We start from the raw sequence: 111,716 nt of genomic DNA, 5'->3' as shown, positions 1-111,716 counted from the left end.
GGTAGAAATCCATGTGGTTGGACACGATCGCCGGAATCTCCACCGGCAGCAGTCCGCTCTTGTAGCGGAACAGCAGATCGTTCAGGCAATGGCCGATCTTCGACACCATCAACATCACGCGCGGTTTGTAGTGCGCGTCGCGCATCTCGAACGTCAGTTGCATCTCGGCCGCCAGCAGGCCGAAATCGGCGCGCAGCAGCTCGTCGTTGATGGCGCGGTCTTCCAGCGCGAAGTGCACGCGCATGAAGAACAGGCGCGACTCGCTGTCGCCGAACTGCGCCGAATCGATGATGTTACAGCCGTGATCGGCCAAAAAACCCGAAACGCGATGAACGATGCCGCGCTGGTCGTGGCAGGAAAAACTCAAGATGTATTCGGGATTGTCGGGTTTAGTCATGGCCATCACAGTAGATTTCGATATCAACGGAACAACAACAAGGCCGGTATTGTCGCACGGCTGGGCTCATCCGGTAAAACTAGAACGATCGTGCAATTTTGGAACCTTCTCGCCTGACTGGCGTCTATCTCTGTGCTGAATAACCCGCCGGGCCGAGAACCCGGCGTTTTTTTAACCAAAGCACACGACGAGGCCCCACGCAGCCCTCACTTCGCACCATGGCCCAAGCCCATGTGGAACTTCCGTCAATCTTGCAACTCTAACCACACAGAGCAGCGAAATGCGTCGCTGTTTACCAACCCAACGGAACACACATATCAGGAGGCAGTTATGGCAAGTAATAGTAACAACCCAGGAAACGAGCAGCCGAAGCCGAAAGGCACCGCCAAGCGAGGTTTCGCCGCGATGGATGAAGCCACCCAGCGCGCCATCGCCAGCAAAGGCGGCCAAGCCGCCCACCAGAAAGGCACGGCACACGAATTCGACTCGGAGGAAGCACGCCGCGCCGGCCAGAAAGGCGGCGAGGCGGTCAGCCGGGATCGCGCACATATGGCGCAGATCGGGCGCAAGGGGGGCGAAAGCCGCCAGTCCGCCGCACGCGCCAATGCTGAAAAGAATGCAGCGGCCGGGTCGGCGCGCAGTAGCGTCGGCTCGGAGCAATCGACCAAGACGGGCAGCCGTCAGGGTGGCAAAACGGGCTCAGGCAGCTGACGCGATGTTGACCCGATTTCGTCGGGCGGATTAGGCGAAGCCGTAATCCGCCCCACGTGTTTTAGATGAAGCGTGCGTTAGATGAAGGCGGGCGTGGGCTATTACGCGGGCGTGCCGATGATGACGCTCGATGCTTTGAAGACCGCGCTCACCTCGCTGCCGACTTCCAGCGCCAGCGCGTCGCCGCTCTCGCTTGTGACGATGGCGGCGATGACGCCGCCACCGCGCAACTCGATGCTCACTTCCGTATTGACGGCGCCGGCCTGCAACCGCGTAACCTTGCCGGCCAGCTGATTGCGTGCCGACAAGCGCGCCGTTCCCATCTCCGCCACCACGATCACCGACGACGCCTTGATCAACGCGAACGCTTCGGCGCCGATGGTCAGACTCAAACTGTCGCTGCTGTCACGCGTGATGGTGGCGACGATATGTTGGCCGCCGACGATCTCCAGCGTGATCTCGTCGTTGACGGCGCCCTCCTTCAAATCGACCACTTTGCCGCTGAACTGGTTGCGCGCGCTGGTTTTCATTTTCATCCTTTGTATCAGCAGGAAATCATCGGCCAGCGCATGCGACTGCCCGCTCAGATGCGCGACGAACTTGCGGTGCTCCTCGTCTATCTTACGGAAGTTCTCCACCAGTTGCGCGCCACGCGATGTCAACCGCGTGCCGCCTCCGCCCTTGCCGCCGGCAACGCGCTCCAGCAACGGCTCGCCGGCCAGGTTGTTCATCGCCTCGATCGCGTCCCACGCGCCTTTGTAACTCATGCCCACCGCCTTGGCCGCGCTGGTGATTGAACCGGTCGAGGCGATCGCCGCCAGCAGCGCCACGCGTTCGTTCCCGCCCAGCTTCTGGCCGTCGATGGTCATCCAGACGTTGCCTTGCAATTCCATGGTCGGCTTCACGATGGCAGCTCCTCCGCATCGACGATGCGCCCCTGTTCCATGCGCAGCACGTGATCGCCGAAAGCCCGGACGTCCTCGGGATCGTGGGTGATCAGTATCATCGGTATCGCCAGCCTGCGTTGCAAGGTATCGAGTTCGGCGCGCATGCGCTCGCGCAGTCCCGGGTCGAGCGCGGCGAACGGTTCGTCCAGCAGCAGCGCGCTCGGCTGCGGCGCCAGCGCCCGCGCCAACGCCACGCGCTGCCGCTGTCCGCCAGACAACTCGTGCGGGAATTGATGGGCGACATGGTCCAGTTCGAACGCCTGCAACCAATAGCGGATGGTGTCGCCGTCGGCCCGCGACCAGGGATTGCGCCAGCCGCGCTGCAAACCGAAGCCGATATTCTGCCGCACATTCAGGTGCGGGAACAACGCGTAATCCTGGAACAAGTAAGCAACTTGCCGCCGCTGCGGCGCCAGGTCGATGCCGGCGTTGCTGTCGAACAGGCGGCGCCCCGCCAGTTCGATATGGCCGCGATCCGGCGTCATCAAGCCTGCCAGCGCTTTCAGCAACTGGCTCTTGCCGGCGCCGGACGGGCCGTAGATCACCACGCGCCGGCTGGCCGATTCGAAGCGCGCGCTCAGTTCGAAAACGCGCGCGCCGGAACGCAAGGTCTTGCCGATGTCGACTTTGATTTGCATGGTCAGCCCTGGAGATTGCGGTTCGGCGTCAGTTTGTTGGCCGCGATCAGCACGCCGATGCACACCACCGACGTGATGATGACCAACAAATTCGCGCTGTCGTCCTGCCCGGCCTGGACGGCTTCGTAGACGGCGATCGACAAGGTCTGCGTCTTGCCGGGAATGCTGCCGGCCACCATCAAGGTCGCGCCGAACTCGCCCATCGATCGGGCGAACGCCAGCAGCGTTCCGCCCAGCACGCCGCGCCATGCCAGCGGCAAGGTCACGCGCAGAAACACGCCGAACGGCGGGATGCCAAGCACCTGCGCGGCCTGCTCCAGCTGACCGTCGACCGACTCGAAGGCCGCGCGCGCGCCCTTCAGCACCAGCGGAAACGCCACCACCGCCGCCGCGATCACCGCCGCCTGCCAGGTGAAGATCAGGTTGATGCCAAAGGTATTCCGGAGCCACGCGCCGATCACGCCCTCGCGTCCGATCACCACCAGCAGGTAATAGCCGAGCACGGTCGGCGGCATCACCATCGGCAAAGTGAGCAGCGCGTCCAGCAGCTCGCGGCCCGGGAAACGCTTGCGCGCCAGCAGATAGCCCAGCGCAATGCCCAACACCAGATCGATCAGCGTGGCCCACAGCGCCACCTTCAGCGACAGGCGCAGCGCGATCCAGGCCGGTTCGGCAGAAAAACTATCCAACCACGGGCTCCGATCTTATGGACGGCCGAAGCCGTGGCGGGCCAGGATCGCCTGCGCCGCCGGGGTCAGCACATAGTCGACGAACTTGCGTCCGGCCGCGGGCTGCGGCCCGGCGGCGATCGCGGCGATCGGATAGCTGACCGGGGTGGCGGTCGGCACGGTCGCGATCACTTGCACCTTGTCTTTCTGAACCAGCGCGTCGGTGGCGTAGACGAAGCCGGCATCGACTTCGCCACGGGCCACGTAATCGAGGCTTTGCCGCACCGAGGTACCGAAGATGGCTTTCGGCTCGACCGCCGCCCACAGCTTGGCCTGCTCCAGCGCCTGCCTGGCATAGCGTCCGACCGGCACGCTGGCGGGATTGCCCATCGTCACGCGCGTGATGGCCGCCTGCTGCAAGTCGGCGATACCTTTGAGCGCCAGCTTGCTGTTGGCGGGCGCGATCAGCACCAGGCTGTTGGTGACGAAGTTGCGGCGGCTGCCCGGCGCCAGCAATTTCAGCGACTCGGCCTTGTCCATCGCTTCCTGGTCGGCGGAGGCGAAGACGTCGACGGGCGCGCCCTTGCCGATCTGCTGGACCAACGGATCGGAAGCGGCGAAGTTGAAGTGCACCTTGTCGCCCGCGTGGTCCTTCTCGTAAGCGGCGCCGATTTCCTTGAAGGCGTTGGTCAGGCTGGCGGCGGCTGAGACCGTGATGTCGGTGGCCGACGCCGTTGCCGCAACGGTCACCAGGACCGCCGCCATCGTTGTTTTCAAAGCCCGCATCGGTTTCCTTTTCGGTTAAGTGTGGTGGCGGCTCATCGATGGCGGATTAGCGCAGCGTAATCCGCCATTGCGTGCGTCATCGGCGGCCCACGCAGGGCACGGAACCGCAATATACCCAATTATATAACGACCCGTCCCAGGCAACTTGGCCTTCTGACCAAGAACTTCGCCTGCCACGAAGAAAACATCAATCCCCTCAAGCCCACCCGGCTGCCCTTGCTGTTCGCCTTGGACACCAAGCTCCACATCTCGGGCGGCTTTCACAACGTACCCGATTGCAGCGGCGTCAAGCGCCAAGGCGGTGCCGGCGGCGACGGTTCCGGGGGCGGCGTCTATTGCGGCGCCGATCTGGGCGGCGGCGGCGGTGACGGCGGCGGTTCTGGTTCCGGCGATAGCGACGGCGCGAGCGATGGTGGCGGCGATGGCGGTGGCGGATGCGGCGGCGGTGGCTGTGGCGGAGACTGACCAAGCTTGACGATCATTACCAAATCGTAATGATTTCCATATTGGCGCCGGTACCGAAAAAACCTACCATGACCTCCAGCTTGCGTTAAATGCAATGACCTTGGAGGGAATAGCGATGTCTCAACCACTGCGCGGCGGTGCCGCCACACGCCGGCTACAAGGCGGATTGATGGCGTGCCTGTTGGCCTTGGCAGCCCACGCCAACGCCGACACGGATGCGGGCACCGATGCGGCTGCGGCGGGCGCGATCAATGAACATCCGTCGCCGCAACGCTGGCAGCCGACGTTGCTGCCTGTGCTGACGGGTAGCTTCCGGCAACAGGGCAAACGCGACCTCGCCGTGCTTACGCACAATGACAAAAAAGGCCGGGGCGACCAATACAGCGTGATGGTCTTCCCGGAAGCGGGCAGCGGCCAACCGGCCAAGGTCGTCAAGACCTTCATCGATACCGGACCCAACCCGCCGCGCCTGTCGCTGGTCAAGCCCGGCAGCTACAAGCCGGTCTGCCACGCAGGCGTTCCATGCGCTCCGGTAAAAATCAGCAACGAGGCGCTCAGCCTGTGCTTCGGCGAAGCCAGTTGCGAGATCATCTATTTTAACGGCGGCGCGTTCCGCGAGCTCGTCGTCACCGACTAGCGGCTGCCGTGCGCGCGCCCCTTGAACTCCGCCAGCTCGTCGCGCTGCGGCGCGTCGTCCACGGCGCGCGGCTGGCGCTCGATCATCACATGGTGCGCCGGCGTGCCGGTGTCGACGCCCAGTTGGTCGAACTTCTCCATCACCGCCAGCAGCACCGCCTGCTGCGTGTCCATGTACGTGCCGTAGGCGGCCGTCAACATGAAGAACACCAGCTCGAACTCGATCGCCTCCGGGCTCAATCCCTTCAGATGGACGCGGTCGAAGCGCACCTCGTCTTGCGCCTCGACGATCTCGCGGATCGCGGCCGGGATGGCGGCGGCCAGCGCCGCCGGCGTGGCCGGGTTGATGCGGAACGACAGCTGCACGCGCCGGGTCGACATGCGCTTGTAGTTGCGCACGACGTTTTTGAGCAGGTCGGCGTTGGAGATGACGATCTGCTCGCCGCTGTCGGCGCGGATGCGCGTGGTCTTCAGGCCCACATGCTCGACCGAGCCGGACACCCCGGCCACGGCGATGGCGTCGCCCACCTCGAACGGCTTGTCGATGGCGATCGCCAGCGACGCGAACAGGTCGCCGAGGATGTTTTGCGCCGCCAGCGCGACGGCGATGCCGCCGATGCCCAGGCTGGCGACGAAGGTGGTGATGTTGATGCCCAGGTTGGACAGCACCGCCAGCGCGAAGATCGCCCACAGCACCGTTTTGACGGCCCAGCCGATGAGGGTATTCGCGACCGTGGTCGGCGCCGACTCGTCGGCCGAGTGCTGGCGGAAATAGCGCCGCGTGCCGATGCTGACGGCGCGGTCGATATACAGCGTCACCTGCAGGCCGAGCACGATGAACCAGAGGATTTGCACGCGCTGGTGCCACGGCGGCGACAGGTCCAGCAGGGACAGGCCCACCAGCACCGAAATCAGCACGACGGCGAGGTTGCTCGTGCGCGCCAGCGTGGCGCCGAGCAGTTCGGCGGCCGGTTTCCCGGCCTGGCCGGAGTCGATCAGTCCGGCCATGCGACGGCGCAGCAGCATGAGCGCGCCGTGGATGGCGGCGAACGTGACCACGCAGGCAATGGTCGCGACGATCCAGTTTTCAGGGCCGATGCCGGCGATCGGCAAGCCGAATTGACGGATATCCAAAGCAGGCTCCTTCTCGAAACGGGTATGCGGCTAGCGTAACCGCTGCGGCCGCCCTGTACGCGCACTTTTCCCCAAGGCACTAGCCACCTTGGCAAAGCGTCTACGTAGAAGCACTCACTTCACATATAAAAGGTTTGACTATGTATTACTTTCCAACTAAGCTAGTCATCGTACAAGTCGAAATTTCCTCCGGTTACTTAATATTTCCATAAGCCACCCATGTCCACAGAAAAAGTCAATCTTTCCCGCAGAACGATACTGATGGCGACCGCGGCAGCCATTCCCCTCGCGTCGCTGTCGCCGCACCGCGCGCGCGCCGAGGGCCTGGAAGGCGTCGAGCTGCATCGTTATCAGCCGGTGTTCTTTTCGGCCGCCGAATGGCAGTTCGTCCTGGCCGCCTGCGACCGCCTGATCCCCGCCGAGGGCAAAGGGCCCGGCGCGCTGGAGACCAACGTCCCCGTCTTCATCGACCAGCAACTGCATGCCGGCCTCGGCGACGACGTCTACATGCAGGGCCCGCACAAGGCCGACGCCGCGCCGACCCTGGGCTTCCAGCACGACCACACGCCGCAGCAGATGTACCGGATCGGCATCAAGCTGACCCAGCAGCATAGCCAGCAAGCGCACGGCAAGCCGTTCGAGCAGCTGGCGCCGGCCGACAAGGACGCGCTGCTGACGGCGCTGCAAAAAAACGGGATCAGCTTTGCCGACCTGGGCGAGCCGACCCTGAAGCCGTCGCAGTTCTTCGGCCAGTTCCTCGGCGACGCCAAGAACGGCTACCTGGCCGACCCCATGTACGGCGGCAACAAGGACATGAAGGCCTGGGTCGCCATCGGCTTCCCGGGCGCCCGCGCCGCCTACACCGAATGGGTCGACGCGCACGACGTCAAATATCCGCTGGGGCCGGTGAGCCTGAGCGGCAAGCGCGCCTGATCCATCCCACACAAAGACCAACTATGCAAACCATCACTAACGACGACGTCGACGTCGTCATCGTCGGACTCGGCTGGGCCGGCTCCATCATGGCCATCGAACTGGCCAAAGAGGGCCTGAAGGTGCGCGCGCTCGAACGCGGCCCGGACCGTCCGCCGGAGGACTTCGCCTATCCGAAGCCGGCCGACCAGTACGCCTACGCGATCAAGAACAAGGTGTTCGCCACGCCGCGCGACGCCGCCCTCACGGTGCGCTACAACACCGGCGAGACGGCGCTGCCGACGCGCAAATGGGGCGCCTTCGCGCCCGGCACCGGCGTCGGCGGCTCCGGCCTGCACTGGACCGGCGTGCTGATCCGCCCGACCACCACCGACCTCAAGCTCAAGACCTACGCCGACCAGGCCTACAAGCGCGGCACGCTCGACCCCGACATGCGCATCAAGGACTTCCCGTTCACGTGGGAAGAGATCGAACCGCACTTCGACAAGTTCGACAAGATCTGCGGCCTGTCCGGCACCACCGGCAACCTCAACGGCCAGCTGCAGCCGGGCGGCGACCCGTTCGAAGGGCCGCGCTCCAGCCCCTACCCGCTGCCGGCGCTGCACGACACGCTCAACAGCTCGCTGTTCGCGGCCACCGCCAAAAAGATGGGCTACCATCCGTTCCCCAATCCGTCGGCCAACGTCTCGCAGGCCTGGACCAATCCGTACGGCGCCCAGCTGGCGCCATGCAACTACTGCGGCTACTGCAGCAAGTACCCGTGCCTGAACTACTCCAAGGCTTCGCCGCAGACGGCGATCCTGGACGTGGTCAAGCGCATGCCCAACTTCGACTACAAGGTCAACGCCAACGTCATCCGCGTCGACCTGCACGCCGACAAGAAGACCGCCAAGGGCGTCACCTACATCGACGAGCATCAGCGCGAGGTGTTCCAGCCGGCCAGGATCGTCATCCTCAGCAGCTTCCAGTTCGCCAACGTGCGCCTGATGCTGTTGTCGGGCATCGGCCAGCCCTACAACCCGCTCACCGAGCAGGGCACCATCGGCCGCAACTACGCCTTCCTGAGCAACGGCGACGCCACCCTGTTCTTCAAGGACAAGCACTTCAACCCGTTCGCCACCGCCGGCGCCACCGGCGAAATGTTCAACGACATCTCGCCGGGCAACTTCGACGGGCCGTCGCTCGGCTTCATCGGCGGCGCCAAGATCCACAGCTCGCAGGCCACCGGCGCGCCGATCGGCACCGCGCTGCCGCCGGGCACGCCGGGCTGGGGCAAGGGCTGGAAGGAAGGCATGGTCGACTGGTACGGCCGCTCGATGAAGATCGGCATCACCACCACCTGCATGTCCTATCGCGGCCACTATCTGGACCTGGACCCGAACTACAAGGACCCGTGGGGCCAGCCGCTGCTGCGCATGACGTTCGACTGGCGCCAGAACGAACTCAAGCTGCAACGCCACCTGCGCGACATCGTGCTCGGCATCGCCAAGGAACTCAAGCCGGACGCCATGTCGGAGAACTTCCTCGGCCTCGATTCGCACTGGGACATCACCAAGTACGTCTCGACCCACAACGTCGGCGGCGCCATCATGGGCACCTCGCCGCGCGATTCGGCGCTCAACCGCTACCTGCAATCGTGGGACGTGCACAACGTCTTCGTCCCGGGCGGCAACGCCTTCCCGCAGAACTTCCAGGCCAACCCGACCGCCACCATCGGCGCCATCACGCTGTTCGCGGCCGAGGCGATCAAAAACCAATATCTGAAAAACCCGGGACCGCTGGTCCGGGTATGAGCGACGTTATGAAAACTCTCAAGCACTTCCTGGGCGCGGCCGCCATCGCGCTGGCGGCGGCCCCGGCCCTCGCGGCCGGCGCGGCCGCCACCACGGCGCCGGGCGAGACGCTGGCCCAGCGCGGCGCCTACCTGGCGCGCGCCGGCGACTGCATCGCCTGCCACAGCGCGCCGGGCAAGCCGGCCTTCGCCGGCGGCCTCGCCATCGACAGCGGCCACGGCATCATCTATTCGACCAACATCACGCCCGACAAGCAGCACGGCATCGGCAAGTACACCGAACAGCAGTTCGCCGACGCCGTGCGCAAGGGCGTGCGCGCCGACGGCACCCACCTGTATCCGGCCATGCCGTACACCAGCTACGCCAAGGTCAGCGACCAGGACATCAAGGCGCTGTATGCCTACTTCCAGGGCAGCGTCAAGCCGGCCGCCTACGCGCCGCCGGCCTCGCAAATGAGCTTCCCGTTCAACCTGCGCTGGGGCATGGCGTTCTGGAACTACTTCTTCGCCGACGACAAGCCGTTCAAGGCGCAGCCGGGCTGGAGCGCGCAAGTGCGCAACGGCGCCTACCTGGTCGAAGGACTGGGCCACTGCAGTAGCTGCCACACCCCGCGCGGCTTCGCCATGAACGAAAAGGCCGGCGACAGCTCGTCGCCCAAGTTCCTGGCCGGCGGCGAACTGAACGACTGGCCGGTGCCGTCGCTGCGCGGCATGCCGCACTGGAGCCAGGCGGCCATCGTCGACTACCTGCAAACCGGGCGCAACAAGAACTCGGCGGTGGCCGGCGAGATGACCGCCGTCGTCGAGCACAGCACGTCGCACCTGAGCCAGGGCGATCTGAACGACATCGCCGCCTATCTCAAGGCCCTGCCGCCGGCGCCGGCGCGCGGCGCCGCCGTCAAGGCGCAGGGACACGACGCCACCGTCAAGAAATTGTCCGCCGCCGTCGGGCTGACCCTGGGCGAGCGGCTGTACCTGGACAACTGCGCGGCCTGCCACTTCGTCACCGGCAAGGGCGCGACGCGGGTGTTCCCCGAACTGGACGGCGCCACCGTGGTCAACGCGGAGAATCCGACCGCGCTGCTGCATGTGATGCTGGCAGGCGCGCGCACGCCATCGACGGACAAGGCGCCGTCGGTGCTGGTGATGCCGGGCTTCGGCAAGCGGCTCAGCGACGGCGAGGCCGCGGCGCTGGCAACCTTCGTGCGCCAGGGTTGGGGCAACACGGCGGCGGCGGTGTCGGAAAAGGATGTCGCGAAAGTGCGCGCCAGGTTAGAGGCGAAATAACGGCGTAACGCCGGGAGCACCGTGGTTGGTGCTTCTTATCGCACCAACCACATCCACGCGCTCAACGTGAAGAACGACGTCACCATGCAGATCAACAGCGTCGTCGCGCTGCGGTCGGCCTCGCCGTAAGCCTGCGCCAGGATCGGGTAGATGCTCAACATCGGCATCGCCGCCATCAGCAGCGCCGCCGCGCGCAGCGACGGCTCCATCGGCGCGATGCCCACCAGCGGCAACAGCGAAATAATCATCAGCACCGCCAGCGGATGGCCGACCAGCTTGCCCGCCACGATGGGCAGCACGCGCTGCCAGCCGGTGGTCAAAGGCAAGCCCACCAGGGTGCCGCCGATGGCGAACAGCGACACGCCGCCGCTGGCCTGCGAGAACAAGGTAACACTGCGCAGCACCGGCTGCGGCAGCGACACTTCCGCCAGGCTGACGACCAGGCCGGCCGTCACCGACAGCACCAGCGGATTGCGCGCCAGGCGCTTTGCCGACTGCCCGAGCACCTGGCGCCACGACCCGCCGGCACCACGGGCGCTCTCCGCCATCGCCAGCAACAACGGCAGCATCACCAGATTCTCCACCATCACGTTCAGCGCCAGCGCCACGCCGGCCACCGGCGCCACCATCAGCAACAGGATCGGGAAGCCCATGAAGCTGCTGTTGGAACAGGACACCCCCATCGCCAGGAACGTGCTGCGCATGCGGCTCAAGCCGCCCAACCGCCGGCCGGCCACATAGGCGAGCGTCATGATCAGCAGGGAGCCGCCCAGGTAGGCCAACAGATAGGCCGGATGCAGCACCTCGCGGATGTGCCGCGTCGCCAGCGCGTTGAAGATCAGCGCCGGCAGCGCGAAGTTCAGCACGAACTTGCCGAACACCCGCATGTCCGCCCGCTCGAACACGCCGAAGCGGGTGGCGAGATAGCCGGCGAGGACGATAATGTAGATCGGACTGGTGATGGCGAGGATATCGAGCATGGATGAGCGCTGGGAAGTTTGCCCCATCGTACTCGACGCACGGCGCTTTGTCATGGTTGTGGTACATTCACGCCTCGAATCTTTTGAGCCGTCACGCCATGTCCTCCCTGAAGTACCTCAGCGCTTATTCCGAACAAACGCAGCAGCAAGTGAGCCAATTGCTGGCCAAAAACCAGCTGGGCGACGTCCTGCTCAAGCGCTACAAGAAGCCGCACGAGCTGCGTACCGACAAGGCGCTGTACAACTATGTGCAAGAGTTGAAAGATGAACACTTGCGCAACGCCGAGCCGATCAACAAGGTCGAGTACGACAGCAAGATCCACGTGATCAACCACGCGCTGGGCTTGCACACGTCGATCTCGCGCGTCCAGGGCGGCAAGCTCAAGGCCAAGCACGAGATCCGCGTCGCCACCATGTTCAAGGAAGTGCCGCTGGAATTCCTGCGCATGATCGCCGTGCACGAGCTCGCGCACGTCAAGGAGAAGCAGCACGACAAGGCCTTCTACAAGCTCTGTACCTACATGGAGCCGAACTACCACCAGTACGAGTTCGACCTGCGGCTGTACCTCACCCATCTCGATACCGGCGCCGGCCGGCTGTGGACGTAATTCGACTGCCGATTGAGCTGTCCTATCCGGCACCCGCCCGCGCCAGCGACACGCAACACCGCGCCAGGATCGCGGTCGGATCGAGCAGCGCGACCTCCCGACCGCCGATGGCGAACGCCGCGTCCTCCCCCAATAATAAAGGCAACTCGGTGCACCCCAATATCACCACCGTGGCGCCCGCGTCGACCAAGTGCGCCAATGCCCGCATCAAGTCGTCCCGGCATTCGCCGTCGACATAACCGGCCTTGACGCCGTGCTCGCCATAAATGGCGCGCATCACCAACGCCTGGTGCGGCCGGTCCGGCACCAGCAGCTCGAACGGCGCGCCGGCGGCGGCCTCGTGATACACCCTGCTACTCACGGTGCCGGTGGTCGCCAGCAACCCCACCCGGCGACACCCAGGCTGGTTACGACCGATGTGCCGCACCGTTTCATGCAGCATGTTGACGATCGGGACCGCGACCTGCCGGCGGATGCGCTCGACGTACGCGTGGGCGGTGTTGCAGGGGATGGCGATCAGATCGGCCCGGTTGGCCTCCAGCCGTTTACAGGCGGCATAGATCGCCAGCGTCGGGTCCTCGCCGTCGCCGATCAGATTGGCGGTGCGGTCGGGGATCTGCGGATTGTGGTCGACAACCAGCTTGATATGGTCCTGATCGCGCCTGGCGTCCGTATTCGAGACGATCTTGTCCATAAAATCCACCGTCGCCGCCGGACCGATGCCGCCAACGATGCCGATCTTGAAATCGTCCAACGGGTGGCGCCGCTGCTGCGTCCCGTGCGCCAGCGCGAAGTCGACATACGCCTGGTTGCTGTCCAATACCGGCATGCCGGCGGCGCGCAGCGCGCCGGCCACCATCCCGATGTCCGTGGCGCCGGGCACGATGACCTCCGCGCCCCGCGCCATCAGCTCGCGGCACGCCTCGAGCAGCAGCGCCAGCGCGTGCGGCGAGGCGCCGCCGGCCTGCAATCCGCCGGCGCCGTAGACCGCCCCCATGACGCAGCGCCGCTGGATCTCAGGATGCGGATGGACCAGCCGGTAACCGGCCGGTTCCAGGTGGCGCTCGAACAGGCGCTGGCCGAGCACGTAGTCGGACGTGAGCACGCCGACACGGCGCGCGCCGGCGCCGCCCCGCTCCAACCCCGCCTGCACCGCGTCCATCAGACTGATGATGGGCAGGCGCAGCTCGGCGCGTAGCTGGTGCAGGAAAGTGTGGCTGATAAAGCACGGCAGCATCACGCTGTCCGCGCCGGCCAATGCGTAACGCTGCGCCATGTCGTAGATATACAGCTGGCGCCCGTGCAGCGCCGCGCGGCCCCCAGGCCGGCTGTCGCCGCCGTCGAAATGATGGTGCTGGTACAGGACGCGGTACTTGCCGGGAGAGGCGTCACGGGCCACCCCGCCCAGCATCTTGCGGTGCACGTCCGCGCCCGCCAGTGTGCCGAGGCCGCCGATGATGCCGATACATGTTTGTGTGGAAGTCATGCACCGACGATAACCGCCCCGCGACGCCACGTTATGCAATTGGGGCCTGACCCTATGCGGCGCCGGAATAGCCTATGCGACCGCGCGCTCCGTGACGATGCCGCGATAGACCAGCCACGTCGCCACCAGGCTGATGGCGCCGGCGCCCGCCATCCAGTAGCCTGGCGCCGCCTTGTCGCCGGTGCTCTCGATGAGCAAGGTCGACACCAGCGGCGTCATGCCGCCGAACAGCGCGGTGGCCAGGCTGTAGGCCAGCGAAAAGCCGGTGGTGCGGACGCTGGCCGGGATGATTTCCGTCAGCGCGACGATGGTGGCGCCGTTGTAACTGCCGTACAGGAAGGACAGCCACAACTCGACCATGACCATGTGCTCGAAACTGGGGTGGCCGACCAGCCAGGACAAGGCCGGATACGCGGTCAGCACCGTCAGCGCCGAGCACACCGCCATGATGGGCCAGCGCCCGATCCGGTCCGACAGCGCCCCCATGACCGGCAGCCAGATGAAGTTCGACAGGCCGACGCACAAGGTGACGAGCAGGCTTTCCTCGGTGCTCAGCTTGAGCACGCTCTTGCCGAAGGTCGGCGTGTAGACGGTGATCAGATAAAAGGCGACCGTCGTCAGCACGATCAGCATGGTGCCGGCGACGACCAGCGGCCAGTTGAGGCTGATGGTCTTGAGCATTTGCCGGAACGTCGGATGGGACTTGCGCGCCAGGTAGGCCTCGGTCTCCTGCAGCGAGCGCCGGATGTAGAACACCACCGGGATGATGGAGCAGCCGATGAAGAACGGGATGCGCCAGCCCCAGTCGGCAATGAACGCCTTGCTCAACGTCTCGTTGAGCGCGTAGCCGAGCGCGGCGGAGAAGATGATGGCGACCTGCTGGCTGGCCGATTGCCAGCTGACGTAATAGCCCTTGTTGCCGGGCGTGGCCATCTCGGACAGGTAGACCGACACGCCGCCCAGTTCCACGCCGGCGGAAAAGCCTTGCAGCAAGCGTCCGATCAGCACCAGGAACGGCGCCAGCAAGCCGATGGTCTCGTAGCCGGGCACGAAGGCGATCAGCGCCGTGCCGGAGGCCATGATGGCCAGCGTGAGCACCAGGCCCTTGCGGCGGCCGATGCGGTCGATATAGCTGCCGAGGATGATGGCGCCCAGCGGACGCATGAAGAACCCGGCGCCGAAGGTGGCGAACGTCATCATCAAGGCCGCGTATTCGCTGCTGGCGGGGAAGAACGCCTTGGAGATATAGGTGGCGTAAAAGCCGAACAGGAAGAAATCGTACATCTCGATGAAATTGCCGCTCGTCACCCGGATGACGGTGGCGATGCGGGACGGGGTGCGCGCCGGTTCGCGCGGCGGCGCGGCCTCGGCGAGGCGCTGGGCGCTGGATTGAGTGGCCATGTGTTACCTATCGATGAAAAGGTGAAAAAAGTCTAGTGCCGCGTGGGCGCCGACACCGGTTGCAGGCCGGTGGCCTCGATCGCGGCGGCGTTGGCGGGCGAGGCGAGGAAGCGCAGCAAGGCGCGGCCGGCCTCTGGCTGTCTGGAATCGCTCACCAGCGCCGCCGAAAATTCCGTCATCAACTGCACGTCCTGCGGCAGCAGGCCGACGATGTCGATGCCCTTGACCGGCATTAGCTCGCTGCGCTGCTGGCAACCGAAATCGGCGTCGCCGTGGGCGATGATCTCGCCGACCGGGGTGGCCGGGATTTTCGCGGCCTTGCCCTGCATCTGCTCGGCGATCTCCAGCTTCTTCATCAGTTTGCCCTCGATGTATTCGCCGCTGGCGCTGTCCGAATAGGCCACTTTGCGCGCCTGCAGGAAAGCCTTGCGCAAACCGTCGGTGGTGCTGATGTCCGGCTTGGCCGCGCCCTGCCGCACCGCGCAGGCGATCGGCGAGTTGGCCAGCACCACCTTGGTGCCGGGAACCAGGCGCCCCGACGCCATCAGCTTGTCGAGCGCATCGCCCACCATGATGACGACGTCGATCGGTTCGCCGCGCGCCAGGCGCGCCGGGATCGCCTTGGCGGTGTTGCCCATCGACGGTCCCCATTCGGACAGCAGATGGTCGCCGCTGGTACGCTCGTATTCGCTCGCCAGGTTTTTGTAGGCCTGGGCGAAGCCGCCCGAGCTGACCACGCGGATGTCGGCGGCGTTGGCCGCGCCGGCGGCGAGCAAAACCAGCGCGGCCAGCAATGGACGGGATTTCCGTCTCATATGATGTGGAAGCATAGTCGTTTCTCCGATCGTTAAAATTTTTGCATGAAGCCGAGTGTCATGGCCGCGCCGTGGCGGTCGTTGGCGCGGGTCCCGGTGACGCCGGCGGCGTCGCCACGCCACCGCGTGTAGTCCGATTCGAGGTACAGGGTGGCGCGCGGCGACAGTTTTTTTTCCAGGTAGGCGAAGGCGCGGTCGAAGCCGTCGTCGACAAAGCCGGTGGCCGCGCGCCGCACCTTGTAATAGGCGGTCGTCAGCAGAAGGTCGGACGCCAATTGCCGGCTCGCGCCGGCCGACACCACGCCCTGCCGCACCGACCGGTCGACACCGGTGTCGGCGCGGTTGAAGCCGACATTGGCCTTGAACTGCCATTCATCCACTTTGCAGGCGGCGCCCAGGGTGGCGGCATCCAAGACCCGGTTGTCGCGATTGCGGAACCGCATCACGGCGCCGGACACGGCCAGCCCCGGCTTCTGGTAAGCCAGGGCGCCGCCCCAGGTCGACAACGGCGACGTGGCGCCCGCCACCTCGCCGAACGAATACGCCGCGCGCGCCACCACCGGTCCGACGTTGGCGGTGTACTTGATCGTGTTGTCGAGCCGGTAGAAGTTGTCGGCGTAGCCGCTGCCGCCGTATTGCTGGCCGAAGGAATGGCCGCCGAACGCGGTGTTGCTCAACCCGGTGATGTTGACGTTGGGATTGAAGCTGGCATAGCGGATACCCAGCGGGTCCACGGGCGCGATGGCGTCGGCGAGCAGGGTCGCCTGGCGCCCCAGGTACACCGATCCCAGCGGCGACTTCAGGCCCACCCAGGCCTGGCGGTCGAACAGCTTGTCGGATTTGGCCGAGCTGCCCGTGTCCAGATTGAGCCCGCCCTCGAGGCGGTACACCGCCAGCCAGCCGCCACCGAGGTCTTCCTGCCCGCGCAGGCCCCAGCGGCTTGTGTTGTTGACGCCGCTGCTGACGGAGGGCAGCGCGCCGCCATCCATCGGCGCGTTGGCGGCGGTCAAGCCCTTGCCATAACGAATGCCGGCATCGGCTATGCCATATAACACCGCGCTGTTCTGGCCCAGGCAGGTACCGCTTGCCGCCAGCAAAAGCGCGAACGTGTAACGATGTCGCATCGTGTCTCCATTTTTTCGAATAAGGCCTTCTTGGCGAGGCTGCTGATTGGTGGCCAATCATCGTTGAAATGGCATAATTTTAGAATTGCAATTTTTCCGGAGATTAATGCATGCAACGCATCAATTATGAGCTTCACGATTTACAGGCGTTTGTGGCGGTAGCCGAGCGCAACAGCTTTCGCCAGGCCGCGACGGATCTTTTCCTCTCGCAGCCGGCGCTCAGCCGCCGGATCGAAAAACTCGAGGATGCGCTGGGGGTCAAGCTATTCGAGCGCACCACGCGGCGCGTGCAGTTGACCAACGTCGGCCAGGCGTTCCTGGTGAACGTGCGCGACGCGCTCAACGGCCTCGAGGATGCCGTGCTGGGCGTCGCCGACCTCGCCGCGCACCGCACCGGGACGGTGACCTTCGCCTGCGTGCCGTCGGCCGTGTGGCATTTCCTGCCGGACGTGCTCAAGCGTTTCAGCGCGCAATTCCCGAAAATTCGCGTGCGCGTGCACGACGAAAGCGCGCAGGACGTGCTCAACCTCGTGCTGACCGGCGAGGCGGACTTCGGCATCTGCTTCACCGGCGCGGAAAATCCGGAAATCCATTTCCAGCCCATCCATGTCGAAAGCTATGTGCTGGCGATGCGGCGCGACCACCCGCTGGCCAAGCGCAAGAAACTCAACTGGCGGGACACTGTCGACGAACGCTATATCTCGGTGGCGAAATCGAGCGGCAACCGCAGCGTGCTCGACGCCGCGCTGTCGGGCGTCGAAAAGCACCCGTGGATCTCCTGCGAGATCAACCACGTGTCGGGCGTTCTGGCGCTGGTGGAATCCGGTCTGGGAGTGGCGGCCGTGCCGGGGCTGTCCATCCCCCGGGAGGCGAACAGCACGGTGATCGGCGTTCCGCTGGTCGATCCCGTCGTCAACCGCACGCTCGGCTTGATCAGCAGGCATCAACACGCGATGCCGCCGGCCTCGCGCACCCTGTTCGACATGCTGGTCGCGGGCCTGGGGAAACCCAGGCGGCGCCCGCATCCCTAGGCCCCGAGCAGATCCAGCTGAACGAGGCTCTGCGCCGTCGCCACGATCGCATCCTCGGCGGAGCGCGGCTTCCAGCCCAGCAGTGTCTCGGCCTTCGCGCTCGTGGCATTCATATTCACCTCCAGCAGCGGCAGGAGCGCCTTCAACTGAGCGTTCCTCCGCGCGCCGAGTCGGACGAGCCAGCTGGGCAAAACACGCGTCGACACCCTGTCGGCCTGCCGCCCCATGCGCCTGCGCAGAATCCTGGCGACATCGGCGAGCCACAAGCTTTGGCCGGCGATCGCCAGGAACCGTTCACCGTTGGCCGCCGCCATGCGCATGGCGCGCAAATGCAAGTCGGCGACGTCGCGCACATCGACGAAGCCGGAATTAATCTTGGGTGTCCCGGGCTGGCCGTCCATCATGTTCTTGATCATTCGAATCGAATGCGAATAGTCGGCGCCGAGGGCCGGTCCCATGACAGCCGTCGGATTGACGCACGCCATTTCCAGCCCGTTCCCCTCCTTTCTTATAAAGTCCCACGCGGCCAGTTCCGCGAGGGTCTTCGACCTTTGATAGGGTGCGAGGTCGCTTCGCAGGTCGCTCCAATCGTCTTCATTGAAAGGCCTGTCCATGGGCGCGTGGCCGCAACCGACCGCGCCGAACGCGGAGGTCAGGACCACGCGCTTCACGCCGGCATCGCGCGCCGCCCGCAGCACGCGCAGATTGCCTTCGATCGCAGGCCGGTTCCACTCGTCCTCATCGGCGTAGTTGCCGGACGGGGTCGAGGAGGCGCAGTGTATGACATAGGTACAGCCGCTGGCGGCCTCGGCCCACCCGGCGTCGACGCCGAGATCGGCCGCCACGAACGACAGACGGTCCCCCGGCTCGGCGCCGGCCGTCTTGAGATTGCCCCGGACTTCGGCCTCCCGCGCCAAGTCGCGCACGGTCGTACGAATCATGAAGCCTTGGCTCAACAGTGCCAGCATGCAGTGCTGCGCGATGAAGCCCGTGCCGCCGGTGACCAGCACCCGAATTTGGTTCATTGTTACTCCCTTTTGATAAATGTCCATCCGGTGAGAATAGGGGGCGGCGGCCGTACTGTGAATGCTTGAAAGTGCGGTTTTCTTGTGCGATAGTACGGAGATGACCGCAGACCCCTTTTCCGACATTCTCCAGCTGACGCAGGCGCAGAGCCTGGTAACCGGCGGATTTTCAGCCGGCGGACCGTGGGCGGTACGCTTCCCCGCTCCGGACAAGATCAAATTCTTCGCGGTCGTGAAGGGGAGCTGTTGGGTGCGGCTCGAGGGTGAAACCGAGCCATTGCGTTTCGAAACCGGCGACGTCGGATTGCTGTCCGCCCGCCGCTGGTCGATTCTGTCGAGCGACCTGGAGACCGAGCCGGTCGACGCCATGGATCTTTTTTCCCGCGCGGGACGCTCGACCGCGCAGCTTGGAAACGGGGAAGAGTTCGCACACATCGGCGGTCACGTCTTGCTCGACCCCGTCAGCGGCCCGCTGCTGCTGGAGGTCCTGCCTCCCTGGATCCATATCCAGGCATCGTCGCCGCAGGCGGTGGCGTTCGGTTTGCTCCTCGACCAGTTGGTGAGGGAGCGCACGGCATGGCAACCGGGGGCGCACCTCGCGTCGGCACAACTGTCGCAGCTATTGTTCATCCAGATCCTGCGCGCGCATCTGGCGACCGCGGTGCCGACCAACGCGGGATGGCTCCGCGCGTTGGGCGACGCGCGTATCGCCCCGGCGCTTCGTTTGATGCACAGCGATCCCGCCAGGGCATGGCATCTCGAAGATCTGGCCAAGGCGTGCGCGATGTCGCGTACAACGTTCGCCTGCCACTTCAAGGCCGCCGCCGGCGTTGCGCCACTGAGTTACCTGACCGATTGGCGCATGCGGTTGGCGGAACGCGCCCTGGGGGATGGCGCGACACCGGTTTCGGTCGTCGCCCAAAAGCTCGGGTATGCCTCGGAGAGTGCCTTCAGCCACGCTTTCAAGCGCGTCACGGGGACATCACCGAAGGCCTATCGGACCGCTTTGCGCTCGACGTCCCCCGAGGCCGGTCCCGACGCCTGACCCGGGACATCGTCCGCCAAGGACGCTAGCGGGCGGCCTGTCCGGTCTGGAACCGGATCGTCGCCGGCGCCAGGCCGGGCGCCTTGGCCGTCAGGCTGGCATCGCCGGCTTGCCCGGTCGATTGCACGATCACCTGGGCCCAACCGTTGAACACGCGCCGCTGCCATGGCGCGGCCGGGGCGGTAACGCGCAGCACGCCCCATTTGCTGGTGCCCACGGAACGGTCGAACAGGCCCTGCACGCCGTCCTTGGGCGTCGCCACGACATAGGCCAGGCTGTTGGTGTCCTTTAGCTGCGCACCCTCCAGCGCGATCATCAGGCCGCCGTCGACCGGCGTCGCCTCGGCCGCGCGGCCGTTCACAAACACCGCCTGGTCGGCGTCCAGCCGGTCGATGAACAGGGCGGCGCGGCCGTCGGCCGCCATGGCCGGCCGGGGAAACTCGCCGCGCAATATCAGATAGCGCGTCAATGGCGGCTGCTCCGTGGGCGGCAACCACGCGGCCGGATCGCGCCACGACGACGTGTCGACCGTCGCGGCCAGCGCGGCCGGCTGGTCGGCGCGGTCGACGGCGAGCGTGCGCCAGCCGGACAGTTGCACGAAGCTGTGGCGGTCGGCTGGACGGTCGGGCTCGTGCGAACCCGGATCGCCGTTGCCGACACCGATGATGCGGATCGGGCCGGACGTCTCGAAGCCCACCAGGTCGCCGACGGTCGGCACGATCTTGCCGGCGGTGTCGGCGACGTTGACCCACACCACGGCGACATCGGTGCCGTCGGGCTTGAGGACGGCCTTGTCGGCGCTCAGCGCCACGCGCGCGCCGGCGCCGGTGGTAGCCACCTCGGCCGTGGCCACCGGCTGGCCGTCGCGGTAGGCGGTCGCGGTCAATTTACCTGCTTGGTAGGGCACCATCCACTCCAGTTGCCCGTCCTTGACCATCGTCTTGCGGCCCAGCGGACGGCCGTCCTGGAACAGCTCGACCGCGTCGCCGTTGCTGTAGACGTGCACCTTGATCGGCTGCCCCTCCCTGCCCGCCCAGTTCCAGTGCGGCAGGATGTGCACCATCGGTTCGCGCGTCCACACCGACTTGAGGTAGTAGGCCGTGTCCTTCAGCACGCCGGTGGTGTCGAGCATGCCGAACTGCGAGCCGACGGCCGGCCAGCCGAACGGCGTGGTCTCGCCCCGGTAGTCGAAGCCGGTCCAGACGAACATGCCGCTCATCCAGTCGCGCTGCCGGACGCGGCGCCAGCCCTCTCCGATGCTGAGGCTGCTACCCGGCCGGGCTTGGCGGTCGTAGGCGTTCAGGTGGGAACGCGCCGGCTCGTCGAAGTAGACGCCGCGCGTGGTGAAGGTCGAGCCCTCCTCCGACATCATCGCCGGCTTGGCCGGATGGTCGCGGTGGAACTGGTCGACGTCGTGCTGGGCGCCGTAGTTAAAGCCGATCACGTCCGCCTCCAGCGACACGCCCTTGCCCGATCCGCTGGTGGCCACCATGGTGCGCCGCGTCGGGTCCATGCGCTTGACATGCTCGTCCATCTCGCGCGCCAGGTGGGGGCCCGGGGCCTTCCACTCCAGCGCCCATTCCTCGTTGCCCACCGACCAGATGATGACGCTCGGGTGGTTGCGGTCGCGCCGTATCATGCGTTCGAGCTGTCCGCGCACCTCGGGCGTGGTGCCCATCATGCGGTGCTCGTCGATGACAAGCATGCCCAGCCGGTCCGCCTCGTCCAGCAGTTCCGGCGTCGGCGGATGGTGCGAGGCGCGGTAGGCGTTCACGCCGAACGACTTGAGCTGCTTCAGGCGCCAGGTCTGCAGGCCGTCCGGCAGCGCCACGCCGACGCCGGCGTGGTCCTGATGGTTGTTGGTGCCCTGCAGCTTGAGCGGCTTGCCGTTCAGCGAAAAGCCCTTGTCCGGGTCGAACACCACCGTGCGGATACCGAAGCGGGTGTCGTAGCTGTCGACCACCCGCCCGCCTTGCAGCAGCGTGGTTTTCAGGGTGTACAGGTTAGGTTCTTCGAGCGACCACAGGCGCGGACGCGGCACCGTCAGCGCCGAGCTGAACTCGCCATCGCGCACGGCGCGCACGGTGCGGCGGGCCTGCTCCGCCTGCGCCACCAGCTTGCCGTCCGGCGCGTACACCTGTTGGCGCAGCGCGAACGATTGCGCGCTCTTGCCGTCGTTGGCCACGGTGACGTCGACGTCGATGCGCGCCCGCCCTCCTTCCACCGTGGTCTTGACGAAGGTACCCCACTGCGCCACGTGCAGCGGATCGGTCTTGGTCAGCCAGACATGGCGGTAGATGCCCGCGCCCTCGTAAAACCAACCCTCCTCCACGGTGGCGTCGACGCGCACGGCGATGACGTTGTCCCCGCCGACGTTCAGATAATCGGTGATGTCGTAGCGGAAGCCCGAGTAGCCGCTCGGTTCGGTGCCGATGTAGTGCCCGTTCACCCAGACCGTGCTGTTGCGGTAGACGCCATCGAATTCCAGCGCGATGCGGCGGCCTTTGTCGGCGGCCGGGATATGGATCACCTTGCGATACCAGCCGACGCTGTTTTCCGGGAAGTTGCGGCCGATGGCCAGCGAGCCATGGTTGGTGTTGGCGCGCGCATCGAACGGCAACTCGACCGCCCAGTCGTGCGGCAGGTCCAGCTTGCGCCACGCGGCGTCGCTGAAGTCGACGGCGGCCGGGCCGTCGCCGTAGCCGGCCTTGGCGAAGAAAAAGGGACGCAGCCCGTGCCGGAAATCCTTTTGCGCGTCGTACGGGTGGCCGTGGGCGAAGCGCCAGTCCTTGTCGATGTTGATGCGTTCGCGGCCGTCGGCGGCGCGCGCGGCGGCCGGCGACGGCGCCTCGGCGGCTGTCGCAGCCGCAGTGGCGACGCAGGCGCAGCCCGCGAGGAAGATGGCGATCAGTACCTTGCCCAGTCGATTAGTCACTTCGTCTCCTTTGTTTTTAGGATAATTCATTCCACCGCCAGCGCCTCGATCAGGTCGGCGATCTGTTCGGCCGGCGCGCGTTCGGACGCCAGCTTGGCGGCCAGCGCCGCGCAGGCGCCGGCCACCTCCGGCCGGTTCAGCAGGTCCGACAGCGCGGCGGTCCAGGCGTCGAGCGGCGCGTCGGGCTTGACCATCGCGCCGACGCCGAGGCGCGCCAGGCGCATGCCGTTGTCGGGCTGGTCGTACGAGAACGGCACGACCAGCTGCGGCCGGCCCGCCGCCATCACCGTGGCGCTGGTGCCGATGCCGCCGTGGTGGACGAACACCGCCACGCGCGGCGCCAGCGCGTCGAACGGCGCGTACGGCACGTGGTGCACAAACGCCGGCAACACCGCCGGCAGCTGGTCGCGGAACGTCGTGATCACCACCACCCGCTGTTGCAAGGCTTCGGCCGCCGCGATCGCACGTTCGATGAAGCCGCGGCCGTGCGCCATCGCCGAACCGGGCGTGACGGCGATCGGCGCGGGGCCGGCGTCGAGGAAGCGCCGCAGCTCCTCGCCGAGCGCGTCGTCCGGCGCGGCCGGCAGGCGCGGGAAGCCGGTGCACACGGTGTTCGGCGGCCAGTCGGCCTGCGGCGCGGCGAACCAGTCGGGAAAGGCGCAGATGACGCGCTGCGGCGAATGCAGCCAATGGCTCATCACGCGCCGCACCGGCGACAGGCCGAGCGAGGCGCGCAGGCGGTTGATTTCGGGACGCACGGCGGGATCGATGACCAGGCGCTCGATCAGGGCCAGCACGCCGCGCACGAACCATGGCGGCATCCGCGCCAGCCATTCCAGCCCGGCGCGCGCGGCGGGATCGTGGGCGGAAAAGAAGCACGACGGCGCCAGATGCACCGTGGCCAGCGGCACGCCCTTGGCTTCCTGCAAAATTCGGCCGGTCATCGCCAGCGTGCTGGCCACGATCACCGTCGGCCGTTGTTCGACCAGCGCCAGCTGCCGCGCATACGACGGGGCGAAATGCCTGGCCATGTACTTCCAGATTGTAAACAGCCCCTTCTGCGGATGCCACAGGTCGGGGTCGTACACCAATTCGTCGAGCTCGGCCTGGCTCAGGCCGGAGGCGAAGTCCATGCCGGCGCGCTCGATCCGCGCCTTGAAATTATCGGAGGCGACCAGGGTGACGTCGTAGCCGCGCCGCAGCAGGGCCTGGCCGATGACGATGAAGGGATAGACGTCGCCGGCGCTGCCGGCGGCGAGGATGAGGATGTGGCGCGCGGCGGCCATGCGTGAAGGCTAGGCCTTCAGCAGTTTCAGCAGCGCCTGCGGATCGGTCTCGGACATCATCAGCGCCGCGTGCTGTGGGCGGATGAAGCCCTGCGCGCTGGCGTGGGCGATGAAGTCGATCAAGCCGTCGTAGAAGCCGTCGACGTTGAGCAGGCCGATCGGCTTGGCGTGGATGCCCAGTTGCGACCAGGTCAGCATCTCGAACAATTCCTCCAAGGTGCCCATGCCGCCGGGCATGGCGATGAAGCCGTCCGACAGGCTGGCCATCATGGCCTTGCGCTCGTGCATGTCCTTGACGATGAACTGGCGCGTCAGGCCGGTGTGGCCCACTTCGCGCTCGACCAGCGCGGTGGGGATCACGCCGGTGGCCTCGCCGCCGACCCGCAGCACCTCGTCGGCGATGATGCCCATCAATCCGACGTTGCCGCCACCGTACACCAGCGCCAGGTTTTGATCGACCAGCGCCCGGCCCAGCGCGCGCGCCGCCTCGGCGTACACGGGGCTGACGCCCGCGTTGGCGCCGCAATACACACAAATCGTCTTCGTCACTGCTGCTTTTCCTCCATGAGTTCCTGTCGCGCGGCCTCGACATCGAGCCGCTCCATCGCGTCGCGCGGGGCCAGGCGCGCGGCCTGTTCCAGCAAGGCCGTCGCGTCGGCCATTTTCTTTTTACCGTCGAGCATCGCCAGCGCGTGGCCGTACTGGATGCGCGCGATCGCCGAATCGGGATCGAGCCGCAGCGCGGTCTCGAAGTGGCGGTAGCCCTCCTCCTTCTTGACGCCGTAGGTCAGGCCGCCGATCATGGCGCCGACCTTGTCGACGATTTCGGTGTGATAGACGCCCAGGCCGACGTGGGCGTCGGCGCGCGCCGGCGCCAGCTGGACCGTTTTTTCCAGGCTGGCGCGCACGCGCGGGCCAAGCCCCTGGGCCAGCGCCTTGACCACCGAGATGCCCTCGGCATAGTAGCCCAGCGCGTAGGCGTGCCAGTAATAGCCCGCCGGGTTGCCGGGCTGCTCGCGCTGCTGGCGTTCGCAGCGCTCGGCCACGCACTCGAAGGTGGCGATGCGCTTCTTGACGCTGGTTTCCAGATACTGGGCGTAGATGCAGATCGCCTTGTGCGCGACCGAGTAGCCGTTCACGCCGACGTCCAGCCCCAGCCGCGCGGCGCGCTCGAACTCGCCGGCATGGAAGGCGATCCACGCCTGCAGCAGCGCCGGATTGGCCGGAAACGGCTCCAGGTCGCCGCTATGCAGCGCCGGCCAGGCGGCCCTCAGGCCCTCCGGCGTGTAGCGGTAGGCGGGATCGGGATAAGGGAAAGGGGTCCAGGCCATGGTGTCTCCGTCGGCTCACTTGAGCTTCTTCAGGTATTCTTCGGACAGTTTCTGGAACAGCAAACTGGTCTCATTGCGCAGATACGGCCCGATCTGCGACAGCACCTGGTAACAGCCGCGCGCCAGCGCGTCGGCCATCGACTGCTGCTCGCTGTATTTGCGCGGGTTGCGCACGTACTCGTACGACAGCCAGTACGTCGCCACCACCACCATGTTGGTGGCCATGGCGTCGATGGCGGCGTCCGACGCCTCCAGCGATTTTTCGCTGCGCAAGTCCTCGCACAGCTGCTTGGCGACCTTGATCTTGTGCGCCAGGATCTGCTTGAAGTGCAGCTCCAGCTTGCGGTTGCGCGACAGCAGGTCGTTGAGGTCGCGGTAGAAGAAGCGGTAGCGCCAGATCAGCTCGAACATCAGGTGCAGGTACATCCAGACGTCGTCGATGTTCGAGCGGCGCCCGTTGGGCACGGTCAGGATGCGTTCGATCTCGGCCTCGAACTGGACGAAGATCGAGTTGACGATGTCGTCCTTATTGCGGAAATGGTAATACAGGTTCCCGGGAGAGATGTTCATCTCCTCGGCGATCACGGTGGTGGTGATGTTGGGTTCGCCGAACTCGTTAAACAACCGCAAGGACAGTTCCAGTATGCGTTCACGGGTGCGACGGGGTGCTTTTTGTTGCATAGCGAGGATCTCTGTTTATTCTCATGCAAGCATAACACCTCTGCGGCCCAAGTGAGAACACCGGGATGGTTTAAACGTAAATGAGGGGGGATGGGAGCAAGATAGGCGCTTGATCTTCGGCGAAAGACGGCCCACGGGCGTGCAGCACGCATTTCGGCTACGCCCCGCACGTCCACGGCCGCCGTGCGCCGACCGATTGAATCAGCTCGCCCAACCCGCCACATCACCACGGTCTCTGCCGCGCCAGCCCTCCCTTTTTATCCACCTGTTAATCAGCCAAGACCAACCAATAGTGCTTTTTTAAAAAAACCCGCAAGTAAACATCCACATTGGATATTCATTTTAACGTTGCATCCCGCCCCCCTGAAGACGCAATTTAATGTAACATTATGTGAATAAATACAATATTTATACAATAGTAAACTGGACACTGAGCCCTCCGCTGTCTAATATCCAGTCACACATGAATATCTAGCCGCGATTAAATGCCTCTTAATCCGTCAAAATTTCCTGCCGTCCTGGACGGCAGAATATGACTGCGAGAATCAATACTTTCCAATGTGACCGTATCAACCAAACATCCGGATAAATATGAAAAGATTATTGCCCCTTTTACTTGCAGTGACATGTATATATTCACCGTGCAACGCTGCGGAAGATAGTTCGCCGGTTGAGAGCGCGAGGTTGCCGGTAGCGGCGGATGTGACTTTCGTTGGCACCGGATTATCTTTTGGAACACAGATTACCGCTGCGATCTTGCAGAAGATCGGCTGCACCTATGCGATACGTGATTCTGAAACATCGTCAAAACTATTGAAATTGGTTAGTGCGGCGCGTGATATATCGCAGGCCGACGTCGATTCCCGACAAAAATTTGAAGTCAGAAACAAGATCGTATTTCATTTCAAAGACACCAACGATATCTCGGTGGAATTCAGTCAGAAATTCCTCAACCAGTCCTACCTGAAGGGAAACTGGAATTCAACACCCGTCCATCTGCGAAATGATCTGGTGGAGGAAGTCCATGCGACCGTCAAAGAATCTGCGGCGCAGCAGCTGAATAAGGACGCGCCGAAGTCTTGCGGCATTTTCTAATTTTTATCAACACTACCTGGAGAAGTCATGCCAATTACGGGTGTATTTAATTCTGTTTCCAACGCCAGCGGCGCCGACCTGCAAAAACTTCAAAGTGCCTTGAGTTATGGGAGCCAAAATTCGCAAGGAACCCAATTAATCAGCGATACCAGCGCCCAGCATGCGGATCTGGTCATCAACCACAATGGCATTAACCAAACTGTGCAAGACTCGGACGGGCACATGACCATCAGCTGGGATCCAGATACAGCGATCGCGGTGACAGATGCCAACGGCAACATCTCCAACTATGAATCCCCGGCTGCCAATTTGTTCCACGAGATGTCTCATGCAAACGATCCCTATCTCTGGCTTGATGTGCAAATAGCAGATCCTCAATACGACAACCTTGCGGACAAGATGGCTATCGAGAGGACCAATTCCATCGTCACCCCTCTTGGCGAGGAAGGGCGCACAAACCATTCTGGAGGCTATGTGCAGGTGGCCAATCCCACGGAACATACCGCCGGCGGCCAGTGGATTGAAATAGGATCAGACGGTCAAACCAAGTCCTCCACCCAGCCCGATGGTTTCGGTGATGACTGGAGCGGTTCCGGTAGCACGCCGGTTGGTTCGGGCGGGGCGTCGGATGGTGGCGGGGATGGCGGCGGCGCCGATGGCGATGGCGGTAGCGAAGGCGGCAGCGACGGAGGCGGTGGCGGCGACGGTGGCGGCGGTGGTGGTGGCGGCGGCGGCGGCGGCGGTGATCTCGGCCCCATCAATGAAGACAGCGTCAATCCGACATCTCGTCTGGACACCGCCAAGCTGGACAAAGCCCATGCCTTGACCGGCAACGGGTTGACGACGACCGCCAACGCGTCGTCGCTGTCGACGCCCGCCGGCTTGCAGGCGTCGAGCCTGCGCGGGGCCAGCCAGCTAATACAGTCCATGGCCAGCTTCGGCGCCCCCTCCGGCGCGCTCAACGAGGAACACGGCGTCGCCGGCCGGATCCATGCTGCCGAGATGGGCCTGACCGCAGGGCGCCATCCGAGCCGCATGCTGGCTTAACGGCCAGGATTACCGCGTTGGCGGCGTGCGGGCGCATCGCTGCCCGCGCCTCACGCCGCCTTCCCGTTTTTAAGAACGCATGACTTCCACATTCCCCTCCGGTCACCCGGCCATCGGCGATCCGCGCCAGGCCAGCGACCTTCCCGCGCCGGCCGACACCGGCCTGGAGTCGCTGCTGACCATGGCGGCCCTGCATGGTGTCGCGGCGGAAGCCGCCACCTTGTTGCATCAGTTCGGCGCCTGCGTCGACACCCAGGTGATCCTGCTGGCGGCGCGCAGCCTGGGCTTCAAAGCCGGGCTGGTAAGGCAAGACGTCGCGCGCTTGGACAAGGCGCCGCTGCCGGCGATCGCGCGCCATCGCGACGGACGGTTTTTCATCGTCGCGCGCTACCAAGCCGGCGCCGATCACCACACCGCCACCGTGCTAATGCAGCATGCCGGCGCGGCGCCCGTGGTCTGTTCCGTCGCCGACTTGCTGGCGCAATGGACCGGCGACCTGATTTTCCTCACCAGCAAAGCCAGCTACGCCGGCGCGATGGCCAAATTCGACTTCAGCTGGTTCATTCCGGCCGTCATCAAATACCGCCGGCTGCTTGGCGAAGTGCTGCTGATCTCGCTGGTGCTGCAATTGATCGGACTGGCGACACCGCTGTTCTTTCAAGTCGTGATGGACAAGGTGCTGGTCAACCACGCGCTGCAAACGCTCAACGTCATCGCGCTGGGGCTCGTCTGCGCGGTGATTTTCGAAGCCGTTCTGAACGGTATCCGTACCTATGTGTTTGCGATGACTAGCAGCAAAATCGATGTCGAGCTCGGCGCGCGCCTGTTCCAGCATTTGCTGGCGTTGCCGATCGCTTACTTCGAGGCGCGCCGCGTCGGCGATTCGGTGGCGCGGGTGCGCGAACTGGAAAACATCCGCGCCTTCTTGACCAGCAACGCGATGTCCTTGCTGATGGACGTGTTGTTCTCGTTCGTGTTCCTGGGCGTGATGCTGCTTTACAGCCCGCTGTTGACCCTGGTCGTGGCCGCGTCCATTCCTGTCTATTTCATCTTATCGCTGGTGTTCACGCCGATGTTGCGCGCGCGACTGGATGAAAAGTTCAACCGCAGCGCCGAGAACCAATCCTTTCTGGTCGAAACCATCGGTGGCATCCATACCGTCAAGGCATTGGCGGTTGAGCCCCGCTGGCAACAAAAATGGGAGCAGCAGTTGGCCGCCTACGTCAGCGCCGCCCTGTCGGCCACCAACATCGGCTTGCTTGCCAGCGGCGGCGTGACGCTCACCAGCAAGCTGGTCACAGCGGGCATCATGTGGCTGGGCGCCGGTCAGGTGCTCGACGGCCATCTGTCGGTGGGGGAACTGGTGGCGTTCAACATGCTGGCCAGCCAGCTGGCCTCGCCGGTGCTGCGTCTGGCGCAACTGTGGAACGATTTCCAGCAGGTCGGCATCTCGATGGCGCGCCTCGGCGACATCCTCGATGCGCGCACTGAAAGCGCGGCGCAGTCATCCAGTATGCCCACCGTTGAGGGCGCCATCGTGTTCGACCATATCTCGTTCCGGTATCGACCGGATACGCCCGACATCATTCGTGGCCTACAGTTGAGCATCGCACCGGGCGAGGTGATCGGCATCGTTGGCCGCTCGGGCTCGGGCAAAAGCACGTTGACCAAGCTGGCACAGCGGCTCTATCTGCCGGACCGGGGACGGGTACTGATCGATGGTCATGACATCGCGATCGCCGACGTCGCCGCGCTGCGCCACCAGATCGGCGTGGTGTTGCAGGAAAACGTGTTGTTCTCGCGCAGCATCCGCGACAACATCGCCGTCCACAATCCCGCGCTGCCGCTGGAGCGAGTGATCGCCGCCGCCAAGCTGGCCGGCGCCCACGAGTTCATCTGCGAGCTGCCGCTGGGCTATGACACCAGGATCGGCGAGCACGGAACCGGCCTGTCGGGCGGTCAGCGCCAGCGTCTCGCCATCGCCCGCGCGCTGATCGGCAATCCGCGGATATTGATTTTCGACGAGGCGACCAGCGCGTTGGACTATGAGTCGGAACGCGTCATCCAGGACAATATGAGCGCGATTTGCCAGGACCGCACCGTGTTGATCATCGCCCACCGCCTGTCCGCCGTGCGCCAGGCCGACCGCATCGTGGTGATGGAACGCGGCCAGATCGCGGAACTTGGCAGCCACGACGAGTTGATGCGAAACAGCGGCGGCATTTACCACCACCTGTTCCAGCTGCAAACGAGTCCTCCGGGCATGCCGCGTCCGCCGGCCCGGACGGCGCCGGCGGACGGGAGGGCGGCGTGATCGACCGGCATCGCCTCGGCGCCTGGCGCGCCTTGTGGAAGCGTTACGTGGCGGTGTGGCGGGAGGCATGGCGCCGGCGCCCCGCGCTCGACGCCCACCTGCTGCGTGAACACGAGGCCGCCTATTTGCCGGCCGCGCTGTCGCTCCAGGCCAGTCCGATCTCGGCGACGGCGCGGCGCACCGCCGCCGTGCTGATCGCGCTGGTAACGCTGCTGCTGTCCTGGTCGGTGTTCGGGCATGTCGATATCGTTGTCAACGCCGCCGGCAAGATCATTCCCAGCGGCCGTATCAAGTCGATCGCCGCCGTCGAAGTGGCCAGCGTCAAGGCGCTGCACGTGATCGAGGGGCAGCGGGTCAAGGCCGGCCAACTACTGGTCGAGCTCGACACAAGCGCCAGCGACGCCGAACGGGACAAGGCTCAGGGCGACCATGATGTCGCGGTGCTGGAGGCGGCCAGGGCGCAGGCGCTGATCGCCGCGTTGGCCGACGGCAAACCGCCACGCCTGCCGTCGGCCGGTGCCTTGCGCGCGCTCGGCGCGACGCTCGGCGACGCTGAATGGCAGGCCGAACAACTGCATCTGGTCAGCCAGTATCGCGATTATTGCGCGCGGCGGGGGCGGATCGACGCCACCATCGCGCATCTGAGCGAGGCGCTGGCGTTGGCCACGCGGCGGGCCGTCGATTATCAGGCGTTGCTGCAGGAACACGATGTCGCCCAGCATGCCTGGCTGGAGAAGGAGCAGGCCAGGGTCGAGCTGGCGGGGCAACTGGTCGATGCGCGGCAACAGCGCGTCGGCCTGCTGGAGGAGACGCGCCGCGTGGCCCACGACCAGCTCGCCGAGGGCTCCAAGCTCGCCGCTTCGACCCTGCAGGACGCCCGGCGCTCGGCCGCGCACAGCAAGTTGCTGAGCCTGACCGCGCCGGTCGACGGCACGGTGCAGCAGCTCGCGGTCCACACGGTCGGCGGCGTGGTGCCGGCGGCGCAGGCGCTGATGCAGATCGTCCCCGACGCGCACGCGGTGGAGGTGGAGGCCGAGCTGGAGAACCGCGACGTCGGTTTCGTGCGCGAGGGCCAACCGGCCGCCGTGAAAATCACCGCCTTCGACTACACCAAATATGGCACCGTGCCCGCCAGCGTGACGCACGTGGCACACGACGCGGTGCAGAACGAGAAGAAGGAGCTGGTCTACACGGTGAAAGTGACCTTGAGCGACACCGCGCTGGGCATCGATGGCCGGCGGGTGGCGCTGGCGCCGGGCATGTCGGTGGAGGTCGGCATCAAGACCGGCGAACGGCGCCTGATCGAATATGTGCTGTCACCATTGCTGCGCCACCAACACGAGGCGCTGCATGAACGCTAGCGGCGGCGCCCGACGGCCACTGGCGGCGTTGGCGCTGGCGCTGCCCTGCCTGGCGGCGGCGTCCGGCCTGGATTTTTCGCCGCTCAGCGCCGATCCGCTGGGCATCGGCTTGGCACGCCCCGGTGCGCTATTGCCCGGCGACACACTGCAGCGGCCGTGCGACGCGGGCGCGGCGCCGCGCCAGCCGGTCGGCGTGGTCGAGGCGGTCGACGTGGCGATGTGCAACAACCCGCAATTGCGCGCGGCGTGGGCCGCCGTCAAGCAACAGGCCGGCGCGCTGGGCGAGGCCCGCGCGGCCTATCTGCCCACGCTCTCGCTCAGCGTCAACCGCCTGCGCACCGACAGCCATACCGGTGGCCAGGCCGAGATCGTCACCGGCAACACGCTGTACGGGGCGCTGAGCTGGCAGATCTACGACTTCGGCCAGCGCGCGGCCAACGAGCAGGCGGCCGACGGTTTGCTGCGGGCGGCGCTGGCCAGCAACGACGCGGCGCTGCAGAAAAATCTGGCCGATACGATCCAGGCGTATTTCGACGCGCAAAGCGCGCGCGCCACCTGGCGCGCCAGGCAGCTCGGGGCGAACACCGCCGCCGCCACGCTGGCGAGCGCGCGGCGGCGCGAGTCGAGCGGCCTGCTGGCACGCAGCGACCGTCTGCAGGCGGCCACCGCGCTGGCGCGCGCGCAACTTGACCAGAATCGCGCTGATGGCAACTACAAAAAGGCGATGGCGCTGCTGGTCTACGTCTTGGGCTTGCCGCCGGGGAGCGATCTGGCGCTGCTTGAAGATGACGAGGACGATGGCGAGTCGGCGCTGGCCATGCAACTGGATCGGCTGGAGCAATGGCTGCGTACGGCGCAAGAGGCGCATCCGGCCATACGCGCGGCGCGGGCCGAATGGGCCGCCGCCCAAAGCCACACCGCCGCCATCCGCGCCGAGAACAAGCCCAGCGTGGCGTTGTCGGGTAATGTCTATAAGAACGGTTATCCCGGGCAAGGCGTTTCCGCCACCGCCTCGCAAGTGCGCACCGTGGGCATCGCCATCAACATTCCGCTGTTCGACGGCTACGCCCATCGTTACAAGGTGCAAGGCGCCGAGGCCCAGGCGGAGCAAAAGGAGCAGGCGCTGGCGGACACCGAACATCGCGTCCTGATGGAAGTCGTCAAGGTGCATGCCGACGCGACGGCGGCGCTGCGCAATCTGCAGGCGTCGCAAACGTTGATGGACGCCGCGCAGGAATCGATGCGCACCTACGAACGCAAATATGAACGCGGCGCTAGCGATATCGTCGAGATACTCGCGGCACAGACGGCGCTGGCGGACGCCCGGGAACAGCGCATCATCTGCGTGTCCGAATGGCGCTCGGCACGGTTGCGCCTGATGGCCGACAGCGGCGTGCTCGGACGGCATGCGATAGTGGACAGTACGCACACAGCGACGTCGCGCCAACCTTGACGCAGGCAGTGCCGCCGATGCCTATCTCAGCGGCATCAAACAGCCCGAATGCCCAGAGGTCACCGCGGCGGCGGCGCCGCCGCCACATCCGTCGGCAACTGCGCCGCCGGCAGCCACTTCTGGTGGATCTTCAGGAAGCTGCCGTCGCGCTTCATGTCGCGCAGCGCGTCGGCCCAGGCGGCGACGGTGGCCTCCGGCGTGCCCTTGGAAAAGGCGAAATAGACGCCATCGGCACTCAGGTTGAACGCCAGCTCGACCGCGTCGGGCCGGTAGCCGGCGCGCTCCATCGACGCCGGCATCAACTCCTCGGCCACGAACCAGAAGTCGAAGCGCCGGCTCATCAGCATTTTGGCGGCGGTTTCGGCGTTGGTGACCTCGTCGGTGACGTTATAGCCCATGCGGCGCGGCAGGCTGACGAAGACGGTGCTGCGCTGACCGCCGGCGCGCACCTTTTGCTGGCCCGGGTCCGCGCGCCGCAGCTGCTCCAGCCAGCCCTTGACCACGTAGGCCGACACCCGCGTGGTGAACCACCGGCCCGACGAAATCGAGGATCGCCTCGCGCTCGGGCGTGCGCACCACCGCCGCCAGCATGACGTTGGGCTCGGCCTTGGCCAGCGCGTTGGCGCGCGTCCACGGAATGATCTCCCCCGCTCGGGCCGCCCCAGCTTCTCCTGGATGCGCGCCACCAACTCGACCGCAAAGCCGTCGGGCCAGCCGTCGCGCAGGAACTGGTCGGCTTGTTTTCCATGCCGTAGATTTTCAGCGGCGCCGGCTGCGCCGCCGACGGGCCGGCACGCAGCAGCAACGACAACGCCAGGCCGGCCACCATGCGCGCGAGCTTGCCCCGTTGCGCCGGCGCGGCCATCGTCAAGCGGGGGCCTTGACCGCGTCGGCGATGCGCAGCGGGCCGTGCGCGCGGGCGTGCAGGCGGAAGCCTTCGCGGATGTTCTCGCGCAGCACCGCGCCCTTCCACGGCTTGGTGTAGAAGCGGTCGATGGCGCCGTGGTTGATGGCCGCCATGATCGGCGTCAGGTCGGCGTAGGCCGACAGCATGATGCGGAAGGTGTCCGGGCACAGGTTCTTGACCCGTTCCATGAACTCGGTGCCGCTCATCAAGGGCATGCACTGGTCGCACAGGATCACCTGCACCCGGTGCTTGGCCAGGATGTCGAAGCCCTCGGCCGCCGTCTGCGCCGTCAGGATGCGGTAGCCGTCCTGCGACAGGAAGTCGGTCAGCACGTCGAGCATGAAGGCGTCGTCGTCGACGATGAGCAGGGTCTGCTGGTCGAGCACCGTCTCGTCGACCGGTGTCTGCAGGTGGCGCCCTTCGCGCATCATCGCCTCGAACTCCTGCTCCGGCAGCGGACGGCTGAAGAAGTAGCCCTGCAGCTCGTCGCAGCCGTGCCGGCGCAGGTAGGCCAGCTGCGCGTCCTTCTCCACGCCCTCGGCGATGACCTCGAGCTTGAGGCTGTGCGCCATGTTGATGATGGCCAGCACGATGGCGGCGTCGTCCGGGTTGCTGGTGACCTCGCGCACGAAGGCGATGTCGATCTTCAATTTGTCGATCGGGAAGCGTTTCAGGTAGGCCAGCGACGAGTAGCCGGTGCCGAAGTCGTCGATCGAGATCTTGATGCCCAGCGCCTTCAGGTTCTGCAGCACGGTGATGGTCTCTTCCGCGTTCGACATCAGCGAGCTCTCGGTCAGTTCCAGCTCCAGCAGCTCGGGGGCGATGTCGTGCTCCTTGATCGCCCTGAGCACCTCCTCCTCCAGCCCGCCGACGAAGAACTGGATGCCCGAGACGTTGACCGACAGGTGCACCGCCCAGCCGTTGGCGCGGCGCCATTCGGCGATCTTGCGGCACGCCTCGTGGATCACCCACGAGCCGACCCGCACGATCAGGCCGGTCTCTTCCAGGATCGGGATGAACAGCGCCGGCGACACCATGCCATGGCCGGGCCGCTTCCAGCGGATCAACACCTCGGCGCCGCTGATGCGGCCGCTGCCGATGTTCACCTTGGGCTGGAAGTACAGCACGAACTCCTCGTTGTCGATGGCGCGCCGCAGCGCGTTCTCCAGGTCCAGCCGCGCCAGCGATTGCGCGTTCATCTCGGCCGTGAAGAAGCGGAAGGCGTCGCGCCCGGCCTCCTTGGCGCGGTACATGGCGGTGTCGGCGTACTGGATCAGGGTGTCGGGGTCGTTGCCGTCGTCGGGGAACACGGCGATGCCGATGCTGGCCGTGACCGTGACCTCGTGGCCCTTGAGGTCGAACGGCCGGCGCATCGACTCGCGGATCTTGTCGACCACGGCGATGGCGTTCTGCGCGCCCTCGGGCAGCATCAGGATGGCGGCGAACTCGTCGCCGCCGAAGCGGCCGATGGTGTCGCGCACGCGCAGGCAGTCGACCAGGCGGCTGGAGAACTGGCGCAGCAGCTCGTCGCCGATGGTGTGGCCCAGCGTGTCGTTGACGTTCTTGAAGCGGTCGACGTCGAGGAACAGCACCGCCAGCGACCATTTGTGCTCGCCCGCCTGGCGCAGCGAGTGCGTCAGCGAATCGTAGAACTGGCTGCGGTTGGGCAGGCCGGTCAGGGTGTCGAAGTGGGCCAGCTTGAGCAGGCGCTGCTCGGCCTCCTTGCGCTCGGTGATGTCGCGCGCGACCGCCACCAGGATCCAGCTCGGCCCCGAGCGCAAGGTGCGGCGCTGCACCTCGACCGCCAGCGGCTTGCCGTCGCGGCATTGCAGCAGCAGCTCGGTCATGGCGCCGCTCTGGTCGCCCGACAGCAGTTTTTCGTACAGTTCCTCGAGCTTGCGCAGGTCGCCCTCGGCCGCCACGCCCGGGCCGATCTTGAGGAAGTCCTCGCGCTCGTAGCCGAGCATGCGGCAGGCGGTGGCGTTGACGTCGACGAAGCACATGCCGGCGCGATCGACCAGGAAGATGGCGTCGGCGGTGGCGTCCATCGCCAGCCGGAAGCGGCGCAGGTCCTCGTCGAGGCGGATGCGGGCGTTCATGTCGAGCGTGAGCTGGGCGTGGTGGCGCTTGATCTCCTCGTACAGCAGCAGGTTCTCGTAGGCCACCGAGATCTGCGCGGCCACCGTGGCGGCGACGCGCTCGTCGACCTCGGAGAAGCCGTCGGCGCCGAGCTTGTCGACCAGGTAGAGCCAGCCGTGGGTGCGCTCGCGCGAGGCGATCGGCACGCCCAGGAAGGAGTGCACCGGCGGATGGCCGGCCGGCAGGCCGATGGTGGTCGGGTCGCCGTCGAGATCGTTGATGCGGCACGGCAGGCGCTGGTCGAGCAGGCCGCGCAGCACGCCGGCGCGCGGCGACTGGGCGATCTGGCGGATCGGCACGCCGGCGCCGCAGCTGGCGTAGTAACTGAGCTCGGTCGCGCCGGCCTCCAGCACGCCGATGCAGGCGTATTTGGACACGCAGATGTTCTGCGCCACGCGGCAGCCGATCTCGACGAGCGCGCGCGGGTCGCGCTCGGTGCCCAATTCGATGCCCAGCTCGATGAGCGCGGTCAGCCGCAGGCTCACCGCCTGCAGGCTCGACAGGGAGCTCGACAGCCGCTGCGTCATCAGCGACAGGTGCTCGGAGGCGCCGTCGGCCGACTCGGTCGAGCCGTTGGCGAACTGCGTGATCAGCTGGCTGCTCGATTCGAGCTCGCCCAGGTACTCGGCCACCTTGTCGTCGATGTTGTGGAAGCGCCCCTCCTGCGGCGGCTCGGGCGCGAAGGCCGGCAGGTCGTCCCCATGCCCGCCGTCGCCGTCGACGACCGCGGCCAGCCCCAGCGCCTCGTGCACGGTGCGCAGGATCACGTCCGGGTCCGACGGCTTGGGCAGCACCCAGCGCACGCCGCACGACTGCGCCACGGCCATCGCCTCGCGCTCGCGGTAGGTGGCGGTGTAGAAGATCACCGGCACGTCGGCCGTCTCCGGATTGCCGTGCATGCGGGTGACGAACTCGTAGCCGTCCATGTTGGGCATGAGGATGTCGGAGATGACCAGGTCGGGCCGCTCGGCCAGCACCATCTTCAGGCCCTCGGCGCCGTTGGAGGCCTCCAGCAGGCGATGGCCGCCGTAGCCCAGCAGGGTCATCAGGAACTCGCGGTTGAGCACGTGGTCGTCCACGATCAGGATCGTGGCGATGTCGTTTTTAGACGGGGTCGACATCTCCCCGTCCAAAAAAGACTCGATTTGCGTCACGAAGGTGTCGGGTTCGATCGGCTTGCCGATGTAGCCGTCGAAGCCCGCCTCGAGCAGGCGTTCGCGGTCGCCGACCATCGCCAGCGCCGTCACGGCCAGGGTCGGGATGTGGCGCACCGTCGCGTCGCCTTTCAACGCGGCGACCACGCCGTAGCCGTCGAGCTTGGGCAGGTGGACATCGCAGATGATCAGGTCGGGCAGCTCGCGCAGCGCGGCCGCCACGCCCGCCTCGCCGTCGATGGCCGACAGCGGCGTGTAGCCGAACGCGCGCAGCAGGTAGACCATCAACTCCATGTTGGTGGCGTTGTCTTCTATAATCAGTATACGTGCTGACACCTTGTGACTCCCCTTGTCATGACCCCAGCGGCAGCGTCAGTGTAAAAATACTGCCGACGCCATACTCGCTGTCAAACAAAATTTCCCCATGTAGCAGGGTCGCCAACTTCTGGCTCAAATGCAGGCCCAGTCCCGTGCCCTCGAACTGGCGCATCGAACTGGCTTGCAACTGCGATACCGCCTGGTGCTGCCGCCCGCCCTGACCGGCGTCGGCACCGCCATCGCTATCGCTGATGCTGATGGTGGCGCGCGCGCGCCCGTCCACCTCCGCCGTCCCCAGCCGCACCAGCACCGTGCCGCTGTCGGTGAACTTGATCGCGTTGTCGACCAGGTTCGTCAAGATCTGCTGCAGCGCGCGGCGGTCGGCCTTGACCGTCACTTCCTGTTCGGAACCCACCAGCGCCAACCCCAGTCCTTTGTTGCGCGCCTGCGGCCGCAACAACGCCAGCACCTCGTCGATCACCGGCCGGCACGGCAGCGGCACCAGCTCGAGCTCCACCTTGCCCGACTCGATCCTGGTCAAATCGAGCAGGTCGTTGATCAGCGACAGCAGGTCGCGCGCACTGCTTTGCACCATGCGCAATTGCTTGGTCTGTTCCGAATTAATGGGGCCAGGCAACTTCATCAACATAGTACCTGTAAAACCGATGATCGCGTTCAACGGCGTACGCAGCTCGTGCGACATGCCGCCGAGGAAGCGATCCTTGGTCGCGACCGCCTTCGCCAATTCGACATTCTTCTCCTGCAGCGCCAGCTCAATCCGCTTGCGCTCGCCGACGTCGCGGATCGCGCTCATGATCAAGGTGCCCTCCTCCGTCTCGATCGGGCTCAGGCTGATCTCGACGGGGAACTCGGTGCCGTCGCTGCGCAAGCCATACAGGTCGCGGCCGCTGCCCATCGGCCGCAGCGTCGGCCGAACGCCGTAGTCGTTGCGGTGGGCCCGGTGGCCGTGGCGGAAACGCGCCGGCATCAGCATCTCGAGCACCACGCCGCGCAGGGCGCCGTGCTCGTACTTGAACATCGCCTCGGCCTGGCGCGTGGCCAGCACGATGCGGCCGCTGGCGTTGGCGACGATGATCGCGTCCGGCATCAACTCCAGGATGCCGTCGAAGCGCGCCTCGACCAGCTTGGCGTCGCGCAGCACCTTGAGCGTGGTGACGTCCTTCTTGCTCCACAAAATATATTCCGGCGCGCCGGCGGCGTCGCGCAGCAGCTTGCTGGTGCTGTCGATGTACACCAGCGCGCCGTCCTTGGCGCGGCGCACCGACTCATAGCTGGCCGCGCCGTCGCCAAGCGTCTGCCGCACCACGGCGCCGCCGTCGGCCAGTCCCGGCACCTCGATCAGCTCGGCCAGCTTGCGGCCCATCGCCTCTTCGCTGCCGTAACCGAACACCCGCCGCGCGCCGCTGGTCCAGTGCACCACTTCGCCGTCGAGCCGCGTGATGACCACCGCGTCGGGGGTTTCGTCCAGGATAAGGGTGCCGAAGTCTATAGCCATCGCTCCGCCTGTTTACTGTACTTCATTCGAGTAACCATACAGCAACAAATCACGCGAAAAATCACACAAAATCACACAGGTGTTGCGGTTTTGATTTCTGACAACGCACACCGCATGATTTCCGGGTGCCGGCCCAGCGCAACATGGCCAATTGCACCAAACACGAGATTGCGCGCCCCGGGTAAAACGCTCGAATCCTGGGGCGCGACGATGTTGTCGTGGACAGAGTAAATGGACGAAAATAATTTGCGTTGCAAATCCGCCTCAGTGCCCGCGAGCGAAGCCAGCCACGCGCTGTCGCGCCGCATCTGCACGGCGTTACTTCCAGGTCCGAGGCCGGCCAGCGTGGTGCCGTGATGGGGCGTGCCGAGCGTGATCACGCGGGCGACGCGGGCGTGGCCATGGCGGCGCAGATACGCGCGCGCCACCAGCCCGCCCATGCTGTGCGCGAGCACGACGACTTGCTCGCTGCCAGTCTCGGCGCACAAGCGCTCGACGGCCGCGCGCACCTGCGGCACGAAGTCGTCGATGGAAGCGCCGGGCGGCTCCAGGTCGATGCCGTAATGGCTGATGTGCGCTTGCGTCAGCAGCTTGCTCATCGGAAGCCAGTAGCCGCTGTTGCAGGCGTAGCCGTGGATCAGCAGCACCGGCAGGCCGCGCGCGTCCGGCTGCAGGCGCAGGCCCACCGGCCGCAGCATGTAGTAGGACGATGTCAACATCGATGACAAAAATTCATGCGCGAACAGTTTGATCGCGGTCAGGGGATTGAGCGCGTGGCCGGCCGGCGTGGCGCTGCGCGCGCGCCGGCTCAAGCGGAAGTTGTTGGCGTTGATGAGCAGGCGCACCAGCAGCACGAAGGCGGCGGCGATGGCCACGCATACGAGCGCCGCGACGGGCGCGCCGACCGCCGCGCGCCAGGCTGGATGCCACCAGCGGTACAGCGACAAGGACAGCGCCAGCATCGCGCCGATCTGCACCGCCAATAGAATGATGAGGAAACGTTTGATCATGGTCTCATCATACTCCGCGATATGGACGGAGGGAGCGGGTCAAGCGAACCGAACAACGTTGACGACGTTGACCACGTCATTTCAAATGTCTGCTAACTTGCAAGCCGTTGTGCCAGACCGCTGGCCAGCCTGGCGACCACGCCATACACCGACAACTGCGGATTGGCGCCGATCGATGTAGGGAACAGCGAGCCGTCATGCACCGACACATTGCGCAGGCCGCGATAGCGGCCGTCGGCGGCGGTCACGCCCAGCCGCTCGTCGGCCGACATCGCGCAGCCGCCCATCACATGCGCCGACACCACGCGCGTGGCCAGCAACTTGAAAGGCAGTGCCGCGATCGCGGACTTGGCCTGCCGCCAGCTGGCGTACTCGCCGGCCGCCTCGTGCACCGGCATGACGGTCCTGGCGCCGGCCGCGAACTGGATCTCGGCCATGCTCAGCAAGGCGCGCCGGGCGCCGTCCCACAGGTAGTCGCCGATCGGATAGTCGAGCACCGCCGCGCCATCGCCGGACAGCGCCACGCTGCCGCCCGGCGCGTCGGCGTGGAAGCCATCGCGCAGCAGCGCCAGCAGCGCCTGCGCGTGCGGGAATTGCGCCATCATGCGCGCGTGCCGGGCGCCGAAACCGGCCATCGTGGTCGACATCAGCACCGGATGCAGCGGCGGCACCTCGAGCTTGTAGCCGACGGCGCCATCGATGGCGTCCGTGTGCAGGAAGTGGTCGGAATACACCGACTGCGGCGCGCCGGCGTACGCCTCCACGCGCTGTTCGAAGACGGCGGCCGAGACCAGGGTCGGATGCAGGAAGGTGCGCTTGCCCAGCAGGCCGTGCGGATCGGGCGCGACGGAACGCAGCAGCAGCGCCGGTGTGTTGATGGCGCCGCCGGACAGCACGAAGTGCCTGGCGCGCAAGGCGATGCGGCGCCCGGTCGGCGCCAGGCCGGCGGCGTCGAGCGCCACGCAATCGAGCTGCGCCACCTGGTCGCCCTTGATCACCAGCCGCTCGGCGCGGGCGCGCGTGAGCAGGGTCGCGCCCAGTTCCAACGCGGCCGGGATCGTGGTGACCAGCATCGACTGCTTGGCGTTGGTCGGACAGCCCATGCCGCAGTAGCCGAGGTTCCAGCAGCCGTTGACGTTGCGATGGATGATGCCGGTCGGGATGCCTAGTTTCCCCGCGCCGCGCCGCAGCACATCGTTGTTCTCGTTCGGCGGCGGCGCCCACTCGGCGATGTTGAGACGGCGCTCCATCATGGCGAACCACGGCGCCATCGACTCCGGCGTGTAGCCGTCCAGGCCGTAGTGCTTGTTCCAATACGCCAGCGTGCCGGGCGGCGTGCGGAAGCTGCTGGTCCAGTTGACCGTGGTGCTGCCGCCGACGGTGCACCCCTGCAGGATGTTGATGCCCTTGTCGCGCGTCTTGCGCGCCGCCGACTCCTGGTACAACTCCGGATAGGCGTCGGCTTCGCGCATCTTGAAATCGGTCGACGACTTCAGCGCGCCCTCCTCGACGATCAGCACGCGCAGGCCGGCGCGCGCCAGGATCTCGGCCGTCACGCCGCCGCCGGCGCCGCTGCCGACGATCACCACGTCCGCTTCCATGACCAGGTCCTCGTTCAGCCGCGCGCAGTCGGTCACGTGCCAGCCGGCGGCCAGGCCGGCGTGGATCGGATCGGGGATGGCGCCTTTCTGGCTGGCGATGGGGATGTTGGTGTTGCTCATGCCAGCTCCTTGATCGGACCGGGGTAGCCGATCGCGGGCCAGTTGGCCGGCTGCGCGTACCAGGCGCCGATGATCAGGTCGTGCAGCGCGTGGTAGGCGGTTTGCAGCGTTTGCAGGCGGTGGTGGCGCCAGCTTTGCAGGAAGGCGTCCACCGCGTCCGGCGAAGCGTGGGCCCAGCCGCCGGAGACGCCGGCCAGCAGGCGCCGCACCGGCGCCATCGAGAGCAGGCCGAACAGGTCTTGTACTTCTTTTTGCGAGGACAACGGCAGGCCGGCGATGGCGCCGGCGACGTGGTCGACGGTTTGGCGGATGGCGGCGGCGCGGGCGGCCGGTTCGGTCGGCAGCACCGGGCCGAGCATGGATGGGATCACGGCGCTGAGCAGCGTCGTGGCGGGACCGTCGAGCGCGAGGCGGTGGCCCGGCGTCGGCGCGTAGGCCAGGCGGTAGACGGCGCCGCCGGCGGCAAGTGCGATCGCCCCGGCCACGCCGATCTTGAGAAAAGATCTGCGGTTTGAATCCATCGTCCCCACCCCGTCGTTATATTTTTTATGTGCTGTGTTTGCGTGTCGCCGACATTGCATCCATGGTCATGAATCTAACCCTTGCCCGCCTTCTGCTTGCCCGTCATGTGCCTGGCGATGCCGCGCAGGATGTTGACCTCTTCCTTCTCCAGCTGCGCGCGCGAGAACAACCGCTTCAATCGCGGCATCAGCTTGCGCGGATTGTCCGCGTCGAGAAAACCGATCTCCACCAAAGCCCGCTCCAGATGTTCGTACATGCCTTCGATCTGTGCCAGGCTGGCCGCCTCGCCGTGGAAGCCGATGTCGCTGGCGTCGCCGGCCGGCTGGCGCGGCGTGTGGGTCACGCCGGCGCCGTCGAGCACCGCCATCCGGCATTCGTAGGCCAGCACCTGCGCAGCCTGCGACAGGTTCAGCGACGAATACTCGGGATTGGCCGGGATGTTGATCAGCACATTGCATTTTTCGACCAGCTCGTTCGGCAGGCCGAAGCGCTCGTTGCCGAAGATTAGCGCCGCGCGCAGCTCGGGCTGCGCCACCAACTGCGTGGCCAACTGGCGAGGCGCCAGCACCGGCGGCGAGAATTCGCGCAGCCGCGCCGAGACGGCGGCGGCGAAGTTGATGCCGTCGAGCGCCTCGGCCATGCTGCCGGCCACCCGCGCGCCGGCCAGGATGTCCTGCGCGCCGCTGGCGAAGGCGACCGCCTCCGGGTCCTGCGCCGCGTTCTCGAAACGGGGCGTGACCAGCACCAGATCGCTGTAGCCCATGGTTTTCATGGCCCGCGCGACCGCCCCGATATTGCCGGCCCGGCTGGTTTCGACCAGAATAAATCGCAGTCGCGTGAAAAGATTCGTGTTGATTTCGGGCTGATTCATTTAGATGGCGGAATTGTTCAGTATCGATAAACAAGGGATGGCGGCATGCCCACAAGCCCGAATTCTAACCTGTCCCTCCCCGGCGGCCTAACTCGCCGGCGCGTCAAACCGCATTTGCCGGCGTATCCAGCGCAGGAATGTCGACCGCCGCGGATCGGCCTCGAACGGCAGCAACGATAACAGGCAGTATTCGGTGCCGTCGCGCACAAAGCCGAACGGCGCGACCAGCCGCCCGCTATCGATCTCTTCCCGGGCCATGAACACCGAGCCGATGGCGACGCCGAGTCCGGCGCCGGCCGCTTGCAAGGTCAGATAGAAATGCTCGTAGGTCTGGCTGCCGGTGTGGGCGGCCGTGGTCTTGGTGACGGCGCGCCAGCTGGCCCAGGCATTCTTGCGCGAGGACGTGTGCAGGATTCTTTGCGCCGGCAAATGCAGCTGCTTACGTTTTAACAACGCCGGCGCGCAGACCGGCCCCACCCATTCGTCGCACACCTTTTCCGCATGAACGCCGGCATCCCATTTGAAGTCGTTTCTGCGCAGGGCCACATCGACGCCATCGCGCTGAAAGGCGACCGGTCCGCCGGAAGCGAAGATATGCAGCTGTATGTCGGGATGCCGTTGATAGAAATCGCCCAGCCTCGGTATCAACCATTTCATCGAAATGGTCGGTTCGCAGGAGACCACCAGGGGCAGGTGGCGCACCGGCTTGCGCAGCGACTCCATCGCCGCGTCGAGGTGCTCGAACGCGTACTGCGCGGCGGCCCATAAATGTTCGCCCTGCGGCGTCAAAAACACGCCGCGATTGCGGCGCTCGAACAAGTCCACGCCCAGCGACTGCTCCAGCAGGCGGATTTGCCGGCTGACCGCCCCGTGCGTGAGCCGCAGTTCGTCGGCGGCCTTCACAAAGCTGCCGAGCCTTGCGGCGGCCTCGAAAAAACGCAGCGAATTCAACGGCGGCTGTCTGCTCATCTGTCAGTTTTTCTCACATGTTATCGAAAGGATAAATCGCTTTTTTCTTATTCTGAATATATCGATAATCGAAAAGCACTGCAAGACTATCGTCCGCCACGTTGGCCGGTCGATGATTTTTCACGGATAACCTGCGTCGCATGACGCGTGACTGGGAACTACAAACATGACCGAACTTATCGCCGTCGCCTTGATCACCATACTGGCCACCATCAGCCCCGGCCCGGACTTCGCGATGGTCACGCGGAATAGCTATGCCTATGGCCGCAACGCCGGCTTGCTTGCCGCGCTCGGCATCGCCCTCGGCGTGCAGGTCCATGTGTTCTATACGATGTTCGGCGTCGCGCTGATCATCGCGCATTCCCCCGCGCTGTTCACCGCCATCAAAATCGCCGGCGCCCTGTATTTGATCGTCATCGGCTGGAAAATCTTCGCGAACAAATCAAAGCTGGAGATCGACCTGCGCAGAGCGCGCGCCGTTTCACCGTTCAAGATGTTCAGCAACGGATTTCTAACCAACGCGCTGAATCCGAAGACGACCATGTTCGTTGTCAGCACCTACACGCAGGCGGTGCAACCGGGGACGCCGCTGTCGACACAGTTCGGTTACGGCCTGTTCATGTCGCTCACACACTTTTTCTGGTTTGGCTTGGTTGCGCTGTTCTTTTCGCGCCAGCTGCTCCGCTCGCGGATGGTCGATCATCAACGCGTGGTCGACAAATTCATCGGGTCGCTCCTGATGACATTGGGCATTTCGCTAGCGCTTGCCAACTTCAGCCACTGAAAGGAAGGCCAGAATGAGAAATACCGCGCGTGCCGCCCCCGGAGGCGAAGAAATAGCGAAATAAATCGCGGCCGCCCGAAAAGATTCGTGTTGATTTCGGGCAGGTTCATTTAAAATAGCGCTATTGCGCGGTATCGATACAATAACTTCAACCTTGCGGCCCGGCCAACAGCCAGCCCGCGAACCCGGATTTTACCCTGTCGGCGCCGCTCCGCTCTTTAATTCACTCTTGTCCTCTAGCGCGCCGCCGCGGCCCTGTCCGCCGGTGGGCGTTAGCGTTCTTTTAACGGAAAAGCTCACATGCACCCAATGCTCAACACGGCGATCAAAGCCGCCCGCCGCGCCGCCGCCGTCATCAACCGCGCCTCGTTCGACCTCGATCGCGTCATCGTGACCGAGAAAAACCACAAGGATTTCGTCACCGACGTCGACCAGGCCGCCGAACAGGCAATCATCGAGGTGCTGTCCAAAGCCTATCCCGACCACGCCTTCCTGGCCGAGGAATCGGGCCCGTCCAAGAACGCCAACGACGAGACCGAATACACCTGGATCATCGACCCGCTCGATGGCACCACCAACTTCATGCACGGCTTCCCGCAGTATTGCATCTCGATCGCGCTGTCGCAGCGCGGCGTGATCACGCAGGGCGTCATCTACGACCCGGTGCGCAACGACCTGTTCACCGCCACCAAGGGCGCCGGCGCCTACCTGAACGACAAGCGCATCCGCGTCACCAAGCTCGACCGCATCGCCAACGCCCTGCTCTCGACCGGCTACCGGGCCGGCAACGCCAAGGCGCTGGACGAATACTTGAAAATGTACGGCATCATGGCCGAACGCTCGCACGGCGTGCGCCGTCCGGGCAGCGCCGCGCTGGACCTGGCCTACGTGGCCGCCGGCCGCCTCGACGGCTTCTACGAGAAGGGCCTGAAGCCTTGGGACATCGCCGCCGGTTCGCTGATGGTGACCGAGTCGGGCGGCATCGTCGGCGAATTCAACGGCGAGTCGGACTACCTGTACAAGGGCGACATCATCGCCGCCAGCCCGAAAATCTTCGGCCAGATGGTCGGCCTGCTGACCCCTTTCGCCTGATCCACCGCGATTTGCCCCGGAATGGGGCGTAAATAGACAATCTGTTACAAAAAAAGGGAGCGTATGCTCCCTTTTTCATTTCCTAATTGAAACATCAAGCGGACTTAGCTGATATACTGACAGCTGCGGCATCTGACCAGTCCTTTGCGCCGCAATCCAAAAATCCGATTGCCTGCGACTGGCGCCCTTCGAGGCGACAGGCCGATCCTCATATAAAGTTACCATGTCATTCTCTTCCCTCGGTTTGTCCGACGCCATTGTCCGTGCCGTGACCGAAACCGGTTACACCACGCCGACCCCGATCCAACTGCAGGCGATCCCCGCAGTGCTGAACGGCGGCGATTTGCTGGCGGGCGCGCAAACCGGCACCGGCAAGACCGCCGGCTTCACCTTGCCGCTGCTGCAGCGCCTGTCGACCGACGCCAACGGCGCGGCGCAGACGAACAACACCACCCAGCGTCCGATCCGCGCGCTGATCCTGACCCCGACCCGCGAACTGGCGGCCCAGGTCGAGGAAAGCGTGCGCACCTACGGCAAGTACACCAAGCTGAACTCGACCGTGATCTTCGGCGGCGTCGGCATCAATCCGCAGATCAAGCAGCTCAAGCACGGCGTCGACATCCTGGTCGCCACGCCGGGCCGCCTGCTCGACCACATGGAACAGCGCACCGTCAACCTGTCGAAGGTCGAGATCCTGATCCTGGACGAGGCCGACCGCATGCTCGACATGGGCTTCATCCGCGACATCAAGAAAGTGCTGGCCGCGTTGCCGGCCAAGCGCCAGAACCTGCTGTTCTCGGCCACCTTCTCGGACGAGATCAAGGCGCTGGCCGACGGCCTGCTGAACAAGCCGGCGACGATCGAAGTGGCGCGCCGCAACTCGACGGTGGAAGTGATCGCGCAAAAGATCCACCCGGTCGACCGCGACAAGAAGCACCCGATGCTGGCGCACCTGATCAAGTCGAACGACTGGTCGCAGGTGCTGGTGTTCACCCGCACCAAGCACGGCGCCAACAAGCTGGTCGAACAGCTGGGCGCGGACGGCATCGGCGCCATGGCGATCCACGGCAACAAGAGCCAGTCGGCGCGCACCAAGGCGCTGTCCGAGTTCAAGGACAACAAGCTGCAAGTGCTGGTGGCCACCGACATCGCCGCGCGCGGCATCGACATCGACCAGCTGCCGCACGTGGTCAACTACGACCTGCCGAACATTCCTGAAGACTATGTGCACCGCATCGGCCGCACCGGCCGCGCCGGCGCCACCGGCGAAGCCGTGTCGCTGGTCTGCGTGGACGAGCACGACATGTTGAAGGACATCGAAAAGCTCATCAAGCAAACCCTGCCGCGCGAAGTGATCCCGGGCTTCGAGCCGGACCCGACCGCGCGCGCCCAACCTGTGCAACTGCGCAGCGCCGGTCACCGTCCCGGCGGCGGCCGTAGCGGCGGTGGCGGCGGCCAAGGCCGTGCCAAGAGCGGTGGCGGCGGTGGCGGTGGCAACAAGCCACGCGCGCCTGGCGCTTCGGCCGGCGGCAACGGCGGCGGTCCGCGCACGGGCACCAGCGCCCCGCGCCCGGCGTCCCCGCACCGCTCTGGCGGTCGCGGCCGATAAGCCGGCCCCGCCCCCATGCAATGCCGTTCAATGCGAATTGAACGGCATTTTTTTCGCCCCACCCCGGGGGGCAGTGCCGACATTCGGACATCGCGGAACTTTTTTCACACTGAAAGGTTCCGCATCTCGTCGGATTTGTCCGAATGTCGGCACTGACCCCGGGGTTGAGAAGCTTTTTTGGGTGGCCGGGCAAATATCGTTTACGATATCGTATTGCTAACGCTTATCGGAACGTCCATGCCCCGCTTCGCCGCCAACCTGTCGATGATGTTCACCGACGTTCCCTTCCTCGACCGGTTCGCGCTGGCGCGCGAGGCCGGCTTCGATGGCGTCGAATTTCTCTTTCCTTACGCTTACGAGGCGGAGCGCATCGCGGAACGTTTGCGACGCCATGAATTGCGGCTGGTGCTGTTCAACCTGCCCTGCGGCGATTGGGATGCCGGCGACCGCGGCATGGCCTGCGATCCGCTGCGCATCGACGAATTCCGCGCTACCGTGCGGCCGGCGCTGGATTACGCGCTGGCGCTGGGCGTGACCCGGCTGCATTGCATGGCCGGCAAGGTGCCGGCCGGCGTAGCGCCTGCGGCGGCGCGCGCCACCTATGTCGACAACCTGCGCCACGCCGCCGATCTGGCGCTGCCGCACGGCATCGACCTGCTGATCGAGCCGATCAACCACTTCGACATGCCCGGCTATTTCCTCAACCGCAGCGCGCAGGCGCTGGACATCATCGCCGAGGCCGGCCGCCCCAACCTGTTCCTGCAGTACGACATCTATCACATGCAGCGCATGGAGGGCGAGCTGAGCAACACGATCCGCGCCAACCTGCCGATGATCAAACACATGCAGATCGCCGACACCCCGGGCCGCCACGAACCGGGCACCGGCGAGATCAACTACCGCCACCTGTTCGCCCTGATCGACGAACTCGGCTACACGGGCTGGCTGGGCTGCGAATACGCTCCGGCCGGCGACACCATCGCCGGCCTTAGCTGGCGCCGCGCCCTGACGCCGTGATCTGTGCATTCGCAAAGCAGCCGTAAACACCCAGCATAACAATAGTCCCAACCCTAGAGGAGCACCCATGAAACTGCCGCGTCTTTTCCTGCTACTCGGATTGCTGGCCCTGCTCGGCGGTTGCGCCAGCAGCACGCCGCGCATGGCCGAGGTGCGCGCCTTCGCCGCCCAGGCGCCCAAGCTGAACGCCTATCACGAACTGACCGAACGCTACCGCACAACCTACCAGCGCGAACAGCCTTTCCTGACGGCCGCCGCCGACGCCCGCGAGGCCGAACTGGACGCCAGGCGCCGGCAGGCGTGCGACGATTTCGTCAAGCTGCAATACGGCGTGCAGGCGTACATGCAGACGCTTGGCGTGCTGGCCGGCGACGAGCAGTACGAGCTGCGCGACCAGCTCAAGACCATTGGCGGCGGCATCAAGGCCTGGCCCGACTCCGGCATCGAGGAGAAACACGTCAACGCCTTCACCCGGCTGACGACGCTGATCGCGCGCGCCATCACGGCCCCGGCGCAGGAGCGCGCCGTCAACCAGGTCATGCGCGACGCCGAGCAGCCGGTGCGCGACCTGCTCGAGGCGATGAGCACGCTGCTGAGGCTGTATGACAAGTCCAGCGAGAACGAGGAACGCATCGTCATCGGCATGCTGGAGTCGGAGATCCCATTCCTCGACCCGACCCGCGACCGCTTGCTGACGGCGCTGGCCAAAAGCCAGCAGCAGACAAAACAAGCCGAGTACCGCCTGATCGGCCTGCGCCAGACCCTGGCGCAGAAAAACCTGGCGGCGATCGAACAGAGCCACCGCGCGCTGCTCGACCAGATCCCGCCCAACTAAGCCCACACAGGAGCCGCGATGACTACCAATCCCATCCAACTGGACATCGAAGCGCTGGCCGACAGCCTGTCCGCCAGCGCCGACGCCCTGCACACCCGCCTGATGCGCGATATCCGCCAGAAACCGCCAACCGTCGCGCAGACGGTCGCGCAGGCGCTGTTCGAAAACGAAGTGGCGCTGCGCCAGCGCGCCAACAGCCTGTACCTGGAGGCGGCGGTGCTGGCCGCGAGCGGACTGGGCGGCGCGCAGCGGCAGTTGCTCGACGTGACCGCCCGCGCGCAGGAAAAAATCCGCAAAATCCAGCACACCAAGGATTTGATCCAGCTGACCGGCGAGCTGCTGTCGCTGGCGGCGGCCATCGCCACCGGCAAACCCGACAAGCTCGCCAAGCCGTTCGAGGCCATCAAGCACCACCTGGAAGCGATGGACGCGCCGGGCTGACGCCCACGCCAACGCTGGGCCGAACGAAGCGCGCCGTCTCCGGTCCAATGACGTAAGGAGCGCGCGGCATGAACGGACTGGAAGAACATCAATGGCAGACCTTGCAGGGGCGGCTGGAACGCGCCCGCAAGGCCCTGCTGAGCCAACTAGCGGACGATCTGGACCGCAGCACCGACGTGCGCCTGCCGCTGCCGCACGAGGCCGAAGCCTCGCCGGCCGACAACGCCAGCCAGCGCACGCTCAACGCCCTCGTCCACGAGACGGCGGCCCACACCGCCAAACAGTTGTCGATGGTCCGGCGGGCGCTGTCCAAATTCGACGACCAGAGCTACGGCCTGTGCGAAAACTGTGGCGAGGAGATCGGCTTCTCGCGGCTCGACGCGCGGCCGGAGGCACGCCTGTGCATCGGTTGCCAGACGCGCATGGAACAACGACGGCGATGACGCCGGCGGCCCGCGGTCAGTCGTTGCCGAGCCAGGGCTGGCTGCGGATTTTCGCCACCTGGCGCCGCGCCATCAGGCGCCACAGTTGCAGCGCGTCGGCTTGCGCCAGCGCGGTCATCGTGCGGGGATCGGCCAGGGCGATCTCGCAGTCGCGGTCCGACCATTCGGCGAAGCGCACCGCGCCGCCGCTCGACACTTCCATCTCGTACATGAGGCCGTCATCGTACCCGAAGCGCAGCACGGCGCTGCCGGGAGCGCCGTAGACCTCGTCCAGCGCCGCCGCCATTTGCGCCTCCGACGGCGCGACCACCTCGCGCCCGTCCGCGAGGGTTAGCACCAGCCAAGCCTGTGTCATAGCTGCATCCCCTCCAACCAGCGCAGGTGTCCCCGGAAAATCCACGGAAACACGTAGGGCGGATTAGCCGGAACGGCGTAATCGGCCATGAGCCGTTGGCGGCTCGGCGATGGCCGATTACGCTGCGCTAATCCGCCCTACGTGACTCCACGCGGCGCGCACGATCGCGGCCAACGCGTGGTGCGGTCGATTGTAGCAACGATACCGACGGAAATCGCGCTGGCGCTTGCACAGTCTCGCTTTCGCAACAACAGCGCATCACGCGGGCACCGGCCGCGAGTTCGGATTGAAGTCGCGCCAATCGCCGCCGCTGATGCTGCCGTCGGCCCGTTCGACATCCTTGGCGCCCAGCCCGCGCAGCACGTCGAGCGCCTTTTGCTCCTGGCCGCTGTCGACCACCTCGACGGCGATCATCATGCCCGACTTGCGCGGCGCGCGCAGGTTCTCGGCACTGCCCTCCTCCGCTTCGCCGGCGTCCTTCATCTTCGAAAAACTGAACAGCGAACCGACGTGGGCGCCGACCAGCGCGCCGACGACCGGACCCAACGGGCCGGCCACCGGAATCGCGGCGGCCCCCGCCACCGCGCCGGCCACGGCGCCCGTGGCCCCGCCCTGCACCACGCCCTCGTCGGTTTCCTTGGCGCCGGGCGACTTGTCGTGGTCGCCGCCGAGTTCATACATATCGTGCTGCCCCGGCGGATTCACGTAGAACGCGCTGATGCGGTCGGCCGCGAAGCCGGCGCGCAGCAAGGCGATGCGCGCATCCGCGATTTCATCCTGTAACTGGAAATGCCCCGCAATAATATTGCTCATGCTGTTCTCCCTGGTTTCGGCCGAAGCCCGATCAGCGCAATATGCGCCCGCGCGGCCCGCGTTTCCGTGCGCTTACGCACTGTGGAGGCCTGTTTCGCCGGCACGGCCGGCTTCCGGGGGCACTGTCCGATGTGTGCAACGAGTTCGTACCGGATGACAACTAAACCCGGCTTGGCCGTATAATCGACCGCAGACGGCAGAGGTTTTGTTGCAGCAATCAGCTTGCATTTCAATAGGAACGCCGATGACTCCCGCCCCATTCCCGCGGTCCCTTTTCGCTCCGGCCACCGTGGCCGACGATACCGCCAGCGCGACGCGCGCGCCGCTGATGGCGTCGCCTCCGTGCGGCGAGGACGCGGACCTGGGCGCCGGCCTGCGGCAGGCGCTGGCGTCGGACCAGCTGGTGCTGCTGTACCAGCCGCTGGTCGATCTGCAGACCGGCGCGGTGGCCAGCCTGGAGGCGCTGGTGCGCTGGCGGCACCCGCTGCACGGCATGCTGGCCGCGCGCGAATTCCTGGCGCTGGCCGACGCCGCCGGCCTGGCCGGCGCCATCGACGACTGGGTGCTGGGACGCGCCTGCCGCGACCTGCACGCGTGGCACGCAGACGGCCTGGACGGCTTGAAGGTGGCGATCAACGTCGCCCCCAGCCAGTTCCGCGATCCCGCGCTGGGCGCGGCCGTGGCCGCCATGCTGAAGGAGTGCGAGATCGCGCCCGACAGGCTGACCCTGGAAGTGACCGAGAGCGCGCTCACGCAAGCCGGCGCCGACTGCGACGCCCTGCTGGCCGGCTTCAAGGCCTCGGGGCTGAGCCTGACCCTGGACGACTTCGGCACCGGTTACGCCTCGCTGAGCAACCTCAAACGCTTTCCGTTCGACGCGCTCAAGATCGACGCCCACTTCATCCGCGACGTCGTCACCAGCGGCCACGACGCGGCCATGTGCAAGACCTTGATCGCCATGGCGCACCACCTGGGCATGAAGGTGGTGGCCGAGGGCGTCGAGACCGAGGCCCAGTGCGACTTCCTGCGGCGCAATATGTGCGACCTGATCCAGGGCTATTTCTTTTCCCCGCCGCTCGCGGCCGACGAGGTTAGCCAGCTGCTGGCCAGCGGCCGCGCGCTGGCGCCGCACCTGCGGCGCATGCACAAGCCGCCGCGGCGCCTGTTGCTGGTCGACGACGAGCCCAACATCGTCTCCGCGCTCAAGCGCCTGCTGCGCACCGACCAGTACGAGATCTACAGCGCCAACGACGGCCAGCAGGGCCTGGAACTGCTGGCCAGGCAGCCGGTCGACGTCATCATCTCCGACCAGCGCATGCCCGGCATGCTGGGCGCCGACTTCCTGCGCAAGGCCAAGCAGCAGTATCCGGAAACCATACGCATCATGCTCTCCGGCTACACCGAACTGCAGTCGGTCACCGACGCCGTCAACGAGGGGGCGATCTACAAATTCCTGACCAAGCCGTGGGACGACGAACTGCTGCGCGGCCACGTGGCCGAGGCGTTCCGCCTCAAGGAAATCGCCGACGACAACCAGCGCCTGCACCTGGAGGTGCGCAGCGCCAACCTGGAGCTGGCCGCCGCCAACCGCCAGCTGGAAAAGCTGCTGCTGGAAAAGCAGCGCCAGATCAGCCGCGACGAGGTCAGCCTGAGCGTGGCGCGCGAAGTGCTGCAGCATCTGCCGTTGCCGGTGATCGGCATGGACGACGCCGGCATGATCGCCTTCATCAACGGCGCCGCCGAGGGCTTGTTCCGCCACAGCGGCGCGCTGCTGGGCAACGAAGCGGGCAGCGTGCTGCCGCAACTGTTTCCACCGGCCGGCGCCAGCGGCCCCGCCGCCGGCGAACCGCCGCGCCACACCAGCCCGACCCGCCACCTGGCCGACATCGACGGCCGGCGCTACGCGGTGGTGGTGTATCCGATGGGCGAGAGCTCGGCCTCGCGCGGCAGCCTGATCACACTGAGCCTGACGGGGGAGACGCCATGAACGCCGGGACCAAATCGACCGAGATCGACATTGACCAGGCCGCCGCCGGCATGACCCTGGCCAGCGCCCTGCTCGATGCCCACGGCGGCGTGCTGCTGCCGCGCGACGCCGCGCTGACCGACAGCATGCTGGCGTCGCTGCGCCGGCGCGGCGTGGAACGCTGCGTGGTGTGGGCCGAGGAAGAAGCGGCGGCAGTCGATCCGGCGCAACGGGCGCGCGAGCGCGCGCTGCGCATGCAAAGGCTGGAGCGGCTGTTCCGCCACAGCGGCGACGACGGCGCCGACGGGCCGTCGCTGCTGCGCGTGCTGCGCGCCTACCGCGACAAGGACCCGGCGTGATCGCGGCCGACGATGTCATCAAGTGCGTGCGCGACCTGCCGTCGCTGCCGGCCGTGGTGGCCGAGCTGCTGGCCACGATGGAGCAGGAGGACATCGACACCCATGTGCTGGCGACCAAGATCGCGCTCGACCAGGCGTTGACGGCCAAGACGCTGCGCCTGGCCAACTCCTCGTTCTACGGCCTGCAATCGAAGGTCACCACCATCCAGCAGGCCATCTCGGTGCTCGGTTTCCACAGCATCCGCACCCTGGTGACGGCCTGCTCGGTGACGGCCAGCTTCACGCCGAGCAAGGACGTCGAGTTCGACTTCCAGGCGTTCTGGCGCCATGCCATCGGCAGCGCCGTGTGCGCCCGCGTGCTGGCGCCGCGCTACGGCATCAATCCGGACACCGCCTTCACCGCCGGCCTGCTGCACGACCTCGGCACCCTGGTGCTGTGCACCCGCTTTCCGGCCGACTACCGGCGCGTGGCGGCGTACCGGCGCGAACACGATTGCGTCACCTCGGCCGCCCAGCTGGCCGTGTTCGGCATCGACCACGCCGCCGTCGGCAGCGCGCTGACGGCCCACTGGAAATTCCCGCAACAGATCCAGGCGGCCGTGGCCGGCCACCACCTGGCCGACGCGGCGGCCGCGCAGGCCACCGGGCGCGCCCGCCCCGCGCCGACGCTGACCACGGTGATCTACATGGCCAACATCCTGGCCCACGCGCTCGACATGTCGGGCCAGGAGGACGACCAGGTGCCGCCGGTGTCGCCCGAGGTGTGGCAGGCGCTGGACCTGGGCGACGGCGCCTGGGAAAGCGCGTTCGCCGAGGCCGAGCAACTGTTCCACGACATGTGCCAGACGTTGACGCCATGAGCCACGCCACCACGTCCATGACAGCCGAGCACGATGCCCCGACGGCCATCGCGCTGTCGGAGTTTTTCGACGGCCACCCGGTGCCCACGTTCGCCATCGACACCCGGCACGTGGTCACCCACTGGAACCGCGCCTGCGAACAACTGCTGGGCTGGGCCAAGGCCGACATGGTCGGCACCGCCAACCACTGGCAGGCGTTCTACTCCAGGCCGCGGCCCTTGCTGGCGGACCTGGTCATCGCCGGCGGCGCCGGCGAACTCGAGAGCGAGCTGGAACGGCTGTATCCGGGCAAGCACCGGCGCTCGCCGCTGATCCCGGACGCCTACGAGGTCGAGGAATTCTTCCCCAACATCGGCGCCAGCGGCCACTGGCTGCATTTCACCGCCGCCCCGCTGCGCGACGGCGGCGGCCGGGTGGTCGGCGCCATCGAAACGCTGCGCGACGTCACCGAGCGGCGGGTGGCGGAAAACGCGCTGCGCCGCGCCCACGACAACCTCGAGCACGTGGTCGAGAAGCGCACCGGCCAGCTGGCCGACATGAACGCCAAGCTGCAGGAGGATATCGCCCAACGCCTGCTGGCCGAGGCGGAGCTGCGCCGCAGCAACCTGGAGTTGACCGAACTCAACCAGCAACTGTCGCGCGCCCAGCAGCAATTGCTGCAGGCCGACAAGCTGGCCTCGATCGGCCAACTGGCCGCCGGCGTGGCCCACGAGATCAACAATCCGATCGGCTACATCTTCTCCAACTTCCGCACCTTGCAAAACTACCTGGACCAGCTGTTCGGCATGCTCGACGCCTACCAGCGCGCCGAGCCGTCGCTGTCGGCGCCCGACGCCGCCACGCTGCGCGCGATGCGCGAGCGCATCGACCTCGACTTCCTGCGCCAGGACATCCCGACCCTGATGGCCGAGTCGGGCGAAGGCATCGTGCGCGTGCGCCACATCGTGCAGGACCTGAAGGATTTTTCGCGGGTGGACGCCAACCAGGAATGGGTCTGGGCCGACCTGCACCGCGGCATCGACTCGACGCTCAACATCGTCAGCAACGAGGTCAAATACAAGGCCGACGTCATCAAGGAGTACGGCGACATCCCCGACATCCAATGCCTGCCGCTGCAAATCAACCAGGTGGTGATGAACCTGATCGTCAACGCCGCCCACGCCATCGGCGAGCAACGCGGGCGTATCACCGTGCGCACCGGCCGCGACGGCGACGACCACGTCTGGCTGGAGATCGGCGACAACGGCAGCGGCATCGCGCCGGAGACCGTGTCGCGCATCTTCGACCCCTTCTTCACGACCAAGGCCGTCGGCAAGGGCACCGGCCTCGGCCTGTCGCTGGCCTACGGCATCGTACAAAAACACAGCGGCAGTATCGACGTCGATACCGCGCTTGGTCAGGGCACCCGCTTCCGCGTGCGGCTGCCGATCCGCCATGGCGCCGCCACCGAGGACCCACCACCATGAATCAAGCGCTCTCCCCGTCGACCCCGTCGCTTTCGCCGAACGCCCCGGCGTCGCCGGCCACCGTGCTGTGCGTCGACGACGAACCGAACATCCTGTCGTCGCTGCGGCGCCTGTTCCGCGCCAACGGCTACCGCGTGCTGACCGCCGAGGGCGGCGCGCTGGGGCTGGAGGTGCTGGAGAAGGAGGCGGTCGACCTGGTCATCTCCGACATGCGCATGCCGGAGATGGACGGCGCCCGCTTCCTGGCCAAGGTGCGCGAACGCTGGCCCGACACCCTGCGCATCCTGCTGACCGGCTACTCCGACATCCAGTCGATCCAGGACGCCATCAATTGCGGCGAGATCTACCGCTACATCACCAAGCCGTGGGAAGACAGCGACATGCTGCTGCTGGTGCGCCACGCGCTCGAGCGGCGCCAGCTCGAACTGGACAAGCAGCGCCTGGAAGCGCTGGCGCTGCGCCAGAACGAGGAACTCAAGCTGCTCAACCAGAGCCTGGAGGCCAAGGTCGAGGCGCGCACCAGGCTGCTCAAGGTCGAGCACGAGGCCACGGTCGCGGCCAACAACAAGCTCAAGACCAATTTCGTCACCACCATCAAGATCTTCTCGACGATGATCGAGCTGCGCGCGCACAACCAGCCCGGCCACGCGCGCCAGGTGGCCGACCTGGCGCGCCAGCTGTGCGTGCGCCTCGAGCTCGACGCCAAGGAAAGCCAGGACGTGTTCATCGCCGCCCTGCTGCACGACATCGGCAAGATCGGCTTCAGCGACGACATGCTGTCGACGCCGCTGACCATGCTGACCGGCGACGCGCTGGGGCTGTTCCGCAAGCATCCGATCCGCGCCGCCGAACTGCTGATGCCGCTCGAAGAGTTGCGCGGCAGCGCCGCCATCCTGCGCGCCCAGCTCGAACGCTTCGACGGCAACGGCTTCCCCGACGGCCTGGCCGGGCTGGCGATTCCGCTGGGCGCGCGCATCCTGTCGCTGGCGGTGGACTACTACAACCTGCAACAGGGCGGCATGGTGCAGCGCCACCTGCGCGCCGACGAGGCCAAGTCGCTGATCCTCGACGCCAGCGGCAAGCGCTACGATCCGAACGTGGTGGCGGCCTTCCGCCAGATCATGGACGGCGGCGTCAGCGCGGCGGTGGTCGGGGTCGAGGTGCTGTCGGGCGAGCTGTTGCCCGGCATGGTGCTGGCGCGCGACCTGGTCAGCCGCGACGGGCTGATGCTGCTGACGGTCGACCACACGTTCGACGCCCGCATGATCCAGCAGGTGCAGGATTTCGAATCCAAAGCCGGCGGCCGGCTGTCGATCTGGGTGCGCAATCCCAAGGTGGAGTGAGCGCCGCCGGCGGATGCCGGCGCCCGGTCACGCCTTGGCCGGCGTCTCCAGCGATTGCGGCGGACGCACCGGCAGGTGCACCGTGAAGCGCGTGCCCTTGCCGACCACCGAGGCGACGTCGATGCGCCCGCCATGGCGGTTGACGATGCCGTAGGACAGCGACAACCCCAGCCCCGTGCCGCTGCCGACCGGCTTGGTGGTGAAGAACGGCTCGAAGATGCGCTTGAGGTTGGCCTGCTCGATGCCGACGCCGTTGTCGCCGACCTCGATCCATACCCAGCCGTCGGCGCCGCTGCCGGTGGTGCCGGTGCGGATCGTGATCACGCCCCCCTGGTCGCGCAGCGCGTGGGCGGCGTTGACCAGCAGGTTCATGAACACCTGGTTCAGTTGCGAGGCCAGGCAGGTGACCGGCGGCAGCACGCCATACGCCTTGTCGACCCGCGCCTTGTACTTGATCTCGTTGCTGACGATGGTCAGCGTGCTGTCGAGGCCGTGGTGCAGATCGGCCACCTGCCATTCCGTCTCGCCGACGTGCGAAAAATCCTTCAGCGCCTGGACGATGTCCTTGACCCGCTTGAGCCCGTCCATCGATTCGCGCACCAGGTCGGTCACGTCTTCCTTGAGGAATTCCAGGTCGGCCTGGCTGCGCAGCGCGGCCAATTGGGCCGCCAGGTTGGGATGGGGCGCGGCCGCCTGCTCGTACTTGTCGATCACGCCCAGCAAGGTGCCGACATAGTTCTTCAGCGAACTCATGTTGGAATTGACGAAGCCGACCGGATTGTTGATCTCGTGGGCGATGCCGGCGGCGAGCTGGCCGATCGAGGCCATCTTCTCCGATTGCAGCAGCTGCTCGTGGGCGCTGCGCAGTTCGCCGATCAGCTGTTGCTGCTCGATGCCGCGCGCCTGCAGCGCCTCCTCCATGAGCTTGCGCTGGGTAATGTCGGTCAGCGAGCCGATCACTTCGAGCGGCGCGCCCTTCTCGTCGCGGATCAGGCGCAGCGAATCGTGCATCCACAAGTAGCTGCCGTCATGGATGCGGAAACGGTATTCATAGGCGCGCTGGCCCTCGGTGAATATCAGCGCCAGGCTGGAGAAGATGTTGGGCGCGTCGTCCGGGTGGATGTGGTCGAACCAGAAGTTGGGGTCGGCCACCATCTGCTCGGGACGGTAGCCCAGCACGTTGAAGGCGTTGTTGCTGACGAAGGTCATCTTGAAGTCACCGCTGGGCACGGTGCAATAGATGATGGCGGGCGTGTTGTCGACCAGGTATTGCAAGCGCACGAGGGGCGACGTCGCCTCGGCCGCCGCGGCCGGCGCGGCGCGCGGCGCGCTGGCGTCGGAGGAAAATAATTCGAACTCGTCAAATTGCATGGTGATAGCCTCGCTGGCGTCGCGCATTGAAACCAATTATGCCTCAACAGTGCTCGCGTAGGGCGGATTAGCGTAGCGTAATCGGCCATGCGTGCGTCGCGTTGACGCACGCATGGCCGATTACGGCGTTCCGCCTAATCCTCCCTACGTGGTTCCACGCGCTTCGACCGTCAGCGGGCCCGGGTCAGTGCGACCAGGTCGGAGTCCAGGCGTACGACGGATCCGCTGGCGGCTCCGGCGGCGGTGGCGGCGGCAGCCAGTCGCGCGGATCGACACGGTAGTATTTGAGGAACTCGGCGAACAGCTCGCCGTGGTGCTCGGCCATCTGGTACGGCTTTTCAAAGAAGGTTTCGGTGGCCACGGCGAAGAACTCGGCCGGATTGGTGGCGCCGTAATGGTCCATCACGCTGTGCTGGCGATACATGGCGCTGTGCCGCAGGTTCTGGAAATTGCGCGACAACACCTCGGCCCACTCGTTATAGCTGTCCGGACTGCCCAGATACGGGGCGCCGTTGGCGCGGCCCGATTCGCTGTCGAGCTGGTGCGCGAACTCGTGCAGCACGATGTTGTGGCCGTCGGTCCAGTCATCGGCGCCGCGCCGCACGTCGTCCCACGACAGCACGACGCGGCCGTCGTCCCACGATTCGCCCAGCATGCTCTGGTGTCCCGGCGTGACGACGCCGCCCGGGCCGACCTCCGCGCGGCGCGCCACGAACTCGCTCGGATAGACCAGGATGGTGTGCAGCGCCGGATAGACCTTGGTCGGACGGTTGAGCAGCAACAGGCAGGCCTGGCCGGCGATGATGACGGCCATCTCGTCGGTCACCTCGACGCCTTCGCAGCCGACGAATTTTTTCTGATGTAAAAATTGCACGACCAGCCGTTGCAATTGCTGCTGCAACTCGGGGGTCATGCGGCGGTAGACGGGGATGTTGCGGTGTAAAACAGCTTGCGCCTCGGCCGGCAACGGCCTGGCCAGCACCCGCCGCAGGCGCCAGCGGGGCACATAAAAAGGCAGCGCTATCGCCAGCGCCGTCAGGCCGATCCAGATCAAAGCTTCCATGTGCCGCGCGTCCGTGTGATATCCATTGCTGGCTAAGTGGGGCGGCTTGTCTGCTTTTCAATATGCAAACAGCCGGGCATGCCCGGCTGTCGATGATACACGTGTGCGCTGGCGTCGGCGGCCGGCGGCCTAGTCGGCGGCTTTTTGCTCCGAAGGGGCCGAACCGAACAGCGCGGCCACCAGCGGATCGCGCATGACCGGGCCACGGTTGACGCGGATCGCGTAGTGGGTGTCGTCGGCCAGGATGTGGAAGTGGCGGCCGCTGCCGGCCATGGCCTGTTCACGGATGCCGGGACGTTCCTTGCGCGGCGGCGCGCCTTCGCGCTTCGGCTGGACGATCGCGGCCAGGAAGGCGGCGACGCGCTCCGGGTCGGGGGTCAGCTGATAGACGGCCTTGCCGAGGTAGGTGGCGGTGCCTTCGACATAGCGGGCCAGCTCGATGACGCCGGCTTCGCGCAGGTCGCGGATGTATTTGCGGGCGCCGGACGGCGAGAACTTGAGGAACCAGGCGATTTCGTCGGCCAGCATCTCGTGCATGGACAGCTCGCCGATCAGTTTTTGCATATTTTCGATGCGACGCAAGGTCGCGGAGGTCGAACGCACACGCTCGATAGACGCCATCGACAGCGCCGGTTTGCGGTCCAGAGGAGCCGGGGCCGGACGTTCCACCAGCATCAGCTTGGTGGTGGCCTGCATTTCCGGCGAGGCTTTCATCTCGTTCTGAACCAGATGTTGAGGTTGTCTAACTGCATGCATTTGAACACTCCTTATAACAATTTGCCGAGATTAGTGGCAGCAAGAGGGGTGGCCTACAATTTGAAACGCCACAGTCTCTGCATCTGACTCAAGAATGCCGTTTCGCAGCGCACCAGTCTGTGCGGCAACGAACATTAGTGACAGAACTTCACATTTATTCAATTGAGCACTGGACCACGGGGGCTTTCCGCGCCCGGTCTCCGACCCTGTAGTCTTCGGACAGCAGGAATCAAGCAAAAGTTTCACTTTTTGTGTACGATTTGATACAGCGCAAGCTTTTGTGCGGTAGCGAACCGACCACATCATGAAAGCTACCTATTCTTCGGTCCAACAGCGGTAAAACACTGCACTGCTGCTGATGAAGCAACAAAACCGCCATATTTATTAATCGGGAGCATACTTTGAATAAAACTAAGAAAATCGTCCTCGCCGTCGCAGCCCTCTGCGCGTCGTTCTCCGCCGTCGCTCAAGACGCGGTCATCAATCCATCGTGGTACGTACAGCCGAGCATCAACGGCATGAAGCCTGACAACGACGCATTCGGCGTTGACAAAAAAGGCTACGGCGGCGGCCTGAAGTTCGGTAAAGCCCTGAACGAACAGTGGGACGTCCAGTTGGGCGGCACCTACGCCCGCTCGAAGGAAAACGGCGAGCGCTATCAGCAACAGAGCCTGGGCGCGGACGCCCTGTATATGTTCTCCCGTAAATCGTTCCGTCCGTTCATCCTGGTCGGCGCCGGCGTCGAGCGCGACAAGTCGAACCTGAACACCTTCGGCGAAATCGCCAAGAACTCGCCGTACGTCAGCGCCGGTGTGGGTTTCCAGGCCGACCTGAACGAGCGCACCAGCTTCCAGGCGGACATCCGCAACCAGCACGGCTTCCTGCGCGGCGATGCCTTCCCTCCTAGCAAAGCGGACAACGTCTACGTGACCGTCGGCCTGAACTTCGCGTTCGCCGCGCCACCGCGCCCTGCCCCACCGGCACCGCCGCCTGCGCCGGAAGCCGTGCAGCCGCCACCGCCGCCAGCACCGGTCGCCCCACCGCCACCACCGCCAGCGCGCTTCGAAAAAGTGACGATGTCGTCGACCGAGCTGTTCAGCTTCGACAGCGCCAAGCTGAACCCGAACCAGCCTAAGCTGGACGAGATCGCCACCGTGCTGAACGCCAACCCGACCGTCGACAACGTCGTCATCACCGGCTACGCCGACCGTCTGGGCAGCGACAAGTACAACCAGAAGCTGTCCGAGAAGCGTGCCAACTCGGTCAAGGACTACCTGGTCGGTAAAGGCGTCGCCGCCAACCGCCTGGTCGCCGAAGGCAAGGGCGAAGCCAATCCTGTTGTCACCTGCGACAACAAGAAGCGCGCCGACCTGATCAAGTGCCTGGAACCTAACCGTCGCGTCGAGGTCGAACAGATCACGATCGAACGCCGCGTCAATTAATTAATTAATTGGGGAGCCCCGCGACGCGAGTCGCGGGGCTTTTTTTTTATATGAACAAAAACATCATCTCGGTGCTCAAATGCACCGTCTCCGAATGGTTCGACCACCGCGGCAGCAGCATGGGCGCGGCGTTGGCCTTCTACACGCTGTTTTCGCTGGCGCCCATCCTGGTGCTGGTGCTGGCCATCGCCGGCTGGTTCTACGGCCCGCAGGCGGCCCAGGGCGAGCTGTTCGCGCAGTTGCGCGGCCTGGTCGGGAACCAGGGCGCCGAAGCGATCCAGCTGGTGCTGGCCGGCGCCCGCAGCAAGGAGGAAGGACGATTGGCCACCCTGATCGCCGGCGGCCTGTTGCTGTTCGGCGCCACCACCGTGTTCGCCGAGCTCAAGGCGAGCCTGGACGCGATCTGGCAAGTGCCGCCGCTCAAAACGGGCACGGCGTGGGACGTGGTCCGCACCCGGCTGCTGTCGTTCGGCATGGTGCTGGTGCTGGCGTTCCTGTTGATGGTGTCGCTGGTGGTCAGCGCGATTTTGACGGTGCTGGAAAAATACTGGCACAGCGTCTGGGTCAACGCCGGCGACCTGCTCACCGGGGTCAACTACGCGATCAGCTTCATCGTCATCGCCGCGCTGTTCGGCGTGATCTTCAAGATGCTGCCGAGGGTAAAGCTGTCGTGGCACGACGTCACCATCGGCGCGCTGGGCACGGCGGCCTTGTTCGCGTTGGGGAAGTATGCGATCGGCGCCTACATCGGCAACAGCGGCGTGGCCAGCAGCTATGGCGCGGCCGGCTCGGTGATCGCGCTGCTGCTGTGGGTGTATTACTCGGCGCAGATCTTTTTCTTCGGCGCCGAGTTCGCGCGCCAGTACGCGCTGCAACTGGGAAGTTTGCGCCACCGGCCACCGGCGCAAACCAAAACGATCACCCCGTGACGAAAAAAAGGCCGGCGAGTAGCCGGCCTTTCCGTATTCCGGACCCGCCGGCTACTCGCCCAGCAACTCCGCCACCACTTCCATCCCCTCGACCCGCTCGGCGACGACCTTGACGATGACGATCACCGGCACGCCCAGCAGCAGGCCCCAGACGCCCCACAACCAGCCCCAGAACAACAGGCTGACAAACACGGCCGCCGCGTTCATGCGGGCGAAGCGCCCCGTCATCCAGGTCGTGATCACCGTCCCGACCAGGGTGGCGATGGCCAGCGAACTGCCCATCACCAACAAACTCATCTGCAGCGATTCGAATTGCAGGAAGGCGACGATCCCCGTGGCCAGCATGATCAGCAACGGACCAAAATAAGGCATCAAATGCAGCAGGCCGGCCACGATGGCCCAGGCGCCGGCGTTCTCCAGGCCGATCCAGCGCAACGCCACCCACATCAGCAGCGCCAGCATGCCGTTGGTGACCAGCAGCATCAGCATGTACTTCTGAATCGAGGTGTTGATGTCCTCGAGAATATGCACGGTGATCTTTTTCTTCGACAGCGACGGCCCGGTCAGCTTGACCAGCTTGCGCTTGAAGGTGTCCCCCGACAGCAGCAGGAAAAACACCAGGAAGATCACCATCGTGGCCTGGCTGAGGAAACCCACCAAGCCCATCGAGCCGGCCCACACCCAGTCCATCAGCGGAAAATCGGAGGCCGGGGCCGGCGTCGACCGGCGCGCGGCGCGCCGCTCCTGCGCGCCGGCCGTGGCCTGCTGCAATTCGGTGGCGACCGCCTGTATGCGCTGCAGCGCGCTGGAACCGCCATGCAGGCGCTCCGACAACAAGCGCGACAATTTATGTCCGGCGCTGGGCAGCTCTTCGACTATCGCTTCGAATTCGCCGTGCAGCTTGTCGACCACCATCGCCGAGCCGCCGACCAAGGCGAAGGTGATCATGGTGGCGGCGATCAGCCGGGGAATGTGGCGGCGCTCCAGCCAGCCCATCAATGGACTGAGCGTGTAACTGATCAGAATGCCGAGCAGGAGGGGAACCAGGAAGCCGCGCGACCATTGCAGCGCATAGATAAAGGCGACCGTGGCGATGACGCCGAGCGCGAGGCCGCGGGCGTTGACATGTAGGGGAATGCGGGGGGCGTTACTGAGATCGGGTTCGGCGACGGGGGCCGGACCGGTGGCCACATTGCTGGCCGGAACAGGAGGGAGGGAAATCTCTACAGGCGGCTGGCTCATGACGACTCACAAAAAAATCCCGGCGCGGCATGCTCGAACGAGCACGGCGCGCCGGCGGATGAAGCTTACTTGACGCGGATGTCGTTCTTGACAGCGGTCACGCCTTTGACGCCACGGGCCACTTCGCCTGCTTTGGCGATGTCGGCCGGCTGGGCGACGAAGCCGCTCAGTTGCACGGTGCCTTTGAAGGTTTCGACATTGATTTCGGTCGACTTCAGGGTAGGCTCGTTAAAGATGCTGGCTTTCACTTTGGTGGTGATGACCGAATCGTCGACAAATTCGCCGGTGCCTTCTTTGGTGGACGTCGAAGCGCAGCCGGCGGTGGCCAGCAGCGAGACGGTGAACAGGGCGGTGGCGATTTTATGTGCGATTTTCATGGCGATTCTCCTTGGAGTTATTAACTAATGAGTTTGTCAGCCAGCGGGACGTTTGGACATCTCTGCTACCGATGTAGACGTTTTACGTGGTTTCCAAATGGACATCTGTACGGTACCGTACACAGATGAAATTTTGGCCACAGGCACGCGTCCCGCGCCCTCCTCCCAACTTGGCAACATTCGTGCGAGACCGCACAGACCCACCGATGCCGCCTGACTATTCTGGAATCACATTTTCAGGAGAACAACATGAACCACACAAAAACCCTGGCCGCACTGATGATCGCCGGCACCGCCGTGTTAAGCGGCTGCGCCAGCACCAACAACGCGCCGCAACAAGTCTCGTACCAAAATCAAAACGAATCGGCCAGCTACGGCACGATCGAATCGATCCAGATCAAGCAAGCCAAGGCGGGCACCAGCGGCGCCGGCGCCGTCGCGGGCGGCTTGGTGGGCGCCCTGCTGGGTAACCAGGTCGGCTCGGGCAGCGGCCGCGCCGCCGCCACCGTGGCCGGCGCCGTCGGCGGCGCCGTGGTCGGCAACACCGTCGAAGGCAACCGCAACGAGGCGAAAGAGGAATATCAAATCAGCGTGCGCATGGACAACGGCGACTACCGCATGGTGAACCAGGACAGCGTGTATGACCTGCGCGTCGGCAACCGCGTGCGTCTGGTCGATGGCCGCCTGTACCGCTATTAATTCGCGCCACAAAACCCGGCTGAAAACCGCCGCTTGAAACAGCATCCAAAAAACATATACTAAACAAGGGGAACACCATGGGCACCATCATTCTGATTATTCTGGTCCTGGCATTGATCGGCGCGCTGCCGACCTGGCCGCACAGCCGCAACTGGGGCTACGCGCCGAGCGGCATCACCGGCTTGATCGTGCTGATCCTGCTGATCATGCTGCTGACGGGCCGATTGTAAACAAGGGAGGACATATGACTCGTTTCCATCACATTGCATGCGGCTTCGCGATGGCCTGCGCGGCGGTGTTGGCGCAGGCGCAGGACAACACGCCGCCGCAAAACGTCCAGCTGCAACAGCAGGAAATCGCCAAGGGCGATCCGGCGCGATGGTATAAGGAAGACGCCACCGGCGCCGAGCAAACGCGTACCTTGCGCAAGGAAATCGGCGCCGCGCTGGCGGAGGCCACCAACGCCTGCAAGAAAGGCCCGGCCAGCGAACGCGCCGCCTGCATCCGCGAAGCGCGCGAGACCTACAAACGCGACATGGACAAAGTGCCGCAGATTCTCGCGGAGAACAAACGGCAGTAATTGCTATGTCGTGGGTACCGCAAGCCGCCTGGGCGATCAGGCGGCTTTTTCACGTGCGGCGGCCGGCTTGGCGGCGGGCAGCGGCGGCAACTCGTGCACCACCAGCGGCGTATCCTCCGACACAAAGGTCAGCCACCCCGCGGCCTGGACCGCGCGCATGCCGTCCTGGTAGCCCTGGTCCCAGCGCCACTCGGTGGAACCCTTGGAAAAGTTGATGTCCTTGGCCGCCATGTTCCAGTCCCGTCCCGCGTATTCCAGGCGCACCACGTGCAGCGTGGTGCCACAACCCAGTTCGGCCAGATCCTGCTCGCCCTGCTCCGTCTGCGCGTGCTCCGGCAACGCGGCGTACAGGCCGCGCAGCTTTTGCTGCAGCTTGTGGCGGGCGACATAATCGTCCAGATGGCGCTTGGAGCGCGAGGCGAAGGTGACATCCTTCTGCCGCGTCTGCACTTCGTCCAGCGTGGTGGGTTCCTCGCCGTCGGCGCTCCACAGGTCGACCATGAAACACAAGGTGTCGACCGGCTCGGGGTCGTCCAGCACGGTCTCGAGCGGCGTGTTGGAGTACAAGCCGCCATCCCAGTACAGGTCGCCGTCGATGCGGACCGGCGGAAAACCCGGCGGCAAGGCGCCGCTGGCGCGAATGTGGTCGACATTGATGTCGAGGTCGCGGTTATCGAAGCTGCGCAGCGTGCCGCACGTCACCTTGAGCGCGTTGACGGTCAGGCGCATGCCTTCCGCACCATTGAGGTAGTCGAAGTCGATCAGGGAATTGAGTGTCTCGCCCAGCTCGGCGGTATCGTAGAAGCTGGCTTCCTCGGGCGGGACGGCCATGCCGGCGGCAAAGGGGCTGAACATGCGGGGCTTGAAAAAGCCCGGCACGCCGCGCAGCAACGTATCCCAGGTTTGCAGCAAGATATTGGAGCGGCGCTGCGCGTCGGGCAGGCGCCGCATGTCGACCGGGTCGCGGTGCGAAATCCCTTCCCAGAACTGGCGTAGGCGCGCCAGCCGGGTTTCGTGCGGGTTGCCGGCCAAAATAGCGGCGTTGATGGCGCCGATCGAGGTGCCGACGATCCAGTCGGGCGCCAGGCCATGCTCGTGCAGCGCCTCGAAGACGCCGGCCTGATAAGCGCCCAACGCCCCGCCCCCTTGCAGCACCAGCACTATGCGCATGCCCGAGGGGTTCAGTTTGTTGGACGACGAACTCAAGACACTAGTCCGTGGTGCGTTTGCGGCGCATCAGCCAGGCGGCGCCCAGTCCCAGCACCGTGGCCACGCCGAGCGCCGGCTTGACCAGCTTCTTGCGGGCGATGAACGAACCCACCGTCAGCGCGTACGGCATCAGCGCCTTGTAATTAAAGCCGCTCAGGCCGCCCGGCTGCAGCAAGCCGCCCAGACGGGCTTGCGCCAGTCCGACGGCGTGGTCGACCGCGCCATGAAACAGCGCATCGGGATGCAGCGCGTTGGCCACCAGGGCCTTCGAGTGCACCACCTTGATGCGATACAACTCGCCTTCGCGTATCAGCCGCTGTTTGTCAGCGGCGAATGCCGCGCTTTCCGCGTCTTTCGTCATATGCGCTCCTCTTACAACAACATGTCGCGGTCGGATTTGAGTTCAGCCATGGTCGCGGGCATGCCAAGCTTGCCGCTGCGGACCAAACCGCGCGCGTACAGCATCAGGCCGATCGCGAGCAGCAGGAAGACGCCGGTCATAATGGGCAGAATTGTCCAGCCCAGCGCATCCCACGCCAGATAAGCAATCGTGACAGTGGCATAGGCGAGCGCGAAGCAGCCCGCCACCACCGCCAGCGCGAACGCCAGCACCAGATGCATCAGGTGATTGCGCACCTGCGACAGTTCCAGCGCGGCCAGCTCCAGCCGCGTCAGCAACAGGCCGATGCTGTTGCGGGCGATATTGCCCAGCGACGCGATCAGGCCTGGCGGACGATTCAACTCATCAGCTTGCGCCATGGATTACTTGCGGCCGATGATGACACCGATCAGCAGGCCCACGGCTGCCGCGCCGGCGATCGAGCGCCATGGGTTTTCCTTGACGTAGACATCGGCCTGCTTGGCCGCTTCCTTGCTGGCGGCGAGGGCGCTGATCTGCGCGTCGTGCGCCTTGGCCAGCGCGGTGTCGAGCGCGCGCATGCCGCGGCCGCGCAGTTCTTCCGCTTTTTCACCGGTCAGGGCGGTGGCGGCGGTAAACAATGCTTGCGCATCTTTGACCAGAGTTTTCACGTCGTTATTCACGGTACTGATGTTTTGTTCCAGCATGATGGAGCTCCTATTATGGTTGTGAGGTGTGAAAACTTTACAGCAAAATCAAAATGTTAGTCGTTATTCAAGCAAATCGCGCATATCATCGGCGTGTTCTTCTTCCACGGCCATGATACTGATCAAAAGATGGCGCGTGGTCGGATCGGTATCGCCGATCTGTTCGATCATCTGGCGGTACGATTCGATCGCCACCCGCTCGGCGATCAGGTTCGAGCGGATCATCGCTTGCACGTCTTCCGATGCATCATACTCGGCATGGCTACGATCGAGCAACGTTGCAGGATTGAAATCAGGTTGGCCGTTCAGCTGAACGATGCGTTCGGCCAGCGAATCGGCGTGCTCCTGTTCCTGCTGGGCGTGTTCGAGGAACTCGGCCTTGATCGGACCGTTCTGCAAACCGCTGACCGTGTAGTAGTGGCGCTTGTAACGCAGCACGCAGACCAGCTCGGTCGCCAGCGCCTCGTTGAGCATCTTGATGACGGCGGCGCGGTCACCCTTGTAGCCGGCGGTTACCGGACCGTCCTCGAGATTGCGGGCGGCGGCGCGGATGGCTTCTCTATCGATGCCTGCCGGTTGGGTGGGGTTGGATTCAGCCATGATATTTTCCTTAAAAAAAGTACAGAAAGTCTTGCGGGCGGGACCGCCCGGACGCCACGCCGGAATTACCCGGCGCGGACGGCCCGCGGCCCGCCGCCGCGGTTAGCGGCGGTTGGCGATCGGCGCGCCGTTTTGCGACAGCACGATTTCGACGCGACGGTTCAGCTGGCGGCTGCCGGCATCGCTGTTGCTGGCGACCGGAAACGCTTCGCCATAGCCACGGGTGGAGACCTTGTCGGCCTTCACGCCCAGGCCGATCAGCGCGTTACGCACCGATTCGGCGCGGCGCTGCGACAGCTGCAGGTTGTGCGCCGACGAACCGGTGGAGTCGGTAAACCCTTCGATCAACACGGCGCTCTGTGGTTCCTGCAGCAGCACGTCGGCCATCTTTTGCGCGGTGCGCATGCCTTCGGCGCTGAGCTCGGCCTTGTCGGTGTTGAACAGCACGTCGCTCAAGGTGATCACCAGGCCACGGTCGGTTTGTTTGGCTTGCAGGTCGGCCAGCTGCTGTTGCAGCGCGGCGCTCTTCGATTGCTCTTCGCGCACGCTGGCGGTGGCCGCCTCGGCTTGGCGGCGGGCGGCGTCGGCGTCGGCCTTGGCTTGCTCGGCGCTCATCTTGGCCTTGTCGGCTTCCTGGGTGCGCTGCTGCAGGCGGATCTCGTCGCGCTGACGGCCGGCGTTGGCTACGTCGGATTCGGCTTGCTTGCTCTTGGCCACTTCCTGGGCCACGGCGATTTTTTGCTTGGCCAGATAGGCCAGCTTGTCGATCGCTTCCACGCTTTCCTTCTTGTCGGCGGCGGCGTTGGCGCGGTCCAGCGCCTCGGCGGCGGCTTTGAACTCGACCGGCGCGTTGGCGGCGACCGATGGATTGCTTTGCGCGGCAGAGAAGTCGCCACGGGTCTGGTCGAGCAGGCTGGTGGTGGTCGGCGCGGAGCTGCAGGCGGCAAGCATGATCGACATCGCCAGCACGGTTGGCATGACGCTCAGTTTTTTCAGGTTCAGTTGTTTCATGATGATTGCCTCGTCTCTATTATTGGGTGGTGGTGCTATTGCGGTTCAGCTCTTCGCGCAGCACGCGGATGCTCTGTTGCAGCTCGTCGGCGGCGGCGGTCGCCTTGGTCGAATTAGCCTTGCTCTGCGCCAGTTGGGCGTCGGCCTGGGCTTGCGCAGCCAGATCCTGGGCGGTCTTGTAATCCTTGTTGGCCAGCGCCTGGTTGGCGCGCGCCATCTTCTCGCGGGCCGACTGCATTTCGGCAGGGGCCAGCTCGGCGGCGCCGGCGGAGGTGGCGTTGGCCACGGCGGCGCGCGATACGGCGACATCGGCGGTGGCCGGGGTTTTGTTGCTCGCGCAAGCGGTCAGGCCCAGCAGCACTGCGGCGCCGCAAAGCATGGTCAGTCTTTGGTGTAAGGTCGTCGTCATTATTGTTCTCCTTGAAAGTTTATGTGGACAAGTAACGTTATAGGCCCTTGCCTGCGGTGCTTCAGTACGCTGCCGCACATTGAACAGGGGCAGCCGCACGGGGGCGCCCCACAGCGTGCGCCAGCGCACAACCCGGCCCGCTTGCGCCGCGTAGGGTGTGTAAAATGCCGTTACCAATAAGAAAGGCCAACCCATGACCCCGCAGGACCAGAACCGCAACCAGCCCGCCTCCACGAGTCCGCGCCGTTTTCCCCGCCGCACCCGCATTGCCCTTGCCGTCGCCGGCGTGGTGGTCGCCGTTCCCGTGATCGCGGTGATCGTGCTGGCCAACTACGACTGGAACAAGGCGCGTCCGTGGCTCAACGACAAGATCAGTGAATCGATCGACCGTCCGTTCGACATTCGCGGTCACCTGTCGCTGACGTGGCAACAGCAGGGACTGTCGGGCGCGGACCGCACCTGGCGCGACTACCTGCCGCTGCCGCACCTGGTCGCCAAGGACGTCCACGTCGGCAATCCGGCCGGCATGCGGGCGCCGGCGGAAATGGCCAGCGTCGGCCAGTTCGCCTTCGCCGTCGAACTGCTGCCGCTGCTGCAACACAAGATCGCTATCCCGGTGCTGCGCTTCGACAATCCCAGCGTGCTGCTGCAGCGTGATGCCGACGGCAAGAACAACTGGACCTTCAAGCAGGCCGACAAACCGTCGCCGTGGAAGCTCGACCTGCAGCGCGTGGTCTTCTCCAAAGGCGCGGTGCACTACGTCGACGCCATGACCCATGTAGACGCCACCGCCGCCGTCGATACCATCAACGCCGATCCGACCTACGGCGTGTCATGGAAGCTGCGCGGCAAGTGGAACAATCAAACCATCACCGGCAGCGGCAAGTCCGGCGCGGTGCTGTCGCTGCAACAGCAGACCGTACCCTTCCCGCTCGCCGCCAGCCTGAACGTGGGCGGCACCAGCATCGCCGTCGAGGGCACCCTGACCAAGCCGACCGCGCTGACCGCGCTCGACATGCGCCTGAAGATTTCCGGCCCCAGCATGGCGCGCCTGTACGGCATCACCGGTGTGCTGCTGCCGGAGACGCCCGCTTTCGCCACCGAGGGCCATTTGACGGGCAACATCGGCGCCAACGCCAGCCACTGGATCTACGACAAGTTCACCGGCCGCGTCGGCAACAGCGACATCCACGGCAAGCTCGACTACCGTTCCGGCCAGCCGCGCCCGGTGCTGACGGGCGCCGTGGAATCGAAGCTGCTGCAGTTCTCCGACCTCGGGCCGCTGGTCGGCGCCGACTCCAACGCCAGCAAGCAGGCGCGCGGCGTCGAGGCGGTCCAGCCGGGCAACCGGGTGCTGCCGGTCGAAACCTTCAAGACCGAACGCTGGACCGCGCTCGACGCCGACGTCAGCTTCAAGGCGCAGCGCATCACGCGCGATGGCGGCCTGCCGATCCACAACCTCGACACACTGATCCACATGAAGGACGGCGTGCTGTCGCTGACACCGATGAATTTCGACATCGCCGGCGGCCGCTTCACGTCCAACATCATGCTCGACGGCAGCGGCAAAATCAATCCGAACGCCATCCGCGCCGAGCTCAAGGCGGGCGCGCGCAAGCTGCAGCTCAAGCAACTGTTCCCCACCATCGACGGCATGCAGGGCACCGTCGGCCAAGTCAACGCCGACATGTCGCTGTCGGCCACGGGCAACTCGGTGGCCAGTCTGCTGGGCTCGTCGAATGGCGAACTCAAAGGCGTGATCAACGAAGGCAGCGTCAGCAAACTGCTGCTGGAGGAAATGGGGCTCAACCTGGGCAACGTCGTGCTGACCAAGCTGATCGGCGACAAGCAGGTCAAGCTCAACTGCATGGTGACGGACTTCAGCGTCACCAACGGCTTGATGCGGTCGCGCCTGTTCGTGGTCGACACCTCCGACGCCAAGATCGACGTCGCCGGCACCGTGAATCTCGAGAACGAGAAACTGGACCTGACCTTGCGGCCGGACGCCAAGGGCGTGCGCGTGATCTCGCTGCGGGCGCCGATTTACGTGCGCGGCACCTTCAAGGACCCCGACGTCAGCATCGACAAGGGCGTGCTGGCGATGCGCGCCGGCGGCGCGCTGGCGCTGGCCGTGGTAGCGCCGATCGCGGCGATACTACCGCTGATCAACGCCGGACCGGGCGAAACGACAGGCTGCGAAACCTTGCTGGCCCAGGGCGGCGGCAAGCCGGTGGCGCCACCGCCGGGCCAAACCTTGCGGGCCAAACCGGGCAAGAACGCGCAGAACGTCACGCCGCAGCCTAAAAAGTAACAAGGTGTTTCAATGTGCGCTGTCGTACGGAAATTGGTGACGTGGAGTCGTACTCTGTAGTCATTGGAGCGGGCCAGACGCCGCGCCTTCACAGCGTAAGGAGAAGATCATGAACATCAAACGTATCGCATCGACCGCGGCAATTCTGGCCGCCACCCTGGGCCTGAGCGCTTGCGCCGGCATGTCATCGCAAGATAAAAGCACGGCCGTGGGCGCCGGCGTCGGCGCGGTGGCCGGCTCGGTGCTGACCGGCGGTAGCGCGGTCGGCACGGTCGGCGGCGCCGCTGTCGGCGGCGTGATCGGCAACCAGGTCAACAAGCCACCGCGTTAATAGCACAAGCGTCGCCGCCGCATTCAATGTGGCAAACGAACCGCCCCCGTCAAGCCGAAACCGGCTTGACGGGGGCGGTTTTGCATTCGCGCCCGATTAGTATCCGACGGTGCTGGTGTAAGCGAACAGGCTGGTGCCATAGCTGCCGCCCCATTCGTAACCGTAACGGCGCTCGGCCTCGACATTCATGATGTCGTATTGTTTGCCGGTGCCCGGAGGGTTATCGGTCGGCAAACGGCCGCTGAAGAAGCCGGTATCGGCGTTCAGGTCGTAAAAGCGATACCACGTGGTCGATCCCGCCTTGGTGATGAACGGCGAGGTGTTGGTCGCTTTGGAATTGGTCTTCTCATACGCCGTGTTCTCCAGCTTGACCTGGCTGCTGTTGTACCAGGCGATCGCCGCCTTGGCCGACGCCGCGATGGCCGCCGACTGCGGACGCGTCATCAGGAACGCCACGATCTGCGCGGATTCCTTGCCGCTCTTCGACGGCAACTCATACGAACGCGCGCCGCGCGGCGCGAAATTGACGGGATCGTGCTGCGCGCACCACACCGTCTTGACACCGTTCTGCACGATTTGCGCGTTGAGGATGTAGCCCACCGCCAGGTTGAGCGCGTTCGTCATGCGGGTGCGCTGCGCCGAGGTGAAGAAGTCGCCGGTGAACGGTGCTTTCTGTTTCGCCGCGTGGTCCAGCAGCACCAGTGCGCGCACCATCGCGTTGTCGTTGAAGGTGACGTGGTTGGAATACGAGGTGCCGGTACGCGCCGGATACACTTGCGGAAAACCGCCCGACGAATACTGCATGTTCAGAATGAAGTCCATCGCCTTGCGGGCGCTGTCGCGATAGGCCACCGTTCCGCTGCGCGCGTACACATCGCCCAGGAACATGATCTCGGTGACGGTGCCGTCGTTATCGATGGTGCCCAGTTCGACACCGTTGGCGCCAAACCATTCCGAGCGCGATGCGGAGCCGTTCCACGGCGCGTTGTACCAGGCCGGCAGCTTGTAGAAACCGCCGTGCGGCATTTGCCACGAAACGATGTTGGTGGCCTTGGTCTTGTCGGCGGCCAACGCCGCCGCGCTGTCGCTGTTGGTGCTGAGCCAACTCTTGTAGCGCTCGATCTCTTTGTAGACCGGGTTGCCTGTCTGGTTCAGTATGGGATCGGCCGCCGCCGCGCTGACGGTGACCTCCGCCGCGGTGCTGATCGAACCGGCGCTGGCGGCTGCCGTATCGGCGGACCCTCCGCCGCCGCAACCGGCGAGCGTCGCGCCTACGACCAGAAATGCCCCCAAATAGTTATAGTTTTTCACGATGTATCTCCTCACATTGTTTTTGAAAGATCGGGTACGGCCAGCCGATGCTAGCCGTAATGTCTTCCTTAAACATTGCAAAATAGATACAGTTGCCTATAAACTCAAGCAAATGATTGATTGTGCGCTTAGCGCAACGCTCCCGCCGGTTTTCTACAAAAACACGTTGCCCATGCCGATGGCGCCGTCGTCCTTTACCAGTTCGTAGCAGCGGCACGATACCGCTTCCAGCCCGGCCGAATCGAGGATTTCGATATTGCCCCGGCTGTAGGAAATCAGTTTTTGGTTTTGCAGGGCGCTGGCGGCCTTGGTCACGCCGACGCGGCGCACGCCCAGCGCATGCGCCAGGAACTCGTGCGTCAGGTGGAATTTTTCCGATTGCAGACGGTCGCGGGTGATCAGCAGCGAGCGCGCCAGGCGCGCCTCCAGCACATGGAAGCGACTGCACACGGCGATCTGGATCGCCTGGGCAAGCAAGGTGTCGGTGTAGCGGTACAGCAAGCGCTGCAACGCCTCCATGCGCGTGAACTCGGTGGCGAATTCGGCCGCGTCGATGCGGGTGGCGCGGCCGGCGCGCTGCACCACCGCGCGCACCTGCGCCATTTCGTGGCCGAGCACCACCGAGGCGCCTATCATGCCTTCGCGGCCGACGGCGCCCACTTCCAGCGTCATGCGGCCTTCGGCCACGGCAAGCAGCGAGATCAGACTGTCGATGGGAAAATAGATGTAACGGATGCTCTGGCCGGGTTCGTACAACACGTCGCCGACTTCGACTCTGACGGGTTCGCTGAGCCTGGCGAGCTGGCCTTGTTCTTCCTCTGGCAAGCTCGCCAGTAAGCGATTGACCGCCGGTCGTGACTGGTTCCTGTCTTCTTCGGATAGGTGTGTGAGATGAGTATGCATGAATCGAGCGTAAGGGTAATCATTTACCATGTATGTACGCTGACGCACGGAAGCTAAACATGTCCTATAGGAAAATTCCGCGCGTAAGTTAAGAGCTTACAAACGAGCGCACAACACGAAAAAAGGACACCCTCATGACTACCCCGAACACCCCAACCAAACCGACTTTGCACCCGTTGATGATCATCGCCGCCGTCGCGGTGGTGCTGTTCTGCGGCGTGGGCACCGCCGCCATCATGGGCTGGCTGCCGACCTCGAACGCCAACGGCAGCGTGCCCGGCGCGGCGCCGATGCCGGGCCAACTGTCGTCGGTGCCGCCGGCCGCTGAACAGCCTGGCGCCAACAGGCTCGCGGCCAATGGCGACGCCGGCCGCAACGCCGACAACAATTCCCAAGGCCGCGACCAGGACCGCGCGCCGGAACCCGAAGTCAAACAGGCGGCGGCCGTCTGCAAGAGCTGCGGCGTGGTCGAGTCGGTGCGCTCGATCGAGCACCGGCCGCAGGGTAGCGGCGTCGGCGCGGCCGGCGGCGCCATCCTTGGCGGCCTGCTGGGCAACCAGGTCGGCGGCGGCCATGGCCGCCAGCTGGCGACGGTGGCGGGCGCCGTCGGCGGCGCGGTGGCCGGCAACCAGGTCGAAACCCATATGAAGACCACGCGCACGTGGCGCATCGTGGTTCGCATGGACAATGGCACCACCCGGACGTTCAACCAGTCGGCACAGCCGGCATGGGGCTCGGGCGACGCCGTGCGCGTGGTCAACGGCCAGCTGCGTTCGGCCGACTGATAGGGATTTGCAAATTATTCAGCCGAAATCGATCGTGCGTACGGCACCGTACAGAAGCTTAAGCTGGTTTTAAAGATAATAGATTCCAAGATACGAACAACAGTTCGACATCGCCTTCGATGCCCGGAATGGACGTCGCAATAACAACTTGAGGAGAGAATCATGCTCTATACCATCGCTGTAGTTCTGCTTATCCTGTGGCTGCTGGGCCTGGTCACTTCGTACACCATTGGCGGCTTCATTCACGTACTGCTGGTCGTTGCGATCATCATGGTGCTGCTGCGCCTGATTAGTGGACGCGGCGTGTAGCACACCGCGATCCGATCGAGGCGGCGCCCCACCCTAGCGGTGGCGCGCCGTTTTTTCGTTTATGCTGTGCGCTGGCTTTTCCATGGAGTGACTATGAAACGTTTTTTGATCGCGCTGGCCCTGATGTCCACGGCCACGGCAGGAGCGCAGGCGCAAACCATCAAGCCTGGCTTATGGGAACTGAATAACACGGTCAAGACCGGCGATATACAAACGGACGCCGCCATCCAGATGGCGATGCAGCAGCTGGCCAGCATGCCGCCGGCGCAACGCGCGCAGATGGAGGCGATGCTGGCGCAGAACGGCGTGTCGGTGCCCAAGGTCGGCGGCGACGGCAGCATGACGGTGACCGCCTGCGTGACACCGGAAATGGCGGCCAAGAAAGAGCTGCCGCTGAATCAGAAGGGCAATTGCACCTCGAAGACGACGCCGGCGGCGGGCGGGCTGGATGTGTCGTTCAGCTGCACCAATCCGACCTCCAGCGGCCAGGGGCAGATCCGCTTCAGCGACGACAGCCATTACACGATGATCATGGATGTCAACACCGAGGCGACCGGCGCGCCGCAGAAGGTCAAGGTCAATTCGGCCGGACGTTGGGTCGGCGCCAGTTGCCCGGCCAAGCCAAAGGGTTGAATCGTTATTGGCTATCCGAGAACGCCATGTAACGCTCGCGCGCCAGGGTGGCGATCGGACCGACCGCCAGCTCGCGCGTTTCATAGCGGATGCACGGCATGACCTTGCCGTAGTTGCCGGTGTTGAAGATCTCGACGGCGCTCTCCAGTTCCTCCGGCGCCACCGCGCGCTGCTCGACCATGATGCCCTCCTCCGCCAGCAACGCGATCACGCGGGCGCGGGTGATGCCGGACAGGAAGGTGCCGTTGGCCGCCGGCGTCACCACTTTGGCGTCCGGCGTGACGAAGAACAGGTTGGCCGACGCGAACTCGGCCACCTTGCCGGCGCTGTCGCAGACGACCGCGTTGTCGAACCCGCGCTTTTGCGCTTCGCGGATGGCCTTGGCGGTGTTGACGTACAGCGAGGACGCCTTGGCGTCGGTCGGCGCCATCAGGGCGTCCGGCCGCAGCTGCGCCGACAGGCAGGCGGAAAAACCGGTGAACGCCGGCATCGGCGCGTCGAACAGGGTCAGCGCGAAAGCGCTCTTCTCGGGAACGGGCACCAGGAAGCCGTCGGTGCCGAACACCAGCGGACGGACGTACAACTCGGCGTCGGCCGGGAACTTCGCCACGCCCTCGCGCACCAGCTTTTCCATCTCATCGACGCTCAACGGACAGGCCAGCCCCACCCGCTCGGCCGACGTGATGACGCGCTGCAAGTGCAGGCGCAAGTCCGGCAGATGGCCGCGTATCGCGCGCGCGCCATCGAACACGGATGAACCCAGCCATACGCTGTGGTCCATCGCGCCAAACAGTGGAGTGTTGCCCTCGGCCCATTCGCCGTTGAAGTAAGTCAGATGCATGCTTGTTCCGAATTCAGTAAAACAAGCAATTTATCACGTTTGCGCGGGCATCCCTAAGTACGGCTTAGAACGTACCGCTCAGAACGCATGCCGCATGCCGATGTTGAACGCCTTGTCGCCGCGCCCCTGGCTGGTGGCGTTGCCGACCGCGTAGGCGCCGCCGTTGCGGTTCTTGATCTTGGCCAGTGAGGCGTAGAAATCGGTGCGCTTGGAGAGCGCGTAGCTGGCGCCGATGGCGATCTGGTCGGCGTCGCGGTCGAGCATCGTGCGGTCGTCCTTGCGGATGAACGACGCCAGCAAGGTGGTCGCGCCCATCGGTATGGCCACGCCGAACAGCGCGTCGCGGCTCTTGTCGGTCGGCAGGGTCTGGGCGACCGCGCCGTAGGGATTGGACATGTCCCAGTGCGAACTGCCCTCGCCACGGCTCTGGCCGAATGCGGCGTAGCCGATGAAGCGGCCGAAATCGATATTGGCGGCCACCAGGGTGTTGCGCGCCGACTGGTCGACCGCCGGCGTGGTGCCGGTGGCGTCGAGCATGTTGTCCTTGCGCTGGTGCGTGATGCCGATGTTGATCGGTCCCTTGTTGTAGCCCAGGGTGCCGCCGTAGGCGCGGTTGACCTTGCTGTTGAACGGCGACTCGCCGAAGCTGTATTGCACCGCGCCGATCAGGCCGCTGCGGGCGCGCTTGGTCTTGTACTTGACGGTGTTGTCGTAGCGTTTGGTGGTGTAGCCGACCAGGTTGGACGCGGCGCCCGCCATGCCGCCATGGAAGGGGTCGGCCACGTCGGTCAAGGTCTCGTAGACCAGGTTGTATTGACGGCCCATGGTCACCAGCCCCATCGGCCCGTCGATGCCGACATAGGCCTGGCGGTTGAACAGCTTGCCGTCTTGCTCGGACGCGCCGGTATCGTTCAGTACGCCCGCCTCCAGCGTGTACACCGCCGACGTGCCGCCGCCCAATTGCTCGCGGCCGCGCACGCCGATCCGGGAACCGGAGGCGATGCCGCTGTCGACCCTGGTCCGGGCGCAGTCGGTTTTGCAACCGCTTTCCACCACAACACCCGCGTCCAGCAACCCGTAGACCTCGGCAGAGGACGACTCTTGCGCTCCCGCGGCCAGCGGCGCGATCAGGGACAGCGCGGTAACGAGAAGGTTCGGTTTCATGATGAGCAGGGAGCTTTAGTAAATGGTTAGGTTCATCATAGGTCGCCGTTGGCCCCCGCTCTGTGCGGCCTAACACGTTTACGTCAAATTCTTCGCGACTTGGTTTATAGTGGGATTTCATTATGTGAAAGGCAAACGCCATGCATGTTGAATACGCCAGCAAACGCTGCTCTCCCGACCAGGCATTGGAATTGTTGAGGAACGGCGACACCATCATCGTGCCGACCGGCGCCGGCGAGCCTCCCTCGCTGCTGCACGCGCTGTCGGCCAGGCGCACCAGCTTCCGGGACGTCAGGGTGGCGCAGATCCTTGCGATGCGCAAATACGCCTACTTCGACTGCGACACGGTCGACCACGTGCGCCACGTCGCGCTGTTCTTCGGCGGCGCCTCGCGCTCGGCGGGACAGGCCGGCTGGGCCGACTTCATCCCGGCCTATTTTTCCGAACTCCCCGGCCTGATCCAGCGCGACCTGGTCCCGGCCGACGTGGTCTTCTCGATGGCCTCCCCGATGGACGAGCATGGCAATTTCGCGCTCAGCCTGGCGGCCGACTACACGATGGCGGCGATCCGCAAGGCCCGCGTGGTGGTGCTGGAAGTCAATCCGAACGTGCCGGTCGCCCATGGCGACTGCATCGTCCACCTGTCGCAGGTCACCGCCATCGTCGAGAACGACGAGCCGGTGATCGAGGTCGGCCTGCCGGCCATCGGCGCGGTGCAGCAGGCGATCGGCAAGCACGTGGCCGACATGATCGAGGACGGCTCGACCTTGCAGATCGGCTACGGCGGCATTCCCGACGCCGTGGTCCAGCAGCTGACCTCCAAGCGCGACCTCGGCGTGCACACGGAAATGATCGGCGACGGCATCCTCAAGCTGGTCGAATGCGGCGCGGTCAACAACAGCCGCAAAACCTTCATGCCCGGCAAGATGGTGGCCACCTTCGCGCTCGGCTCGCGCAAGCTGTACGACTTTATGCACCGCAACCCGATGCTGGAGATGCATCCGGTCAGCTTCACCAACGATCCCTACCTGGCCGGCCAGAACGACAAGCTGGTCGCCATCAACGCCAGCCTGCAGGTCGATTTGCTGGGGCAATGCGGCTCCGAGAGCCTGGCCCACCTGCCCTATTCCGGCACCGGCGGCCAGGTCGACTTCGTGCGCGCGGCCAACCGCTCGAACGGCGGCAAGGCCTTCATCGTGCTGCCGTCGACCGCCAAGGACGGCGCGATCTCGCGCATCGTGCCGACGCTGACACCCGGCACCCACGTCACCACCGGCAAGAACGACGTCAACTATGTGGTCACCGAATACGGCGTGGCCCAGTTGCGGGGCAAATCGGCGCGCCAGCGGTCCGAGGCGCTGATCGGCATCGCCCATCCGGACTTCCGCGCCGAGCTGCGCGAGGCGGCCAAGAGAATCTTGTTATGCTGAGCAGTGGAATTTCCTGACAGATAGAAATATGTTCGACAGCGTACATACTGAGTAATGCCGAGTGGATATACTGCGTTTTTTAGTCAAAACTGCGGTAAGTCCGCCCTTTGCATGCTCGAAATATTACAACGTATAGACGCGGAAAGCACGGACATCGGCCTGATGGTCGAACTGTTCGATACACTGCGTCCCAAGCACCCCGGCGATGGCGCGCGCGCCACCGCCAACGTGCGCACCCTTGCCCAATTGTTGAAGGGCAGCCCCGCGCACGCGCTTGCGTTGCGCGGCTACGCCTGCAGCCTGCTGACCAGCCGCCGCCATTCCAGCCTGTACACCGAGATCGGCGTCCTATCGAACGACGGCTTTTTCACCGAACTCAAACGCCGCATCGCCTTCCGCGTCCTGCCGCCGGCGCTGGGCAACGATTACCTGAGCGAAGCGCTCGACCAGGTGATCTACAAGCGCACCGACCGCATCTGGATCAGCGCGGTGCCGGCCCCCGACTGGCTGGCGTTGATCGACGTGATCTGCCATCCGCCCGACCGGCGCGAAGCGAGCCGCGACGACGCCACCACCCGCTGCGGACCCAACCTCATGCTGCCCGGCCTGCTCGAAGCGATACGGACACTGTCCTACCGCATCTGCGCGATCGGCCTGGAACCGAAGCTGACCAATTTCCACACCGAGATGGAGACCTACGAATCGCCCTTCATGGGACAGAATTTCGAGGTCAATGCCTATCTGGACAACTACCAGCGCAACCTCGCCGGCGAGGATGTCGCGGTCGAGGACGCGCGCCACCTGCTGGTGATGCTGGACCAGTGCGACGTGGTGGTCGGCAAGATCCGCAAGAAGGCGCTGCACCAGGGAACCAGCATCGCGCTGACCTATCTGCTGGTGGCGCTCACGCAAAGCATCGCCCGGCTGCGCAAGCTGCTGTTCCTGGTCGACGTCAGCGGCGAGCTGAAGGCGGAGTCCGGCGCGTCGGCCGCGCTGCTGATCGCGCCTGAGGAGCTGCAAGCGCAGCATCCGCACCCCTCCGGTCAGCAAGGCCAGCAAGGACCGCCGAGCCCGCGCCGCGCGGCCGCCGTCGGGCTGGCGCTGGAACTGGTCGAGGCGCACAACAACAAATACGCCGTCAGCGATCTGCTGCGCGACAATATCGACCTGCTGGCGCGCAACGTCACCGAAAACGCCAGCCACACCGGCGAGCACTACGTGGCCGACCACCGCAAGGAACTCGGCGGCATGTTCCTGTCGTCGGCCGGCGCCGGCGTCATCATCGGCTTCATGGCGCTGTTCAAGATCCTGATGTCCTACCTGCGCGCGGCGCCGCTGGTCGAGACCTTCCTGTTCAGCATGAACTACTCGCTCGGCTTCATGTTCATCCACGTGTTGCACTTCACGGTCGCCACCAAGCAGCCGGCGATGACGGCCTCGCGCATCGCCGCCGGCCTGCACAGCAGGGACGGCCGCAACATCGACATCGAAAGCATGGCCGAGCTGTGCAACAAGGTCATCCGCACGCAGAACATGGCGGTGCTGGGCAACCTGGCCACCGCGATTCCCACCGCGTGGCTGATCGCGATGGCCTGGCCCCACCTGACCGGCCACCATCTGGTGACGCCGGACAAGGCCATGCATCTGCTGGCCGATATCGATCCGATCCACGGCCCGGCCCTGGTGTACGCCGCCATCGCCGGCGTGTGCCTGTTCGTCGCCGGCCTGATCTCGGGCTACTACGACAACAAGGCGCTGTACACGCGCTGGGCGCAGCGCATCGCGCAACTGCGCGGCCTGCGCTGGCTGCTGGGCCGCGAGCGCCTGGACCGCTTCGGCGTCTACATGGAAAACAACCTCGGCGGCCTGATGGGGAACTTCTTCTTCGGCATCCTGCTCGGCGTCATGCCGCTGCTGGGCTTTTTGCTCGGCATGCCGCTCGACATCCGCCACGTGACGTTCTCGTCGGCCAACTTCGCCACCGCCATGGTTGGCCTCGACTACAACGTCAGCTGGCAGCTGGTGGTGACGTCGGTGGCCGGCTTCGTCCTGATCGGCACGGTGAATTTGCTGGTCAGCTTCGGCCTGGCGTTGTGGGTGGCGCTGCGCTCGCGCCAGGTACGTTTCAAGCACGGCTGGCAGCTGATGAAGGTGCTGGGCCGCAGGTTTATACAAGGGCCGATCTCGTTCTTTTTCGGCTCGGCTGCAGAAGAGGCGGCGCCGCTGGCGCTGTCCGATGAATCGAAATCACCCCAAAAGGCAAACAGATGAAATCCTCAAGCATGCGTATCTGGCTTCCCATGTTCCTGATGTGCTGGGGCTTGCTGGGCGCATGCGCCTCGCTGCCCGACGTCGCCGCCATGGGCGACAAGCTCGAACCGGCCGCCGCCACGCCCAGCGTCAAGGGCAAGAACGGCGACCTTGGCGCGGCGCGCACCAGGGCGCTGCTGGCCAAGCGCTGGCCCAAGGGCTCGCTCGACCTGAAGCAGCAAGCGGTGCTGGAGGAAGCGGCCACCGGCGTGCCCCTGATCGACGGCAACAAGGTCACCCTGCTGTTCGACGGTCCGCAGACAATGGGCGAAATGCTCAAGGCCATCAACGGCGCGCGCAACAACATCAATCTGGAAACCTACATCTTCGACCAGGATGAACTCGGCATGCAGTTCGCCGACGCGCTGATCGCCAAACAGCAATCGGGGGTGGTCGTCAACATCCTGTACGACAGCGTCGGCACCATCGGCGTGCCGGCCGAATTCTTCGACCGCATGCGCAAGGCCGGCATCAACCTGCTCGAGTACAACCCCATCAATCCGGCCAAGGTCAAGGGCGACGAGTGGAAAGTGAACAACCGCGACCACCGCAAGGTGTTGATCGTCGACGGCAAGACCGCCTTCACCGGCGGCATCAACATCAGCGCCGACTACTCCAAAGGCTCGCTGTTCCGCTCCCGCGGCAAGCAGGCCAAGCAGAAGGACGACGTCGGCTGGCGCGACACCCACATCAAGATCGAAGGGCCGGCCGTGCACGCGTTCCAATGGCTGTTCGTGCGCCAATGGGCCACGCAGGACCGCACCGACCTGCCGGAAGCGGAGTACTTTCCGCAACAGGTGATCGCCGGCGACAAGGTGGTGCGCGTGCTGGCGAGCGATCCGGGCGGACAGTTTGAAATCTTCAAGGCCTACAGCCTGGCGATCCAGGAAGCGAAAAAGAGCATCCACCTGACGTCGGCGTACTTCGTGCCGGACCGTCAGACGGTGGACGCGCTGATCGCCGCCGCCAAACGCGGCGTGGACGTCACGATCGTGCTGCCGGGGGTGTCGGACAGCGGACTGGTGTTCCACGCCAGCCACGCGCTGTATGACGAGCTGCTGTCGAACGGCATCAAGATCTACCACCTCAAGCTGGCCGTGCTGCACGCCAAGACCGCCGTCATCGACGGCACCTGGTCGACGGTGGGCTCGACCAACATCGACACGCGCAGCTTCCTGCACAACAGCGAGCTGAACGTGGTGGTGCTGGGCGCGGCGTTCGGCAACGAGATGGAGAAGGCGTTCCAGGAAGACATGCGCGACTCGAAGCAGATCACGCTGGCGGACTGGCGCAACCGGCCGCTCACGGACCGCATGAAGGAATGGGCGGCGCGGATTATGAATTATTGGTTGTGATGCGTGCGGCGTGCGGGCGTGCGGCGGCCACACAATTCGCCAACACCTAAACCACGTAGGGCGGATTAGCGTAGCGTAATCCGCCATGCATGCGCCGTCAGCGGCTCACAGATGGCGGATTACGGCGTTCCGCCTAATCCGCCCTACGTGTTTCCGTGGCTACTCGAAGCGTCAGGCCTTCGCGGCCATATGCCATGCCTCGCCGATGCGGCGGAAACACTCGGTCATCACGCGCTCGAAACTGCCGGTGCCGTCGACCCAGCTATACCGGTCGACCTCGATCTGCTCCGCATCCACCCGGATCACATTGAACGAATTCGATTCCCCCCGCCCGCGCGTGGACGTGGCCGTACCGGCCTGCACCACCAGCGCCGCATATCCGCTGAGCTTGTAACGATCGGCGCTATTGCCGGCGTGGCTAGAATGCAAATGCCCCGCCAGCAGCAAATCCACGCCGCACTCGGAAAACGCCCGCATCGCCATCGGCGCACGGTCGACCAGGTCGTCCTTGTCGAACTTCTCCGGCAAATCGAACGGATGGTGCGTGACGATGATGCGCGTGAGGTTGGGATTGACCGCGCTCATGCGCTGGCGCATCTGCGCCACCTGCTCGTCATTGATGCGTCCGTCCTTGAACGTCAACGAGCGCGCGGTGTTGATGCCTAGGATGGCGATCTCGTCGTCGATATATTCCGGCGCCAGATCCAGCGTGACGTAGCGCGTGTACTTGCGCAGCGGCGTCAGGAATCGCGTGGCGACGTTGTACAAGGGGATGTCGTGATTGCCCGGCACCACGATCTGCGGCCCCGGCAAGGTGTCGAGAAACGCGCGCGCGGCCTTGAACTCCTCGGTCTTGGCGCGCTGCGTCAGGTCGCCCGAGACCACCACCACATCCGGCGCCAGCCTGGCGGTCAACTCCTGCAACGGCGCCAGCAAGGCGTGGTCGACCCTGCCAAAATGCAGGTCCGATAAATGGACGATGGTTCGCATGCTCTCCCTCCTACGTGGCCGGCACGACAGGAACTATCACGCTCAGCGCCTTGGCTCTGGAACGATAGCATAACGGCGGCGTCATCACGGTCACTTCACCGTCCGTGGCGACGCGCATTTGCCGATGGCGCGTTTCGATCACCAGATCGGTGGACGAGAGCACGTCGAAATCCTTGGCCTCCGACAGCCGGCCGAACAAGGCGTGGATGGCGTAGCGAAGCAAGCCCAGCCGTGTGGGCTTTTGCGCGACGTACAAATACATCTTGCCGCTGTCGAGCCGCTCGCGCTCGCCCATGGTCAAGCCCTGCATGTATTCGTTGTTGCCGATGAAGACGAACGGCGTGCGGCGCAGATGCTCGCCGCCGTTGATCTTGAGCCGCACATTCATGAACGGAAAACGCCGCGCCGCGACGAACACGGCGCGCGCGAACGCGGGCCACTTGCCGCGTCCCAGATGCTTCTGCTGCTTTTCGCGGTCGCGCACGATGTCCGGATAGATGCCCAGGCTGGAGTTGTTGAGGAAGATGCGGCCGTTGACCTCGCCCACGTCGACCTGCGCCGTCGCGCCGTGTACCGCATTGGCGACGGCCTCGTCCAGGTCCAACGGAATATTCAAATCCTTGGCGAAGTGGTTCAAGGTGCCGAGCGGCAGCACGCCCAGGCGGGTCCGGCTACCGACCAGCGCCGACGCCACCGCGTTGATGGTGCCATCGCCGCCACCGGCCACAACGACCGGCGCGCCATCGGCCACGGCGCGCTTGGCGCGGGCGATCATTTCCTCGCCGCTCTTGGCCAGCGTGATATCCGCTTCGGCGCCTTGCGCGCGGAATATTTCCGCCAACGCGGCGGACCAGCCGCCGCAGTACCCCTGCCCGGCGCCGGCGTTGACAATGACTACAATACTGTTCAGAGCGTTCCCCCGGAATCATTCGATAAGCTTTTCGCCTCGCGCCGGCGGCGCAGCGTGGAAATCGCCGTGATGCAAATCGTCAGCCACGCCGCGCTGCCCGCCATGCCGGCGAGAACATCGCTCAAATAGTGCGCGCCAAGATAGACGCGACTGAAGGCCACCAACAATACCATTACTGTACAGGCCGCCGCTGTGCCCAAACGCACACTCCACCCCTTGCAGGCGATCATCACATAGCACGCCAACAGGCCGTAAAACAGGGTTGCCGCCGACGCGTGCCCGCTGGGGAAACTGTACGTCGCCAACGTGACCAGTGGCTCATCGAACACTGGACGGCTGCGCTGGAAGGTGTATTTGAGCAGCACGTTCAGTAGCATGCCGCCCGGCACGCCCAGCAGCAACGCCCAAATCCAGTAGACCTGTCCGCGCTTCCACAGATAGTAGCCGAAGGCGGACGCCATCAGGATCACGCCCGGCATCATGTGTATGGTCGTTATCACCATCATGATGGACGTCATCGGCTCGAAATGGTTGGCGTTGAACCAGTTGGCGATGTGCAGGTCGAGCACGGTGATCTCTTCCTGCCCCATGACCTCGGACGCCAGGTGGCCGAACATGGACACGGTGGCCACCATCATCAGCAGGCCGATGGTCAGGTGCAGGCCGAATTCGCCGCCCGGCGACAGTCTTGCTTCGATGAAACGAATGGATTTGCTGAAAATTTGGTGCTCCCGGTTGGATGGCCGTCGAAGTTGGCGTAAAAACTACGAAACAACGAATTTACTGTTTATTTACACAGTACCTGTTTATTCATACAGTACTTATGCTATTCTGAACTCCTCGTTAAACGCTTCTCCCAAAAGGAAAATGTCATGACAACAGTTAATAACAGCTTCAGCTCCCGCTTCGGCCTGGAATATATGCCTACTTCCTTCCTGGTCCGCATGGGCAAACGCGAATTGCTGGTCTGCCGTGATTTCCGCAAGCGCTACTACGCGGTCAACCCGGTCATCGAATGCGACACCGGCGTGCAAGCCGGGCATCTGGAGGTTCTGCTGTGCCGCCGCTGGCTGTTGATCCTGTCGAAGGCGCACTAATGGTTGCCGGTGCCAGCTGCCCTATCCAGTCGCAAGACAGGCCGGCCGATGCCGCGACCTCGCTCGCGCTCCTCACCTGGATCTGGCAGCTGGCGAGCCGTCATCAGCCCGACGCATCTTGCCGCAGCCCCGCCGTCGAGCGCGCCCAGCCAGCCGTTGAGGCGCAATTCAATGACACTCAACATTGAGCCATGAAGCTATGTTAAGGGGTTTTGCCATCGCCACAAGTATGCGCGCTGTTGCTTTAATGACTTTTTAAGCGAATTTGTAAGCACTAGCCGCGCCCACTCAATGCGGGCGCTAAGCCTTTTCGCATTGCGCGCGCAAAAAATCCCGCAGTTGCAGCACCGTCGGCGTGATCTGCGAGCGGTGCATGCACAGCATGTTCAGCGGCGTAGGTTCGCCGAGAACGTCCGGCATCAGGATGTGCAGACGCCCGCCGCGGATATCGTCGCGAAGATCGAGCCGCGATTTGTAGGCCACGCCCAGTCCCGCCACCGCCCAGCGCCGCACCACGTCGGCGTCGTCGGCGCTGCGGTTGCCGTTGACGTGAACCGCCACCGGTTCGCTGGCGTCATCCGAATAAAAACTCCAGCGGTCATGGATCACATCCTCCAGCATGAAGCGCAGGCAGTTATGGCGCGCCAAATCCTTTAGCTCGGTCAGTCTGCCATGCTGCTTGATGTAGTCGGGCGAAGCGACCAGCACGCGGCGGTTGTCCGGCGCCAGCGGCAGCGCGATCAGACTGGAATCCTCCTGCCTGCCGTAACGGATGGCGATATCGACCGGCTGCCGGTACATGTCCGAGACGCGGTCGCTGATGCTGAGCTGGAAGCTCACCTTCGGATACTGCGCCTGGAACTCGTCCAGCCAGTCGACCAGCATATTGCGCCCCAGATCCGACGGCATCGAAATCTTCAGCGTCCCGCCCAGGCTCTCCTGCCCCTGGATCAGCGCGTCGTGGCCATCCTTCAGCAGCCGCAGCGCCTCGCGCGCGTGCCGCAGGTAGTGCTCGCCCTCCTCCGTCAGCCGCAGCGAGCGCGTGGTGCGGGCGAACAAGCGCAAGCCCAACTCCCGCTCCAGGCGCTTGACGCCGGCACTGGCCAGCGCGGGGGAAATCTCCAGCTCGCGCGCCGCCGCCGACAGGCTGCCACGGTCGGCGGTGCGGACAAAAACAGTCAAATCATCAAGTCGTAGCATTTTCTTCGTTTTTTTGAAAGTGTTTCGCTGAAGCGCCCCTTTTTCCGCGTCACGAAATAAATGATGATACTCCCATCCGCATCCCATCCCTATTCCCAGGAGAAGTCCATGAAAGCCGTTGCCTACCGTAAGTCCCTCCCCATCGACGATGCCGACTCGTTGATCGACATCGAGCTGCCCGCGCCACAGGCCCAGGGCCGCGATCTGCTGGTCGAAGTCAAAGCCATTTCAGTCAATCCAGTCGACGTCAAGATCCGCGCCAACGCGGCGCCGGCCGAAGGCGAGGCCAAAGTCATCGGCTGGGACGCGGCGGGCGTGGTCAAGGCGGTCGGTCCGGACGTGACCTTGTTCAAGCCGGGCGACGAAGTCTGGTACGCCGGCGACCTGACGCGTCCCGGCACCAACAGCGAGCTGCACCTGGTGGACGAGCGTATCGTCGGCCACAAGCCGAAGAATATCGACTTCGCCCAGGCCGCCGCGCTGCCGCTGACGGCCATCACCGCGTGGGAGCTGCTGTTGGATCGTCTGGAAGTGAGCCGGGACAAGGGCGTGCAAGGACAATCGCTGCTGGTGATCGGCGCGGCCGGCGGCGTCGGTTCGATCCTGGTGCAGCTGGCGCGCCAGTTGACCGGGTTGACGGTGATCGGCACCGCCTCGCGTCCGGACACGGCGGCTTGGGTAAAGGAGCTGGGCGCCCATCACGTGATCGACCACAGCAAACCGCTGAACGAGGAAATCGCCCGCCTTGGCCTACCGCCGGTGAGCCATATCGCCAGCTTGACCCACACCGACCACCATTGGAGCGCGATCGTCGAAGTGCTGGCGCCGCAAGGCAAGGTCGCGGTGATCGACGACCCGGCCGCGATCGACGTCCGCCTGCTCAAGCGCAAGAGCGCCTCGCTGCACTGGGAATTCATGTTCGCGCGCTCGATGTTCAACACGGCCGACATCCAGAAGCAGCATCAACTGTTGAACGATGTGGCCGTGCTGATCGACACCGGCGTGCTCAAAACGACCGTGGGGGAACATTTCGGCACGATCAATGCCGCCAACCTGAAGCGGGCGCACGCCCTGCTCGCGAGCAATCGCGCCAAGGGCAAGATCGTGCTGGAAGGGTTTTAAGAGGCGGACCCAGCGGCCGCGCGCTCGCGCTCGTGAATCTGCTGGGCCCGCAGCACGGCCAGTACCGCGCTGTCATGCGCCACCAATGCTTCCTGCATGGTGCTGGCCGATACGCAAGACGTCTCCAGCACCTGGAGAAAGATTGCTTGCCGGCGTCTCAGTCCCTGCGACTGGTAGCCGAGCTGCTCGAACATGCGGCCGACGTCGATACAATAGCCGCGCAGTTCCCACATCGTTTTCTTGGTGACTTCGATATCGTCGCGCATGCTGTGGTCGACATCGATCAATTCCAGCCGCGCCGGCCCCTCCTTGCCGAAATCGCGTATCGTCGGCAGCCATTGCTCGAACTTGCCGGCGATACGGCGGATGCGGACGATTTTCTGATCGAGCGTACGGCAATAGTGCCAGCATAGCCAGCACACTGGCAGGCGCGCCACGAAGCGTGGCAGGCCGACCGTGTTCAAGGTGGTCTCGAGTTTTTTTACGGCGGCGATGAGGCGCCGCGTGCTGTCGCCGATAGGCAGTGGGGGCATAATGAAGCTCCTGTGTTGGTTCAGGAGCTACATTAGCCGCCGCATCGGACCTCGCGTTTGATGCGGCTTAAAGAGCGCGCAGATTTTTGCTACACTTTGCGCAACATGGCTTTGATACCACGCAACCCTTGGCGTATGCGCGCCTCGTTTTCGATCAAGGCGAAGCGAACATATTCGTCGCCGTAGTCGCCAAAGCCGATGCCCGGCGACACGCAGACCTTGGCCTCGGCCAGCAGCAGCTTGGAGAACTCCAGCGAACCGAGGTGGCGGTAGGCCTCCGGGATGCGCGCCCAGATGTACATCGACGCCTTCGGCTTGTCGACCGGCCAGCCCGCTTCGCACAGCCCCTTGTGCAGGACATCGCGACGGCTCTGGTACATCGCGCAGATCTCGCTGACGCTGCTCTGGTCGCCCTCCAGCGCGGCGATCGCGGCCACCTGCACCGGCGTGAAGCTGCCGTAGTCGTGGTAGCTCTTGATGCGCGCCAGCGCCGCGACCAGCTCCTTGTTGCCGACCATGAAGCCGATGCGCCAGCCGGCCATGTTGTAGCTCTTGGACATGGTGAAGAATTCCACCGCCACGTCGCGCGCGCCCGGCACCTGCATGATCGACGGCGCCTTCCAGCCGTCGAAGGTGATGTCGGCGTAGGCCAGGTCGTGCACCACCAGGATGTCGTGCTGCTTGGCCAGCGCCACCACCCGCTCGAAAAACTCCAGCTCCACGCATTGCGCGGTCGGGTTCGACGGGAAGCCGAGTATCATCATCTTCGGCTTCGGATAGCTTTCGCGCACCGCGCGCTCCAGTTCATCGAAGAAGTCGACGCCGGGCGTCATGCGCACCGAGCGGATATTGGCGCCGGCGATGACCGCGCCCCAGATGTGGATCGGATAGCTCGGATTCGGCACCAGCACGGTGTCGCCGGCGTCCAGCGTGGCCAGCATCAGGTGCGCCAGGCCTTCCTTCGAGCCGATCGTGACGATCGCTTCCGAGTCCGGATCGAAGTCGACCTCGTAGCGGTTCTTGTACCATTTGGTGATCGCGCGCCGCAGCCGCGGGATGCCTTTGGAGGCGGAGTAGCCGTGCGTGTCGGGACGGCGGACCGTGTCGACCAGCTTGTCGACGATGTGCGACGGCGTGGCGCCATCCGGGTTGCCCATCGACATATCGATGATGTCTTCGCCGCGACGGCGCGCCGCCAGCTTGAGCTCGGCGGTGACATTGAAAACGTAGGGAGGCAGGCGATCGATGCGCGAAAATCTGCGCGGAGTTTGGGTGTCAGTCATGAATGTCTCACGTAAGCGCCCGGAACCGTCCGAGCGACGTCGATGCAATGTTGCATCGGCATCCATACTAGCCCATCAATTCACGTTCTGGCAAGACCTTACGCGGGCGACTGGTTTTGCTCGTCGCTGAACCATTCGAACAGGATCAGGCCGACGATCGACGCGATCGGAAAGCCAAACACAGCGATCACCACCCACAACGCTGGCGAGCGGCCCAGGCGCTTGGCGGCCACGCCGACAAAGATCAGATGCAAGATGGAACTGACGGCGATGCCGAGTCCGGCGAGGATGATCAGCGCGACCGAAGCCGTCGTGTGCTTGACGAGCGGCGGCAGAAACGCTGCGATGCAGCCGATCCAGATGACCAGCGTGACGGCGGCGGCGGCGATCGGTTGTTGTGCGCGGGCGACTTGCATGGCTTCTCCTGGATCAAGCGACCATGCTGCCACGATCTGGCACCAAAAGCAACACTAGCGGTAGGGCGGCATCTGGATGATGATCGGGGCTGGCGGAGGCGCCGGCGACGCTTTCGGTACCGCGTTGTTTAACACAAACGTCATTACCGTGACAGCCGCGACGCTCATGCCGACCGCCATGCCGACGATCCACTTGACCAACGTGGCGCTAAGCTCGGCCAGATCGGCCTTGGTCGCCATCTGTTCCAGGCGAGCCTCGATTTTCGCGAGCCGTTCGCGCGTCTCGACGGCAAACTCTTCAAGCTTGTCGAGTCTGCTTTCTATCTTTGCCAATCTGAGGTCGAGATCCATATGAACATGGTAGGCCGACGATGCGCTCTCAGGCAAGCTGAGCCAATTTGACTTATCTCAACGTCGTCAACCCCGACGCCAGCACGATCGCGGCGATCGCCAGCCACTGCGTCAAGGTCAGATGCTCGCCCAGCAGCAGCATGCCGGCCAGCGCGCTGAGCGCCGGCGCGGCGCTGCTGAACATGCTGAACGTGCGCGACGACAGGTTGCGCATCGACAGCATCTCCAAGGTGTACGGCAAGGCACTCGACATCACCGCGATCGCCAATCCGATCGCCATGTACGACGGCGTCAACAACACCGCGCCCGAGTACCATGCGCCGACCGGCAAGATGAACAGCGACGCGGCCGTCATCCCCCACGCCACCGACTGCCCGCCGTGCATGACCGAGACCCGCTTGCCGAACACGATGTACAGCGCCCAGCACACCGCCGCCCCGGCCGCGTAGGCGACGCCGACCGGATCGAGCTGATCGACATGGCCGTGTATCGGCAGCAGAAAATACAGCCCCGCCACTGCCAGCGCGATCGCCACCACATCGCGCGGCCGGCGCGACGACAGCACCGCCACCGTCAGCGGCCCGGCCACTTCGATCGCCACCGCGATCCCCAGCGGTATCAGATTGAACGAGCGGTAGATCATCAGATTCATCAACCCGATCACGCTGCCGTAGACGGCCACGTTGCAGGCCTGCGGCCACGTCAGCGGCGTGCGCCACGGCCGGAACACGGCCATCATCAGCAACGCGGCGAAGCCGACGCGGTAAGCCGTCACGCCCTCGACGCCGATCAGCGGAAACAGATGCTTGGCGACGGCCGCGCCGACGTTCAGCGACAGCTGGCTGCACAGCAGCGCGAATCCGGCCAGCAGCGCGCCGCCGCCGACGTGTGATTTTTCAGCGGCCATCTATTTCGCCGCCAGCCCGAGCTTGAGCGCGACCGGCTTGCCGGTGGCGGCATCGGTCTTTTCCGGCGCCGCCGTCTGTATCGCGGCGGCGTTGACGCCGGCCTCTTTCAGGGCCGCCACGATGGCGGTGGCGCGCCTGGCGCCCAGCTCCGGCAAGGCGCCCTCCGGCAACGGCTGGCTTTGTTCCAGGCGTTCCTGCAACTTGCCGTAGAACGCGGTGGCGTCGGCCACTTGCGGTTCGCCCTGCACGATCTTGCCCAGACGCTGCAGCATCGGCAACTTCTTCCGGGCCACGGCATCGGCGGACCTGGCCTCGTCGTCGGCGTCCGCCGCCGGCTTGGCGATCGCCGCGCCCTCGGCCGCCTTCTTCTGTTTATCCAGCTCGGCCGCGCCGAAACGCTCGGCATACAGGTCGCGCAAGGCGCCGCGCACTTTGCGCTGACCGATATCGAGCGGGCCCGGCTGTTCATCCGGCGCCAGCTTGATCTCCGCCCGCGTCACCACCAGGCGGCGCACCGCCTGCATGCGCAGCGCGGAGCCATCGGCCGCCTCGTTGTACTGGCCCGGCACCGACAGTTTCAGCTGCGGTTTGCCCGCCAGGATTTTCGCCACCTGGCGCAGCTTTTCACGCTCCGGCGGCAGCACGGTGTCGCTGCCGGCATCGAAGTCGACCGCGTCCAGCTTGTCGCCGCTGACGCCGAACAGATTGCCCAGCGCGCGGAACGGCGACAGTGCCACCTTGCTCAAGATGTTGCCGATGGCTTTCCACACCACCGAGCCGTAGCTGAATTGCGGATCGTTCATATTGCCCGACACGGGCACGCCGAGGTCGATGCGGCCGTTGCTGTCCTTGAGGATGGCCAGCGCCAGCTCCAGCGGCAACTTGATCGCGTCCGGACTGTCGATGCGCTCGCCCAGGGTCAGGTTGTCGAGCACGATCTGGTTGTTGCCTTCCAACTGGCTGTTGCGCACCTTGTACTGCAGATCGAGCGAGATTTTTCCCTGCGCGATCTTGTAGCCGGCAAACTTCATCGAGTACGGCGACGCCGACACCATGTCGACGTTCTTGAACACGACGTTGACATCGGTGTTGTCCGCCGGGACGAAGGGATTCAACTGGCCGCGTATGCGCGCCAGACCGAAATCGTCGACGCGGCCGTCGAGCTCGATCTGGCTGCGCGCGTCGGCCTTCGACGACAGCCCGGTGATCAGACCGCTGAGCTCATAGATCTTGGCGCCGAACTGCGGGCGCAGGCTCAGGTCGGTGAAGTCCAGCTTGGCGTTCTGGAAGCGCACGCGGCGTATACGCATCGGGAACGGCTCGCTGGCGGCCGGGGCGGCCGGCGCGGTGGCCGGTGCGGACGGGGCCGGCTCGGACTTTTTCACCAGCAGCCGCTGCGCGTTCAAGCTGCGGTCGTTCTCGATGATCAAGATCGCGTTCGGTTCGACCACGCGCAGCTCGGCGACATCCAGCAGATTCGGCGACACGCTCAGCGCCAGCTTGTCGGCGCGCACCGACTTCCAGCGCGCGAAGTGGTCGTTGTCTTCCTCATCAAGCGCCAGCTGGGCGACTTCAAACGAGCCATCGTAACGCACGGCGGGATTGGCCCGGCTGCCGCCGGCGCCGGTGCGCAGGCGGCCCTCGCCGGAAACGCTGCCATCGGCCAGCTTGAGCTTGACGTACTTGCCAAGCAGCGGCTGCACCGGCGCCAGCGCCAGCTTGGTCAGCTTCAACTCGGTATCGACGGCGCCGGTGGCCGGCACCACCTTGCCTTTGGCCGTCAGCTGGCCCCCCTCACGCAAGCCGACGCCGCCTTGAAACGCCAGCGGTTTTTTCAGGTCGCTGCCGACGTCGGTCAGCTTCAGATTGAAGTCCTGCAGATTGGCCTTGATGCCGGTGCTGGCGTCGTCATAGCGCGCGCCGAATTTGCTCAGCTCGACCGTTTTGACGGAGGCGGCCCACGCGGCCTCGCCGGATTTGACGGGCGCCGATGCAGCGGCCGGCGTCGCGGCGACGGTGCCCGAGCCCGAGCCCGGCAAGCGGTCGAGGAACAGGAACCGGCCGGCGCTGTCGCGCGACAGATCCAGCAAGCCGCCGTCAGCGTACAGGCGGTCCAGGCTGACATGGCGCGCGGCCAGATCGAGCGCGCCGTCCTCAAAGCCCAACCGTCCAAGTTTCAATGGCGCCATCGCGCCGCTGACCAGCGCCAGATTGTCCATCGAGAAGGCGGCGTCGCCGATATTGAGCTTGAGCCCGCTCGCGGCGGTTTCCAGCTGCAATTGCAGCTTCAGCTTGAGCTTGTCGGTGCTGATCTTGAGCGCGGGACTGGCGGTTTCATCGAGCGCGTTGACGGCGATGTCGTCCAGGCCGATCTGCTTGAAGCGCACTTTCCAGCCGCCCTCCTCTTTCCGCGCCGGCTTGGTCGCGGGCGCCGGGGCGGGCGCAACAACGGGCGCCGAAGCGGACGGCGGCACCATCAAATTCGCCAGATCGATACGGCCCTGTGCATCGCGCCGCATCGCCAGCGCGCCACCGTTCAAACCCAGCCCATCGATCTCGACCGAGCGCTTGCCCAGATCGACGCCGACGCCGCTCACATCCAGCGACTTCAGTTTGACGAACGGGGCCGCCACGCCGGTGTGCTGGATCGCCAGGTCCCGCAACGCCAGGCTGGCGCCGGCCAGCTTCGCGTCCAGCTTGCCGTCCTTGTAGGCGAATTGATAGGGCAACTTGGCCGACAAGCGGCCGTCGCTGACGGCCACCCGCATGAACGACTTCAGATACGTCGACATGCCCGGCAACGCGACGCTCTCCAGCGACAACACGCCGCTGCCGCCGATCGGATTGAGCGCGGCAGCGCCCTTCCAGCGCAGCTTGCCGCCCAGGCCGGCGTCGGCGCTCAAGGTGTAATTGCCGTTCTCGTCCGGCAGCGTGCTCAGGTGGTTCAGCTCGAAAGCGATGGGCGCGAACGTGTCGTTGTAGCCGGCATGGCGGTCATGCATCTCCACCTTGCCTTGCTCCAGCGCGAAATGCTCGATGACCAGGCGCGGCATGCCGCTATCGCTGTCGTCCTTCTTGCGCTTGTCCAGCGTCTCCATCAGCTGCGCGATGTTGAACTTGCCGTCGGGCGAAATGGCCAGTTGCAGCGACGGCGCGGTGACGCGGATCTCGGCCAGGCTCCACGCGCGGCGTACCAGCGAGCGCCACTGCATCTCCACCACCAGCGCGCCGACGCCGAACAGCGGCGCGCCGTTGGCCTCGGTCAAACGCACGTCTTTCGCCTCCAGCCGCAAGGTGAACGGATTGAAGCTGACATCGCCGATGCTGGCTTTGCGCTCCAACTCGGTTTCGGCAAATTTGGGCACCTGACTCTTGATCAACCACGGCAACGCCCAGCCGCCCGCCAACGCATATACTCCCACCGCGCCGGCCATGCCCAAGCCCCACCGCTTCCATCGTATCGTCATCGCCCGCAAAACTGGTCCCCGTCATTTGTGTTCAACAAGTAACAGTATAGCAAGTGCAAGGCTTCCTCACCGACATCAAAAAGATGTCCGAAAACAACATAATTGTGTTTCTTACTGTTGCAGGTGTCCGCACAAGTATTTCTAGATGTAAATTTGATGTCTCGTGGAAATTGGAGTTGCTACCGTCGCGCAGCCTTGCCGTTGTTGTTCATTCCCGTCGTTAATCCGTTGGAGACTTTATGAAAACCTCAACCCGCGCCAAAGCGCGCTCCGCCGCCGTCGGCGGCTTCCTCGCCCTGCTGTCGGTCGCCGGCTATTGCGCCGAGCCGCAAGCCCACCCGCACTGGTCGTACAGCGGTCCCACGGGGCCGAACAAGTGGAGCGAAATCGACAGCAAATTCACCTCGTGCGGACAAGGCAAAGTGCAGTCGCCGATCGACATCCACACCGCCGACGCCAAGCATGCCGCGCTGTCCGCGCTCACCTTCGACTACCAGGCCAGCCCGCTCAAGCTGATCGACAACGGCCACACGATCCAGGTCAACTACGCGCCCGGCAGCTTCATGACGGTCGACGGCAAACGCTACGAACTGCTGCAGTTCCACTTCCACAAACCGAGCGAGGAACGCATCGACGGCAAGCGCTACGCGCTAGTCGCGCACCTGGTGCACAAGAACGCCGAGGGCGAACTGGCCGTGGTCGGCGTGCTGATGGAGTCGGGCGCCAAGCGTCCGATGATCAAGACCATCTTCGACAACCTGCCGCTGCAAAAGGAAAAGGAAGTCGAGGTGCCGGGCGTGAGCATCAACATCGCCACGCTGCTGCCGGAGAACCGCGCCTACTACACCTTCAGCGGGTCGCTGACGACGCCGCCATGCAGCGAAGGCGTGACCTGGTACGTGATGAAGAACGCGGTGCCGGTCTCGTCCCAGCAGATCGCCCAGTTCGGCCATGTCTACAAGATGAACGCCCGTCCGGTGCAGGCGTCCAACGGCCGCGTGGTGCAAGTGAACGACTGACGAGCATCCGATGCGCCGGCGCGGCGGCCTGCGCCAGGGTCAGCCGCGCCACACCGTGCCGATCGAGATCGACTGGAGTTTCTTCCTGCCGCCGTACCAGAGGTTGACCACGCCGCGCGAAACGAAGACGGCCGAGAACATCGACGTCAATATCCCCAGGCAGTGCACCACGGCGAAGCCGCGTATCGGGCCGGAGCCGAATATCCATAAGGCCGCCCCGACGATCAGGGTGGTGACGTTGGAGTCGAGGATGGTCGCCCAGGCGCGGTCGAAGCCGACGGCGATCGCCTTCTGCGGCGGGGCGCCGCCGCGCAGTTCCTCGCGGATGCGCTCGTTGATCAGCACGTTCGCGTCGATCGCCATGCCCAGCGCCAGCGCGATGGCGGCCATCCCCGGCAACGTCAGCGTCGCCTGTATGCGCGATAGCAGCGCCACCAGCAGCAGCACGTTGCAGGCCAGCGCCAGCACGCTGAACACCCCGAACAGCATGTAGTAGGCGATCATGAACACGGCGATCGCGGCAAAGCCGTACAAGGTCGAGTTGAAACCCTTCTCGATGTTCTCGGCGCCCAACTGTGGCCCGATGGTGCGCTCCTCGATCACCTCCATCGGCGCATACAGCGCGCCGGCGCGCAACAGCAGCGCCAGCTCGGCGGCGTTCTCGGCGCTGCCCATGCCGGTGGTGCGGAAATGGCTGCTCAATTCGCTCGTCAGGGTCGCCACCGAGATCACCTCCGGCTTGCCCTTGTCCAGCAGCACGATGGCCATCTGCTTGCCCACGCGCCCGCTGGTGGCGTCGCGCATCTTGCGCCCGCCCTCGCTGCTCAAATCGATGAACACGGCCGGTTGTTGATTGTCGTCCAGGCCGGCGGTGGCGCTGGTGATGTAGTCGCCGCTCAGCACCACTTCCTTGTAGAGCACGGCCGGCGCATCGCGGCCCGCCGTGTACAGCCGCGAGTTCAGCGGAATCGCCGCCGACAGCTCGGTGCCGCGCGTGACGCTCTCGTCGACCATATGCACCTCCAGCGTCGCCGTGCGGCCGATCACCGCGCGCGCCCGCGCCACGTCCTGCACGCCGGGCAATTGCACCACGATGCGGTCGGCACCCTGCTGATGGATGATGGGCTCGGCCACGCCCAACTGGTTGACGCGCTTGGACAAGGTCGCGATGTTCTGCTTGATGCCCTCCTGGATGGCCTGCTTGAGCGCCTCCGGCTTGAGCGTGACCACGGTTTTCAGTTCGCCGTCTCCGCCCTTGTCGGCAAAGGCCAGATCGGCGCTTTGGCGGGACAGCACATCCCTGGCCTTGCGCCGCGCGGCCTCGTCGCGGAACTGGATTTCCACGCTATCGCCGACGCGCTCGATGCCGAGATGGCGCACGTTCTGGTCGCGCAGTTGGCCGCGAGCCGACGCCTGGATACCCTGCAGCTTGCTGGCCAGCGCCGCCTTGGTATCGACCTGCATCAGGAAGTGCACGCCGCCGCGCAGATCGAGGCCCAGGTACATCGGCAGCGCGTGCAGGGAGCGCATCCACTGCGGCGTGTCGGCCTGCAGGTTGAGCGCCACCAGATAGGCGGGATCGTCGGCGTCGGTGTTGAGCCCGCGCTCCAGCACGGCCTTGGCGCGGAACTGCGTGTCCGTATCGGCGAAGCGCGCCAGCACGGAGGAGTAACCGCCATCGTAGACGATGCCGCGCGTTGGAATCTTCGCCTGTTCCAGCACCTCGGCGACCCGCCCCACCATGGCGCCATCCATGCGCGCGCTGACTTTTCCGCTGGTCACCTGCAGCGCCGGCGACTCGCCGAAATAGTTCGGCGCCGTGTACAGCGCGCCCAGCAAAATCGCGATGACGATCGCCAGGTACTTCCACAACGGGTAACGATTCATCTTAAGGTCTTTTTAAGAATTTGACCGACCTCATCTTTGGCTACCCGAAGCGAATTACAAGCCTGACATTGAATTATTTTTAACACCACGCATCGGCCGTGGTTTTCCGGTTTTGCCTTACACTATGCGACCTCCCTGACCATCGGACATCCATGCAAGCGCAACTCGACCCGTTTCACGCCGTCGGCATCAGCCGCCTCGCCCACGCCTTGAAGGCGCAGGGCCGCTCCATCATCCACATGGAATTCGGCCAGCCGTCGACCGGCGCGCCGAAGGCGGCCATCGCCAAAGCCCACCAGGTGCTCGACGCCGACAACATGGGATATTGGGAAAGCACGCCGCTGAAGGAACGCCTGGCGCGCTTCTACGACGAGCGCTACGGCATCAAGGTCGACGCCAGCCGCTTCGTCATGACCTGCGGCGCCTCGCCGGCGCTGGTGCTGGCGTTGAACTCGCTGTTCTCGCCGGGCGACCGCATCGCGCTGGCGCGGCCGGGCTACGTCGCCTACCGCAACACGCTCAAGGCGCTGCACATGGAACCGGTGGAAATCGCCTGCGGCGCCGAGGTGCGCTACCAGCTCACCGCCGCCGCGCTCGAGGCGATCGAGCCGGCGCCGGCCGGCGTGATCATCGCCAGCCCGGCCAATCCGACCGGCACCATCATCGCCGCCGACGAGCTGGAGGCGATCGCCAAGGTCTGCCGCGCGCGCGGCATCCGCATCATCTCGGACGAGATCTACCACGGCCTGAGCTACGTCGAGCCGGCGCAGACCATCCTCGCCTACGCGCCGGACGCGCTGGTGGTCAGCAGCTTCTCCAAATATTTCAGCATGGCCGGCTGGCGGCTCGGCTGGCTGCTCGTGCCGGCCGAACACATCGAACGCACCTGGACCTATTGCGGCAACATGTTCCTGACGGCGCCGTCGCTGAGCCAGCACGCGGCGCTGGCCGCCTTCGACGCGCTCGACGAGCTCGAAGGCCACCTGACGGTGTACACGGAGAACCGCCGCCTGTTGCTGGACGCCTTGCCGGGACTGGGCCTGAACGCCATCGCCCCGCCGGACGGCGCGTTCTACCTCTACGCCAGCATCGCCCACCTGACCGACGACAGCCTGGACTTCTGCAAGCGCCTGCTCAACGACACGGGCGTGGCGACGGCGCCGGGCATCGATTTCGATCCGGTCGAGGGCAAGCGGTTCATTCGCTTCAGCTTTGCGGTGTCGACGCCGGAAATCGCCGAGGCGATCCGCCGCATGCAGCCATGGTTCGCCGCCCAGGCGGGCGCGATGGTGGCCGGCCAGTGAACCGGTGGCTAGGCTTCGGGCATTCCGCGCAGGAACTCGATATCGGACACGGCGCGCGACCATGCCGCCTCCGGATCGAGCGCGGGGGTGTTGTGGATATCGAGTTGAATGTCTTTCAGCACCCTGCCGTCCAGGGAGATCCGGTAGCGCAGCGCCGTGTATTCGACGTCATAGGTGTTTTTCAACCCTTGCTGACGGGTGTAGGTGTCGTGGGAAGCGGGCATGATGTCCTCCTTACGAAAGTGAGGAAAAGCATAGCACGAAGAGATTCGGCGTGTACTTGCCGCATGACAAGCGAACCGGGCTGCGCCGTCGATGGGTGCGGAGTAAGGTGTCGTGGCGATTCGCGCATTTCAGGTATCGTAGGGCTCCGACCGAATACGATCAGGAGGCCATATGCTGACCGGACAATGTTTTTGCGGCGCCGTCCGATACGACACCGCCGAGCGCATCCGCAACCAGACGCTATGCCATTGCACCATCTGCCGGCGCACCACCGGCGCGCCGGCGGTGGCGTGGTTCACCGTGGCGACCGACGACTTCCGCTTCACCGCCGGCGAGCCGGCCAGCTTCCGCTCTTCTTCGCACGCCACGCGCACATTCTGCCCGCACTGCGGCACGCAACTCACCTTCGCCGACGATGATAGTCCCGACGAGATCGACATCACCACGAGCAGCCTGGACAGCCCGGAGAAGGCGCTACCGCAGACCGAGATCTTCGTGGCCGATGCGCTGCATTGGCCGGACGATCTGCCGCGTTATCAGCAAAGCAGAACAACGTCGTGAAGGAACCGAGTGAACGTAGCAAGCCCGTTCTTGTTTGTTCACCGAAGCGAAATTTCACTAAGGTAGGGAATACGGAACAATCACGTCCACATTGTTGTAACCGGCGGGGACCTGCGCCAGCGGCGTAAAGTCGCGTGGATTTCGAGTCACGATAGGCCATCCGTTTAGCATTGCCGTTGCGTGGATTACAGTGTCCGGCAGTTTCTTTTTCGTCTGCTTGCGAACCTCGATCGAAAGGTCTGCCGTCTCCTCGTCGATCGGCAGCACCTTGAACGTGGAATTTATCCAGGCACGAGTCATGTTTTCCACCGAGGCGAGGATGCGCTCGAATTCTTCGGGCGACGCGACGCGAGCTAAAGCGAAGTATTTGCACCCGACCATGACTTCCATGTAAACGATTTTACTGATGGCGGGATTGGCACAGCCATCAATAATCGAAAGAGCCTCTATCTGGCCGCTCAAATAATCGATCAGGATGTTGGTGTCGAAGACGAGATGAGTCATTCAGAACGCAACTCATTCTGGTACTCGACTCCATCAACACCAGCCCCCTTCCATCCACCAAACATCGTATTGTCCCGCTCAGGATGCTTTAATGCGGCAAAAGCGGCTTTGCGCCGCATTTCATAGTCAGCGTCCAACAAATACTTAGCGACGGCTTCGCGAACCAGCGACTGAGGCGATTCGCTTCGCAGACGGGCCAATGCCACCACCTCAGCATTTTGTTGCTCATCCAACTCATAGACTTTATCGGGTGCACTTTGTTCCATGAACACACCTCATTACGGTTTGGTAGAACAAGTCTACACCCGTCGTCAATTTTTTTCACCTGTAAAGAGCGTATGCCTATGGCGGTCTACCCGCCGGGCAGCACCTCAAAAGCCAGCAACTGCGTCACCTCGTCGGCGCTGAAATTGTCGTCGGAGATCAGCACCAGGGTGCGATGGCCGTTGGCCAGCGTTGGCCCCCAGCTCATGCCCTCCAGGTTGTCGACCTTGTCCAACCCGGCGCGGTTGAAGTCCATCAGCAGGCGTTTTTTGAGTGGCGCGTAGGTGGCGCCATCCAGCGTCGGAAAAGCGGCGACATCCGTGGCGCCATCCAGATCGACCAGATACAAACGGATGAAAAACGCAAAGCGCCCCGCCGCGTCCTGCACGCCCGAGCGCTCCAGCGCCAGCAGATGGCGGCTATCGACCACCAGCATCTCGGACACGCCGTTGTCGCCGAAGCGCCCCGGCGCCGGACGCCCTTGCACGCGGTCGATCGGATAGGCGTATTGCCCCAGCACCTTGCCAATGCGATCGAACCGCGTGAAGCGGCTCACCGCGCCGCGCTCCGGACTGGCCGGCGCGCCGTCCTGGTACAGCGGCGCCTCCATGCCCACCCACAGCGACCGGCCATCCGGCGCGAACGCCATCGCCTCGAAACTGAGATTGCCGCGCGGTCCGGCCGTTTTGTCACGCCGGGCCTTGAACATGTCCGGCAATGGCAGCGACGAACGGTAGGCGCCGTCTCCGTCCGCCCGCTTGACGAACGGTCCGGTTGCCAAAGCGTCGCTGCCTTCGCTGGCGTACCAGACGCCGCCGCCCTGTGGATCGAAGCGGATCGCCTCGATATCCGCCACCTCGCCGCCGCGCGTCGCCGCGTCCTTCAACGCGGGATAGGCGCTGCCGCCGGCTTGCCGGAACGTGTGCACAGCCTCCAGCGCGACTGCCCTGAACCCGCGCGCATCATAATCAAGCCGCGCCGTGTAGAACCGCGCGGGCCCAAGCTCGGAGCGGTCGTCGCTGGCCGCGATCCAGGTGCCGCTGCCGGGGTCATAGTCGATGCTCGACAGGCCACCCACCAGCGTACCCTGGAACACCTGCCGGTGCGGTATGCGTTGTTCGCCAATGAAGCGCAGCCCCGCCACCGGATGCGTGGCCTCGGGCTTCCGCGCCGCGCACCCGCCGAGCCAAGCGCCCGCGCACACCGCCACGAAAAGGGCACGGGACAACACGGATACAGTCATCAGAAGCGCACACGCATCGAGGCGTACAAGGTGCGCGGACTGCCCAGGAAATAGCGCCCCGTGGTGAGTGGATTGGAGCTCGACAGCTCGGCGCCTACACCGCCCAAATAGTGGCGATCGAACAGGTTGTCGACGTTGAGCGCGAACTCGGTGCGGCTACCGTAGCCAAACAGGCTGCCGCGCGGCTTGTAGGTGAAGTTCAGGCCGACCAGCGTGTAGGCAGGCATGTACTGGCGCGGATACACGGCCGGCCCGCCGGCGATGACGGTGTTCGCCACCGTGCCGTAGGTGCCGGCCGCCTCGCCCACATAGTGCGCGTTGGCCGTCAGCCGCCATTCCGGTGTCGGCTTCCAGGTCGCTTCGACGAAGGCGCTGCGGCGCGGGGCGCCTAGCACGGGGTCGCCCGACTTGATGCCTTCGGCCGGCGTGTCGCTTGAATAGTGGGCGTCGTTGTACGAGGCGTTGGCGTACAACTCGTAGGCCGTCCCCATTGCGCGCAAGGTCAGCTCCACGCCCTCCGAACTGATGCCGCCCTGGTTGGCGAACGTGGTGGTGGCGTCGCGCGAGAAGATGTCGCCATTCGGATTGCCGTTCTGGATCGAGATGCGATCGCGGTAGGCGATCTTGTAGGCGGTCAGCGCGGCGCCGTAGCCGTTGTCGCTGGTCCAGCGCACGCCGACATCCTTGTTGACCGAGGTTTCCGGCTTGATGCCGTTTTTGGAATCGACCGCCGCCGTCCCCTCGAACACGCTGTCCGGAATCGCGCTGAAGTTCTTCGAGCCGCTGGCGAAGACTTCCCAGTCGTCGTTCACGCGATACAGCGCGGCCAGTTTCGGCAGCAGCTTCGAGCTCACCTTCAACGACCGCGTGCCGCTGAACTCCACCGGCGACGAGTAGTCCTCCTTGAAGCGCTGATAGGTCGCGCCAAGATCCAGCAGCAGCCGGTCGTCGAGCAGGCTGACCTTATCCTGCGCGTAGACCATGGCGGTGTCGGACGAATAGTGGCGGTCCTGGGTGATCGAGTACAGCGCGCTTTCCTCGAAGGCACCGCTGACCTTCGGATCGGTGACCGCGAACCAGTTGCGGTCCTTGTCACGCTTGGTGCGCTCGATCCAGCCGCCGACGCGGATGCGCTGGTGCTCGCCCAGGCTGTCCGAGACCTCCGCCAACGTTCCCTTGCGGTCGATGGCGTTGTCGCTGCGCCGCGTGCTGGCCTCGCGCGCGCCCCACTGGCTGACGGGATTCATCGCATACCTGGCCGCCGCCGGACAACCTGCCGACGACAACGCCGCGCTGCTGGAGCCGGGCGGAATCGTCACCGCGCCGACCGGGATCAAGGCGCCGTTGGCGTCGCGCCGGTATTGGTTCTGGTAGCACTCCTGGACCGTGGCCGTCGGCCTGGCGCCCGGCGCCACGACGCTGTACACCTGGCCATTGCTCGGCAACTGCACGTAGGGCACATAGAACCAGCCGTTGCCCTCTTGCTTGTGCCAGTAAGGCTTGACGGTCAATTTACCGCTCTGGCCGAAGCGCTGGGTCCAGTCGACATGGGCAAGGATATCCTCGCTGTTGATGCCGCGCGTGCCGCGATAATTCTGGTCGATGGCGGGATTGCCGGTCCAGTGGTCGGTCAGGCCATCGGTGGTGGGATTGCCGTAGAACGTGGCCTTGTACAACCTGGACGATTCGGCCAGCAGCGCCACCGCATCATAGTCGTTGTCGCTGAATTTATTGTAGCTGACGGTGCCGCGCAGGCTGGAGCCGCCGCCCAGGTCCTGCAGGACGCGCAGGTCGGCATGACGGCGGCTGTTGCGGCCCGATTCGTCGCCCGGCCAGGTGCGCACGTACTCGTGCGAGTAGTCCATGTAGGCGCTGGTGCCCGCCGCCGATTTGCCGGTGTCGACACGCACGAAGCCACGCCGGTAGCCGAAGCTGCCGGTCGCCAGTTCGATCTCGCCGCCGCGCTCCTTGGACGGATCGCGCGTTTTGAAGTCGATGTAGCCGCCCAGGGCCTGGTTCGACGGCGTGCCAAGGTCGCCGGCCGTCTGCGAGGCGTCGACGCGTACCAGGTTGGCCGGGTCCCCCAAACGGTTGGGCATCGTGCCGCCGTTCGACAAGGTCGAGCCGTTGGGGATGCCGTCGATGGAGATGCCGATCTGCTCCTTGTTAAAGCCGCGCATCGACAAACGCATCGAGAAGCTGCCCGTCAGCGCGTCGCTGGAGCTGACCTGCATGCCCGGCACCCGCGCCAACAGCTTCAGCGGATCGAGACCGGCCGGCTGCTCGGCGATCACCGCCAGGTCGATCACGCTGTTGGCGCGCGCCTCGCCCTTGCCCAGGGCCTGGCCGGTGACCTGCACCACCGTCGGCGCCACCTCGCCCGCCGCCTCCGTGGCCGGCTGCTGCGCGTGCGCCGCCCCCAACTGCAACACCGCCGCCGATCCGGCAGCGAACATCCCTAGTCGTGCATACATCGAATTCCCCTAATTGTGGTTTCAGCGCCATGTGACTCCGGCGAATTTGTCGTGTCGGACCGCCTGTCTCCGGCCGTCTCGTTTAATTTGAGATCATGTTATAGTGGTTCGTACCACTTTGCAATACAAACTAAAATCCGCTAGATATTTCTGAAGGTTACTAACAGAAAGGTTCGTACCAATGTAACAAAACTGTCATAATCCTGGTGGTTCCTTACGCGCTTTCACCGGGCCGCAAACCATTTGGTTACAATATGCCTTCATCCATCATTCGCTCGACAGCAGGTACATTGAATGCGATCACGAACCACCGACACTCCCGCCACCACCACCAAGGCCGCGCCGCTGTACCAGCAGTTGGCGGAAACCTTGAAGCAGCTGATGGAGTCGGGGAAAATCGGTGCCCGCGAACCGATGCCGGCCGAGCGTGACCTGGCGATCACCTACCAGGTCAGCCGCGACACCGTGCGCAAGGCGATCCGCCTGCTCGAGGAACAGGGCCTGCTCTATAGCGACCATGGACGCGGCACCTTCGCCGCGCCGGAGTCGGTGCGCCAGATGTCGCGCTTCCTGGACAGCTTCACCGACGACACCATCAAACGCGGCGGCGTGCCGGGCCAAACCATCCTGGCGATGGAGACGGTGGCGGCCAACATGGCCGTGGCCAGCCTGCTGCACATGCAGCCGGACGAGCCGCTGCTGCGCATCAAACGCGTGCGCCTGATGGACGGCAAACCGATCGGGCTGCAGGAATCGTTTTTGCGGCTGCCCGCCGGCGCGCGGCTGGAGCAGAAGGAGCTGGAACAAGTCGGTTCGCTGTACCGCATCCTGATCGACAAGTTCGGCATCAAGCCATCCGAGAGCCTGGAGAGCGTGGGGGCGGTGGCCGCCCATGCCGAAGACGCGGCGCTGCTCGGCGTGCAGGCCGGCACCCCGCTGCTGCTGTGCGAGCGCGTGATGCTGTCCGACCGGCGCGAACCGGTCGAGTATTGCGAGATGAAATACGTGCCGCCCTACCGCTACAAAACCCGCATCAGCAAGGGCAGCGCGTCCTGAGGTTCAGACGATGGCGCCGCGCAGCACCAGGTACAGCACGAACACAGCGTCCAGCCCCAGCACCATGGCGCCAGGCCAACGACGCCGCGCGGCCAGCATCAGCGTGTAGACAAAGCAGCCCAGCGCCAGCGCCACCATCAGGTCCGCGCAGCAGGCGGTGACCAACAACATCAGCAACGGCGGCAGGTAATTCTCCGGCGTACTGGTATCGAGATCGCGCAAGCCGTCCAGCATGCACAACCCCACCATCACCAACACCGGCGCCGTGGCGCAGGCGGGAATCGCCGTCAGCAGCGGTCCAAAAAACAGCGCCAGCCCGAATAGCGCGGCCACCACCACGCCGCTCAAACCGGTGCGCGCGCCCGCCTCGACCCCGGCCACCGATTCGACGAAAGCGGTGACGGTGGAGGTGCCGGCGGCCGCGCCTATCACGCTGCCCAAGGCGTCGGACGCGAAAGCCGCCCGCGCGCTGGGCAAATCGCCGTTAGGCTTCAACAGCCCGGCGCTGCGGATCACGCCGAACATGGTGGCGGTGCCGGAGAAGAATTCGATCAGCAGGAAATACAGCGTCACCGGCAGCAGCAACATGAAGTGGGAGAAAAATCCACGGAAGTCGAGCGCGAACAGCAGTTCGCCGGTGAAGACCGGCACGCCGAACCAGTGGTCCGGCAAGCGGGTCAACGGGCGCCCTTCCGCGTCGGCGACGAACAAGCCGACCGCGCTCACCACCAGCATCGTCAACAGGAAGGCGCCCGGCACGCGCCGCACCAGCAGCATGGCCGTGAACAGGATGCCGCCCAGCGTGAGCCACGCGGCGCCGTCGTGCAGCCGCGAGAAGGCCACCAGCGATCCGGCGTCGCCCACCAGCAGGCCGCCGCTGCGCAACCCGAGCCAGGCGATGAACACGCCGATCGAGCATTGCATTCCGAGTTTGACCGGCTCCGGAAAAGCGGCCACGATGCGCGCCCGCCACTTGGTGAGCGACAACACCAGGAACACCAGCGCGTTGAGCAGCACCATCGCCAGGCCGGTTTGCCAGGGCACGCCCATTTGCGCGACCAGCACCTGGGCGAACACGATGTTGGTGCCCATGCCGGGCGCCAGTGCTATCGGCAGATTGGCCCACAAGGCCATCACCAGGGTGGCCGCCATGGCGGAGACGATGGTGGCCAAAAACAGGCCGTTGCGGTCCATGCCGGCGGCGGCCAGGATCAACGGATTGACGACCACGATATAGCTCATCGCGGCGAAGGTGGTGCAGCCGGCGATCGCCTCGCGCGCCGCCGTGGTGCCGCGCGCGCTGAGCTGGAAGTAGCGGTCGGCCCGCGCGGCGAGGCTCATGCGGCCTCCCCGGGTGGTGGTCGGGCTATGCATGGTCGAGCAGCGCCTGGATCTGAGCGCGCGTGGGCAGCGCCGAGCGGGCGCCTGTGGCGGTGACGGCGATGCTGCCTGCGGCGCAGGCATAGCGCAGCGCTTCCGCCGCCGCCTGGCCTTCCAGCAGCGCGGCCAGGAAGGCGCCGTTGAAGCTGTCGCCGGCACCGGTGGCGTCCACCACGCGGGCGGGAAATGCCTGCTGCATCATCGCCCGCGGCGCGGAGGCTTGCCCGGGATCGCGCGCCGACAGCATGGCGCCGCGCGCGCCGCGGGTCACCACCAGCATGCGCGGCCCGCGCGCCAACAAGGCGGCCATGCCGGCGGCATCCGGCTCAGCGCCGATGACGGTCCGGTAGGTGCTGTCGTTCATGAACACCAGGTCGGCCATGGACAGCAAACGGTGCAGTTCATCGCGGCCCGCCACCATCGCCGCCTCGATATCGATCGCCAGCGGCACGCCCGCCTCGCGCGCCAGCTGGTGCAAACGCTCGAACTCCGGCAGGTCATAGGGCATCGCATACAACAGGCGGCATTGCGCCAGCGCCGCCGCGAAAGTCTCCTCGTGCAAGGTCGGCCCCGGCATCGGCGAGTACACCAGCGCCTTCTCGCCACTGGCCTCGATGATGATCAACGCCGTCGGCGAGGTCGCCCCGGGGACCACCCGCACATAATCGAGCACGACGCCGAAGCGTTCGTACTCGCGGCTCAGGAACGCGCCCTCGGCATCGCCGGCGATACGTCCGTAGGCCAATGTCGGCCGGCCCAGCAGGCTGGCCGCGCAAGCCACGTTGGCGACCGTGCCGCCGGCGAACGGCGGCAGGCGCCGGCCCAGCACCTTCTGGTCCGCCGCCGGCGCCCGTTCGACCTTGAACAGCAGGTCGATATTGGGGTCGCCGAAGGCCAGCAGGTCGAAGCGGCGGCCGCCGGGGAAACTGAAAAGATCACGCATGCACATATTCCTGAGAGACCGTTCCGATCAAAAGCGACGGCTGAACTGCGCGCCGAAGATACGCGGGTTCGAATCGTTGACAAAACCGGTCAGATTATTGAAGTCGATGCCACCCACCAGTTGCACGCGATTGGTGATATTGCGGCCGAACAGTGCCACCTCATTGCGGTCATTGTCCCATTTGTACCCGAGCCGCAATCCCCCTGTCAACAAGGGCTTGCCGCTGAATTCGGCGGAACGGTACAAGGTGAAGTTGACGGCGCTGCGATAAACCCAGTCCGTGTAGACGTAGAATTCGCCGTTGGCGACCGGGTAGGTGTATTTCAACGAGGTGTTGGCGCTCCAGCGCGGCGCCTGCGGCAACGGATTGCCGTCGATCAGAACCAGCGTGGAACCGTCCTTGACGACGGTGGGATTGAGCACCGTACAAGCGGCGCAGGCGCCCACCGTCAGGCCGGCGTCCTTGATCCTGGTGTGGTTGTAGCTGCCGCCGAAACTCCACAGCAGGTTCTCTCCCAGGTAAGCGTCCAGGTCCAGCTCCGCGCCACGGCCGGCGCTGCGCTCGGCGTTCAGCAGGATCGCCGAATTGGAGGTGCCGCCGACCGCCGTCAGCTGCAGATCCTTGACCGTGTAGCTGTAGATATCGAAGCTCAGGCGCGCCTGGCGCTGAAACAGATCCGTCTTGAAGCCCACCTCATAGGACGTGATGGTTTCCGGCCGCGCCACCGACATTGGATTGAAGGTGGCCGCCGGCTGGATGGTCGCGCCCCGGAAGCCGGTGGCGACGCGCGCGTACAGGTTGGCCGCGTCGGTGAGCTTGTACACGCCGCTCATATCCCAATTCACTTTGGAGACGCCGGTGCTGGTGGCCAGGCCGGTCGAGGCGTCGATGTCGGAACCGCCACCTGGCTGGTTGTTCGGCTCCGTGACCAGATCCTTGTTGTCGCGCGTGTAGCGTACGCCGGCGCGCAGGTTGACGCGCGGCGTGACGTCGTAGTTGGCCGATCCGAACACGGCGTAGGCGTCGTTTTTCTGGTGCGAACGGATGTCCGACGTCAGCGCGCCGCCGCCCAGCGTGTCGTAGCTGTAGCTGTCGATCTGGTAGCGCTCGTCGAAGTAAAACAAGCCGGCCTGCCACTTGAGCGCCTGCGCGGCATCGGATTCCAGCCGCAGCTCCTGGGTGAACTGGTGATGGCCCTTGGTGCCATCCGCCGATTCGACCAAGAACGGGATAAAGCCCGGACCGGAGGGCGGCGCGTAGACCGCGCCGTAACCGCCATCGATGTCGCCGCGGCTGAACACGCGCACGGTTTCGTAGCCGGTCACGGAATGCAGGGTGACGCCGTCCAGGCGCCACTTCAGGCGCAGGTTGCCGCCGTAGTTTTTCAGGTACTGGCCGTTCTGTCCATCGGTGGCGACGCTGCCGACGTCGAAACCCGGCACCAGCGCGTCGCTACCCTTCTGGATGATATTGGCGCGGAACAGCGACGCGCTGCCGTTCATCGTGCGCTGATGCAGATTGGCCAGCGCCTCGAAACCACCGCTCGGCTTGTACAGCAACTGGGCGCGCACGGCGGTGTCGTTGTAGCCGCCATATTGATCCGACGTGCCCTGGCGCGAATTGCCGATCCAGTCGTCGCGGTGCTGGCCGAGCAGCGACACCCGGGCCGCCCAGTCGCCGCCCAAAGGCAAATTCAGCGCCCCCTCGACGCTGGAGGTGTTGTGGGTGGCGCCGGACAAGGTGAGATAGCCGCCCGGCGTTTGCGACGGCCGCACGGAATCGAATTTGACCACGCCGGCCGGCGTGTTGCGGCCGAACAGGGAACCCTGCGGACCACGCAGCACCTCGATGCGCTCAAGGTCGAAAGCCGGGAACCCCTTCAGCACCGCGCTCTCCTGCACCACGTCGTCGTAGATCAGCGAGACCGGCTGCGACGCGTTCTGATGGAAATCGACGTTGCCGTAGCCGCGCAGATAAAAGCGCGGGAAGCCGCGTCCGAATGAGGACTCCACCTGCAGGCTGGGCGCGCGGCCCGCCAGCATCTGCATATCCTGCCCACCGGAGTTGAGCGCGTTCAGCGTCTCCTCGCCGATGATGGTCGCCGAGACGGGCACGTTCCGCACGTTCTCCGCGCGCCGCTCGGCGCTCACGGTCACGGTCTGCAACTGGCCGGCGGGTGTCGGCGGCCTGGCTTGCTCCGTCGTCGGCTCCGCCCCCCGC

At 64.9% G+C, this 111,716-nt stretch carries 107 protein-coding genes (2 of these 107 cut by a window edge); 45 read left to right on the top strand and 62 right to left on the bottom strand.

What is annotated here, in order from left to right:
- Positions 1-397: the 5' portion of a formyltetrahydrofolate deformylase gene (purU, locus tag MRBLMU1_RS26320; protein WP_363508035.1), read on the bottom strand. Its footprint begins 482 nt before the window's first position; only the first 397 of its 879 coding nucleotides appear in the window; it begins with the start codon at positions 395-397; its stop codon lies off the left edge, out of view.
- 330 nt (positions 398-727) lie between these two features.
- On the opposite strand from purU, the gene MRBLMU1_RS26315 reads away from it, so the two are divergent.
- The gene (locus MRBLMU1_RS26315; protein WP_363508032.1) at positions 728-1,108 is read left to right on the top strand and encodes a KGG domain-containing protein; all 381 of its coding nucleotides are present in this window, start codon (positions 728-730) and stop codon (positions 1,106-1,108) included.
- A gap of 101 nt (positions 1,109-1,209) precedes the next feature.
- Here the strand turns inward: MRBLMU1_RS26315 and MRBLMU1_RS26310 are convergent, their stop codons facing one another.
- The 4 genes from MRBLMU1_RS26310 to modA are packed head-to-tail and all read right to left on the bottom strand — an operon-like array spanning position 1,210 to position 4,147.
- Positions 1,210-2,001, bottom strand: coding sequence for a TOBE domain-containing protein (locus MRBLMU1_RS26310; RefSeq protein ID WP_363508705.1), 792 nt, complete (start codon positions 1,999-2,001; stop codon positions 1,210-1,212).
- Between the two features lie 8 nt (positions 2,002-2,009).
- On the bottom strand, positions 2,010-2,693 hold the full coding sequence (locus MRBLMU1_RS26305) for an ABC transporter ATP-binding protein (protein ID WP_363508029.1): 684 nt from the start codon (positions 2,691-2,693) through the stop codon (positions 2,010-2,012).
- Positions 2,694-2,695: 2 nt separating this feature from the next.
- Positions 2,696-3,382, bottom strand: a complete 687-nt coding sequence (gene modB, locus MRBLMU1_RS26300) for a molybdate ABC transporter permease subunit (RefSeq protein WP_363508026.1) — start codon at positions 3,380-3,382, stop codon at positions 2,696-2,698.
- 15 nt (positions 3,383-3,397) lie between these two features.
- Positions 3,398-4,147 (bottom strand): molybdate ABC transporter substrate-binding protein, encoded by a 750-nt coding sequence (modA, locus tag MRBLMU1_RS26295; RefSeq protein WP_363508023.1) that lies wholly within the window; start codon positions 4,145-4,147, stop codon positions 3,398-3,400.
- 228 nt (positions 4,148-4,375) lie between these two features.
- Between modA and MRBLMU1_RS26290 the strand changes: the two genes are divergently transcribed.
- Positions 4,376-4,612 (top strand): hypothetical protein, encoded by a 237-nt coding sequence (locus tag MRBLMU1_RS26290; RefSeq protein WP_363508020.1) that lies wholly within the window; start codon positions 4,376-4,378, stop codon positions 4,610-4,612.
- Positions 4,613-4,727: 115 nt separating this feature from the next.
- Positions 4,728-5,249 (top strand): hypothetical protein, encoded by a 522-nt coding sequence (locus tag MRBLMU1_RS26285; RefSeq protein WP_363508017.1) that lies wholly within the window; start codon positions 4,728-4,730, stop codon positions 5,247-5,249.
- Here MRBLMU1_RS26285 and MRBLMU1_RS26280 read toward each other — a convergent pair.
- Positions 5,246-6,382 carry a mechanosensitive ion channel family protein gene (locus tag MRBLMU1_RS26280; protein ID WP_363508014.1) on the bottom strand — a complete coding sequence of 379 codons (1,137 nt, stop codon included), beginning with the start codon at positions 6,380-6,382 and terminating at the stop codon, positions 5,246-5,248. The genes MRBLMU1_RS26285 and MRBLMU1_RS26280 overlap by 4 nt on opposite strands.
- A 261-nt stretch (positions 6,383-6,643) precedes the next feature.
- Here MRBLMU1_RS26280 and MRBLMU1_RS26275 point away from each other — a divergent pair, with 261 nt between their 5' ends.
- From MRBLMU1_RS26275 to MRBLMU1_RS26265, 3 genes are read left to right on the top strand one after another with little or no spacing between them, the layout of a single operon-like run.
- Entirely contained in the window at positions 6,644-7,315 is a 672-nt protein-coding gene (locus MRBLMU1_RS26275) for a gluconate 2-dehydrogenase subunit 3 family protein (RefSeq protein WP_363508011.1), read from the top strand.
- Positions 7,316-7,338: 23 nt separating this feature from the next.
- Positions 7,339-9,108: a GMC family oxidoreductase gene (locus MRBLMU1_RS26270; protein WP_363508008.1), complete on the top strand. Its 1,770-nt coding sequence runs from the start codon at positions 7,339-7,341 to the stop codon at positions 9,106-9,108.
- An 8-nt stretch (positions 9,109-9,116) separates the two neighbouring features.
- Positions 9,117-10,394: a c-type cytochrome gene (locus MRBLMU1_RS26265; protein ID WP_363508005.1), complete on the top strand. Its 1,278-nt coding sequence runs from the start codon at positions 9,117-9,119 to the stop codon at positions 10,392-10,394.
- A gap of 35 nt (positions 10,395-10,429) precedes the next feature.
- Here the strand turns inward: MRBLMU1_RS26265 and MRBLMU1_RS26260 are convergent, their stop codons facing one another.
- Positions 10,430-11,374 carry an AEC family transporter gene (locus MRBLMU1_RS26260; protein WP_363508002.1) on the bottom strand — a complete coding sequence of 315 codons (945 nt, stop codon included), beginning with the start codon at positions 11,372-11,374 and terminating at the stop codon, positions 10,430-10,432.
- Between the two features lie 98 nt (positions 11,375-11,472).
- On the opposite strand from MRBLMU1_RS26260, the gene MRBLMU1_RS26255 reads away from it, so the two are divergent.
- Positions 11,473-11,982 (top strand): YgjP-like metallopeptidase domain-containing protein, encoded by a 510-nt coding sequence (locus MRBLMU1_RS26255; RefSeq protein WP_363507999.1) that lies wholly within the window; start codon positions 11,473-11,475, stop codon positions 11,980-11,982.
- Between the two features lie 22 nt (positions 11,983-12,004).
- Here the strand turns inward: MRBLMU1_RS26255 and MRBLMU1_RS26250 are convergent, their stop codons facing one another.
- The 4 genes from MRBLMU1_RS26250 to MRBLMU1_RS26235 form a co-directional block, all read right to left on the bottom strand.
- Positions 12,005-13,468, bottom strand: a complete 1,464-nt coding sequence (locus MRBLMU1_RS26250; protein WP_363507996.1) for an aspartate/glutamate racemase family protein — start codon at positions 13,466-13,468, stop codon at positions 12,005-12,007.
- Between the two features lie 72 nt (positions 13,469-13,540).
- Positions 13,541-14,869 carry an MFS transporter gene (locus MRBLMU1_RS26245; protein WP_363507993.1) on the bottom strand — a complete coding sequence of 443 codons (1,329 nt, stop codon included), beginning with the start codon at positions 14,867-14,869 and terminating at the stop codon, positions 13,541-13,543.
- Positions 14,870-14,901: 32 nt separating this feature from the next.
- On the bottom strand, positions 14,902-15,684 hold the full coding sequence (locus MRBLMU1_RS26240) for a substrate-binding domain-containing protein (RefSeq protein ID WP_363507991.1): 783 nt from the start codon (positions 15,682-15,684) through the stop codon (positions 14,902-14,904).
- A 32-nt stretch (positions 15,685-15,716) separates the two neighbouring features.
- The gene (locus MRBLMU1_RS26235; RefSeq protein WP_363507988.1) at positions 15,717-16,808 is read right to left on the bottom strand and encodes a porin; all 1,092 of its coding nucleotides are present in this window, start codon (positions 16,806-16,808) and stop codon (positions 15,717-15,719) included.
- A 110-nt stretch (positions 16,809-16,918) separates the two neighbouring features.
- On the opposite strand from MRBLMU1_RS26235, the gene MRBLMU1_RS26230 reads away from it, so the two are divergent.
- Positions 16,919-17,839 carry a LysR family transcriptional regulator gene (locus tag MRBLMU1_RS26230; protein WP_363507985.1) on the top strand — a complete coding sequence of 307 codons (921 nt, stop codon included), beginning with the start codon at positions 16,919-16,921 and terminating at the stop codon, positions 17,837-17,839.
- On the opposite strand, the gene MRBLMU1_RS26225 is transcribed toward MRBLMU1_RS26230, so the two are convergent.
- Positions 17,836-18,864: an SDR family oxidoreductase gene (locus MRBLMU1_RS26225; protein WP_363507982.1), complete on the bottom strand. Its 1,029-nt coding sequence runs from the start codon at positions 18,862-18,864 to the stop codon at positions 17,836-17,838. The genes MRBLMU1_RS26230 and MRBLMU1_RS26225 overlap by 4 nt on opposite strands.
- Before the next feature lie 61 nt (positions 18,865-18,925).
- Here MRBLMU1_RS26225 and MRBLMU1_RS26220 point away from each other — a divergent pair, with 61 nt between their 5' ends.
- Positions 18,926-19,909 (top strand): AraC family transcriptional regulator, encoded by a 984-nt coding sequence (locus MRBLMU1_RS26220; RefSeq protein WP_363507979.1) that lies wholly within the window; start codon positions 18,926-18,928, stop codon positions 19,907-19,909.
- 25 nt (positions 19,910-19,934) lie between these two features.
- Here the strand turns inward: MRBLMU1_RS26220 and galA are convergent, their stop codons facing one another.
- From galA to MRBLMU1_RS26195, 5 genes are read right to left on the bottom strand one after another with little or no spacing between them, the layout of a single operon-like run.
- Positions 19,935-22,844 (bottom strand): beta-galactosidase GalA, encoded by a 2,910-nt coding sequence (gene galA / locus MRBLMU1_RS26215; protein ID WP_363507976.1) that lies wholly within the window; start codon positions 22,842-22,844, stop codon positions 19,935-19,937.
- Between the two features lie 26 nt (positions 22,845-22,870).
- Positions 22,871-24,130, bottom strand: a complete 1,260-nt coding sequence (locus MRBLMU1_RS26210; protein ID WP_363507973.1) for a glycosyltransferase — start codon at positions 24,128-24,130, stop codon at positions 22,871-22,873.
- Between the two features lie 9 nt (positions 24,131-24,139).
- The gene (locus tag MRBLMU1_RS26205) at positions 24,140-24,679 is read right to left on the bottom strand and encodes a TIGR00730 family Rossman fold protein (RefSeq protein ID WP_363507970.1); all 540 of its coding nucleotides are present in this window, start codon (positions 24,677-24,679) and stop codon (positions 24,140-24,142) included.
- Positions 24,676-25,461 (bottom strand): hypothetical protein, encoded by a 786-nt coding sequence (locus MRBLMU1_RS26200; protein ID WP_363507967.1) that lies wholly within the window; start codon positions 25,459-25,461, stop codon positions 24,676-24,678. Before MRBLMU1_RS26200 ends, MRBLMU1_RS26205 begins: the two co-directional genes overlap by 4 nt.
- A 15-nt stretch (positions 25,462-25,476) precedes the next feature.
- Positions 25,477-26,142, bottom strand: a complete 666-nt coding sequence (locus MRBLMU1_RS26195) for a TetR/AcrR family transcriptional regulator (protein ID WP_090320420.1) — start codon at positions 26,140-26,142, stop codon at positions 25,477-25,479.
- A 591-nt stretch (positions 26,143-26,733) separates the two neighbouring features.
- On the opposite strand from MRBLMU1_RS26195, the gene MRBLMU1_RS26190 reads away from it, so the two are divergent.
- From MRBLMU1_RS26190 to MRBLMU1_RS26170, 5 genes are all read left to right on the top strand, one after another.
- Positions 26,734-27,237 carry a hypothetical protein gene (locus MRBLMU1_RS26190; RefSeq protein ID WP_363507964.1) on the top strand — a complete coding sequence of 168 codons (504 nt, stop codon included), beginning with the start codon at positions 26,734-26,736 and terminating at the stop codon, positions 27,235-27,237.
- Between the two features lie 27 nt (positions 27,238-27,264).
- On the top strand, positions 27,265-28,284 hold the full coding sequence (locus MRBLMU1_RS26185) for a M91 family zinc metallopeptidase (RefSeq protein WP_363507961.1): 1,020 nt from the start codon (positions 27,265-27,267) through the stop codon (positions 28,282-28,284).
- Between the two features lie 79 nt (positions 28,285-28,363).
- Complete coding sequence (locus MRBLMU1_RS26180; RefSeq protein WP_363507958.1) at positions 28,364-30,598, top strand: type I secretion system permease/ATPase; 2,235 nt, start codon at positions 28,364-28,366, stop codon at positions 30,596-30,598.
- On the top strand, positions 30,595-31,959 hold the full coding sequence (locus MRBLMU1_RS26175; RefSeq protein ID WP_363507956.1) for an HlyD family type I secretion periplasmic adaptor subunit: 1,365 nt from the start codon (positions 30,595-30,597) through the stop codon (positions 31,957-31,959). The genes MRBLMU1_RS26180 and MRBLMU1_RS26175 overlap by 4 nt, the downstream gene beginning before the upstream one ends.
- The gene (locus MRBLMU1_RS26170; RefSeq protein ID WP_363507953.1) at positions 31,949-33,412 is read left to right on the top strand and encodes a TolC family protein; all 1,464 of its coding nucleotides are present in this window, start codon (positions 31,949-31,951) and stop codon (positions 33,410-33,412) included. The genes MRBLMU1_RS26175 and MRBLMU1_RS26170 overlap by 11 nt, the downstream gene beginning before the upstream one ends.
- A 59-nt stretch (positions 33,413-33,471) precedes the next feature.
- Here the strand turns inward: MRBLMU1_RS26170 and MRBLMU1_RS26165 are convergent, their stop codons facing one another.
- The 8 genes from MRBLMU1_RS26165 to MRBLMU1_RS26130 all read right to left on the bottom strand — a co-directional run bounded on the left by MRBLMU1_RS26165 (position 33,472) and on the right by MRBLMU1_RS26130 (position 44,539).
- Positions 33,472-33,927 (bottom strand): transporter substrate-binding domain-containing protein, encoded by a 456-nt coding sequence (locus tag MRBLMU1_RS26165; RefSeq protein ID WP_363507950.1) that lies wholly within the window; start codon positions 33,925-33,927, stop codon positions 33,472-33,474.
- Between the two features lie 352 nt (positions 33,928-34,279).
- On the bottom strand, positions 34,280-37,948 hold the full coding sequence (locus MRBLMU1_RS26160; protein ID WP_363507948.1) for an EAL domain-containing protein: 3,669 nt from the start codon (positions 37,946-37,948) through the stop codon (positions 34,280-34,282).
- A 16-nt stretch (positions 37,949-37,964) separates the two neighbouring features.
- Entirely contained in the window at positions 37,965-39,446 is a 1,482-nt protein-coding gene (locus MRBLMU1_RS26155; protein WP_363507945.1) for a PAS domain-containing sensor histidine kinase, read from the bottom strand.
- A 71-nt stretch (positions 39,447-39,517) separates the two neighbouring features.
- Positions 39,518-40,456, bottom strand: a complete 939-nt coding sequence (locus MRBLMU1_RS26150; protein WP_363507942.1) for an esterase/lipase family protein — start codon at positions 40,454-40,456, stop codon at positions 39,518-39,520.
- A 92-nt stretch (positions 40,457-40,548) separates the two neighbouring features.
- Positions 40,549-42,177, bottom strand: a complete 1,629-nt coding sequence (locus tag MRBLMU1_RS26145) for a GMC family oxidoreductase (protein ID WP_363507939.1) — start codon at positions 42,175-42,177, stop codon at positions 40,549-40,551.
- Positions 42,174-42,698: a hypothetical protein gene (locus MRBLMU1_RS26140; RefSeq protein WP_363507936.1), complete on the bottom strand. Its 525-nt coding sequence runs from the start codon at positions 42,696-42,698 to the stop codon at positions 42,174-42,176. The genes MRBLMU1_RS26145 and MRBLMU1_RS26140 overlap by 4 nt, the downstream gene beginning before the upstream one ends.
- A gap of 74 nt (positions 42,699-42,772) precedes the next feature.
- Positions 42,773-43,570 carry an RNA methyltransferase gene (locus tag MRBLMU1_RS26135; protein ID WP_363507933.1) on the bottom strand — a complete coding sequence of 266 codons (798 nt, stop codon included), beginning with the start codon at positions 43,568-43,570 and terminating at the stop codon, positions 42,773-42,775.
- An 87-nt stretch (positions 43,571-43,657) separates the two neighbouring features.
- Positions 43,658-44,539 carry a LysR substrate-binding domain-containing protein gene (locus MRBLMU1_RS26130; RefSeq protein ID WP_363507930.1) on the bottom strand — a complete coding sequence of 294 codons (882 nt, stop codon included), beginning with the start codon at positions 44,537-44,539 and terminating at the stop codon, positions 43,658-43,660.
- Positions 44,540-44,705: 166 nt separating this feature from the next.
- Between MRBLMU1_RS26130 and MRBLMU1_RS26125 the strand changes: the two genes are divergently transcribed.
- From MRBLMU1_RS26125 to MRBLMU1_RS26095, 7 genes are all read left to right on the top strand, one after another.
- A complete protein-coding gene (locus MRBLMU1_RS26125; protein ID WP_363507927.1) occupies positions 44,706-45,323 on the top strand; it encodes a LysE family translocator in 618 nt (205 codons plus the stop codon).
- Between the two features lie 309 nt (positions 45,324-45,632).
- A complete protein-coding gene (locus MRBLMU1_RS26120) occupies positions 45,633-46,415 on the top strand; it encodes an inositol monophosphatase family protein (RefSeq protein WP_363508702.1) in 783 nt (260 codons plus the stop codon).
- Positions 46,416-46,638: 223 nt separating this feature from the next.
- Positions 46,639-48,024, top strand: coding sequence for a DEAD/DEAH box helicase (locus tag MRBLMU1_RS26115; protein WP_363507924.1), 1,386 nt, complete (start codon positions 46,639-46,641; stop codon positions 48,022-48,024).
- Positions 48,025-48,261: 237 nt separating this feature from the next.
- Complete coding sequence (otnI, locus tag MRBLMU1_RS26110) at positions 48,262-49,041, top strand: 2-oxo-tetronate isomerase (protein ID WP_363507921.1); 780 nt, start codon at positions 48,262-48,264, stop codon at positions 49,039-49,041.
- Positions 49,042-49,108: 67 nt separating this feature from the next.
- Positions 49,109-49,876: a hypothetical protein gene (locus MRBLMU1_RS26105; RefSeq protein WP_363507918.1), complete on the top strand. Its 768-nt coding sequence runs from the start codon at positions 49,109-49,111 to the stop codon at positions 49,874-49,876.
- 18 nt (positions 49,877-49,894) lie between these two features.
- A complete protein-coding gene (locus tag MRBLMU1_RS26100; RefSeq protein WP_363507915.1) occupies positions 49,895-50,317 on the top strand; it encodes a hypothetical protein in 423 nt (140 codons plus the stop codon).
- Positions 50,318-50,385: 68 nt separating this feature from the next.
- Complete coding sequence (locus tag MRBLMU1_RS26095; RefSeq protein WP_363507913.1) at positions 50,386-50,760, top strand: TraR/DksA family transcriptional regulator; 375 nt, start codon at positions 50,386-50,388, stop codon at positions 50,758-50,760.
- 16 nt (positions 50,761-50,776) lie between these two features.
- On the opposite strand, the gene MRBLMU1_RS26090 is transcribed toward MRBLMU1_RS26095, so the two are convergent.
- A complete protein-coding gene (locus MRBLMU1_RS26090) occupies positions 50,777-51,115 on the bottom strand; it encodes a hypothetical protein (RefSeq protein ID WP_363507910.1) in 339 nt (112 codons plus the stop codon).
- A gap of 258 nt (positions 51,116-51,373) precedes the next feature.
- Positions 51,374-51,928 (bottom strand): hypothetical protein, encoded by a 555-nt coding sequence (locus MRBLMU1_RS26085; RefSeq protein ID WP_363507908.1) that lies wholly within the window; start codon positions 51,926-51,928, stop codon positions 51,374-51,376.
- Between the two features lie 244 nt (positions 51,929-52,172).
- Here MRBLMU1_RS26085 and MRBLMU1_RS26080 point away from each other — a divergent pair, with 244 nt between their 5' ends.
- Genes MRBLMU1_RS26080 through MRBLMU1_RS26060 form a run of 5 tightly spaced genes read left to right on the top strand, consistent with a single transcriptional unit; the run spans position 52,173 to position 57,922 of the window.
- Entirely contained in the window at positions 52,173-53,915 is a 1,743-nt protein-coding gene (locus MRBLMU1_RS26080; RefSeq protein WP_363507905.1) for an EAL domain-containing protein, read from the top strand.
- Complete coding sequence (locus tag MRBLMU1_RS26075) at positions 53,912-54,253, top strand: hypothetical protein (protein WP_363507902.1); 342 nt, start codon at positions 53,912-53,914, stop codon at positions 54,251-54,253. Before MRBLMU1_RS26080 ends, MRBLMU1_RS26075 begins: the two co-directional genes overlap by 4 nt.
- The gene (locus MRBLMU1_RS26070) at positions 54,250-55,113 is read left to right on the top strand and encodes an HDOD domain-containing protein (RefSeq protein ID WP_363507899.1); all 864 of its coding nucleotides are present in this window, start codon (positions 54,250-54,252) and stop codon (positions 55,111-55,113) included. The genes MRBLMU1_RS26075 and MRBLMU1_RS26070 overlap by 4 nt, the downstream gene beginning before the upstream one ends.
- The gene (locus MRBLMU1_RS26065) at positions 55,110-56,579 is read left to right on the top strand and encodes an ATP-binding protein (RefSeq protein WP_363507897.1); all 1,470 of its coding nucleotides are present in this window, start codon (positions 55,110-55,112) and stop codon (positions 56,577-56,579) included. The genes MRBLMU1_RS26070 and MRBLMU1_RS26065 overlap by 4 nt, the downstream gene beginning before the upstream one ends.
- A complete protein-coding gene (locus MRBLMU1_RS26060; protein WP_363507895.1) occupies positions 56,576-57,922 on the top strand; it encodes an HD domain-containing phosphohydrolase in 1,347 nt (448 codons plus the stop codon). The genes MRBLMU1_RS26065 and MRBLMU1_RS26060 overlap by 4 nt, the downstream gene beginning before the upstream one ends.
- Before the next feature lie 27 nt (positions 57,923-57,949).
- Here the strand turns inward: MRBLMU1_RS26060 and MRBLMU1_RS26055 are convergent, their stop codons facing one another.
- The 3 genes from MRBLMU1_RS26055 to MRBLMU1_RS26045 form a co-directional block, all read right to left on the bottom strand.
- Positions 57,950-59,293 carry an ATP-binding protein gene (locus MRBLMU1_RS26055; RefSeq protein WP_363507892.1) on the bottom strand — a complete coding sequence of 448 codons (1,344 nt, stop codon included), beginning with the start codon at positions 59,291-59,293 and terminating at the stop codon, positions 57,950-57,952.
- 184 nt (positions 59,294-59,477) lie between these two features.
- Positions 59,478-60,356, bottom strand: coding sequence for a zinc-dependent peptidase (locus tag MRBLMU1_RS26050; protein ID WP_363507889.1), 879 nt, complete (start codon positions 60,354-60,356; stop codon positions 59,478-59,480).
- Positions 60,357-60,485: 129 nt separating this feature from the next.
- Positions 60,486-61,070, bottom strand: coding sequence for a winged helix-turn-helix domain-containing protein (locus MRBLMU1_RS26045; RefSeq protein ID WP_315218941.1), 585 nt, complete (start codon positions 61,068-61,070; stop codon positions 60,486-60,488).
- Between the two features lie 443 nt (positions 61,071-61,513).
- Between MRBLMU1_RS26045 and MRBLMU1_RS26040 the strand changes: the two genes are divergently transcribed.
- Entirely contained in the window at positions 61,514-62,554 is a 1,041-nt protein-coding gene (locus MRBLMU1_RS26040; RefSeq protein ID WP_363507887.1) for an OmpA family protein, read from the top strand.
- Between the two features lie 50 nt (positions 62,555-62,604).
- Positions 62,605-63,483, top strand: coding sequence for a YihY/virulence factor BrkB family protein (locus MRBLMU1_RS26035; protein ID WP_363507884.1), 879 nt, complete (start codon positions 62,605-62,607; stop codon positions 63,481-63,483).
- A 51-nt stretch (positions 63,484-63,534) separates the two neighbouring features.
- Here the strand turns inward: MRBLMU1_RS26035 and MRBLMU1_RS26030 are convergent, their stop codons facing one another.
- Together MRBLMU1_RS26030 and MRBLMU1_RS26025 are read right to left on the bottom strand one after the other, a co-directional pair.
- Entirely contained in the window at positions 63,535-64,725 is a 1,191-nt protein-coding gene (locus MRBLMU1_RS26030) for an AI-2E family transporter (RefSeq protein WP_363507881.1), read from the bottom strand.
- A gap of 65 nt (positions 64,726-64,790) precedes the next feature.
- Positions 64,791-65,102 carry a BON domain-containing protein gene (locus MRBLMU1_RS26025; protein ID WP_363507878.1) on the bottom strand — a complete coding sequence of 104 codons (312 nt, stop codon included), beginning with the start codon at positions 65,100-65,102 and terminating at the stop codon, positions 64,791-64,793.
- A gap of 249 nt (positions 65,103-65,351) precedes the next feature.
- Between MRBLMU1_RS26025 and MRBLMU1_RS26020 the strand changes: the two genes are divergently transcribed.
- The 3 genes from MRBLMU1_RS26020 (at position 65,352) to MRBLMU1_RS26010 (ending at position 66,381) form a co-directional block, all read left to right on the top strand.
- Positions 65,352-65,801, top strand: coding sequence for a glycine zipper 2TM domain-containing protein (locus MRBLMU1_RS26020; protein ID WP_363507876.1), 450 nt, complete (start codon positions 65,352-65,354; stop codon positions 65,799-65,801).
- A 77-nt stretch (positions 65,802-65,878) separates the two neighbouring features.
- On the top strand, positions 65,879-66,031 hold the full coding sequence (locus MRBLMU1_RS26015; protein WP_315218932.1) for a DUF3309 domain-containing protein: 153 nt from the start codon (positions 65,879-65,881) through the stop codon (positions 66,029-66,031).
- A 14-nt stretch (positions 66,032-66,045) separates the two neighbouring features.
- The gene (locus MRBLMU1_RS26010) at positions 66,046-66,381 is read left to right on the top strand and encodes a hypothetical protein (RefSeq protein ID WP_363507873.1); all 336 of its coding nucleotides are present in this window, start codon (positions 66,046-66,048) and stop codon (positions 66,379-66,381) included.
- A gap of 36 nt (positions 66,382-66,417) precedes the next feature.
- On the opposite strand, the gene MRBLMU1_RS26005 is transcribed toward MRBLMU1_RS26010, so the two are convergent.
- From MRBLMU1_RS26005 to MRBLMU1_RS25975, 7 genes are all read right to left on the bottom strand, one after another.
- Positions 66,418-67,551, bottom strand: coding sequence for a patatin-like phospholipase family protein (locus MRBLMU1_RS26005; protein ID WP_363508699.1), 1,134 nt, complete (start codon positions 67,549-67,551; stop codon positions 66,418-66,420).
- 40 nt (positions 67,552-67,591) lie between these two features.
- Positions 67,592-67,951, bottom strand: a complete 360-nt coding sequence (locus MRBLMU1_RS26000) for a hypothetical protein (RefSeq protein ID WP_363507870.1) — start codon at positions 67,949-67,951, stop codon at positions 67,592-67,594.
- 11 nt (positions 67,952-67,962) lie between these two features.
- Entirely contained in the window at positions 67,963-68,349 is a 387-nt protein-coding gene (locus MRBLMU1_RS25995; RefSeq protein ID WP_363507867.1) for a phage holin family protein, read from the bottom strand.
- Positions 68,350-68,352: 3 nt separating this feature from the next.
- Positions 68,353-68,655, bottom strand: a complete 303-nt coding sequence (locus tag MRBLMU1_RS25990; protein WP_090320330.1) for a DUF883 family protein — start codon at positions 68,653-68,655, stop codon at positions 68,353-68,355.
- A gap of 63 nt (positions 68,656-68,718) precedes the next feature.
- On the bottom strand, positions 68,719-69,255 hold the full coding sequence (locus MRBLMU1_RS25985; protein WP_363507865.1) for a ferritin-like domain-containing protein: 537 nt from the start codon (positions 69,253-69,255) through the stop codon (positions 68,719-68,721).
- A 102-nt stretch (positions 69,256-69,357) separates the two neighbouring features.
- On the bottom strand, positions 69,358-70,266 hold the full coding sequence (locus MRBLMU1_RS25980) for an OmpA family protein (RefSeq protein ID WP_363507862.1): 909 nt from the start codon (positions 70,264-70,266) through the stop codon (positions 69,358-69,360).
- A 19-nt stretch (positions 70,267-70,285) separates the two neighbouring features.
- Positions 70,286-70,675: a DUF4398 domain-containing protein gene (locus tag MRBLMU1_RS25975; protein WP_363507859.1), complete on the bottom strand. Its 390-nt coding sequence runs from the start codon at positions 70,673-70,675 to the stop codon at positions 70,286-70,288.
- 193 nt (positions 70,676-70,868) lie between these two features.
- Between MRBLMU1_RS25975 and MRBLMU1_RS25970 the strand changes: the two genes are divergently transcribed.
- Positions 70,869-72,986 (top strand): AsmA family protein, encoded by a 2,118-nt coding sequence (locus tag MRBLMU1_RS25970; protein ID WP_363507856.1) that lies wholly within the window; start codon positions 70,869-70,871, stop codon positions 72,984-72,986.
- Positions 72,987-73,095: 109 nt separating this feature from the next.
- A complete protein-coding gene (locus MRBLMU1_RS25965) occupies positions 73,096-73,317 on the top strand; it encodes a glycine zipper 2TM domain-containing protein (RefSeq protein WP_090320315.1) in 222 nt (73 codons plus the stop codon).
- 96 nt (positions 73,318-73,413) lie between these two features.
- Here the strand turns inward: MRBLMU1_RS25965 and pelA are convergent, their stop codons facing one another.
- Together pelA and MRBLMU1_RS25955 are read right to left on the bottom strand one after the other, a co-directional pair.
- Positions 73,414-74,628 (bottom strand): pectate lyase, encoded by a 1,215-nt coding sequence (gene pelA / locus MRBLMU1_RS25960; protein WP_363507852.1) that lies wholly within the window; start codon positions 74,626-74,628, stop codon positions 73,414-73,416.
- A gap of 153 nt (positions 74,629-74,781) precedes the next feature.
- Positions 74,782-75,531, bottom strand: a complete 750-nt coding sequence (locus tag MRBLMU1_RS25955) for a Crp/Fnr family transcriptional regulator (protein WP_363507849.1) — start codon at positions 75,529-75,531, stop codon at positions 74,782-74,784.
- A 134-nt stretch (positions 75,532-75,665) separates the two neighbouring features.
- Between MRBLMU1_RS25955 and MRBLMU1_RS25950 the strand changes: the two genes are divergently transcribed.
- From MRBLMU1_RS25950 to MRBLMU1_RS25940, 3 genes are all read left to right on the top strand, one after another.
- On the top strand, positions 75,666-76,316 hold the full coding sequence (locus MRBLMU1_RS25950) for a glycine zipper 2TM domain-containing protein (protein ID WP_363507847.1): 651 nt from the start codon (positions 75,666-75,668) through the stop codon (positions 76,314-76,316).
- Between the two features lie 162 nt (positions 76,317-76,478).
- Positions 76,479-76,625 (top strand): lmo0937 family membrane protein, encoded by a 147-nt coding sequence (locus MRBLMU1_RS25945; protein WP_019921959.1) that lies wholly within the window; start codon positions 76,479-76,481, stop codon positions 76,623-76,625.
- 93 nt (positions 76,626-76,718) lie between these two features.
- Positions 76,719-77,258, top strand: coding sequence for a DUF3617 domain-containing protein (locus MRBLMU1_RS25940; RefSeq protein ID WP_363507844.1), 540 nt, complete (start codon positions 76,719-76,721; stop codon positions 77,256-77,258).
- Positions 77,259-77,262: 4 nt separating this feature from the next.
- Here the strand turns inward: MRBLMU1_RS25940 and MRBLMU1_RS25935 are convergent, their stop codons facing one another.
- Both MRBLMU1_RS25935 and MRBLMU1_RS25930 read right to left on the bottom strand, forming a co-directional pair.
- On the bottom strand, positions 77,263-78,099 hold the full coding sequence (locus MRBLMU1_RS25935; protein ID WP_363507841.1) for a branched-chain amino acid aminotransferase: 837 nt from the start codon (positions 78,097-78,099) through the stop codon (positions 77,263-77,265).
- A gap of 78 nt (positions 78,100-78,177) precedes the next feature.
- On the bottom strand, positions 78,178-79,263 hold the full coding sequence (locus MRBLMU1_RS25930) for a porin (protein WP_363507838.1): 1,086 nt from the start codon (positions 79,261-79,263) through the stop codon (positions 78,178-78,180).
- A 140-nt stretch (positions 79,264-79,403) separates the two neighbouring features.
- Here MRBLMU1_RS25930 and MRBLMU1_RS25925 point away from each other — a divergent pair, with 140 nt between their 5' ends.
- The 3 genes from MRBLMU1_RS25925 to cls all read left to right on the top strand — a co-directional run bounded on the left by MRBLMU1_RS25925 (position 79,404) and on the right by cls (position 84,358).
- Positions 79,404-80,693: an acetyl-CoA hydrolase/transferase family protein gene (locus tag MRBLMU1_RS25925; protein ID WP_363507835.1), complete on the top strand. Its 1,290-nt coding sequence runs from the start codon at positions 79,404-79,406 to the stop codon at positions 80,691-80,693.
- 111 nt (positions 80,694-80,804) lie between these two features.
- A complete protein-coding gene (locus MRBLMU1_RS25920) occupies positions 80,805-82,964 on the top strand; it encodes a site-specific recombinase (RefSeq protein ID WP_363507832.1) in 2,160 nt (719 codons plus the stop codon).
- An 11-nt stretch (positions 82,965-82,975) separates the two neighbouring features.
- Positions 82,976-84,358: a cardiolipin synthase gene (cls, locus tag MRBLMU1_RS25915; protein ID WP_363507829.1), complete on the top strand. Its 1,383-nt coding sequence runs from the start codon at positions 82,976-82,978 to the stop codon at positions 84,356-84,358.
- Positions 84,359-84,529: 171 nt separating this feature from the next.
- Here cls and MRBLMU1_RS25910 read toward each other — a convergent pair whose 3' ends face one another.
- The 3 genes from MRBLMU1_RS25910 to MRBLMU1_RS25900 are packed head-to-tail and all read right to left on the bottom strand — an operon-like array spanning position 84,530 to position 86,896.
- Positions 84,530-85,348, bottom strand: a complete 819-nt coding sequence (locus MRBLMU1_RS25910) for a metallophosphoesterase family protein (protein WP_363507826.1) — start codon at positions 85,346-85,348, stop codon at positions 84,530-84,532.
- A gap of 10 nt (positions 85,349-85,358) precedes the next feature.
- The gene (locus MRBLMU1_RS25905; RefSeq protein ID WP_363508696.1) at positions 85,359-86,240 is read right to left on the bottom strand and encodes a diacylglycerol/lipid kinase family protein; all 882 of its coding nucleotides are present in this window, start codon (positions 86,238-86,240) and stop codon (positions 85,359-85,361) included.
- A 14-nt stretch (positions 86,241-86,254) separates the two neighbouring features.
- On the bottom strand, positions 86,255-86,896 hold the full coding sequence (locus MRBLMU1_RS25900; RefSeq protein ID WP_363507823.1) for a phosphatase PAP2 family protein: 642 nt from the start codon (positions 86,894-86,896) through the stop codon (positions 86,255-86,257).
- Positions 86,897-87,130: 234 nt separating this feature from the next.
- Between MRBLMU1_RS25900 and MRBLMU1_RS25895 the strand changes: the two genes are divergently transcribed.
- A complete protein-coding gene (locus tag MRBLMU1_RS25895; protein WP_209719781.1) occupies positions 87,131-87,355 on the top strand; it encodes a hypothetical protein in 225 nt (74 codons plus the stop codon).
- Positions 87,356-87,655: 300 nt separating this feature from the next.
- Here MRBLMU1_RS25895 and MRBLMU1_RS25890 read toward each other — a convergent pair whose 3' ends face one another.
- Positions 87,656-88,555: a LysR family transcriptional regulator gene (locus tag MRBLMU1_RS25890; RefSeq protein WP_363507820.1), complete on the bottom strand. Its 900-nt coding sequence runs from the start codon at positions 88,553-88,555 to the stop codon at positions 87,656-87,658.
- A gap of 108 nt (positions 88,556-88,663) precedes the next feature.
- Between MRBLMU1_RS25890 and MRBLMU1_RS25885 the strand changes: the two genes are divergently transcribed.
- The gene (locus tag MRBLMU1_RS25885; protein ID WP_363507818.1) at positions 88,664-89,677 is read left to right on the top strand and encodes a zinc-binding alcohol dehydrogenase family protein; all 1,014 of its coding nucleotides are present in this window, start codon (positions 88,664-88,666) and stop codon (positions 89,675-89,677) included.
- Here the strand turns inward: MRBLMU1_RS25885 and MRBLMU1_RS25880 are convergent.
- From MRBLMU1_RS25880 to MRBLMU1_RS25855, 6 genes are all read right to left on the bottom strand, one after another.
- Entirely contained in the window at positions 89,674-90,210 is a 537-nt protein-coding gene (locus MRBLMU1_RS25880) for a hypothetical protein (protein WP_363507815.1), read from the bottom strand. The two genes, MRBLMU1_RS25885 and MRBLMU1_RS25880, sit on opposite strands and share 4 nt — an antisense overlap.
- 89 nt (positions 90,211-90,299) lie before the next feature.
- The gene (gene alaC, locus MRBLMU1_RS25875; RefSeq protein ID WP_363507812.1) at positions 90,300-91,493 is read right to left on the bottom strand and encodes an alanine transaminase; all 1,194 of its coding nucleotides are present in this window, start codon (positions 91,491-91,493) and stop codon (positions 90,300-90,302) included.
- A 98-nt stretch (positions 91,494-91,591) separates the two neighbouring features.
- Complete coding sequence (locus MRBLMU1_RS25870; protein ID WP_363507810.1) at positions 91,592-91,909, bottom strand: hypothetical protein; 318 nt, start codon at positions 91,907-91,909, stop codon at positions 91,592-91,594.
- A gap of 54 nt (positions 91,910-91,963) precedes the next feature.
- Entirely contained in the window at positions 91,964-92,260 is a 297-nt protein-coding gene (locus MRBLMU1_RS25865) for a hypothetical protein (RefSeq protein WP_363507807.1), read from the bottom strand.
- Positions 92,261-92,312: 52 nt separating this feature from the next.
- Entirely contained in the window at positions 92,313-93,167 is an 855-nt protein-coding gene (locus tag MRBLMU1_RS25860; RefSeq protein ID WP_363507804.1) for an EamA family transporter, read from the bottom strand.
- Positions 93,168-96,635, bottom strand: coding sequence for a DUF748 domain-containing protein (locus MRBLMU1_RS25855; protein WP_363507801.1), 3,468 nt, complete (start codon positions 96,633-96,635; stop codon positions 93,168-93,170).
- Positions 96,636-96,874: 239 nt separating this feature from the next.
- Between MRBLMU1_RS25855 and MRBLMU1_RS25850 the strand changes: the two genes are divergently transcribed.
- Positions 96,875-97,654, top strand: a complete 780-nt coding sequence (locus MRBLMU1_RS25850; RefSeq protein WP_363507799.1) for a carbonic anhydrase — start codon at positions 96,875-96,877, stop codon at positions 97,652-97,654.
- Positions 97,655-97,693: 39 nt separating this feature from the next.
- On the opposite strand, the gene secD is transcribed toward MRBLMU1_RS25850, so the two are convergent.
- On the bottom strand, positions 97,694-99,541 hold the full coding sequence (gene secD / locus MRBLMU1_RS25845; protein WP_363507796.1) for a protein translocase subunit SecD: 1,848 nt from the start codon (positions 99,539-99,541) through the stop codon (positions 97,694-97,696).
- Between the two features lie 152 nt (positions 99,542-99,693).
- Between secD and MRBLMU1_RS25840 the strand changes: the two genes are divergently transcribed.
- Positions 99,694-100,845 (top strand): pyridoxal phosphate-dependent aminotransferase, encoded by a 1,152-nt coding sequence (locus tag MRBLMU1_RS25840; RefSeq protein WP_363507794.1) that lies wholly within the window; start codon positions 99,694-99,696, stop codon positions 100,843-100,845.
- An 8-nt stretch (positions 100,846-100,853) separates the two neighbouring features.
- Here the strand turns inward: MRBLMU1_RS25840 and MRBLMU1_RS25835 are convergent, their stop codons facing one another.
- Positions 100,854-101,069, bottom strand: a complete 216-nt coding sequence (locus MRBLMU1_RS25835; RefSeq protein WP_363507791.1) for a hypothetical protein — start codon at positions 101,067-101,069, stop codon at positions 100,854-100,856.
- Positions 101,070-101,241: 172 nt separating this feature from the next.
- Here MRBLMU1_RS25835 and MRBLMU1_RS25830 point away from each other — a divergent pair, with 172 nt between their 5' ends.
- Entirely contained in the window at positions 101,242-101,631 is a 390-nt protein-coding gene (locus tag MRBLMU1_RS25830; RefSeq protein WP_363507789.1) for a GFA family protein, read from the top strand.
- 57 nt (positions 101,632-101,688) lie between these two features.
- On the opposite strand, the gene MRBLMU1_RS25825 is transcribed toward MRBLMU1_RS25830, so the two are convergent.
- The 4 genes from MRBLMU1_RS25825 to MRBLMU1_RS25810 all read right to left on the bottom strand — a co-directional run bounded on the left by MRBLMU1_RS25825 (position 101,689) and on the right by MRBLMU1_RS25810 (position 106,098).
- The gene (locus MRBLMU1_RS25825; protein ID WP_363507786.1) at positions 101,689-102,135 is read right to left on the bottom strand and encodes a PIN domain-containing protein; all 447 of its coding nucleotides are present in this window, start codon (positions 102,133-102,135) and stop codon (positions 101,689-101,691) included.
- Positions 102,132-102,401, bottom strand: a complete 270-nt coding sequence (locus MRBLMU1_RS25820; protein ID WP_363507783.1) for a hypothetical protein — start codon at positions 102,399-102,401, stop codon at positions 102,132-102,134. The genes MRBLMU1_RS25825 and MRBLMU1_RS25820 overlap by 4 nt, the downstream gene beginning before the upstream one ends.
- An 86-nt stretch (positions 102,402-102,487) precedes the next feature.
- Complete coding sequence (locus tag MRBLMU1_RS25815; protein ID WP_363508693.1) at positions 102,488-103,630, bottom strand: esterase-like activity of phytase family protein; 1,143 nt, start codon at positions 103,628-103,630, stop codon at positions 102,488-102,490.
- An 11-nt stretch (positions 103,631-103,641) separates the two neighbouring features.
- Entirely contained in the window at positions 103,642-106,098 is a 2,457-nt protein-coding gene (locus MRBLMU1_RS25810) for a TonB-dependent receptor domain-containing protein (RefSeq protein ID WP_363507781.1), read from the bottom strand.
- A 312-nt stretch (positions 106,099-106,410) separates the two neighbouring features.
- On the opposite strand from MRBLMU1_RS25810, the gene MRBLMU1_RS25805 reads away from it, so the two are divergent.
- Complete coding sequence (locus MRBLMU1_RS25805) at positions 106,411-107,172, top strand: GntR family transcriptional regulator (protein WP_363507778.1); 762 nt, start codon at positions 106,411-106,413, stop codon at positions 107,170-107,172.
- A 3-nt stretch (positions 107,173-107,175) separates the two neighbouring features.
- On the opposite strand, the gene MRBLMU1_RS25800 is transcribed toward MRBLMU1_RS25805, so the two are convergent.
- The 3 genes in view from MRBLMU1_RS25800 to MRBLMU1_RS25790 are tightly spaced (at most 27 nt apart) and all read right to left on the bottom strand, a layout consistent with a single transcriptional unit that may run on beyond the window.
- Complete coding sequence (locus MRBLMU1_RS25800; RefSeq protein ID WP_363507775.1) at positions 107,176-108,513, bottom strand: NCS2 family permease; 1,338 nt, start codon at positions 108,511-108,513, stop codon at positions 107,176-107,178.
- A gap of 25 nt (positions 108,514-108,538) precedes the next feature.
- Positions 108,539-109,495 (bottom strand): carbohydrate kinase family protein, encoded by a 957-nt coding sequence (locus MRBLMU1_RS25795; protein WP_363507772.1) that lies wholly within the window; start codon positions 109,493-109,495, stop codon positions 108,539-108,541.
- A gap of 27 nt (positions 109,496-109,522) precedes the next feature.
- Positions 109,523-111,716, bottom strand: partial view of a TonB-dependent receptor gene (locus tag MRBLMU1_RS25790; RefSeq protein WP_363507769.1) — the 3' portion only. It continues 83 nt past the right edge of the window; only the last 2,194 of its 2,277 coding nucleotides appear in the window; its start codon lies off the right edge, out of view; it ends in the stop codon at positions 109,523-109,525.

It is taken from the genome of Burkholderia sp. LMU1-1-1.1 (assembly GCF_040675865.1).
In the GTDB taxonomy this organism is placed as follows: Bacteria; Pseudomonadota; Gammaproteobacteria; order Burkholderiales; family Burkholderiaceae_D; genus Rugamonas.
Note: the sequence above shows the minus strand (reverse complement) of the source record. Positions and strands in the feature narration are given on the sequence as shown.

Bases quoted from the DNA above. Each gene is read 5' to 3' on its own strand.
- MRBLMU1_RS25940 (WP_363507844.1), top strand. From the start codon at position 76,719: ATGAAACGTTTTTTGATCGCGCTGGCCCTGATGTCCACGGCCACGGCA.
- MRBLMU1_RS25985 (WP_363507865.1), bottom strand. From the start codon at position 69,255: ATGGCTGAATCCAACCCCACCCAACCGGCAGGCATCGATAGAGAAGCC.
- MRBLMU1_RS26190 (WP_363507964.1), top strand. From the start codon at position 26,734: ATGAAAAGATTATTGCCCCTTTTACTTGCAGTGACATGTATATATTCA.
- MRBLMU1_RS26010 (WP_363507873.1), top strand. From the start codon at position 66,046: ATGACTCGTTTCCATCACATTGCATGCGGCTTCGCGATGGCCTGCGCG.
- MRBLMU1_RS26185 (WP_363507961.1), top strand. From the start codon at position 27,265: ATGCCAATTACGGGTGTATTTAATTCTGTTTCCAACGCCAGCGGCGCC.
- MRBLMU1_RS26195 (WP_090320420.1), bottom strand. From the start codon at position 26,142: ATGCAACAAAAAGCACCCCGTCGCACCCGTGAACGCATACTGGAACTG.
- MRBLMU1_RS25830 (WP_363507789.1), top strand. From the start codon at position 101,242: ATGCTGACCGGACAATGTTTTTGCGGCGCCGTCCGATACGACACCGCC.
- MRBLMU1_RS25800 (WP_363507775.1), bottom strand. From the start codon at position 108,513: ATGAGCCTCGCCGCGCGGGCCGACCGCTACTTCCAGCTCAGCGCGCGC.
- MRBLMU1_RS25860 (WP_363507804.1), bottom strand. From the start codon at position 93,167: ATGGCCGCTGAAAAATCACACGTCGGCGGCGGCGCGCTGCTGGCCGGA.
- MRBLMU1_RS25930 (WP_363507838.1), bottom strand. From the start codon at position 79,263: ATGAAACCGAACCTTCTCGTTACCGCGCTGTCCCTGATCGCGCCGCTG.
- MRBLMU1_RS25870 (WP_363507810.1), bottom strand. From the start codon at position 91,909: ATGCAAGTCGCCCGCGCACAACAACCGATCGCCGCCGCCGCCGTCACG.
- MRBLMU1_RS26255 (WP_363507999.1), top strand. From the start codon at position 11,473: ATGTCCTCCCTGAAGTACCTCAGCGCTTATTCCGAACAAACGCAGCAG.
- MRBLMU1_RS25925 (WP_363507835.1), top strand. From the start codon at position 79,404: ATGCATGTTGAATACGCCAGCAAACGCTGCTCTCCCGACCAGGCATTG.
- MRBLMU1_RS26100 (WP_363507915.1), top strand. From the start codon at position 49,895: ATGACTACCAATCCCATCCAACTGGACATCGAAGCGCTGGCCGACAGC.
- MRBLMU1_RS26180 (WP_363507958.1), top strand. From the start codon at position 28,364: ATGACTTCCACATTCCCCTCCGGTCACCCGGCCATCGGCGATCCGCGC.
- MRBLMU1_RS25825 (WP_363507786.1), bottom strand. From the start codon at position 102,135: ATGACTCATCTCGTCTTCGACACCAACATCCTGATCGATTATTTGAGC.
- MRBLMU1_RS26035 (WP_363507884.1), top strand. From the start codon at position 62,605: ATGAACAAAAACATCATCTCGGTGCTCAAATGCACCGTCTCCGAATGG.
- MRBLMU1_RS25795 (WP_363507772.1), bottom strand. From the start codon at position 109,495: ATGCGTGATCTTTTCAGTTTCCCCGGCGGCCGCCGCTTCGACCTGCTG.
- MRBLMU1_RS25950 (WP_363507847.1), top strand. From the start codon at position 75,666: ATGACTACCCCGAACACCCCAACCAAACCGACTTTGCACCCGTTGATG.
- MRBLMU1_RS26240 (WP_363507991.1), bottom strand. From the start codon at position 15,684: ATGAGACGGAAATCCCGTCCATTGCTGGCCGCGCTGGTTTTGCTCGCC.
- MRBLMU1_RS26020 (WP_363507876.1), top strand. From the start codon at position 65,352: ATGAACCACACAAAAACCCTGGCCGCACTGATGATCGCCGGCACCGCC.
- MRBLMU1_RS26030 (WP_363507881.1), bottom strand. From the start codon at position 64,725: ATGAGCCAGCCGCCTGTAGAGATTTCCCTCCCTCCTGTTCCGGCCAGC.
- MRBLMU1_RS26250 (WP_363507996.1), bottom strand. From the start codon at position 13,468: ATGACTTCCACACAAACATGTATCGGCATCATCGGCGGCCTCGGCACA.
- MRBLMU1_RS26150 (WP_363507942.1), bottom strand. From the start codon at position 40,456: ATGATCAAACGTTTCCTCATCATTCTATTGGCGGTGCAGATCGGCGCG.
- MRBLMU1_RS25865 (WP_363507807.1), bottom strand. From the start codon at position 92,260: ATGGATCTCGACCTCAGATTGGCAAAGATAGAAAGCAGACTCGACAAG.
- MRBLMU1_RS26310 (WP_363508705.1), bottom strand. From the start codon at position 2,001: ATGGAATTGCAAGGCAACGTCTGGATGACCATCGACGGCCAGAAGCTG.
- MRBLMU1_RS26225 (WP_363507982.1), bottom strand. From the start codon at position 18,864: ATGAACCAAATTCGGGTGCTGGTCACCGGCGGCACGGGCTTCATCGCG.
- MRBLMU1_RS26230 (WP_363507985.1), top strand. From the start codon at position 16,919: ATGCAACGCATCAATTATGAGCTTCACGATTTACAGGCGTTTGTGGCG.
- MRBLMU1_RS25855 (WP_363507801.1), bottom strand. From the start codon at position 96,635: ATGACGATACGATGGAAGCGGTGGGGCTTGGGCATGGCCGGCGCGGTG.
- MRBLMU1_RS26220 (WP_363507979.1), top strand. From the start codon at position 18,926: ATGCTTGAAAGTGCGGTTTTCTTGTGCGATAGTACGGAGATGACCGCA.
- MRBLMU1_RS26170 (WP_363507953.1), top strand. From the start codon at position 31,949: ATGAACGCTAGCGGCGGCGCCCGACGGCCACTGGCGGCGTTGGCGCTG.
- MRBLMU1_RS25975 (WP_363507859.1), bottom strand. From the start codon at position 70,675: ATGACGACGACCTTACACCAAAGACTGACCATGCTTTGCGGCGCCGCA.
- MRBLMU1_RS25895 (WP_209719781.1), top strand. From the start codon at position 87,131: ATGACAACAGTTAATAACAGCTTCAGCTCCCGCTTCGGCCTGGAATAT.
- MRBLMU1_RS26140 (WP_363507936.1), bottom strand. From the start codon at position 42,698: ATGGATTCAAACCGCAGATCTTTTCTCAAGATCGGCGTGGCCGGGGCG.
- MRBLMU1_RS26095 (WP_363507913.1), top strand. From the start codon at position 50,386: ATGAACGGACTGGAAGAACATCAATGGCAGACCTTGCAGGGGCGGCTG.
- cls (WP_363507829.1), top strand. From the start codon at position 82,976: ATGCGTATCTGGCTTCCCATGTTCCTGATGTGCTGGGGCTTGCTGGGC.
- MRBLMU1_RS25935 (WP_363507841.1), bottom strand. From the start codon at position 78,099: ATGCATCTGACTTACTTCAACGGCGAATGGGCCGAGGGCAACACTCCA.
- MRBLMU1_RS25900 (WP_363507823.1), bottom strand. From the start codon at position 86,896: ATGATGGTGGCCACCGTGTCCATGTTCGGCCACCTGGCGTCCGAGGTC.
- MRBLMU1_RS26000 (WP_363507870.1), bottom strand. From the start codon at position 67,951: ATGACGAAAGACGCGGAAAGCGCGGCATTCGCCGCTGACAAACAGCGG.
- MRBLMU1_RS25920 (WP_363507832.1), top strand. From the start codon at position 80,805: ATGCTCGAAATATTACAACGTATAGACGCGGAAAGCACGGACATCGGC.
- MRBLMU1_RS26015 (WP_315218932.1), top strand. From the start codon at position 65,879: ATGGGCACCATCATTCTGATTATTCTGGTCCTGGCATTGATCGGCGCG.
- MRBLMU1_RS26115 (WP_363507924.1), top strand. From the start codon at position 46,639: ATGTCATTCTCTTCCCTCGGTTTGTCCGACGCCATTGTCCGTGCCGTG.
- MRBLMU1_RS26075 (WP_363507902.1), top strand. From the start codon at position 53,912: ATGAACGCCGGGACCAAATCGACCGAGATCGACATTGACCAGGCCGCC.
- MRBLMU1_RS25890 (WP_363507820.1), bottom strand. From the start codon at position 88,555: ATGCTACGACTTGATGATTTGACTGTTTTTGTCCGCACCGCCGACCGT.
- MRBLMU1_RS25945 (WP_019921959.1), top strand. From the start codon at position 76,479: ATGCTCTATACCATCGCTGTAGTTCTGCTTATCCTGTGGCTGCTGGGC.
- MRBLMU1_RS25835 (WP_363507791.1), bottom strand. From the start codon at position 101,069: ATGCCCGCTTCCCACGACACCTACACCCGTCAGCAAGGGTTGAAAAAC.
- MRBLMU1_RS26200 (WP_363507967.1), bottom strand. From the start codon at position 25,461: ATGGCCTGGACCCCTTTCCCTTATCCCGATCCCGCCTACCGCTACACG.
- MRBLMU1_RS25885 (WP_363507818.1), top strand. From the start codon at position 88,664: ATGAAAGCCGTTGCCTACCGTAAGTCCCTCCCCATCGACGATGCCGAC.
- MRBLMU1_RS26065 (WP_363507897.1), top strand. From the start codon at position 55,110: ATGAGCCACGCCACCACGTCCATGACAGCCGAGCACGATGCCCCGACG.
- MRBLMU1_RS25810 (WP_363507781.1), bottom strand. From the start codon at position 106,098: ATGTTCGCTGCCGGATCGGCGGCGGTGTTGCAGTTGGGGGCGGCGCAC.
- MRBLMU1_RS26155 (WP_363507945.1), bottom strand. From the start codon at position 39,446: ATGGCTATAGACTTCGGCACCCTTATCCTGGACGAAACCCCCGACGCG.
- MRBLMU1_RS25995 (WP_363507867.1), bottom strand. From the start codon at position 68,349: ATGGCGCAAGCTGATGAGTTGAATCGTCCGCCAGGCCTGATCGCGTCG.
- MRBLMU1_RS25805 (WP_363507778.1), top strand. From the start codon at position 106,411: ATGCGATCACGAACCACCGACACTCCCGCCACCACCACCAAGGCCGCG.
- MRBLMU1_RS26050 (WP_363507889.1), bottom strand. From the start codon at position 60,356: ATGGAAGCTTTGATCTGGATCGGCCTGACGGCGCTGGCGATAGCGCTG.
- MRBLMU1_RS25820 (WP_363507783.1), bottom strand. From the start codon at position 102,401: ATGGAACAAAGTGCACCCGATAAAGTCTATGAGTTGGATGAGCAACAA.
- MRBLMU1_RS26145 (WP_363507939.1), bottom strand. From the start codon at position 42,177: ATGAGCAACACCAACATCCCCATCGCCAGCCAGAAAGGCGCCATCCCC.
- MRBLMU1_RS25970 (WP_363507856.1), top strand. From the start codon at position 70,869: ATGACCCCGCAGGACCAGAACCGCAACCAGCCCGCCTCCACGAGTCCG.
- MRBLMU1_RS26125 (WP_363507927.1), top strand. From the start codon at position 44,706: ATGACCGAACTTATCGCCGTCGCCTTGATCACCATACTGGCCACCATC.
- modA (WP_363508023.1), bottom strand. From the start codon at position 4,147: ATGCGGGCTTTGAAAACAACGATGGCGGCGGTCCTGGTGACCGTTGCG.
- MRBLMU1_RS26135 (WP_363507933.1), bottom strand. From the start codon at position 43,570: ATGAATCAGCCCGAAATCAACACGAATCTTTTCACGCGACTGCGATTT.
- otnI (WP_363507921.1), top strand. From the start codon at position 48,262: ATGCCCCGCTTCGCCGCCAACCTGTCGATGATGTTCACCGACGTTCCC.
- MRBLMU1_RS26210 (WP_363507973.1), bottom strand. From the start codon at position 24,130: ATGGCCGCCGCGCGCCACATCCTCATCCTCGCCGCCGGCAGCGCCGGC.
- MRBLMU1_RS26105 (WP_363507918.1), top strand. From the start codon at position 49,109: ATGAAACTGCCGCGTCTTTTCCTGCTACTCGGATTGCTGGCCCTGCTC.
- MRBLMU1_RS25880 (WP_363507815.1), bottom strand. From the start codon at position 90,210: ATGCCCCCACTGCCTATCGGCGACAGCACGCGGCGCCTCATCGCCGCC.
- MRBLMU1_RS26315 (WP_363508032.1), top strand. From the start codon at position 728: ATGGCAAGTAATAGTAACAACCCAGGAAACGAGCAGCCGAAGCCGAAA.
- MRBLMU1_RS26045 (WP_315218941.1), bottom strand. From the start codon at position 61,070: ATGAAAGCCTCGCCGGAAATGCAGGCCACCACCAAGCTGATGCTGGTG.
- MRBLMU1_RS26055 (WP_363507892.1), bottom strand. From the start codon at position 59,293: ATGCAATTTGACGAGTTCGAATTATTTTCCTCCGACGCCAGCGCGCCG.
- MRBLMU1_RS26085 (WP_363507908.1), bottom strand. From the start codon at position 51,928: ATGAGCAATATTATTGCGGGGCATTTCCAGTTACAGGATGAAATCGCG.
- secD (WP_363507796.1), bottom strand. From the start codon at position 99,541: ATGAATCGTTACCCGTTGTGGAAGTACCTGGCGATCGTCATCGCGATT.
- MRBLMU1_RS26275 (WP_363508011.1), top strand. From the start codon at position 6,644: ATGGCGACCGCGGCAGCCATTCCCCTCGCGTCGCTGTCGCCGCACCGC.
- MRBLMU1_RS26260 (WP_363508002.1), bottom strand. From the start codon at position 11,374: ATGCTCGATATCCTCGCCATCACCAGTCCGATCTACATTATCGTCCTC.
- MRBLMU1_RS26025 (WP_363507878.1), bottom strand. From the start codon at position 65,102: ATGAAAATCGCACATAAAATCGCCACCGCCCTGTTCACCGTCTCGCTG.
- MRBLMU1_RS26005 (WP_363508699.1), bottom strand. From the start codon at position 67,551: ATGCGCATAGTGCTGGTGCTGCAAGGGGGCGGGGCGTTGGGCGCTTAT.
- MRBLMU1_RS26235 (WP_363507988.1), bottom strand. From the start codon at position 16,808: ATGCGACATCGTTACACGTTCGCGCTTTTGCTGGCGGCAAGCGGTACC.
- MRBLMU1_RS25980 (WP_363507862.1), bottom strand. From the start codon at position 70,266: ATGAAACAACTGAACCTGAAAAAACTGAGCGTCATGCCAACCGTGCTG.
- MRBLMU1_RS25910 (WP_363507826.1), bottom strand. From the start codon at position 85,348: ATGCGAACCATCGTCCATTTATCGGACCTGCATTTTGGCAGGGTCGAC.
- MRBLMU1_RS26130 (WP_363507930.1), bottom strand. From the start codon at position 44,539: ATGAGCAGACAGCCGCCGTTGAATTCGCTGCGTTTTTTCGAGGCCGCC.
- MRBLMU1_RS25850 (WP_363507799.1), top strand. From the start codon at position 96,875: ATGAAAACCTCAACCCGCGCCAAAGCGCGCTCCGCCGCCGTCGGCGGC.
- MRBLMU1_RS26060 (WP_363507895.1), top strand. From the start codon at position 56,576: ATGAATCAAGCGCTCTCCCCGTCGACCCCGTCGCTTTCGCCGAACGCC.
- MRBLMU1_RS25965 (WP_090320315.1), top strand. From the start codon at position 73,096: ATGAACATCAAACGTATCGCATCGACCGCGGCAATTCTGGCCGCCACC.
- MRBLMU1_RS26120 (WP_363508702.1), top strand. From the start codon at position 45,633: ATGCTCAACACGGCGATCAAAGCCGCCCGCCGCGCCGCCGCCGTCATC.
- MRBLMU1_RS26080 (WP_363507905.1), top strand. From the start codon at position 52,173: ATGACTCCCGCCCCATTCCCGCGGTCCCTTTTCGCTCCGGCCACCGTG.
- MRBLMU1_RS26090 (WP_363507910.1), bottom strand. From the start codon at position 51,115: ATGACACAGGCTTGGCTGGTGCTAACCCTCGCGGACGGGCGCGAGGTG.
- MRBLMU1_RS26285 (WP_363508017.1), top strand. From the start codon at position 4,728: ATGTCTCAACCACTGCGCGGCGGTGCCGCCACACGCCGGCTACAAGGC.
- MRBLMU1_RS25990 (WP_090320330.1), bottom strand. From the start codon at position 68,655: ATGCTGGAACAAAACATCAGTACCGTGAATAACGACGTGAAAACTCTG.
- alaC (WP_363507812.1), bottom strand. From the start codon at position 91,493: ATGACTGACACCCAAACTCCGCGCAGATTTTCGCGCATCGATCGCCTG.
- MRBLMU1_RS25955 (WP_363507849.1), bottom strand. From the start codon at position 75,531: ATGCATACTCATCTCACACACCTATCCGAAGAAGACAGGAACCAGTCA.
- MRBLMU1_RS26245 (WP_363507993.1), bottom strand. From the start codon at position 14,869: ATGGCCACTCAATCCAGCGCCCAGCGCCTCGCCGAGGCCGCGCCGCCG.
- MRBLMU1_RS26305 (WP_363508029.1), bottom strand. From the start codon at position 2,693: ATGCAAATCAAAGTCGACATCGGCAAGACCTTGCGTTCCGGCGCGCGC.
- MRBLMU1_RS26265 (WP_363508005.1), top strand. From the start codon at position 9,117: ATGAAAACTCTCAAGCACTTCCTGGGCGCGGCCGCCATCGCGCTGGCG.
- MRBLMU1_RS26270 (WP_363508008.1), top strand. From the start codon at position 7,339: ATGCAAACCATCACTAACGACGACGTCGACGTCGTCATCGTCGGACTC.
- MRBLMU1_RS25840 (WP_363507794.1), top strand. From the start codon at position 99,694: ATGCAAGCGCAACTCGACCCGTTTCACGCCGTCGGCATCAGCCGCCTC.